Here is a 109889-nt window from a genome sequence, read left to right as displayed (position 1 = left end):
TATCGACGGCGGTGTTTGGCACCTCGATGTCGGCTCATCACATCCTGGGGCTGAAGCCGGTCCCAAGGGTATGGCTGTTCGCCATTTAAAGTGGTACGCGAGCTGGGTTTAGAACGTCGTGAGACAGTTCGGTCCCTATCTGCCGTGGACGTTTGAGATTTGAGAGGGGCTGCTCCTAGTACGAGAGGACCGGAGTGGACGAACCTCTGGTGTTCCGGTTGTCACGCCAGTGGCATTGCCGGGTAGCTATGTTCGGGAAAGATAACCGCTGAAAGCATCTAAGCGGGAAACTTGCCTCAAGATGAGATCTCACTGGAACCTTGAGTTCCCTGAAGGGCCGTCGAAGACTACGACGTTGATAGGTTGGGTGTGTAAGCGCTGTGAGGCGTTGAGCTAACCAATACTAATTGCCCGTGAGGCTTGACCATATAACACCCAAGCAATCTGTAGACTCGAGAGAGACCAGATTGCGGTGTGTGAAGACGAAACGAACCGAAAGTTCGACCGCCCCTAAAAAGGCAGCACAAAACACCGAAAACTATCCCATACCCAATTTGCTGAAGCGAGGCCATCTGGTCACGACTCAGTACCCGAATTTCTTGACGACCATAGAGCGTTGGAACCACCTGATCCCATCCCGAACTCAGCAGTGAAACGATGCATCGCCGATGGTAGTGTGGGGTTTCCCCATGTGAGAGTAGGTCATCGTCAAGATTAAATTCCGAAACCCCAATTGCGAAAGCAATTGGGGTTTTGTTTTGCCCGCAGGAAATGTGCTTACTTGATTTCTATGCAGCCGCGCAGGGCATGGCTATTATTCGGGCCTCATTATGAGGCGAAACCTGCATGTTGACGCTGTTGAATCTACTGAAGGACGGGCGATTCCATTCTGGCCAGGACCTGGGCGCTGCCTTGGGAATTAGTCGAAGTGCCGTATGGAAGCAGCTTCAGCATCTTGAGGCTGAGCTTGGGCTATCTATCCACAAAGTTCGCGGGCGCGGCTATCAGTTGTCTGCGCCGTTGATGCTGCTCGATTCTTTAAAAATAGGTGGGATGAAGACGGGCTGGCCGATCACGACCTTCAATTCTATAGACTCCACGAACGCTGAGGCGCTACGCGCTATCGGTCAGGGGAGAACGGCGCCATTTTTGGTACTGGCCGAGCGACAGTTATCTGGGCGCGGACGAAGAGGGCGCAAGTGGGTTAGTCCGTTTGCCGAAAACCTTTATTACAGTCTTGTGCTGCGCATTGACGGTGGGATGCGCCAGCTAGAGGGCTTGAGTCTGGTTGTTGGGCTGGCCGTTATGCAAACTCTGCGAAAGTTGGGAGTACCTGATGCGGGTTTGAAGTGGCCGAACGATGTTCTTGTTGGCAATAAGAAAATTGCCGGAATTCTGTTGGAGCTTGTTGGGGATCCGGCAGATGTGTGTCATGTGGTATTGGGCATAGGCATTAACGTGAACATGCAGATTGCCGATGAGGTCGACCAGCAATGGACATCCATCCGGTTGGAGTCTGGGGAAACCTGTGATCGTAACGTTCTGGCAACTGAGTTGAGTGAGCAACTGCAAGCTTATATACGGCGTCAGCAGGCAGATGGTTTTTCGGTACTCCAAGCAGAGTGGGAAGAAAATCATTTGTGGCAGGATCGATCGGTGTCGTTGATTGCTGGCGTCAGCCAGGTAGATGGAGTCGTACTCGGAATTGATAATCAGGGTGCACTGCGATTGATGGTGAATGGCGTAGAAAAGGTTTTTAGTGGTGGGGAACTCAGCTTGAGGTTGCGTGATGATAGGTGAGTACGATTGCGACAACAGCTTTATAGAGCTGCGAGTATTGAATATCGCCCCCTGCTACTTTGGTTTCAGAGCAGGGCTCCGAGGAGGCCTTGCGTGTGGGCCTGCGGGGCAGAATAGAGTGTTATCGAGCAAGTGTCGGTTGGATAGTATTTGTACCGCCGTGATAGTGATGAGCCGATTTAAATGCTTGGGCGGGAGCTTTGTGCATCGCTTGGTTGTGAAATGTCTTCGTATGAAATAACTGATGTCAGAGCGGTTATGAAGATTACGGGCTTTTTGGCTCTGTCGTGCGATGTCAATGCTGGGTGGTAGCTGATGTCGTGCCAGAAGTTAGGATTGTGCCTAACCTGGTGTTCGAGCTTTCGCCGTGGCGTGTCCTTATCTAGAGGTATGTATGCGTTGGTTGTTCCTGTTGCTGGTTGTTCTCAATGTTTTTTACTACGTCTGGCATCAGCAGGAAGCACCTTTGCGAGCAAAGGACGTAACTCCTCTCAGTTTGTATAAGGGTTCGCAGCAAGATATACGTCTGCTTAGCGAGACGGCAGCTGCTTCTCGTGGGAGGTCGGAGTTGCAACGGTCTGAGGAGCAGTGTCTTTATGTGGGGGGATTTGTTCGTCAGGAGCTGGTTGTGGCGCTGAGTCGGCGCTTGTCTGAGATGGATATCAAAGCTCAACCTCTCCCTAGCGGCATTCCTGCATCCGGATTTTGGCTGCGTGTTGCTCCTGAAAGCCAGCGATTGCTGGGTGATCCTCAATTGCAAAACCTTTCCAACGAATTCAATGAGTTAAAACATAAAATAATGCTGTGCGAGGGGGTTGCACCTACTGAATAGTTTGCATAGAATGGCGCCCGCTCCACAGTGAAGACCCCAACAGGTTGTCAAAGTGAAGTGATGTCAATGCAGCTAACCTCAGGTTTTTAAATGAGAAAATGCTTGACAAGGGTCTGGCGTAGTATAAAATGCCGGCCTGATTAGGAGGGGTTCCCGAGCGGCCAAAGGGATCAGACTGTAAATCTGACGTCTACGACTTCGAAGGTTCGAATCCTTCTCCCTCCACCAGATTTGAGCGTGAGCTGCAGGCTCCGCGGGTATAGTTTAGTGGTAGAACCTCAGCCTTCCAAGCTGATGATGCGGGTTCGATTCCCGCTACCCGCTCCAAGTTTGCAGGTTGTGCAAAGTGTTTTGCTCTTGTAGCTCAGTTGGTAGAGCACACCCTTGGTAAGGGTGAGGTCAGCGGTTCAAATCCGCTCAAGAGCTCCATATAACAAGGCAGATATGAAAATATCTGCCTTTGTTTTAATGGTTGATATTGTTTGTCTAATTCTTCTGTTTGAGGGTGATATCGATGGCTAAGGAAAAATTTGATCGTTCCCTGCCCCACGTCAACGTTGGGACCATTGGTCACGTTGACCACGGTAAAACCACTCTGACCGCTGCTCTGACTCGCGTCTGCTCCGAAGTGTTCGGTTCGGCCGTAGTTGAATTCGACAAGATCGACAGCGCTCCAGAAGAAAAAGCTCGCGGTATCACCATCAACACCGCTCACGTTGAGTACAACTCGACTATTCGTCACTACGCTCACGTTGACTGCCCAGGTCACGCTGACTACGTGAAGAACATGATCACTGGTGCTGCCCAGATGGACGGCGCGATCCTGGTTTGCTCGGCCGCTGATGGTCCGATGCCTCAAACCCGTGAGCACATCCTGCTGTCCCGTCAGGTAGGCGTTCCGTACATCGTGGTTTTCCTGAACAAGGCTGACCTGGTAGACGACGCTGAGCTGCTGGAACTGGTTGAGATGGAAGTTCGCGACCTGCTGTCCACCTATGACTTCCCGGGTGACGACACTCCGATCATCATCGGTTCGGCTCGTATGGCTCTGGAAGGCAAAGACGACAACGAAATGGGCACCACTGCCGTTCGTAAACTGGTTGAAACTCTGGATACCTACATCCCAGAACCAGTTCGTATGATCGACAAGCCATTCCTGATGCCAATCGAAGACGTATTCTCGATCTCGGGTCGCGGTACTGTTGTGACTGGTCGTATCGAGCGCGGTATCGTTCGCGTTCAGGATCCGCTGGAAATCGTTGGTCTGCGTGACACTACTGTTACCACTTGCACCGGCGTTGAAATGTTCCGCAAACTGCTCGACGAAGGTCGTGCTGGCGAGAACTGCGGCGTTCTGCTGCGTGGTACCAAGCGTGACGACGTTGAGCGTGGTCAGGTTCTGGTTAAGCCGGGTTCGGTTAAGCCGCACACCAAGTTCACTGCAGAAGTTTATGTTCTGAGCAAGGAAGAAGGCGGTCGTCACACTCCGTTCTTCAAAGGCTACCGTCCACAGTTCTACTTCCGTACTACTGACGTGACTGGTAACTGCGAGCTGCCAGAAGGCGTTGAAATGGTAATGCCAGGTGACAACATTCAGATGACTGTTACCTTGATCAAAACCATCGCGATGGAAGACGGTCTGCGTTTCGCTATCCGTGAAGGCGGTCGTACCGTCGGCGCTGGCGTCGTAGCCAAAATCATCGAATAAGCGGTTGTAATGTATTTTTCGGGCCGGCATAATGGTCGGCCTGATTTTGTTTTAGGTCAGTAGCTCAATTGGCAGAGCGACGGTCTCCAAAACCGTAGGTTGGGGGTTCGATTCCCTCCTGACCTGCCAGATTCACTCAGTGTGTCTGGCTTTCTTTTCACAGGATCTTCATAGATGACTCCTAAGGCTGAAGCACAAGGCTCTCGCTTCGATCTGCTCAAGTGGCTTGTAGTAGTCGCTTTGGTGGTTGTAGGCGTTGTTGGCAATCAGTATTACTCTGCTTCGCCGATCCTGTACCGTGTACTCGCTTTGCTTGTCATTGCTGCTGTAGCTGCCTTTGTAGGCCTGCAGACTGCGAAGGGCAAGTCTTTCTTTGTACTGGTTAAGGAAGCTCGCACCGAGATTCGTAAAGTCGTGTGGCCAACTCGCCAAGAAACCACGCAGACCACCCTGATTGTGGTGGCTGTTGTTCTGGTTATGGCGTTGCTGTTGTGGGGGCTTGATTCCCTCCTCGGTTGGCTTGTTTCCTTGATTGTCGGCTAAGGGTGTCCCGTGGCTAAGCGTTGGTATGTTGTGCATGCTTACTCGGGTTACGAGAAGCATGTGATGCGCTCGCTGGTCGAGCGCGTAAAGCTGGCTGGCATGGAAGATGGCTTCGGCGAGATTCTGGTTCCCACTGAAGAAGTGGTTGAAATGCGTAATGGCCAGAAGCGCAAGAGCGAACGCAAGTTCTTCCCAGGCTATGTGCTGGTGCAGATGGATATGAACGAGGGTACTTGGCACTTGGTCAAGGACACTCCTCGGGTGATGGGTTTTATCGGCGGTACTGCTGATAAGCCTGCGCCGATCACCGATAAAGAGGCGGAAGCAATTCTGCGTCGTGTTGCTGATGGTAGCGACAAGCCGAAGCCGAAGACTCTCTTCGAGCCAGGTGAAACGGTGCGAGTCAACGACGGTCCATTCGCTGATTTCAATGGCGTTGTTGAAGAAGTTAACTACGAAAAGAGCCGGATCCAAGTGGCAGTGCTTATTTTCGGTCGCTCTACTCCGGTAGAGCTGGAGTTCAGTCAGGTCGAAAAGGTCTAACTGGACAAGCATCCCAACCCCGCAGCCCTAGGCTGTGGGGTTTTGTCGTCACTGGGATAAACGCGCAAGTAACCGGGGAGCCTTTCGAGGCGTTCGAACCCGTAATTGGAGTGCCTCATGGCCAAGAAGATTACCGCTTACATCAAGCTGCAAGTGAAGGCTGCTCAGGCTAACCCAAGTCCACCTGTTGGTCCTGCTCTGGGTCAGCACGGCGTGAACATCATGGAATTCTGCAAGGCTTTCAACGCCCGTACTCAGGGTCTTGAAGCAGGTCTGCCGACTCCAGTGATCATCACTGTCTACAGCGACCGTAGCTTCACTTTCGAAACCAAATCCACCCCTGCTTCGGTTCTGCTGAAGAAGGCGGCCGGTCTGACCAGCGGTTCCGCTCGTCCGAACACCGTTAAGGTTGGCACTGTTACCCGTGCTCAGCTGGAAGAAATCGCGAAAACCAAAAACGCGGATCTGACTGCAGCTGATATGGATGCGGCCGTGCGTACTATCGCCGGTTCTGCTCGTAGCATGGGCCTTAACGTGGAGGGTGTGTAATGGCTAAGCTGACCAAGCGTCAAAAGGCTATCGCCGGCAAAATCGAAGCAGGCAAGGCCTACAACATTGTAGACGCCGCTGCTCTGCTGGCTGAGCTGTCGACTGTCAAGTTCAGCGAGTCGTTTGACGTAGCTGTAAACCTGGGTGTTGACCCGCGTAAATCTGACCAGGTTGTTCGTAGCGCTACTGTGCTGCCACACGGCACTGGCAAGACCGTTCGCGTTGCTGTGTTCACCCAGGGTCCAGCTGCTGAGGCCGCTCTGGCTGCCGGCGCTGACCGTGTAGGCATGGACGACCTGGCTGCCGAAATGAAAGGCGGCGACCTGAACTATGACGTAGTGATTGCATCCCCGGATGCCATGCGCGTTGTAGGTCAGTTGGGTCAGATCCTCGGTCCACGCGGCCTGATGCCTAACCCGAAGGTCGGCACCGTAACTCCAGACGTAGCTACCGCGGTTAAAAACGCCAAGGCTGGTCAGGTTCGTTATCGCACCGACAAAAACGGCATCATTCACACCTCCGTTGGCAAGATTGGTTTCGATGCCGTCAAGCTGAAGGAAAACGTTGAAGCGCTGATCGCTGATCTGAAGCGTATCAAGCCTGCTTCTTCGAAAGGTATCTACGTCAAGCGCGTTACCCTGAGCACCACTATGGGCCCAGGTCTGGTTATCGATCAGAGCTCGCTGGACGCGTAAGACAAAGGTTGGCGCGATTGTTCGCGCCAATCGAAAAATTGGGGTCCCTGCCTGGCGGGGGCTATCCAAGACCGTAGGCGGCGCAAGCCTTAAACCATAAGCCTACGCAGATGGTGCTCCCGGTTCCTTACCGAATCAGACACCAAAACGACATTCGGTTCCGATCGAATGAAACGGTAACAAGCAGGAGTTAAACCCGTGGCAATTAATCTCGAAGACAAGAAGGCCATCGTCGCTGAAGTCAACGAGGCTGCCAAAGTCGCTCTGTCCGCTGTCGTGGTTGATGCACGTGGCGTAACAGTAGGCGCAATGACCGGACTCCGTAAAGAGGCTCGTGAAGCTGGCGTTTACGTACGTGTTGTACGTAACACCCTGCTCAAACGCGCTGTTGCTGACACTCAATACAGTGTCCTCAACGACGTGTTCACCGGCCCGACCCTGATTGCATTCTCGAACGAACATCCGGGCGCTGCTGCCCGTATCTTCAAAGAGTTTGCCAAGGGTCAGGACAAGTTCGAGATCAAGGCAGCTGCGTTCGAGGGCAAGTTCCTCGCAGCTAATCAGATCGACGTACTGGCAACTCTGCCGACCCGTGACGAAGCAATTTCTCAGCTGATGAGCGTGATTCAAGGCGCTACCAGCAAATTGGCTCGTACTCTGGCGGCAATTCGCGACCAGAAAGAAGCTGCCGCAGCCTAAGGCTCGTCAACTTCTCGCGTTTTTTGTTTATTTCGATGGTCGCGTAGGCCGTCCCCCAATTCAGGAATTGAGTCATGTCTCTGACTAACGAACAAATCATCGAAGCAATCGGCCAGAAATCCGTAGTGGAAATCGTTGAGCTGATCAAAGCGATGGAAGAAACCTTCGGTGTTACCGCTGCTGCTGCTTCGGCTGGTCCAGCTGCTGCTGCCGCTGTTGTTGAAGAGCAAACCGAGTTCAACGTTGTTCTGCTGGAAGCTGGCGAGAAGAAGGTTAACGTGATCAAGGCAGTTCGTGAACTGACTGGTCTGGGCCTGAAAGAAGCCAAAGAGAAAGTAGACGGCGCTCCTCAGGTTGTAGCTGAAGGCGTTTCGAAAGAAGCGGCTGAAGACGCCAAGAAGAAGCTGGAAGAAGCAGGCGCTAAAGTCGAGCTGAAATAAGTATCGACTTTGCTCCTCCAGCCCGAGCGTCAAGCGACAGGCTGATGGCTGGTGGCTCTTGCCACCGGCCTTTTTCCGTTATTGGCAGCCGACTGGGTCGGCGCTGATAAGGGCGCTGTAACCACCCGATGCGGTGGCGCAAACCATGGGGTTTGCACGATTTTCTGGCTGCTCCCGTCGGGAGGGGCCAAACAAGCAGGTGACCAAGCTGGGGAACGCTGATGGCTTACTCATATACTGAGAAAAAACGTATCCGCAAGGACTTTAGCAAGTTGCCGGACGTCATGGATGTGCCGTACCTCCTGGCCATCCAGCTGGATTCGTATCGTGAATTCTTGCAAGCGGGAGCGACTAAAGATCAGTTCCGCGACGTGGGCCTGCATGCGGCCTTCAAATCCGTTTTCCCGATCATCAGCTACTCCGGCAATGCTGCGCTGGAGTACGTCGGTTATCGCCTGGGCGAACCGGCATTTGATGTCAAAGAATGCGTATTGCGCGGTGTAACTTTCGCCGTACCTTTGCGGGTAAAAGTGCGCCTGATCATTTTCGACAAAGAATCGTCGAACAAAGCGATCAAGGACATCAAAGAGCAAGAAGTCTACATGGGTGAAATCCCCCTGATGACTGAGAACGGTACCTTCGTAATCAACGGTACCGAGCGTGTAATCGTTTCCCAGCTGCACCGTTCCCCGGGCGTGTTCTTCGACCACGACCGCGGCAAGACGCATAGCTCCGGCAAACTGCTGTACTCCGCGCGCATCATTCCTTACCGCGGTTCGTGGCTGGACTTCGAGTTCGACCCGAAAGACTGCGTGTTCGTGCGTATCGACCGTCGTCGCAAGCTGCCGGCATCGGTACTGCTGCGCGCGCTCGGTTACACCACTGAAGAAGTGCTGGACGCGTTCTACACCACCAACGTATTCCACCTGAGCGGCGAAACCCTCAGCCTGGAACTGGTGCCATCGCGCCTGCGTGGTGAAATTGCGGTTCTGGACATTCAGGACGAGAAGGGCAAGGTCATTGTTGAAGCAGGCCGCCGTATTACCGCGCGCCACATCAACCAGATCGAAAAAGCCGGCATCAAGACTCTGGAAGTTCCTCTGGACTATGTCCTGGGCCGTACTACCGCCAAGGTCATTGTGCACCCGGCTACCGGCGAAATCCTGGCAGAGTGCAACACCGAGCTGAACACTGAAGTCCTGGCAAAAATTGCCAAGGCCGGCGTTGTTCGCATCGAGACTCTATACACCAACGATATCGACTGCGGTCCGTTCGTCTCCGACACACTGAAGATCGACTCCACCAGCAACCAATTGGAAGCGCTGGTCGAGATCTATCGCATGATGCGTCCGGGCGAGCCGCCAACCAAAGACGCTGCCGAAACCCTGTTCAACAACCTGTTCTTCAGCCCTGAGCGCTATGACCTGTCTGCGGTCGGCCGGATGAAGTTCAACCGTCGTATCGGTCGCACCGAGATCGAAGGTTCGGGCGTGCTGTGCAAGGAAGACATCGTCGCGGTACTGAAGACTCTGGTCGACATCCGTAACGGTAAAGGCATCGTCGATGACATCGACCACCTGGGTAACCGTCGTGTTCGCTGCGTAGGCGAAATGGCCGAGAACCAGTTCCGCGTTGGCCTGGTACGTGTTGAGCGTGCGGTCAAAGAGCGTCTGTCGATGGCTGAAAGCGAGGGCCTGATGCCGCAAGATCTGATCAACGCCAAGCCAGTGGCTGCGGCAGTGAAAGAGTTCTTCGGTTCCAGCCAGCTCTCGCAGTTCATGGACCAGAACAACCCGCTGTCCGAGATCACCCACAAGCGTCGTGTTTCTGCACTCGGCCCTGGCGGTCTGACTCGTGAGCGCGCAGGCTTTGAAGTTCGTGACGTACACCCGACTCACTACGGTCGTGTATGCCCGATTGAAACGCCGGAAGGTCCGAACATCGGTCTGATCAACTCCCTGGCTGCTTACGCTCGCACCAACCAGTACGGCTTCCTGGAAAGCCCGTACCGCGTGGTGAAAGAGGGTGTAGTCACCGACGAGATCGTGTTCCTGTCCGCTATTGAAGAAGCCGATCACGTGATCGCGCAGGCTTCGGCGACCATGAACGACCAGAAAGTCCTGATCGACGAACTGGTAGCCGTACGTCACCTGAACGAATTCACCGTCAAGGCACCTGAAGAAGTCACCTTGATGGACGTTTCGCCGAAGCAGGTTGTTTCGGTTGCTGCGTCGCTGATTCCGTTCCTCGAGCACGACGACGCCAACCGTGCGTTGATGGGTTCGAACATGCAGCGTCAAGCTGTACCAACCCTTCGTGCTGACAAGCCGCTGGTCGGTACCGGTATGGAGCGTAACGTAGCCCGTGACTCCGGCGTTTGCGTCGTGGCTCGTCGTGGCGGCGTGATCGATTCCGTCGACGCCAGCCGTATCGTGGTTCGTGTTGCTGATGATGAAGTTGAAACCGGCGAAGCTGGTGTCGACATCTACAACCTGACCAAATACACCCGCTCGAACCAGAACACCTGCATCAACCAGCGTCCGCTGGTGAGCAAGGGTGATCGCGTTCAGCGTAGCGACATCATGGCCGACGGCCCGTCCACCGACATGGGTGAGCTGGCACTGGGTCAGAACATGCGCATCGCGTTCATGGCATGGAACGGCTTCAACTTCGAAGACTCCATCTGCCTGTCCGAGCGTGTTGTTCAAGAAGACCGTTTCACCACGATCCACATCCAGGAACTGACCTGTGTGGCCCGTGACACCAAGCTTGGCCCAGAGGAAATCACTGCGGACATCCCTAACGTGGGTGAAGCTGCACTGAACAAGCTGGACGAAGCCGGTATCGTTTACGTAGGTGCTGAAGTTGGCGCAGGCGACATCCTGGTCGGTAAGGTCACTCCGAAAGGCGAGACCCAGCTGACTCCGGAAGAAAAACTGCTGCGTGCAATCTTCGGTGAAAAAGCCAGCGACGTTAAAGACACCTCCCTGCGCGTACCTACCGGTACCAAAGGCACTGTCATCGACGTACAGGTCTTCACCCGCGACGGCGTTGAGCGTGATGCTCGTGCTCTGTCGATCGAGAAGTCCCAGCTGGACGAGATCCGCAAGGATCTGAACGAAGAGTTCCGTATCGTTGAAGGCGCGACTTTCGAGCGTCTGCGTTCCGCTCTGGTAGGCCACAAGGCTGAAGGCGGCGCTGGTCTGAAGAAAGGTCAGGACATCACCGACGAAGTTCTCGACGGTCTTGAGCATGGTCAGTGGTTCAAACTGCGCATGGCTGAAGATGCTCTGAACGAGCAGCTCGAGAAGGCTCAGGCCTACATCGTTGATCGTCGCCGTCTGCTGGACGACAAGTTCGAAGACAAGAAGCGCAAACTGCAGCAGGGCGATGACCTGGCTCCGGGCGTGCTGAAAATCGTCAAGGTTTACCTGGCAATCCGTCGCCGCATCCAGCCGGGCGACAAGATGGCCGGTCGTCACGGTAACAAAGGTGTGGTCTCCGTGATCATGCCGGTTGAAGACATGCCGCACGATGCCAATGGCACCCCGGTCGACGTCGTCCTCAACCCACTGGGCGTACCTTCGCGTATGAACGTTGGTCAGATCCTTGAAACCCACCTGGGCCTCGCGGCCAAAGGTCTGGGCGAGAAGATCAACCGGATGGTCGAAGAGCAGCGTAAAGTCGCTGAACTGCGCACCTTCCTGGACGAGATCTACAACCAGATCGGCGGTCGTAACGAAGATCTGGACAGCTTCTCCGATCAGGAAATCCTGGATCTGGCGAAGAACCTGCGTGGCGGTGTTCCAATGGCCACTCCAGTGTTCGACGGCGCCAAGGAAAGCGAAATCAAGGCCATGCTGAAACTGGCAGACCTGCCGGAAAGCGGCCAGATGCAGCTGACTGACGGCCGTACCGGCAACAAGTTCGAGCGTCCAGTTACCGTTGGCTACATGTACATGCTGAAGCTGAACCACTTGGTAGACGACAAGATGCATGCGCGTTCTACTGGTTCGTACAGCCTCGTTACCCAGCAGCCGCTGGGTGGTAAGGCGCAGTTCGGTGGTCAGCGTTTCGGGGAGATGGAGGTCTGGGCACTGGAAGCATACGGTGCTGCATACACTCTGCAAGAAATGCTCACAGTGAAGTCGGACGATGTGAACGGCCGTACCAAGATGTACAAAAACATCGTGGATGGCGATCACCGTATGGAGCCGGGCATGCCCGAGTCCTTCAACGTGTTGATCAAGGAAATTCGTTCCCTCGGCATCGATATCGATCTGGAAACCGAATAACACGTGACGCGAATCGAGAGCGGGGCAGGATTGCCCGCTCTCTGCTCCGCCAGGAGGAAAGGCCTTGAAAGACCTACTGAATTTGCTGAAAAACCAGGGTCAAGTCGAAGAGTTCGACGCCATCCGTATCGGATTGGCCTCGCCTGAGATGATCCGCTCATGGTCGTTCGGTGAAGTTAAAAAGCCGGAAACCATCAACTACCGTACGTTCAAACCTGAGCGTGACGGTCTGTTCTGCGCCAAGATCTTTGGCCCGGTAAAGGATTACGAGTGCCTGTGCGGTAAGTACAAGCGCTTGAAGCATCGTGGTGTGATCTGCGAGAAGTGCGGCGTTGAAGTCGCACTGGCCAAGGTTCGTCGTGAGCGCATGGCGCACATCGAACTGGCTTCGCCGGTTGCCCACATCTGGTTCCTGAAATCGCTGCCGTCCCGTATCGGCTTGCTGATGGACATGACACTGCGTGATATCGAACGCGTTCTCTACTTCGAGAGCTATGTCGTTATCGATCCAGGCATGACCACCCTTGAAAAAGGTCAGCTGCTGAACGACGAGCAGTACTTCGAAGCGCTGGAAGAGTTCGGTGATGACTTCGACGCCCGTATGGGTGCTGAAGCTGTTCGCGAACTGCTGCACGCTATCGACCTGGAGCACGAGATTGGCCGTCTGCGTGAAGAAATTCCGCAAACCAACTCCGAAACCAAGATCAAGAAACTGTCCAAGCGTCTGAAGTTGATGGAAGCCTTCCAGGGTTCCGGCAACCTGCCAGAGTGGATGGTGCTGACCGTTCTGCCGGTTCTGCCGCCAGATCTGCGTCCACTGGTCCCGCTGGATGGCGGTCGTTTCGCGACTTCCGACCTCAACGATCTGTATCGTCGAGTGATCAACCGTAACAACCGTTTGAAGCGCCTGCTGGATCTGTCCGCTCCGGACATCATCGTGCGCAACGAAAAGCGTATGTTGCAGGAAGCTGTCGATGCACTGCTCGACAACGGTCGTCGTGGCCGCGCTATCACCGGTTCGAACAAGCGTCCTCTGAAATCCCTGGCTGATATGATCAAGGGTAAGCAAGGTCGTTTCCGTCAGAACTTGCTCGGTAAGCGTGTTGACTACTCCGGTCGTTCGGTAATTACCGTAGGTCCGACCCTGCGTCTGCATCAGTGCGGTCTGCCGAAGAAGATGGCTCTCGAGCTGTTCAAACCGTTCATTTTCGGCAAGCTGGAAATGCGTGGCCTCGCGACCACCATCAAAGCGGCCAAGAAAATGGTCGAGCGTGAACTGCCAGAGGTTTGGGACGTTCTCGCTGAAGTGATTCGCGAACACCCGGTTCTTCTCAACCGTGCACCGACCCTTCACCGTCTGGGTATCCAGGCGTTTGAACCGGTACTGATCGAAGGTAAGGCTATCCAGCTGCACCCGCTGGTCTGCGCCGCGTACAACGCCGACTTCGACGGCGACCAAATGGCCGTGCACGTACCGCTGACGCTGGAAGCCCAGCTTGAAGCGCGTGCGTTGATGATGTCGACCAACAACATTCTGTCGCCAGCTAACGGTGAGCCAATCATCGTTCCGTCGCAGGACGTTGTATTGGGTCTGTACTACATGACTCGTGAAGCGATCAACGCCAAAGGCGAAGGTCGTGTATTCGCGGATCTGCAGGAAGTTGACCGTGTGTTCCGTGCTGGCGAAGCCGCACTGCACGCCAAGGTTAAAGTACGTATCAACGAAACCGTCAACGACCGTGACGGCAACAGCGTGAGCGGTACCCGTATCGTCGACACCACTGTCGGCCGTGCGTTGCTGTTCCAGGTTGTGCCAAAAGGTCTGTCGTACGACGTCGTCAACCTGCCGATGAAGAAAAAGGCGATCTCCAAGCTGATCAACCAGTGCTACCGCGTGGTTGGTCTGAAAGAGACCGTTATCTTCGCTGACCAGTTGATGTACACCGGTTTCGCTTACTCGACCATCTCCGGCGTTTCCATCGGTGTTAACGACTTCGTTATCCCGGATGAAAAAGCCCGCATCATCGGTGCTGCCACCGACGAAGTGAAAGAGATCGAGAGCCAGTACGCCTCCGGCCTGGTAACCCAGGGCGAGAAGTACAACAAAGTGATCGACCTTTGGTCGAAAGCGAACGACGAAGTCTCCAAGGCGATGATGGCCAACCTCTCGAAAGAGAAGGTTATCGACCGTCATGGTGTTGAAGTCGACCAAGAGTCGTTCAACTCGATGTACATGATGGCTGACTCGGGTGCGCGGGGTTCCGCAGCACAGATTCGTCAGCTGGCCGGTATGCGTGGTCTGATGGCCAAGCCGGACGGTTCCATCATTGAAACGCCGATTACTGCGAACTTCCGTGAAGGTTTGAGCGTACTTCAGTACTTCATCTCCACTCACGGTGCTCGTAAAGGTCTGGCGGATACCGCGTTGAAAACTGCGAACTCCGGTTACCTGACTCGTCGTCTGGTAGACGTGGCGCAGGATCTGGTTGTGACCGAGATCGATTGCGGCACCGAACACGGTCTGCTGATGACTCCGCACATTGAAGGCGGTGACGTTGTAGAGCCGTTGGGTGAGCGCGTATTGGGTCGTGTCATTGCCCGTGACGTATTCAAGCCAGGTACCGAGGACGTTATCGTTCCTGCCGGCACTCTGGTTGACGAGAAGTGGGTTGAGTTCATCGAGCTGAACAGCATCGATGAAGTGATCGTGCGTTCACCGATCAGCTGCGAAACCCGCTACGGCATCTGCGCCAAGTGCTACGGCCGTGATCTGGCTCGTGGTCACCAGGTGAACATCGGTGAAGCGGTCGGCGTTATCGCTGCCCAGTCCATCGGTGAGCCGGGTACCCAGCTGACGATGCGTACGTTCCACATCGGTGGTGCGGCAAGCCGTACTTCCGCAGCCGACAGCGTTCAGGTGAAGAATGGCGGTACTGTCCGTCTGCACAACCTGAAGCACGTTGAGCGAGTGGATGGTCACCTGGTTGCTGTGTCCCGTTCCGGTGAGCTGGCAATCGCTGATGACTTCGGTCGTGAGCGCGAGCGTTACAAGCTGCCGTACGGTGCTGTGATTTCGGTTAAAGAGGGTGACAAGGTCGACGCTGGCGCAATCGTGGCCAAGTGGGATCCGCACACTCACCCAATCGTTACCGAAATGAAAGGTACCGTGACCTACGTGGGCATGGAAGAAGGCATCACGATCAAGCGTCAGACTGACGAATTGACCGGTATGACCAACATTGAAGTACTCGACGCGAAAGATCGTCCAGCTGCGGGCAAAGAAATTCGTCCAGCAGTGAAGATGGTCGACGACAACGGCAAGGATCTGTTGCTGCCAGGCACTGACGTTATCGCTCAGTACTTCCTGCCAGCCAACGCCCTGGTCGGTGTGGCGGACGGTGCGAAGATCGCGATCGGTGATGTTATCGCGCGTATCCCGCAAGAAACTTCGAAGACCCGTGACATCACCGGTGGTCTGCCGCGTGTTGCCGACTTGTTCGAAGCTCGTCGTCCGAAAGAAGCGTCGATTCTGGCTGAAGTCAGCGGCACCATCGCGTTCGGTAAAGAGACCAAAGGCAAGCGCCGTCTGGTCATTACCCCGAACGACGGTAGCGATCCGTACGAAGAGCTGATTCCGAAGTGGCGTCACCTGAACGTGTTTGAAGGCGAACAGGTAAACCGCGGCGAAGTTATCTCCGACGGTCCAAGCGATCCGCACGACATCCTGCGTCTGCTGGGTGTGAGCGCGCTGGCCAAGTACATCGTGAACGAGATTCAGGACGTTTACCGTCTGCAAGGCGTGAAGATCAACGATAAGCACATCGAGACCATCCTGCGTCAGATGCTGCGTAAAGTTGAAATCTCCGAGTCCGGCGATTCCAGCTTCATCAAGGGCGACCAGATGGAACTGACTCACGTATTGGTAGAGAACGAGCGTCTGGGCGCGGAAGACAAGTTTGTCTCCAAGTTCACTCGCGTTCTGCTGGGTATCACCAAGGCGTCGTTGTCCACCGAATCGTTCATCTCGGCGGCTTCCTTCCAGGAAACCACCCGCGTACTGACCGAAGCGGCAGTCACCGGCAAGCGCGACTACTTGCGCGGCCTGAAAGAAAACGTGGTCGTGGGTCGTCTGATCCCGGCTGGTACCGGTCTGGCATATCACAGCGAGCGCAAGCGTCGTCGTGATGCTGACAAGCCGTTGCGCGTAAGCGCCAGTGAAGTGGAAGCTGCACTGACCGAAGCGCTGAACTCGAGCGGTAACTGAGTTCTGCGATATATGAGCTGAGGCCCTGATCGCTCCGTTCGTCGAATCGAGACAAAATGTCAAGGTTCGACGAGCGGGGAGGTCGGGGCCTTGCCTTGACTGGGGACAAGATCCTCTTTAGACTCTTGATCCCCTAAATTTGGCGGGAATTCGTTCCTGCCATTTTGCTTTTCTTGCAAGACAATAGCGTCGCAAGACAACAGTGGAGCTAGTAGATGGCAACTATCAACCAGCTGGTACGTCAGCCGCGTAAGCGTATCGTCGAGAAATCCGACGTACCTGCGCTGCAGAACTGCCCGCAACGTCGTGGCGTGTGCACCCGTGTGTACACCACTACGCCGAAAAAACCTAACTCGGCACTGCGTAAAGTATGCCGTGTGCGCCTGACCAACGGTTTCGAGGTTTCCTCGTACATCGGTGGTGAAGGTCACAACCTGCAAGAGCACAGCGTGGTACTGATCCGCGGCGGTCGTGTAAAAGACTTGCCAGGTGTTCGTTACCACACCGTTCGCGGCTCCTTGGATACTTCCGGCGTTAAAGGTCGTAATCAGGGTCGTTCGAAGTACGGTACCAAGCGTCCGAAGTAATCGGCCGTTTTGCAGATTTTCATTTTATTGAGTCGATAAGAGTAAGGTCGGGCACGCATCCATCGGATCTGTCCCGAGCTAACCTGAAGACCGCTTGAGGGCTTATCATGCCAAGACGTCGCGTAGCAGCAAAGCGTGAGATTCTGGACGATCCGAAATACGGAAGCCAGATCCTCGCCAAATTCATGAACCACGTTATGGAAAGCGGCAAGAAAGCCGTTGCCGAGCGTATCGTTTATGGTGCCCTGGAAACCGTTGCGACCCGTAAGGCTGGCACCGATCCCCTGGAACTCTTCGAAAAAGCACTCGACGCCATCGCTCCGCTGGTCGAAGTGAAGTCGCGCCGCGTTGGTGGTGCTACTTACCAGGTTCCGGTCGAGGTTCGTCCTTCCCGTCGTAACGCTCTGGCAATGCGCTGGTTGGTAGACTTCGCCCGTAAGCGTGGCGAGAAGTCTATGGCTCTGCGTTTGGCTGGCGAACTGCTGGATGCTGCTGAAGGTAAAGGTGCTGCTGTTAAGAAGCGTGAAGACGTGCACCGTATGGCTGAAGCCAACAAAGCTTTCTCGCACTACCGCTTCTAATTTTAGCTTCACTAATTTTGCGAGGGCTTTATGGCTCGTACTACTCCGATTAGCCGCTACCGTAACATCGGTATCGTCGCTCACGTGGATGCTGGTAAAACCACCACCACCGAGCGCGTCCTTTTTTACACCGGCAAAAGTCACAAAATGGGCGAGGTGCATGATGGCGCCGCGACCACAGACTGGATGGTGCAGGAGCAGGAGCGTGGTATTACCATTACTTCTGCTGCTATCACCGCCTTCTGGAAAGGTTCCGAGAAGCAGTACTCGCACGAGCACCGTTTCAACGTAATCGATACCCCGGGCCACGTAGACTTCACCATTGAAGTTGAGCGTTCCCTGCGTGTACTCGACGGCGCTGTCGTTGTGTTCTGCGGTACTTCGGGTGTTGAGCCTCAGTCGGAAACCGTATGGCGTCAAGCCAACAAGTACGGCGTTCCACGTCTTGTTTATGTAAACAAGATGGACCGTGCTGGCGCCAACTTCCTGCGCGTGATCGGTCAGATCAAGCAGCGTCTGGGTCACACTCCGGTGCCGATTCAGTTGGCCATCGGTTCCGAAGACAACTTCCAGGGTCAGATCGATCTGATCAACATGCAAGCTGTCTACTGGAACGACTCTGACAAAGGTATGGTCCCTGTTCGCAAGGACATTCCTGCTGAGCTCCAAGAGCTGGCTGAAGAGTGGCGCAACAACATGGTTGAAGCTGCTGCTGAAGCCAACGAAGAGCTGATGAACAAGTACCTGGAAGGCGAAGAGCTGTCGATCGAAGAGATCAAAGCTGCTCTGCGTCAGCGTACTATCGCCGGTGAAATCGTTCTGGCCGTTTGCGGTTCTTCCTTCAAGAACAAGGGTGTTCCCCTGGTTCTCGACGCCGTTATCGACTACCTGCCTGCACCAACTGACATTCCAGCTATCAAGGGTACTAACCCTGATAACGAGGAAGAAGAGATGGAGCGTCATGCAGACGACAACGAGCCTTTCGCGGCTCTGGCGTTCAAGATCGCTACCGACCCATTCGTGGGTACTTTGACCTTCGTCCGCGTTTACTCGGGCGTGTTGAACTCCGGCGACGGCGTGATCAACTCGGTTAAAGGCAAGAAAGAGCGCGTGGGTCGTATGGTGCAAATGCACGCAAACGCCCGTGAAGAGATCAAGGAAGTACGCGCTGGTGACATCGCGGCCCTGATCGGCATGAAGGACGTCACCACTGGTGAAACCCTCTGCAACGCTGACAAACCAATCATCCTCGTTCGTATGGACTTCCCGGAGCCGGTTATTTCGGTTGCCGTAGAGCCTAAGACCAAGGATGACCAGGAAAAAATGGGTATCGCTCTGGGCAAGCTTGCTCAGGAAGACCCGTCTTTCCGCGTTAAAACTGATGAAGAGACTGGTCAGACGATCATCTCCGGCATGGGCGAGCTGCACCTGGACATCCTGGTTGACCGGATGCGCCGTGAGTTCAACGTCGAAGCCAACATCGGCAAGCCTCAGGTTTCGTATCGTGAGCGCATCACGAAGAACTGTGAAATCGAAGGCAAGTTCGTTCGTCAATCCGGTGGTCGCGGCCAGTTTGGTCACTGCTGGATCCGTTTTGCTCCTGCTGACGAAGGTCAGGAAGGTCTGCAATTCGTGAACGAAGTTGTAGGTGGTGTGGTTCCTAAGGAATACATCCCGGCTATCCAGAAGGGTATCGAAGAGCAGATGAAGAACGGCGTTGTTGCCGGCTATCCGCTGATCGGCCTGAAGGCTACCGTGTTCGATGGTTCTTACCACGACGTCGACTCCAACGAGATGGCGTTTAAGGTGGCTGCTTCCATGGCGACCAAGCAACTGGCCCAGAAGGGTGGTGGTGAGTTGCTCGAGCCGATCATGGCAGTAGAGGTTGTTACGCCTGAAGACTATATGGGTGATGTAATGGGCGACCTTAACCGTCGTCGCGGCATGATCCAGGGTATGGAAGACACAGTGTCCGGCAAGGTTATCCGTGCCGAAGTTCCACTGGGTGAAATGTTCGGTTATGCGACCGACGTTCGTTCCATGTCTCAGGGTCGCGCAAGCTACTCTATGGAATTCAAAAAATACGATACGGCTCCGTCGCACATCGTCGAATCCGTAACCAAAAAACAAGGCTGATTCAGCCCCTTTAGGCTAGGAGTTAATTGTCGTGGCTAAAGAAAAATTTGATCGTTCCCTACCGCACGTCAACGTTGGCACTATCGGTCACGTTGACCACGGTAAAACCACTCTGACCGCTGCTCTGACTCGCGTCTGCTCCGAAGTTTTCGGTTCGGCCGTAGTTGAATTCGACAAGATCGACAGCGCTCCAGAAGAAAAAGCTCGCGGTATCACCATCAACACCGCTCACGTTGAGTACAACTCGACTATTCGTCACTACGCTCACGTTGACTGCCCAGGTCACGCTGACTACGTGAAGAACATGATCACCGGTGCTGCCCAGATGGACGGCGCGATCCTGGTTTGCTCGGCCGCTGATGGTCCGATGCCGCAAACCCGTGAGCACATCCTGCTGTCCCGTCAGGTAGGCGTTCCGTACATCGTGGTTTTCCTGAACAAGGCTGACCTGGTAGACGACGCTGAGCTGCTGGAACTGGTTGAGATGGAAGTTCGCGACCTGCTGTCCACCTATGACTTCCCAGGCGACGACACTCCGATCATCATCGGTTCGGCTCGTATGGCTCTGGAAGGTAAAGACGACAACGAAATGGGCACCACTGCCGTTCGTAAGCTGGTTGAAACTCTGGATACCTACATCCCAGAACCAGTTCGTATGATCGACAAGCCATTCCTGATGCCAATCGAAGACGTATTCTCGATCTCGGGTCGCGGTACTGTTGTGACTGGTCGTATCGAGCGCGGTATCGTTCGCGTTCAGGATCCGCTGGAAATCGTTGGTCTGCGTGACACTACTGTTACCACTTGCACCGGCGTTGAAATGTTCCGCAAACTGCTCGACGAAGGTCGTGCTGGCGAGAACTGCGGCGTTCTGCTGCGTGGTACCAAGCGTGACGACGTTGAGCGTGGTCAGGTTCTGGTTAAGCCGGGTTCGGTTAAGCCGCACACCAAGTTCACTGCAGAAGTTTATGTTCTGAGCAAGGAAGAAGGCGGTCGTCACACTCCGTTCTTCAAAGGCTACCGTCCACAGTTCTACTTCCGTACTACTGACGTGACTGGTAACTGCGAGCTGCCAGAAGGCGTTGAAATGGTAATGCCAGGTGACAACATTCAGATGACTGTTACCCTGATCAAAACCATCGCGATGGAAGACGGTCTGCGTTTCGCTATCCGTGAAGGCGGTCGTACCGTCGGCGCTGGCGTCGTAGCCAAAATCATCGAGTAATCTCTTTTATAGAGTTAGCTTGATGGATTGAAAAAGCCCCCGCTCAGCGGGGGCTTTTTTATTGGGTTGACACCTATCTGGGGCGTCTATAGAATTGCGCCTCCTTTTAACGGGCGTATTGCGCCCGGTGGGAATAGCAGCCGGAGTCTGAAATCCAATGCAAAATCAGCAAATCCGTATCAGGTTGAAGGCTTTTGACCATCGCCTGATCGACCAATCAACCCAGGAAATCGTGGAAACCGCGAAACGTACTGGTGCTCAAGTGCGTGGTCCAATTCCACTGCCTACCCGTAAAGAGCGGTTCACCGTTCTGGTTTCCCCGCACGTCAACAAAGACGCGCGTGACCAGTACGAAATCCGCACTCATAAGCGCGTTCTGGACATCGTCCAGCCAACGGATAAAACCGTTGATGCTCTTATGAAGCTTGATCTTGCGGCCGGTGTGGAAGTGCAGATCAGCCTCGGCTAAGACTCGGTCTTAGTCGTGTAACGCTCTGAAATGGGCGGCCATAGCGGGTGAAAGCCCCGTACACTCATGAGGTTTACAACATGACTATTGGTGTAGTCGGTCGTAAATGCGGTATGACCCGTATTTTCACCGAAGAAGGTGTCTCCATTCCGGTCACGGTCATTGAGATCGAGCCGAATCGCGTCACCCAGTTCAAAACTGAAGAGACCGATGGCTATCGTGCAGTGCAAGTCACTGTCGGCGAGCGTCGTGCTTCGCGTGTAACAGCAGCTCAAGCTGGCCACTTCGCTAAAGCGAACGTTGCCGCTGGTCGCACCACCATGGAATTCCGTCTTGAAGAAGGCGAGTACCAGGCTGGCGATCTGATCAACGCTGAAATCTTCGCCGCTGGTCAACTGGTTGATGTAACCGGTCAGTCCAAGGGTAAAGGCTTCCAGGGTACGATCAAGCGTTGGAATTTCCGCGGGCAAGATAACACCCACGGTAACTCCGTATCCCACCGCGTCCCAGGCTCTATCGGCCAGTGCCAGACTCCTGGTCGTGTATTCAAGGGCAAAAAAATGTCCGGTCATATGGGCGCTGAGCGCGTGACCGTGCAGTCCCTGGAAGTAGTGCGCGTGGACGCTGAACGCAATCTGTTGTTGGTCAAGGGTGCTGTTCCTGGCGCTACTGGCGGCAACCTGGTTGTACGTCCAGCAGCCAAGGCTCGCGGTTAAGGGGAAGCTGACATGCAATTAAATGTAAATGACGCTCAAGCGATCGAAGTTTCCGAACTGACATTTGGCGGCGAGTTCAACGAGACGCTGGTTCACCAAGCAGTCGTGGCCTACATGGCCGGCGGCCGTCAAGGTACCAAGCAGCAAAAGACCCGTTCCGACGTTCGTGGTGGCGGTAAGCGCCCATGGCGTCAGAAAGGTACTGGCCGTGCTCGTGCCGGTACTATCCGTAGCCCAATCTGGCGTGGCGGCGGTACCACTTTTGCAGCTCGTCCACAGGATCACTCTCAGAAGCTGAACAAGAAGATGTATCGCGCAGCAATGCGTTCCATCCTTGCTGAGCTGGTGCGTACTGATCGTCTGGTTGTGGTTCAGGATTTCGCTGTTGAAACTCCGAAAACCAAAGATCTGCTGGGCAAGCTGACCAACATGAGCCTGACCGACGTTCTGATCGTGTCGGACGCTGTTGATCAGAACCTGTACCTGGCTGCTCGTAACCTGCCGCACGTAGATGTACGTGACGTTCAAGGTTCCGATCCAGTTAGTCTGATCGCATACGACAAGGTGTTGATCACCGTGTCGGCCGTGAAGAAATTCGAGGAGCTGCTGGGATGAACCAGGAACGCGTATTTAAAGTTCTGCTTGGCCCGCACGTTTCCGAGAAGGCTACGGTTCTGGCAGACAAGAAAGGCCAGTTCGTTTTCAAGGTTGCAACTGACGCAACCAAGCTGGAAATCAAGAAGGCCGTCGAAAGCCTGTTCAGCGTGAAAGTAGAGCGCGTCACTACCCTGAATGTTCTGGGTAAGAGCAAGCGCACTGCTCGCGGTCTGGGCAAGCGTAATGACTGGAAGAAGGCAGTTATCTCCCTTCAGCCAGGCCAAGATCTCGATTTCAGCAGCAGTGCTGAGTAAGGAAGGGGTGCATCATGGCAATCGTTAAATGCAAACCGACTTCCCCTGGCCGCCGTTTTGTGGTCAAGGTGGTCAACCAGGAGCTGCATAAAGGCGCTCCTCACGCACCGCTGCTCGAGAAAAAATCGAAGACTGGTGGTCGTAACAACAATGGCCGTATTACCACTCGTCACATCGGTGGTGGTCATAAGCAGCATTATCGTATGGTCGATTTCCGTCGCAACGACAAAGATGGCATCGTCGCCACTGTCGAGCGTATTGAATACGATCCAAACCGTACTGCTCACATCGCACTGCTCTGCTACGCAGATGGCGAGCGTCGCTACATCATTGCCCCTAAAGGCGTGAGTGCTGGCGACCAGCTGATCGCAGGCGCTCTGGCTCCAATCAAGCCAGGCAACGCTTTGCAACTGCGCAACATTCCAGTCGGTTCTACCGTACACGGCATCGAACTGAAGCCAGGTAAAGGCGCTCAGATCGCTCGTTCCGCTGGTGCTTCGGCTCAGCTGATCGCTCGTGAAGGCGTTTACGTTACCCTGCGTCTGCGTTCCGGTGAAATGCGTAAAGTCCTGGCTGAATGCCGTGCGACCCTGGGCGAAGTCTCGAACTCCGAGCACAGCCTGCGTTCGCTGGGTAAAGCTGGTGCCAAACGCTGGCGTGGCGTTCGCCCAACCGTTCGTGGTGTTGCCATGAACCCGGTTGACCACCCACATGGTGGTGGTGAAGGTCGTACCTCTGGTGGTCGTCATCCGGTATCGCCATGGGGCTTCCCGACTAAGGGCGCGAAGACTCGTGGTAATAAGCGTACCGACAAAATGATCGTCCGTCGTCGCAAGTAAATAGAGGGATACGACAGTGCCACGTTCTCTGAAAAAAGGTCCTTTTATTGATCTTCACCTACTGAAGAAGATCGAAGTGGCGGCGGAAAAGAACGATCGCAAACCAATTAAGACTTGGTCGCGTCGTTCGATGATCCTGCCACAGATGGTCGGTCTGACCATCGCCGTACATAACGGTCGTCAGCACGTCCCAGTTCTCGTGAACGAAGACATGGTCGGCCATAAACTGGGCGAGTTCGCCGGTACCCGCACTTATCGTGGGCACGTGGCAGACAAGAAAGCCAAGCGTTAAGGGGTTAGGAAATGGAAGTAGCCGCTAAGTTGTCGGGCGCTCGAATCTCCGCCCAGAAAGCCCGCTTGGTCGCCGACCAGATCCGCGGGAAGAAGGTGGGCGAAGCGCTCAACTTGTTGGCTTTCAGCAGTAAGAAAGCCGCCGAGATCATGAAGAAAGTGCTGGAGTCGGCCGTAGCCAACGCCGAGCATAACGAAGGCGCAGACGTTGATGACCTGAAGGTCAGCACTGTTTTCGTCAACGAAGGGCGTTCGCTGAAGCGCATCATGCCACGTGCCAAAGGCCGTGCTGATCGCATCGTCAAGCGGTCTTGCCATATCACTGTCAAGGTTGCTGACAAGTAACGGAGTCGAAGAGATGGGTCAGAAAGTACATCCCATTGGCATTCGCCTGGGAATCGTCAAGGAGCACACCTCCGTCTGGTACGCAGACGGTCGGACTTATGCGGACTACTTGTTCGCAGATCTGAAAGTGCGTGAGTATCTCCAAGACAAACTAAAAAGCGCGTCCGTAAGCCGTATCGATATCCATCGTCCGGCCCAAACTGCACGTATCACCATCCACACCGCTCGTCCAGGTATCGTTATCGGGAAGAAAGGTGAGGATGTTGAGAAACTGCGTCAGGACCTGACCAAGCAAATGGGTGTGCCTGTGCACATCAATATCGAAGAGATCCGCAAGCCGGAGCTCGACGGTATGCTGGTTGCGCAGAGCGTAGCTCAGCAGCTGGAGCGTCGTGTAATGTTCCGTCGCGCTATGAAGCGCGCAGTTCAGAACGCCATGCGCATTGGTGCCAAAGGCATCAAAATCCAAGTGAGCGGTCGTCTCGGCGGTGCTGAAATCGCACGTACTGAATGGTATCGCGAAGGTCGTGTGCCATTGCACACCCTGCGTGCCGACATCGACTATGCCAACTACGAAGCTCACACCACTTACGGTGTGATCGGTGTAAAGGTTTGGATCTTCAAAGGCGAAGTAATTGGTGGTCGCCAAGAAGAGCTGAAACCACAAGCACCAGCGCCTCGTAAAAAAGCTGCTAAGTAAGGGGTACGCCAAATGTTGCAACCTAAGCGTACGAAGTTCCGCAAGCAGATGACAGGCCACAACCGTGGTCTGGCTCAGCGCGGTAGCAAAGTCAGCTTCGGCGAGTTCGCGTTGAAGTCTGTAGCTCGTGGTCGTCTCACCGCTCGTCAGATCGAGTCAGCGCGTCGTGCTCTGACCCGTCACGTTAAACGTGGCGGCAAGATCTGGATCCGTGTATTCCCGGACAAGCCGATTTCCAAAAAGCCCCTCGAAGTTCGGATGGGTAAAGGTAAGGGTAGTGTCGAATACTGGGTAGCCCAGATTCAGCCAGGCAAAGTCCTGTATGAAATCGAGGGTGTTTCTGAAGAGCTGGCGCGTGAGGCTTTTGCCCTGGCTGCTGCAAAGCTGCCGCTCGCCACCGCCTTTGTTAAACGGACGGTGATGTGATGAAAGCGAATGAACTTCGTGAAAAATCCGCACAGCAGCTGAACGAGCAACTGCTCGGCTTGCTGCGCGACCAGTTCAATCTGCGTATGCAGAAAGCAACTGGCCAGTTGGGGCAGTCTCATCTGCTCTCGCAAGTTAAGCGTGACATCGCTCGCGTGAAGACTGTGCTCAACCAGCAGGCAGGTAAGTAATCATGGCTGAAGCCGAAAAAACTGTCCGTACGCTGACTGGCCGTGTTGTCAGCGACAAGATGGACAAAACCATCACCGTTCTGATCGAGCGTCGCGTAAAGCACCCGATCTACGGTAAATACGTTAAGCGTTCGACTAAGCTGCACGCGCACGACGAAACCAATCAGTGCCACATCGGCGACAAAGTCACTATTCGTGAAACTCGTCCGATGGCCAAGACCAAGTCTTGGGCGCTGGTTGATGTTCTCGAACGCGCTGTGGAAGTCTAAGGGCTAGGGGTCGGAGAAATTATATGATTCAGACTCAATCCATGCTCGATGTGGCCGATAACAGCGGCGCTCGCCGCGTTATGTGCATCAAGGTGCTGGGTGGCTCCCATCGTCGTTACGCTGGTATCGGTGACATCATCAAAGTTACCGTGAAGGAAGCAATTCCTCGCGGTAAAGTGAAAAAAGGCCAAGTGATGACTGCTGTCGTAGTCCGCACTCGTCACGGCGTACGTCGTGCTGATGGCTCCATTATCCGCTTTGATGGCAACGCTGCTGTTCTTCTGAACAACAAGCAAGAGCCGATCGGCACCCGTATCTTTGGGCCAGTGACCCGTGAGCTTCGTACTGAGAAGTTCATGAAGATCGTCTCGCTCGCCCCAGAAGTGCTGTAAGGAGATCCGACATGCAAAAGATTCGTCGTGACGACGAGATCATCGTGATCGCCGGCAAAGACAAAGGTAAGCGCGGTAAGGTGCTTAAGGTTCTTGCTAATAACCGTCTGGTTATTAGCGGTCTGAACCTGGTTAAGCGTCATACCAAGCCTAACCCGATGTCGGGCGTACAAGGCGGTATCGTCGAAAAAGAAGCTCCACTGGACGCTTCTAACGTCGCCATTTTCAACGGCGAAACCAACAAGGCTGACCGCGTTGGTTTTAAAGTAGAAGACGGCAAGAAAATTCGTGTCTTCAAGTCGACCCAAAAAGCGGTTGATGCTTGAACACTGCTAGGTAGAAGACCATGGCACGACTAAAAGAGATTTACTGGAAGGAAATCGCACCGAAGCTTAAGGAAGAACTTAAGCTTTCGAACGTGATGGAAGTTCCACGCGTTACAAAAATCACCTTGAACATGGGTTTGGGCGAAGCTGTTGGTGACAAAAAAGTCATCGAGCACGCTGTTGCTGACCTGGAAAAGATCACCGGCCAGAAAGTCGTTGTGACCTACGCTCGTAAATCCATCGCTGGCTTTAAAGTCCGCGAAGGATGGCCGATCGGCGTCAAAGTGACCCTGCGCCGTGAGCGTATGTACGAGTTCCTGGATCGTCTGCTGTCGATCTCCCTGCCTCGGGTTCGCGACTTCCGCGGCCTGAATGCCAAGTCCTTCGATGGTCGTGGTAACTACAGCATGGGCGTGAAAGAGCAGATCATTTTCCCGGAAATCGACTACGACAAGATCGATGCTCTCCGCGGTCTGGACATTACCCTGACCACCACTGCCAAGAACGATGATGAAGGCCGCGCTCTGCTGCGTGCTTTCAAATTCCCGTTCCGCAACTGATTGGAGTAGGAAAATGGCCAAGAAGAGCATGAAAAACCGTGAGCTGAAGCGTCAGCTCACTGTTGCCAAGTACGCCACCAAGCGTGCAGCGCTGAAAGCTATCATCGTCGATCTGAACGCAAGTCCAGAAGCACGCTGGGAAGCTACCGTAGCTCTGCAGAAGCAACCACGTGACGCAAGCGCTTCGCGCATGCGTAACCGTTGCCGCCTGACTGGTCGTCCGCACGGCGTTTACCGCAAGTTCGGCCTTGGCCGTAACAAGCTGCGTGAAGCTGCAATGCGTGGTGACGTTCCAGGTCTGGTTAAAGCCAGCTGGTAATCGTTGTCAAAGCCTTGATGGCCGGGTTCGCAAGAACCTGACCATCGGTGGCCTTGAATCTGAATCAAGCCCCTTTTGGGGCTTGATTCATTTCTGGGGTGTGTCTAGAATGACCGGCTCGCCTGAGCCCGTGTTTTTCATGCCCGGAAGTTCTCGGCGACAAGTAGTAGCCGCAAGGCTAATTTTTCTGTATTAGGAGCGTCTAGCCCATGAGTATGCAGGACCCGTTAGCGGACATGCTAACTCGAATCCGTAATGCCCAGATGGCTGAAAAGTCTGTCGTAAGCATGCCGTCTTCCACGCTGAAGGTGGCTGTAGCAAAAGTCCTGAAGGACGAAGGTTACATCGCGGATTTTCAGATCACCACCGACGCTAAGCCGTCGCTGTCCATCTCGCTGAAGTACTTCGAAGGCCGTCCGGTTATCGAAGAAGTGAAGCGCGTTAGTCGTCCAGGCCTGCGTCAGTACAAGTCCGTTGAAGATCTGCCGAAAGTTCGTGGCGGTCTTGGCGTGTCTATCGTCTCCACCAACAAAGGTGTGATGACGGATCGTGCTGCGCGCGCTGCCGGTGTCGGCGGCGAAGTTCTTTGCACTGTGTTCTAAGGGGGGATAAGCATGTCTCGCGTCGCTAAGAACCCCGTTAAGCTGCCAGCCGGTGTCGAAGTAAAATTCGCAGGCCAACAGCTTTCGGTGAAGGGTGCCAAGGGTACTCTTGAACTGAACATCCATTCGTCCGTTGAGATCGTTGAAGAAGCTGGTGAGCTGCGTTTCGCTGCTCGCAATGGCGATCAACAAACTCGCGCAATGGCCGGTACCACGCGTGCGTTGGTAAACAACATGGTCCAAGGCGTAAGCCAAGGCTTCGAGCGCAAGCTCCAGCTGGTCGGTGTTGGTTACAAAGCGCAAGCAAAAGGCACGGTTTTGAACCTGGCCCTTGGCTTCTCGCACCCAGTGGATTACGAACTGCCGGAAGGCATCACCGCTGAGACTCCTAGCCAGACCGATATCCTGATCAAGGGCATCGACAAGCAACTGGTAGGTCAAGTGGCTGCTGAGATCCGCGACTTCCGTCCACCAGAGCCGTACAAAGGCAAAGGTGTGCGCTACGCGGACGAAGTTGTCCGTCGTAAAGAAGCCAAGAAGAAGTAGGGCATAGCAAATGACCGACAAAAAAGTTACTCGACTGCGTCGCGCTCGCAAAGCACGCCTGAAAATGCACGAACTCGAAGTCGTGCGTCTCTGCGTGTTCCGCTCGTCGCAGCACATCTACGCCCAGGTCATCTCGGCCGACGGCAACAAAGTCCTGGCAAGCGCCTCGACTTTGGATAAAGAACTGCGTGATGGCGCCACTGGCAACATCGACGCGGCCACAAAGGTTGGCCAGCTGGTCGCTACGCGTGCTAAGGCCGCTGGCGTCTCGCAAGTGGCTTTCGACCGCTCTGGCTTCAAGTATCACGGCCGCGTTAAAGCGCTGGCTGATGCTGCTCGTGAAGCTGGGCTGGAGTTCTAAGTTATGTCAAATAACGACCAAAAGCGCGACGAAGGCTACATCGAGAAGCTGGTTCAAGTTAACCGCGTAGCCAAAACCGTTAAAGGCGGCCGTATCTTCACTTTCACCGCGTTGACCGTGGTTGGTGATGGTAAAGGGCGTGTTGGCTTCGGCCGTGGCAAGTCGCGTGAAGTGCCTGCTGCGATCCAGAAGGCAATGGAAGCTGCTCGCCGCAACATGATTCAAGTTGACCTGAACGGCACCACTCTGCAGTACGCAATGAAGTCCGCTCACGGCGCTTCGAAGGTGTACATGCAGCCTGCTTCTGAAGGTACCGGTATCATCGCTGGTGGCGCTATGCGTGCTGTCCTCGAAGTTGCTGGCGTTCAGAACGTTCTGGCCAAGTGCTACGGCTCGACTAACCCGGTAAACGTGGTTCACGCCACTTTCAAAGGTTTGAAGGCTATGCAGTCTCCTGAATCCATTGCCGCCAAGCGTGGCAAAAGCGTCAAGGAGATCTTCTGATCATGGCTACCGTTAAAGTAACGCTGATCAAAAGCATGACCGGCCGCATCCCTAACCACAAACTGTGCGTTAAGGGTCTGGGTCTGCGTCGCATCGGTCACACTGTAGAAGTCCAGGATACTCCCGAGAATCGCGGGATGATCAACAAGGCTTACTACATGCTGCGTGTCGAGGGTTAATCGATGAAACTCAATGATCTGAGTCCAGCGCCGGGTTCCCGTCGCGAAAAGCATCGTCCGGGCCGTGGTATCGGTAGCGGTTTGGGTAAGACTGGTGGCCGTGGTCACAAAGGTCAGACCTCCCGCTCCGGTGGCACCATTGCTCCAGGCTTTGAAGGCGGTCAACAGCCGCTGCATCGTCGCCTGCCTAAGTTCGGTTTCGTTTCCCTGAAAGCCATGGATCGCGCAGAAGTGCGTCTGTCCGAGCTGGCTAAAGTGGAAGGCGACATCGTCACTGTGCAGTCCCTGAAAGATGCCAACGTGATTAACGTCAACGTACAGCGTGTGAAAATCATGCTGTCCGGTGAAGTGACTCGCGCTGTCACTATCGGCAAGGGAATCGGCGCCACCAAAGGTGCGCGTGCGGCTATCGAAGCAGCTGGCGGCAAGTTCGAGGAATAAATGGCTAAGCAAGGTGCTCTCTCTGCGCTCGGCAAAGGCGGTATGTCTGAACTCTGGGCTCGTCTGCGTTTTCTGTTCCTGGCGATTATCGTCTACCGAATAGGCGCACACATCCCGGTTCCAGGTATCAACCCGGACCGACTCGCAGACCTGTTTCGACAGAATGAGGGGACCATTCTTAGCTTGTTCAACATGTTTTCCGGCGGCGCGCTGGAACGGATGAGCATCTTTGCACTGGGGATCATGCCGTACATTTCGGCATCGATCATCATGCAACTGATGACCGCCGTCAGCCCGCAGCTGGAGCAGTTGAAGAAGGAAGGTGAAGCTGGCCGTCGCAAGATTAGCCAGTACACCCGCTACGGCACCGTCGTCCTCGCTCTCGTTCAGGCTATTGGTATGTCCATTGGTCTGGCGGGGCAGGGCGTTGCGTTCACTGGTGACTTTGGCTTCCATTTCGTCGCGGTATCCACATTTGTGGCTGGTGCGATGTTCATGATGTGGCTGGGTGAGCAGATTACTGAGCGTGGTGTAGGCAACGGTATCTCGATGTTGATTTTTTCGGGTATCGTCGCCGGTCTTCCGAGAGCAATCGGGCAGTCTTTCGAGTCTGCGCGTCAGGGTGATATCAACATCTTCGCCTTGGTTGCCATCGGTTTGCTGGCAGTAGCGATTATCGGTTTCGTGGTGTTCATTGAGCGTGGTCAGCGTCGTATTGCTGTTCACTACGCCAAGCGTCAGCAGGGCCGCAAGGTTTTTGCTGCGCAGACAAGCCACTTGCCGCTGAAGGTGAACATGGCCGGTGTTATTCCGGCTATTTTCGCGAGCAGCATTTTGCTGTTCCCGGCTTCGTTGGGTGCCTGGTTTGGTCAGTCTGAAGGTATGGGCTGGTTGCAGGACATCTCGCAGTCGATCGCTCCTGGTCAGCCGTTGAATATTCTGCTGTTTAGTGCAGGGATTATTTTCTTCTGCTTCTTCTATACGGCGTTGATGTTCAATCCGAAAGACGTAGCGGAAAACCTGAAGAAGTCCGGTGCCTTTATTCCGGGCATCCGTCCAGGTGAGCAGTCTGCGCGCTACATTGATGGCGTTCTGACTCGCTTGACCATGTTCGGTGCTCTTTACATGACGGCCGTGTGCCTGTTGCCCCAGTTCCTGGTGGTTGCAGCAAACGTTCCGTTCTACCTTGGCGGGACCTCGTTGCTGATCGTGGTCGTGGTTGTGATGGACTTCATGTCCCAAGTACAATCGCACCTCGTTTCGCACCAGTACGAATCCCTGATGAAGAAAGCCAACCTGAAGGGTTACGGCAGCGGCATGTTGCGCTGAGTACCCATAAGGTTCGAGGAGTTGGTGATGAAAGTTCGTGCATCGGTGAAAAAGCTGTGCCGTAACTGCAAGATTATTCGCCGCGAAGGTGTTGTTCGAGTAATTTGCAGCGCGGAACCGCGTCACAAACAGCGCCAAGGCTGAGTGTGATTGTGCTTCAAGCCCGGTAGCTAGTGCGCTACCGGGTTGATTATTTGTTATTACAGCGATATTATCTCGCGCCCTATTTCTTGGCTTCCGGGGCGTAGGTAGCTGTCAATTGGAGTCCCACTGAATGGCCCGTATTGCAGGCGTTAACATTCCAGATAACAAGCATACTGTTATCTCGCTGACCTACATCTATGGTGTTGGTCGCACTACTGCGCAGAAGATCTGTGCAGTGACTGGGGTAAACCCAGCAGCAAAGATCAAAGATCTGAGCGACGAGCAAATTGAACAGCTGCGTGGCGAAGTGGCGAAGTTCACCACTGAAGGTGACCTGCGTCGCGAAATCAACATGAAAATCAAGCGCTTGATGGACCTCGGTTGCTATCGCGGTCTGCGTCATCGTCGTGGTCTGCCAGTACGCGGTCAGCGTACCAAGACCAACGCGCGTACCCGTAAAGGTCCGCGTAAGCCGATCCGCAAGTAATCGCCCCAGCGAATCGACAGGAATTTAATCATGGCAAAACCTGCTGCTCGTCCTCGTAAAAAAGTTAAAAAGACAGTGGTTGATGGCATCGCCCACATCCATGCATCTTTTAACAACACCATCGTGACCATTACCGACCGTCAAGGTAACGCTCTTTCCTGGGCTACCTCCGGTGGTTCGGGTTTCCGCGGTTCCCGCAAGTCCACCCCGTTTGCTGCTCAAGTAGCTGCTGAACGTGCTGGTCAAGCTGCGCTGGAATACGGCCTGAAAAACCTCGACGTTAACGTCAAGGGTCCAGGTCCAGGTCGTGAATCCGCAGTCCGCGCTTTGAACGGCTGTGGCTACAAGATCGCCAGCATCACCGACGTGACGCCAATCCCGCACAACGGGTGCCGTCCGCCGAAGAAGCGCCGCGTGTAATCCAGGAGATTGTAAAGAATGGCTCGTTACATTGGTCCAAAATGCAAACTCGCTCGTCGCGAAGGCACCGATCTCTTCCTGAAGAGCGGCGTGCGCGCGATCGAATCGAAGTGCAACATTGAAGCAGCACCTGGTATCCACGGCCAACGCCGCGGTCGCCAGTCCGATTACGGCACCCAACTGCGTGAAAAGCAGAAGGTCCGTCGTATCTACGGCGTTCTCGAGCGTCAGTTCAGTGGCTACTACAAAGAAGCTGCTGGCAAGAAAGGTGCAACCGGTGAAAACCTGCTGCAACTGCTCGAATGCCGTCTGGACAACGTTGTATACCGTATGGGCTTTGGTTCGACTCGTGCCGAATCCCGTCAGCTGGTATCGCACAAGTCGATCAGCGTTAACGGTCAGACCGTAAACGTTCCGTCGTATCAGGTTCGTGCTGGTGACGTGGTTGCAGTTCGCGAGAAAGCAAAAAACCAACTTCGCATTGTCCAAGCTCTCGATCTGTGTGCCCAACGTGGCCGCGTAGAATGGGTAGAAGTAGACACTGAGAAGAAGTCGGGCGTTTTCAAGAACGTTCCTGCTCGCAGTGATCTGTCCGCCGACATCAACGAAAGCCTGATTGTCGAGCTCTACTCCAAGTAAGGGCTAGAAAATAGGTGCATCCATGCAGATTTCGGTAAATGAGTTCCTGACACCCCGCCATATTGATGTGCAGGTTGTCAGTCCAACCCGCGCCAAGATCACTCTCGAGCCTCTCGAGCGTGGTTTTGGCCACACCCTGGGCAACGCGCTGCGACGCATCCTGTTGTCCTCAATGCCCGGCTGCGCAGTAGTCGAGGCCGAGATTGACGGTGTGCTCCACGAGTACAGCGCCATCGAAGGTGTACAGGAAGACGTAATTGAAATCCTGTTGAACCTTAAAGGTCTGGCCATCAAGCTGCACGGTCGTGACGAAGTTACGCTGACCTTGTCGAAGAAGGGTTCGGGGGTGGTTACCGCTGCCGATATTCAGCTGGATCATGATGTCGAGATCGTTAATCCCGATCACGTAATCGCTAACCTGGCGTCTAACGGCGCCCTGAACATGAAGCTCACCGTAGCTCGTGGTCGTGGTTATGAACCAGCCGACTCGCGTCAGAGCGATGAAGATGAAAGCCGCAGCATCGGTCGCTTGCAGCTCGACTCTTCGTTCAGCCCGGTTCGCCGTATCGCATACGTGGTGGAAAACGCCCGTGTCGAGCAGCGTACCAACCTGGACAAGCTGGTTATTGATCTGGAAACCAACGGTACTCTGGATCCTGAAGAGGCTATTCGCCGCGCTGCAACCATCCTGCAACAGCAGTTGGCTGCGTTCGTCGACCTCAAAGGTGACAGTGAGCCAGTGGTTGTCGAGCAGGAAGACGAGATCGATCCGATCCTGCTTCGCCCGGTTGACGATCTGGAACTGACTGTACGTTCGGCTAACTGCCTTAAGGCGGAAAACATCTACTACATCGGCGACCTGATTCAGCGTACCGAAGTAGAGCTGTTGAAGACTCCGAACCTGGGCAAGAAATCCTTGACTGAAATCAAGGACGTTCTGGCCTCCCGCGGTCTGTCCCTCGGCATGCGCCTCGACAACTGGCCGCCTGCAAGTCTTAAGAAGGACGACAAGGCGACTGCCTGATCGTCGTAATCACCGAACGTAGTGTTTGGTAAGGAATGAACCATGCGTCATCGTAAAAGTGGTCGTCACCTGAGCCGCACCAGCTCGCACCGCAAGGCCATGTTCCAAAACATGGCGGTGTCGCTGTTCGAGCACGAGCTGATCAAAACTACTCTGCCAAAAGCCAAAGAACTGCGCCGCGTTGCCGAGCCGCTGATCACTCTGGCCAAGACAGACAGCCTGGCTAACCGCCGTCTGGCTTTCGACCGTACTCGTTCGAAAGCTATCGTTGGTAAGCTCTTCAACGACCTGGGCAAGCGTTACGCTACCCGTGAGGGTGGCTACCTGCGCATCCTCAAGTGCGGTTTCCGCGCTGGCGACAACGCGCCTATGGCGTACGTCGAGTTGGTTGATCGTGCTACTGCTGGCGAAGCTGTATCCGCCGAGTAAGACGTCAGTCTGAAACGAAAAACCGGGCCTAGTGCCCGGTTTTTTGTGTCCGCTAGAAAATGCGCTGTTCGTACAAGCTTCTGACACTGTTCTGTTGTCACTATGTGCTGAGAAACATAATTAGTAATTATCTATCGATGTCTACAAGTTAATGAATTTGTAGGTGTCACATGGATGATCAATACTTCTCAGCAAGCCGATTAGCCGGCAGTTTCAAGACTGACAGAGGAAGAAGACCGTATGAGCCAGATCAAAACGCTTACGACCGCCAGTGGCGCACCTGTCGCTGATAACCAGAATTCTCGCTCCGCCGGTCCACGTGGCCCGCTGCTGCTCGACGATTTTCACCTGATCGAGAAGCTTGCCCATTTCAACCGTGAAAACATCCCTGAGCGCCGAGTACACGCTAAAGGCTCGGGTGCTTACGGCACTTTCACTGTCACTCGCGACATCACCGAGTACACAAGTGCCAAGCTGTTCGAAGCTGTCGGCAAACAAACTCCGACGTTCCTGCGTTTTTCAACCGTAGGTGGCGAGCGCGGTTCGGCCGACACTGAACGTGATCCGCGCGGCTTTGCACTGAAGTTCTATACCGAAGAAGGCAACTGGGACATCGTTGGTAACAACACGCCGGTGTTCTTCATTCGTGACCCGCTGAAATTCCCGGATTTCATCCATACACAGAAACGCCTCCCGCAGAGCAATCTGAAAAGTGCGCAAATGATGTGGGATTTCTGGTCGCATTCGCCCGAGGCGCTGCATCAGGTCACCATTCTGTTTTCCGATCGCGGCATCCCGGACGGCTACCGTCACATGCACGGCTTCGGCAGTCACACTTACAGCCTGATCAGCGCCAAAGGTGAGCGTCATTGGGTCAAGTGGCACTACAAAACCAAACAAGGGATCAAGAACCTCGCGCCTGCAGATGCTGCTCGTCTGGCGGGCACCGATCCTGACTACGCACAACGTGATCTTTTCGAAGCCATTGAGCGCGGGGACTTCCCAAAATGGCGCGTGTGCATCCAGATCATGACCGAAGCTCAAGCAGCGGCGCATTACGAGAATCCGTTCGACGTAACCAAGACCTGGTCGCAGAAAGAGTTTCCGCTGATCGAAGTAGGTGAGCTTGAACTGAATCGTAATCCGCTCAACTATTTCGCCGAGGTCGAGCAAGCGGCATTTGGCCCAAGCAACATGGTGCCTGGCGTCGGTCTGTCGCCGGATCGCATGCTTCAGGGCCGCGTGTTCGCATACGCCGATGCCCATCGCTACCGCGTCGGTACCAATCACCAGCAACTGCCGGTCAACGCACCCCGTAGCCCGGTGAATACCTACCAGCGCGATGGTTCGATGGCTTTCGGCAGCAACGGTGGGGCAGCGCCTAACTACGAGCCGAACAGCTACATCGAGTCGCCGAAGCAAGCGCCGCATTACGCTGAGCCGGCATTGGCCCTGAGCGGTGCAGCGGATCGTTACGATCACCGTGAAGATACCGATTACTACAGCCATGCCGGCGCGCTGTTCCGTCTGATGAGCGACGATCAGAAAGCGCTGTTGGTGAGCAACATTGCCGGTGCGATGGCCAGTGTTTCCAGTGATGTCGTTGATCGCCAGTTGCAGCATTTCTACAAAGCCGATCCGGCGTATGGAGAAGCAATCGCAAAGCTGCTCAACGTACAGCTTAACGAAGTCTAAACGAGAAGCAGAACCGCCCTCATTTGGGCGGTTTTTGCGTTATTTAGGCTGCTTTTCTAAGAATATCTTCGCTTTTATTGCGCGAAGTGGGTGACCTTCCAGTCAGCTTGGTTCAAACTACAGACTTTCAAGCAGGGAGATGTAGGGCGATGCAAGGCCACCCAGACGTTATCGATTACCTCAACACGTTGCTGACCGGCGAACTGGCCGCGCGTGACCAATATTTCGTTCATTCGCGGATGTATGAGGACTGGGGGTTCACCAAGCTCTACGAGCGAATCAACCATGAAATGGAAGAAGAGGCTGGTCACGCTGATGCGTTGATGCGCCGCATTCTGATGCTTGAAGGCACCCCGCGCATGCGTCCAGATGATCTGGATGTCGGCACCACCGTGCCGGAGATGCTCGAAGCGGATCTGCGTCTCGAATACAAAGTCCGCGCTGCGCTGTGCAAAGGCATTGAGCTTTGCGAACTGCACAAAGACTACGTCAGCCGTGAGATTCTGCGGGTTCAGCTCAACGACACTGAAGAAGATCACACCTACTGGCTGGAAAAGCAGTTGGGTCTGATCAAGCTGATCGGTCTCGAGAACTACCTGCAATCCCACACCTGATTGCCACAGATACAAAAAAGCCCCTGTCACTGATGAAGTGACAGGGGCTTTTTCATGTCCGTTGTTTATGCACGATCGCGGATCAGCAACGGCTTGAGGTAATGGCCGGTGTGAGACTGCTTCATCTCGGCCACTTGCTCCGGCGTACCGGTGGCAATGATCTGTCCACCTTTGGAGCCACCTTCTGGCCCGAGGTCGACCAGCCAGTCGGCGGTTTTGATCACATCCAGATTGTGCTCGATCACCACCACAGTGTTGCCGTGATCGCGCAGACGGTGCAGTACGTCGAGCAATTGCTGAATATCGGCGAAGTGCAGACCGGTGGTCGGCTCATCGAGGATGTACAGCGTCTTGCCGGTGTCGCGTTTCGACAGCTCGCGAGACAGCTTGACCCGCTGCGCCTCACCGCCGGACAGGGTCGTCGCCGATTGCCCGAGCTTGATGTAGGACAGGCCGACATCCATCAACGTTTGCAGCTTGCGCGCCAGCGCCGGCACCGCGTCAAAGAACACCCGGGCTTCCTCGATGGTCATCTCGAGGGTTTCGTGGATGCTCTTGCCCTTGTACTTGATCTCAAGGGTTTCGCGGTTGTAGCGCTTGCTCTTGCACACGTCGCACGGCACGTAGATGTCCGGCAGGAAGTGCATTTCCACTTTGATCAAGCCATCGCCCTGGCACGCCTCGCACCGACCACCCTTGACGTTGAACGAGAAACGCCCCGGGCCGTAACCGCGGGAGCGCGATTCCGGTACGCCGGCGAACAGTTCGCGAATCGGTGTGAACAGGCCGGTGTAAGTCGCCGGGTTGGAACGCGGGGTACGGCCAATCGGGCTCTGGTCGATATCGACGACTTTGTCGAGATGTTCCAGACCTTTGATGCTGTCGTGCGCCGCGGCTTCCAGCGTAGTCGCGCCATTGAGAGCAGTGGCGCTCAGCGGGAACAGCGTGTTGTTGATCAGCGTCGATTTGCCCGAACCGGACACGCCAGTCACGCAAGTGAGCAAGCCAATCGGAATCTCGAGGTCCACGTTGCGCAAGTTGTTGCCGCGCGCGCCCTTTAGTGCCAGAACCTGCTTCTTGTTGCGCGGTGTGCGCTTGGCCGGCACTTCGATCTTCACCCGCCCCGACAGGTATTTGCCGGTAAGGGAGTCCGGGTGCGCCATGACTTCGGCCGGCGTACCTTCGGCGACAATCTGCCCGCCATGTACACCGGCGCCCGGACCGATATCCACAACGTAGTCGGCCAGACGAATCGCGTCTTCGTCGTGCTCGACCACGATCACCGTGTTACCGATGTCGCGAAGATGCTTGAGCGTGCCGAGCAGTCGGTCGTTATCGCGCTGATGCAGACCAATGGACGGTTCGTCGAGGATGTACAGCACACCTACGAGGCCGGCGCCGATCTGGCTGGCCAGCCGAATCCGTTGTGCCTCACCCCCGGACAACGTGTCGGCACTGCGATCCAGCGACAGATAATCGAGGCCGACGTTGACCAGGAACTGCAGGCGCTCGCGGATTTCCTTGAGGATCTTGTCGGCGATCTCGCCGCGACGGCCGGTCATCTTCAGCTCGCCGAAGTACTCGCAAGCATCGCCGATTGGCAGGTTGGTGACCGCTGGCAGCGTTTTCTCGCCTACCCACACGTGACGTGCCTCACGACGCAGACGGGTACCGCGGCAGTCCGGGCAAGACTGGGTGCTGAGGAACTTCGCCAGCTCTTCACGCACGCTCGCCGATTCGGTTTCGCGGTAGCGGCGCTCAAGGTTGGGCACGATGCCTTCGAACGGATGCGAGCGCTTGACGATGTCGCCACGGTCATTCAGGTATTTGAAGTCGACGTTCTGCGAGCCGCTGCCGTGCAGGATGAACTTTTGCTGATCGGCCGGCAGTTCGTTGAACGGTACTTCCAGACTGAAGCCGTAATGCGAGGCCAGTGAGCCTAGCATCTGGAAGTAATAGACGTTGCGCCTGTCCCAGCCGCGAATCGCGCCTTCGGCCAGCGTCAGGTCACCATTGACCAGTCGTTTGATGTCGAAGAACTGCTTCACCCCCAGACCATCGCAAGTCGGGCAGGCGCCGGCCGGGTTGTTGAAGGAGAACAGCTTCGGCTCCAGTTCGCTGATCGCATGACCACAGATCGGGCAGGCGAAACGCGCGGAGAAGATCATTTCTTCGCCCGGCTCGTCGTCCATCGGTGCCACCAGGGCGATACCGTCGGCCAGTTTCAGTGCGGTCTCGAAGGACTCGGCCAGACGTTGCTGCAGGTCGGCGCGAACCTTGAAGCGGTCGACGATCACATCAATCGAATGCTTCTTCTGTTTATCCAGTTTCGGCAGCTCGTCAAGCTCGCAGATCCGGCCGTTGACCCGGGCGCGGACGAAGCCCTGCGCACGCAGCTCTTCAAACACCGACAGGTGCTCGCCTTTGCGCTCACGGATCACCGGCGCCAGCAGCATCAGTTTGCTGCCTTCCGGCTGAGCCAGCACCAGATCGACCATCTGGCTGACGGTCTGCGCTTCCAGTGGAATGTCGTGATCCGGGCAGCGCGGCGTCCCGACGCGTGCATAAAGCAGGCGCAGGTAATCGTAGATTTCGGTGATGGTGCCGACCGTGGAGCGCGGGTTGTGCGAGGTCGACTTCTGTTCGATGGAGATGGCCGGCGACAGCCCTTCGATGGTGTCGACGTCGGGCTTTTCCATCATCGACAGGAACTGCCGGGCATAGGCCGACAGCGATTCGACATAGCGGCGCTGGCCTTCGGCGTACAGCGTGTCGAACGCCAGGGACGACTTGCCGGATCCGGACAGGCCGGTGATGACGATCAGTTTGTCCCGTGGCAGGGTCAGGTCGATGTTCTTCAGGTTGTGGGTACGGGCCCCACGTATCAGGATCTTGTCCAAAGTGGCCTCGCTCGGCGGGCGTCGAAAACGTAGGAGTATACGGGCAAATACTGGATGGATGCACACTATCAAGCACAGCGTTTTTTGCCCTGCATGAAGAGAGTTTCATCTATGCGTGGCAAAGCGTCGCGATATACCCCGTCTTTCGATGGGACTGGTAGAATCGCCGCCGGTTCACATGAGGTTTTTCCATGCACGATCCCCACAGCGAACGCATGAGTGGCAGCGAGACCCGCGCGGCGAGCGGTCTGGCCCTGGTGTTCGCCTTCCGTATGCTGGGCATGTTCATGGTGTTGCCGGTACTGGCGACCTATGGCATGGATCTGGCGGGCGCGACGCCGGCCCTGATCGGGTTGGCCATTGGTGCTTACGGCCTGACCCAGGCGATTTTTCAGATTCCGTTCGGGATCATTTCCGACCGCATAGGCCGTCGCCCGGTGATTTACCTGGGGCTGATCGTCTTCGCCCTTGGCAGTGTGCTGGCCTCACAGGCCGACTCGATCTGGGGCGTGATTGCCGGCCGGATCCTGCAGGGCGCCGGGGCGATTTCCGCAGCGGTCATGGCGCTGCTCTCCGACCTGACCCGTGAACAGCACCGCACCAAAGCGATGGCGATGATCGGCATGACCATTGGCCTGTCGTTCGCGGTCGCCATGGTCGTCGGGCCGTTGTTGACCCGTGCATTCGGTTTGTCCGGCCTGTTCCTGGCCACCGGCGGCATGGCGCTGGTCGGTATCCTGATCATCATGTTCATGGTGCCCAAATCCACCGGGCCGCTGCAGCATCGTGAGTCCGGCGTGGCGCGTCAGGCGTTGATGCCGACGCTCAAGCATCCAGACCTGCTGCGCCTCGATCTGGGCATATTTGTATTACATGCCATGTTGATGTCGAGCTTCGTCGCGCTGCCTCTGGCGCTGGTGGAAAAAGCCGGTTTGCCCAAGGAGCAGCACTGGTGGGTCTATCTCACCGCATTGCTGATTTCGTTCTTCGCCATGATCCCGTTCATCATCTATGGCGAGAAGAAACGCAAAATGAAACGAGTTTTGCTCGGCGCCGTCATGACGCTGATGCTCACTGAGCTATTCTTCTGGCAGTTCGGTGACAGCTTGCGGGCTCTGGTGATCGGCACGGTGGTATTTTTCACCGCGTTCAATCTGCTGGAAGCTTCATTGCCGTCGCTGATCAGCAAGGTTTCACCGGCGGGCGGGAAGGGCACGGCCATGGGCGTGTATTCCACCAGCCAGTTCCTCGGTTCGGCACTCGGCGGGATACTCGGCGGCTGGTTGTTTCAGCATGGCGGTCTGTCGGTTGTGTTCCTCGGATGCGCCGCGCTGGCTGCACTTTGGCTGGCCTTTGCTGTTACCATGCGCGAACCTCCCTACGTGACGAGTCTGCGCTTGCCGTTGTCGCCCGAGGCGATCCGCGAAGCGGGTCTGGTCGAGCGCCTCAAGGCCCTCGTAGGGGTAACCGATGCAGTAATAGTCGCTGACGAAGCGGCTGTTTACATCAAACTGGACAAAGAATTAGTGGATCGCGACACCCTCGAACGCCTGGTGAACAACCCGGCCGGGGCTGCTTGCGAAGCCTAGGAGAACGTTATGGCCCGTGGGGTTAACAAAGTCATATTGGTCGGCACTTGCGGCCAGGATCCCGAAGTTCGCTACTTGCCTAACGGTAACGCCGTGACCAACCTGAGTCTGGCCACCAGCGAACAATGGACCGACAAGCAAACCGGTCAGAAGGTCGAGAAGACCGAATGGCACCGTGTGTCGATGTTCGGCAAAGTCGCCGAAATCGCCGGCGAATACCTGCGTAAAGGTTCGCAGGTGTACATCGAAGGCAAACTGCAGACCCGCGAGTGGGAAAAAGACGGTATCAAGCGTTACACCACCGAAATCGTGGTCGACATGCAAGGCACCATGCAACTGCTCGGCGGCCGTCCACAACAGGGCGACCAACAAGGCGGTGGCAACAACTACCAGCAGTCCGCTCCGGCTCCACGCCAGCAGGCTCCGCGTCCGCAGCAATCGGCTCCGCAACAGCGTTCGGCCCCGGCTCCACAGCAGGCCGCACCACAACCGGCTCCGGATTTCGACAGCTTTGATGACGATATCCCGTTCTGATACCCGCTTGAGCCACTGTCTGGCTTGAGTGCAAAACCCTCGCATTGCGGGGGTTTTGTCGTTTTGGAGGACTGAAAAAGCTGCTGACACCGATGCCACCTCCCGAAGAATGCGCGTACGCCGTGCAAACCGTTGGCATTAAAGTTTCGGGGAGGCTCTTGAAGGCGAGCACCAGCCGTTCCATGATCCGTCCCGGAAACGGGCATACCCGTGCAATTCTCCCGGAAAAGAAACTCAGATCAGCCGCCTGGTCTTTAACAACAAGAGAATCCGATGAGCAGTATCAAGAATAAGGAAATCGAGTATCTGCGTGGCGCGGCCATCGTCATGACGATCTTCACCCATCTGCCCCAACTGCTGCCGTTTTACGATATGTACATCCTGAAGGTGTTCAGCATCTATTCGCCATGGACCGGGGTGGATCTGTTCTTCTGCATCTCGGGTTATGTCGTCAGCAAGGCTTACCTCGATTACTTCGACAAAAATCGTGAGCAGAACCGGTTCGGCCTTGCCGCCACCTCGTTCTGGATCAGACGCGCCTATCGTCTTCTGCCGACAGCCTGGCTGTGGGTGCTGATACCGCTGGTTTTCTCGATATTTTTCAACCAGTCGAACGCCTTTCAGTCCTGGTTCGACAATCTGCGCAGTTTTACCGCGGTCGCCACATTCACCGGCAACCTGGCGAACCTGCACGGCACGCTTCTGGGACCTAACTCGGTGTACTGGAGCCTGGCGCTGGAAGAGCAGTTCTACTTCATATTTCCGTTGTTTCTGCTGTTGGTGACGTCGACGCGCTGGCGGCTGATCATCTTGCTGGCGCTGATTGCCCTGCAGTTCGGCTTTGATCGAAACGGTTTCGGTGCGCCGCCAGCGCCTCTGCTGTTCTCGTTCCGTATGGACGCCATGATGTGGGGGATCGTGCTCTGTCTGTTTTCGCGCACCTCGCTGTACAAGGAGATTGAACCGGTCGCGCTCGGCGGTAGCCTGCTCAAGCGTCTGGGGATCACGTTGTTCCTGCTGTACATGCTGGGCGCTATCTCCGGTCAAATGATCAATGTGCCGATCGCATTTGGGCTGGTGGCGATGACAACCGCGATCACGGTGTGGCTGGCCAGTTATCAGAAGGGCTATATCTATTGCCCGGCGCTGTTGCGTGGACTGTTCGAATGGCTGGGCTCACGTTCCTACGCGTTGTACGTCGTGCATATCTTCGCGTATCACCTGAGTACCGAAATCTGGACTCGCGTTGCTGCTGCCAGTGGCACGACGCTAGGCCCGGGATACACGCTTGAGCTCGCGCTCACGTCGTTGTTGATCATGGTGGTGTGCAGCGAACTGAACTATCGCTTTGTCGAAACCCCGTTGCGTCGTCGGGGGGCGGAGATCTCCCGTCGCCGAATGGCCGGGGTCGCCTCGCCGGAATCCGCCAGGCAAGAAGTCCCGGCACAGGTGCCATCGCGCACCACTGAACTGTCGTAGTCCGGGCATACACAAAAAAGCCGTAGCGCCTCAACGCTACGGCTTTTTCATGGGCGCCAGTTGCTGCGCCTGAACGATCAATCGAGGATCAGATGCGGCAGAAACCGGCTCGAATCCTTGGTGATCAGGCTGTTGTCTTCGCGTACGCCAATCCCCGCCGCCTGATCGCCGATCACCCAGGAGCCGATCAGCGTGTAGCTGTCATCGAACTTCGGCAGCGGTGCAAATTCCTGCAGGATGAACGGCGCATCGGTGTACGGGCCGTCCTCTTTGACGATCAGTCCGTCAGCGGTTTGCAACTCGATGTTGGCGCCTTCCCGGGAAAAGTACGGTTTGCGCACCCAACCCTTGGGCACAGCGCTGGTCGGGTTCGGGTCGAGGTGCGCCGCGAGCAGATTCGGATGGCCCTTGTGCAGCTCCCACAGCAACGGCAGCGCGCCTTTGTTGGAGAGGATCGCCTTCCACGGCGGCTCGAAAAACTGCGTATCGCACTCGGCAATCGCCGCGCCGAACGGTTCGTGGAAGATGAACTCCCAGGCGTGCAACTTGAACAGGTGCGGGATCCAGCGATCCTCAAGGTCGACAAAGCGCCCGGCAGCCGTCAGGCCAATGTCTTCGATGTCGATGTGCCGCGATTCGACGCCGACCTTTTCCGCGATCAGGCGCAGGTAGTCCGTGGTGCCTTTGTCTTCAACCGAGTCTTTCATCGAGGCGAAATAGAATGGTCGCTTGAGCTGCAACTCGGCGAAGGCCTGATGCAGCTTGGTGTCGATGCTGTTGAACTGGTCGGCATGGCGCGGCAGGGTACCGCGCTCGATGCACTGCTCCAGCCAGCCCCACTGGAACGCCGCTGCTTCGTAAAGGCTGGTCGGGGTGTCGTAGTTGAGCTCCAGCAGTTTTGCCGGACCGTTGCCGCTGTAGGAAAAGTCCATGCGTCCGTACAGATGCGGGTGACCTTCCAGCCAGGAAGTGCGGATCATGTCGTAGTGCGACGCCGGGATGCTCAGGCGATCCAGCAGCTCCTCGCTGTGCACGACGCGGTCGACCAAGTCCATGCACATCTCATGCAGTTCGGTGGTCGGGTCCTCCAGATCGTTTTCGATCTGCGCGAGCGTGAACTGGTAGTACGCGCGCTCGTCCCAGTAGGGTTCGTCGTCGATGGTGTGGAACATGAAGCCGAGGCTTTCCGCTGTCTGTTTCCAGTCGTGGCGCTCGGCGCAGGGGATCTTCTTCATCGTCAGCTGCTCGATCGACCGGAACTGCTGCCCCAGCCACCCCAACCGCTGCGGGCGCTGGACTGGCTGCCGAAGCCGCCGCGGGATGTCGAGGAGGCAACGTTTACCGGTTTGCTTTTACTGCTGTCGTAGTCCGGTTGACTGCGTGGCGCCGATTCGATTTTGCGGTACTGGGTCGAGGTGTCGTAGGTCTGCCGCGTATCGCGGTCGCGGTAAACCGTGCGGTTCGCGTTGTTGCTCGTCGCATTGCCGAACAACCAGCCGCTCAGCCAGCCATTACCACCGCCACCGCCGGAGTAGTGTGTGGTGGTTTGGGTCGCGTGGGTCGTTGTCGTGTCATCGGCCGGCATTGGCGCATCGGCAATGGCGTCGAGGTTCTGCACCGCATCGCCTTTCTGCGGCACTTTGAAACCGCCGAGTTTCGGCACGAAGCGGCCATCGGAATTTTTCTGACACCAGTTGGCGGCGAAATCATCGTCGCATTTGGTCTTGTCGTCGTACGCCGGGGCGATGCGCCGGTGTTCGGTGAGTGCCGCCACATAGGCGTTCGAGCAGACCTCGGCGGCCACTTCGGCATCGACGCATTGTTCGACGCTCTGGAAGTTACGCGGCTGATCCACCGCCGCCGCTTCGCCGGTAATGGCCATGGCCACCGACGCCGCGAGGGACAACTGAACGTATTTGCTTCGTTTCATCTAAGGCTTCCTGCCGATCAGTTGGACGGTGTCATGCACGCCGCGTTGAGCATGCCGACGCTGATCGCCACAGCGGCCACGTAGATGCCGGAGGCAATTTCACCGTTGGCGATGCGCTGGGATGTGCCCTTGAGTACCAGAGTCGTGGCGAGAAACGCCAACAGTTGCACAACCGCTGCAATCACCGCCCAGAGCACGAAGTCGAGGACGTTGACCGAAAAGGCGATCACGTTGCTGGCGGGAATGGCGAAACCAATGATTGCGCCGGCCAGTGCGATCGCGGCGGCGGTGTTGCCGGCGCGGATCAGCTCGAACTCTTTGTGCGGGGTGATGCGCGTGTAGACAAACTGAAACAGCATGAACAGCAGCACGGCGCCGATCAGGTAGACGACGAAACCGGTCAACGCGGTCTTGTTCAGGGAAACGGCCAGCACTTCCAGCATGAAAAACTTCCTTTGTTAAATGGCGCTCAGGTCAGTCGTGTACAGCGAAATGCCCAGCGAAGTGCTCAGGCTGACGGTGCCTTCTTCGTCCTGTTCAACGGAGAACAGCAACAGCTCGCGGCGATCGGTCAGGCCGGTCTCGCGGGCGTAGAGCATCGAATGGTGCCGGATGGTGTAGCTCTCGTCCGGATTGACCACCTGCTCGGTCAATGGCACCAGCTCGGTCTGGCCTTGTTCGGTGCCCCACTCACGGGTGTATTCGATCCCCTCGTGGGTGTAGGTCGGCAGGCCGATCAAACTGTTGGGGCCGGCGAGGCGCTGCAGTTCGGCGTCGGTGTTGACGGTCACGTAACTGAGGTAATTGAACAGGATGACCGATTCGATCTGATCGTCGCCGGTGACGTGGATTTGCAACCAGAAATCTTCGTCATTCATGTAGTAGCGACGCAGCTTGTTGGATTGGCCGAGGTCGACCCAGCCGGCGCTCCAGATCGCCTGATCGACAGGTACGCGTACGGAGCTTGAGCCATCGAGCAACAACGTCAGGGTCGAATCGAACCTGACCCCTTTGCCTTGCGCCATGCCGAGTGGTCCATCGGCGACGGGTGGCGCTGGCGCAGCGGTGGTGCCCAGCAAGTCTTTAAACCATCCCATGGGTACATTCCTTGAGGCGGGTGGAGTAGTCGTCGTAAAAAAGCGCCGCTAGTGTACCGGGCTGATCGACGAACGAGCAGAAGCAATTGCACGCCGCAAACCATGTAGGAGTGAGCCTGCTCGCGATGGCGGCGGTTCAGCCAACACGTTGGTTGAATGTTCCGGCCTCATCGCGAGCAGGCTCACTCCTACAGGGGTTTTGCGTAAACGCTTACTGAGCGGACTTCTGCTTCAGGCGCTCAAGGATCGCATTCGCGCTGCCTTCGTTCGGCGTGATCCCGGCGTCGCGCAGTTTGCGCTCCAGGTCGTTACCGGTCGACGCATCCGCCAACTCATCCGCCGCGCTCAGCTCGGCAGCTCGTTGCTGTTGTTTGGCTTGCAGACGGTTGAGGGTGCTGACTGCCGTTTCCAGTTTGCCGTTAGCACCGCCGCTGGCGATGGAGGCGCTGACCTGAGCTTTCTGCACGCTGTCGCGGGCCTTGGCCATGTCCACTTGCTGGCGCAGGCTCTTGATCCGCGCTTCGGCCTTGTTGATGTCCTTGCGCATGTTTTCGGCGTAAGTGCCAAATTCGTCGCTCAGCTTTTTCTCGGCATCGAGATCGTTGGTCAGGGTCGAAATCGCTTCGGCGACTTCCAGCGCCAGGTCTTCACGGCCGGCGTTCAGGGCGGCAACAGCCTTGGCTTCCAGATCCTTGATCTTGGCGTCGTACTCGCTCACGCGATCGGCGGCCAGTTTGTGCTTGGCCATGATGGTGACCAGTTCGCGACGGGCGTTCGACAGCGCGGTGTCGGCGTCACGGATTTCCTGGTCGAGGATGCGCAGGGCCTGTTGATCAACGATGGCTTCGCCGACTTCGCTGGCGCCGCCGCGCAGCGCGGTGAACAACTTGCTCCAGATGGACTGAGTCATTGGATATTCCCTGTGGATTACTTGAAGAAGTGTTCGAAGGCTTCGCTGGCGCGCTGCACGTTGTCGACCAGGGTTTTCACCTCGGTGACGACGTTGGTCAGGCTTGAGTCGGCGCTGAGGGCGCCAAACATGTTGTAGACGGTCTGCCCGTTGGGCATCGACTCGATGCCAATGGATGACAGCGGGAACATTTCCCGGCTGCGCAGCACTGCATCGTTGAAGGCGTGCACGTCGGTGATCGATTCGATGTCCACCAGCACGGTGTCGACGATGATCTGTGCGCCGGCCAGGGCGATGTGAATCGGCAGACCGCCGAATTCGTTCATTTCCAGCTTGAGGCTGGGTTCGGAGCTCTGGATCAGCGACAGCGTGATCTCCTGCGAAGCCACCTCGTCCAGTGCCTTGAGGGCGTTGAAGAGGCTATCGATGTTCCAGTTGTTGCCTGCGCTCATGTAATTCTCCGACATGAATGAGCCAGCCAGAATCGGTTGGCGTAGCTGTTGCTCCATTTGCTTGAGCACGCTTCGGTTTTCCGGAAGCACCCAAGTTTCGTGTTTCACATAACCGGCGGCGGCCAGGCCCGCGCGCATCTGCTTCATATAAAAGCTCGATGGTTTTTTCGCGGACGGTTTCGAGCGCTCTCCCTTCGGGCTCCCAGACTTAGTCGCGGGGGAGGGGCTTTTCATGGCAGTGACTCCGTTATGAACATCTCACGCGTGAGGCACACTACAACCAATTCAAAATGCCATCAATGGCTCACGCGTGAGATTTTTTCGGCCCACGCAAAACGCCCGCGAGGTCGCGGGCGCAGGATTTTGCAAAGTATTTGCGGGGCGCTTAGCGCTGGAGAAACTCGTCGGTGGAGACAACGTTGGCATAGGCGAATCCCAGTGCCGACATGAACGCCGCGTGGACATGGTCTGCCGGTATGGTCAAACCGTTGAACTCCAAGTCACGGCTGGCGCAGGCATCGTGAATCACCGTGACGGCATAACCCAGATCCGCCGCCGCACGGGTGATGCCGTCGACGCACATGTGGCTCATGCTGCCGACCACCACCAGTTCCTTAATGGCTTTTTCGTCAAGGATCGACTGCAATTCGGTTTCGCGGAACGCGTTGACGAAATGCTTGAGCACCACGGGCTCGTCGGCGCGGTTCAGCACTTTGCGATGCAGCTTGGCGCCGTCAGAGCCCGGGGTGAAGAACGGTGCGTCCGCTGAAGTGAATTCGTGGCGGATGTGGATCACCGAATCACCCGCATCACGGAAGGCCGCGATCAGTCGCGCGGCGTTATCGGCGGCGGCGTCCGCACCGACCAGCGGCCACTTGCCTTGGGGGAAGTAGTCGTTCTGGATATCGACTACGATGAGCGCTTGCTGGGCCATGGGTGTGTCCTCGTGAGTTGGCTGGAAGTGGCTTCAGTATTGGCGCTGCCGGTTAATACGAGGATTGGCCGCACCGACAATAGACAGGGGAAAACTGACAATGGGCGCAGAAAAGGCCGCCGGCGCACCTGCCATTAGCGAACTGGGCGTGTTGATCTATCCCGGTGCGCAGATGGCGGCGGTGCATGGCCTGACCGACCTGTTCGCGGTGGCCAACCGGATCGCCGCCGAACATCAGTCGGCGCAGTTGCCGTTGCTACGCGTCAGTCACTGGCAGGTTGAAGGCGATCAGGCGCCGCAGCGGGTTTTCGACAGCGGCCCGGGTGGTGAAGGTGCTTTGCTGGCGGTACTGATTCCGCCGTCGATCGGCGGGTTTTCTGCAGCACAGATGCCCACCGGTTTATTGCAGTGGCTGCGTGATCAACACGCTCGCGGTGCCACCCTCGGTGGCGTCTGCGTGGGTTCGCTGCTGCTGGCCGAAAGCGGTTTGCTCGACGGCCGCAGCGCCACCACGCACTGGACGTCGGCCAAAGCCTTCGCCGAGCGCTATCCGAAGATCAGACTCAAGGCCGATACGCCGATTGTCGATGACGGGGATCTGATCACCACAGCCGGGTTGATGGCCTGGTCGGAACTGGGGCTGCGTCTGGTCGATCGTCTGCTCGGGCCGAGCATCGCCACCGGCACCGCGCGGTTTCTCGTGGTCGAACACAGCGACAGCGCCAGTGCCTGCGGCAGTAACTTTGCGCCGATTCTCAGCCATGGTGATGCGCCGATTCTCAAGGTTCAGCATTGGTTGCAGGGTACCGGCGCCACGGAGGTCTCGCTGACAACGATGGCCGAGCGGGCTGGGTTGGAGGAACGTACATTCCTGCGCCGGTTTCGCGCGGCAACCGGGTTGAAACCGACCGAATACTGCCAACATCTGCGCGTGGGCAAGGCTCGGGAAATGCTCGAATTTACCAACGGCACGATTGATCACATTGCGTGGACGGTGGGGTATCAGGACCCGGGGGCGTTTCGTGCAATCTTCAAGAAAGTCACGGGCCTGGCGCCGAGTGAGTATCGCGCACGGTTTGGTTCAACACGGTAACCCGACTCACCTCAATACCTGTGGGAGCTGGCTTGCCAGCGATTCGGGCCTTTCAGATAGATAGGTCGGTGGCTGACCCACCGCTATCGCTGGCAAGCCAGCTCCCACAGGGTTTTGTGTGATGCTGTGGATCGTGCAATTTGCCGGGGTTTTACAGGCAGTCGTGCAGATTGAAACAGGCGTGATGCCAGCACTTTTTCGACAAGCTTCTGATTCCCTGATGATTTTCCCGGCGCGGCCGTTGGCCTGATCTCTGCACTTCTCAAAGCTACATTCACCGCGCCGCTGGAAGGGGGAACGCATGACCCCGACACCCTACAAGAAAACTGTCGTTGCCCATTCCGTGCGTAGCGGCGCGCCGCAGCACGAAGTGCAGACCAACAAGGCCCTGGCCCGTTGGCTGGCGCAGATTCTCGGGCTCAAATTTGGCGGCAGTTACGACGCTGAAAAACATCGTGGCCGTGACCTCTATCTGTTGCCGACGCAGACCATTGTCGGCGCCGCCAAGGCTCACGAACTAGGCATCAAAGGCCCGGATGATCTGTGGGGCGGTTACGTCGAACACGATTTCATCTGCACCAAAGCCATCAGCCATGGTTTGCGCAGTCATCTGGCTCACGCACCGAAAGGCTGGTCGCCACTGTTTTCCGAACGCGTGCGTAACGTGGTTCTCGACGGTCTCAGTGTGTTTTCCCTCGACGATGCGCGACCTGCCGCCGAGCATTTGTTGTACAACGGACCGATTCGATTGAAGCCGATTCACGCCTGCGCCGGTCGCGGTCAGGAAGTGATCAAAAGCCTCGATGCCTTCGATGAAATCCTCGCCCGCCCCGAAGCTCAAGCGCTGTTCAGCGAAGGCGTGGTGCTGGAGCAGGACTTGAGCGAGGTCATCACCCACAGCGTCGGCCAGTCATTCATCGGCGATAAAGTGCTGAGCTACTGCGGTGATCAATACTTGACCCAGGACGCTCACGGTGAAGACGTCTACGGCGGCTCGAATCTGCTGGTGGTGCAGGGCGGCTACGAGGATTTGCTGACACTGGAGCTGCCTGATCCTGTGCGCCTGGCCATCGAACAGGCGCAGGTTTTCGACAGCGCCGCCGATGAAGCCTACCCGCGCTTCTACGCCTCGCGGCGCAACTACGACATCGCTCAGGGGCTGGACAGCAATGGCCAAACCCGCAGCGGCGTGCTCGAACAATCCTGGCGCATGGGCGGCGCCAGCAGCGCCGAAGTGGCTGCGCTGCAAAGTTTCGTCAACGACCCGACTATGCGCGCGATACGCGTGTCTTCGGTGGAAACCTATATTGATCAGCCGCTGCCGGCGGACGCCATCGAGGTGTATCGCGGCCCGGCCGAGAACAGCGAATTTCTCCTTAAGTACGTAACGGTCAAATCCTATGACGGCTAGAAGCGAAAGCATTCAAATCGACATTGATGACGAGCAGATGAGCGGGACATTTCTCAGTCCCAAATCCAAGGTGCCGGGAGTGTTGTTTGTCCACGGTTGGGGCGGTAGCCAGGAGCGTGATCTTGAGCGGGCCAAAGGTATTGCCGGCCTGGGTTGTGTGTGCCTGACCTTCGATTTGCGCGGGCACACGGGCGGCACCGGGATTCCACTGACGCGGGTAACGCGTGAGGACAATTTGCGCGATCTTCTGGCAGCGTACGATCGCTTGCTTTCGCACCCGGCGCTGGATACCTCCGCGATTGCCGTGGTCGGTACCAGTTACGGCGGCTATCTGGCTTCGATCCTCACCTCTTTACGCCCGGTACGCTGGCTGGCGCTGCGAGTCCCGGCGTTGTACCGCGACGAGCAATGGCACACCCCCAAGCGTGATCTGGACAAGGCTGATTTGCGTGATTATCGCGGCACCCTGGTACGTGCCGACAGCAATCGGGCGCTGCACGCGTGTTCGCAATTCACCGGAGACGTGTTGTTGGTGGAGTCGGAAACCGACGTCTACGTGCCCCACGCGACGATCATGAGTTACCGCGCGGCATGTCAGCAGACTCACTCGCTGACGCACCGGATCATTGATGGCGCGGATCATGCGTTGAGCGACCCGGTTTCGCAGCAGGCGTATACGTCGATTCTGGTGGACTGGATCACCGAGATGGTCGTGGGTGAGCGGTTGAGCATCATCCAGTCTTCATAGGTTGTGTTGTTCTTCCTGACGCTATCGCTGGCAAGCCAGCTCCCACAGGGAAATGCATTCCAATATGGGAACTGGCTTGCCAGCGATGGTGCCATCAGCCTCAACAATCCACAGGGAAATGCATTCCAAATGTGGGAGCTGGCTTGCCAGCGGTGGTGCCATCAGCCTCAACAATCCACAGGGAAATTCATTCCAATGTGGGAGCTGGCTTGCCAGCGATGGTGCCTTCAGCCTCAACAATCCACAGGAAAATGCATTCCATTGTGGGAGCTGGCTTGCCAGCGATGGTGCCTTCAGCCTCAACAATCCACAGGAAAATGCATTCCATCGTGGGAGCTGGCTTGCCAGCGATGGTGCCATCAGCCTCAACAATCCACAGGGAAATGCATTCCATTGTGGGAGCTGGCTTGCCAGCGATGAGGCCATCGGCCTCTACAAGAATGTCAGGAAGGTTTCTTTTCGATCCGCAGCGACTTGGCCTTCGCCTCCACCAGCAAATACATCACCAGCGTAATCAGTAACGGCAACAGAAAATAAATCGCCCGATACGCCAGTAACCCCGCCACCAGACTGCCCCGCGACGCCTCATGTTGCAGCAGCGCCACAAACACCGCTTCCAGTACCCCGAGCCCCGCCGGAATATGGGTGATGACCCCGGCAATCGCACTGATCAACAACACCCCAAGCACCAACGGATAGTCGAGTTTGCTCGGCAGCAACGTGAAAATCACCGCGGCCATCAGCGACCAGTTCAACGCGCCCAGCAGCAACTGCAACACCGCCATGCGCAGCGATGGCAGGTTGATTTCCACGCCACGAATCGACCATTCACGGCGCTTGGAAAATTGGCACGCCGCGAGATACCCGGCGCTGATCAGCAGCAACAGCACACCGATGCCTTGCAACGCTGTGGTGCTGATTTTCCAGCCCGGCGGCATGCTCACCAATCCGCTGCTGAACACCACGCCGGCGATGGTCATGTAGCCAAACCAGTTGGTCGCCAGGCTCAGGCCGAGAATCTTGGCGATGTTGCTTTTGCTTACGCCGAGGCGCGAATACAGCCGGTAACGCATGGCGATACCGCCGACCCAGGCGCTGAGATTGAGGTTGAACGCGTAGCTGATGATCCCCACCGGCAGGATCTGTTTCCAGGTCAGGTCCTGGCGGATGTAAGTACGGCCGATCAGGTCGAAACTGGCGTAAGTCAGAAAACTCAGCAGCGTCACGCTGGCGGCGATGATCAGCGTGCGCACTTTGAAATCAGCGAGGGTCTGCAACACTTCGGCCCATTCGATGCGGCGGGCGAACATTGTCAGCAGCACGATCAACGCGAGAAAAAACAGCACCGTCAGCGGACGCTTCCATTTACTCCAGTGTGAGTGAGTGGCTGGCGCTGATTGCTGATGCGGATGGGCTTCGGAACGGCTCATGAGCGATTACCTCGAAACGGCTTGAGCCTCGGTTTGTGCGCAGGCAGCCAACCGGCCATCGCCGGAAAATGCCGCAAAAAGTGGAATACCAGAAAACCCACGGTCATGTGCCAGACCCGCCCGCGCGGCGACTTGCTGGCGTCCATGGCTTTGCAGTGGTTCTGGCTGAGTTCTTCGAGGCGTCGGAACAGTTCCTGATTGAACGCGCGGTCGCGGATCAGCACGTTGGCTTCGAGGTTCAACGACAGGCTCAGCGGGTCGAGATTGCTCGAGCCGACGGTGCTCCATTCCTCGTCCACCAACGCGACTTTGCCGTGTAACGGCCGCTGGCAGTATTCGTGAATCTGCACGCCGGCCTTGAGCAGATAGTCGTAGGTCATGCGCGCCGCGAGTTTCGCCACCAGCATGTCCGGCTGGCCTTGCAGGATCAGCCGCACCTCGACGCCGCGCCGTGCGGCGTTGCGGATTTCACGCAGCAGGCGATAGCCGGGGAAAAAGTAGGCATTGGCAATGACCACCCGGCGTTTGGCCCGGCGCAGGACCTGCAAATACACCTCTTCGATATCGCTGTGGTGCTGATCGTTATCGCGAAACACCAGTCGTACCTGGCCGTCGTGTTCAGTGAAGGCCATATCTGCGCGGCGCTGGCGCCGGCGCTGCCACCAGAACCGCGCTCGTCCGGGGCGACCGCTTTGCAGCAGGGCGAAATGATGGATGTCGGCCACCGCCGGTCCCTGGATTTCGACCGCGTAATCCTGCTTGGCTTCCGGGCCAAAATCCAACAAGTGATCGCCGGAAAAATTGATCCCGCCAATGAACGCGATCAAGCCGTCGACCACCACGATCTTGCGGTGCAAACGGCGGAACCAGTTGGTGCGAAAGCCCAGGTGTTTGGGGGCCGGATCGAAGATTTGCAGGTGTACGCCGGCATCGCTCAGCGCCGAGAGATAACCGCTGGTGAGTTCGCCACAACCGAAGCCATCGAGGCTGACGGTGGTGCGCACACCACGTTGCGCGGCATCGATCAGAATCTCCTGTAGTTCGGCGCCGACCTTGTCTTCGAAAACGATGAAGGTCTCGAGCAGGATTTCACTCTTCGCCGCCCGCATCGCTTCGAACACTCGCGGGAAATATTCCTCGCCGTTTTCCAACAGTTCGACGCGGTTGTTGCCCTGCCAGTGGTACTCGACATCGACCTGACCGGGCTCGCGGATCGGCGGATTGATGCTGATCGGTTCCACGGCGGACTTCTCCAGCGGTGCGCTGCTCATAGTTCGATCTCCACCGATAGCGGTACGTGGTCGGAAAGGTGTGACCAGGGCCGGTTCGCCAGGACTTTCGGCTGGCGGGCCTTGAGGTTGCGCACGTAGATGCGGTCCAGCCGCAGCGCGGGCAGCCGCGCCGGAAAACTGCGCGCCGGTTTGCCGTGATGCTCGGCGAATACTTCGCGCAGACCACAAGGTTTGAGCAATTCGCTGGCCCGCTGGCGCCAATCATTGAAATCGCCGGCGACAATCACCGGCGCGTCGTCCGGCAGTTCGGCGAGGCGTTGCATGAGCAAGCCGAGTTGCGCGTTGCGGTGGCTTTCACGCAGGCCCAGATGCACGCAGATCGCATGGACCTCGACGCCGTCACCGGGCAGGCGCAGCACGCAATGCAGCAAGCCGCGATTCTCGTGGCCGCTGATCGACACATCGAGGTTGTCGTGACGGATGATCTGGAATTTCGACAGCAGCGCATTGCCGTGATCACCCTCCGGGTACACCGCGTTGCGCCCGTAGGCGAACTGCGGCCAGAGGCTGTCGGCGAGGAATTCGTATTGCGGCATCTTTGGCCAGTTGTCGTAACGCTGGGGATGGTGCTCGTGGGTGCCATGGACTTCCTGCAGAAACACCACGTCGGCGGCTACGCTGCGCACTGCTTCGCGCAACTCCGGCAGGATGAAACGCCGGTTCAGTGCGGTGAAACCCTTGTGGGTGTTGACCGTCAGCACGGTGAAACAGCGCACGGATGACGCGACCTCGGCGCCTTCGTCAGTGAAACCGACCGGCTCTGGAATACTCATGCCAGCACCCCTTCGCCGGCGGGTTCGCCGGGGGTGGTGGCGAGGCCTCCATCGAGGTCGAAACGATGCAGCAGATCACGTGCGTCGTACGGCGCGCGGACTTTGATGTCGTTGTCGAAATAGCAAAATACTTCGCGGGATTTTCGCGCCCGGGGTTTTACCCGTGGTGCGATCAAGTGCGCGTCTTTCGGTTGCTGGCCGTGGTGCCAGGCGTCGATCCGCTCTTCCCAGCGTTTGAGCGCGGGGGCGGTGTAGCCGCTGGCGTACAGTTCTTCGGCACCGTGCAGGCGCAGGTAGACGAAATCGCTGGTCACGTCCTCGCGGTACGGCCACTTGCCGCCGGTGTCGGCGATCACCAGTGCGGTGTTGTGGCGTTTCAACATGCGCACGAAGTCAGGGTCGATGAAGCTGTCGTTACGGATTTCCACGGCGTGGCGCAACGGTTTCTTGCCGTAAGCCTTCAGGCTGGCGTGGCCATGCAGGTGGGCATCGTGCTGGCGGGCGAGGGCGGCAGCCGCTTGAGTGTCGTGGGGCAGCAGGGCGAGGAAATGCTCGAAGCGTTCGGCGTCGAATTTGAAGTTGGGCGGGAATTGCCAAAGGATCGGGCCAAGCTTTTCCTTCAACTCCAGCACCCCGGAGGCGAAGAAATTCGCCAGCGGTTTTTCGATCTCGCGCAAGCGGCGAATGTGGGTAATGAAACGCGGCGCCTTGACGCTGAAAACGAAGTCATCGGGCGTTTCGACGTACCACTGCGCATAGCGTTCGGGCCGTTGCAGGGCGTAGAACGATCCATTGATTTCGATGCTGTTGACGGCCCGCGAGGCGAACTGCAATTCGCGCTTTTGCGCCAGTCCTTTCGGGTAGAAATCCCCGCGCCACGGAGCGTAGCGCCAGCCGGAAATACCGATGTGAATCGTTGCCATGCCGCCCTCCCGTTGAAAGTCCTCGTACAGCCTCTGTCTGCTGATGACTGCGCACGGTTCGGGAAAGTTTCGACGGCGTTACGGACGGTGCATTCTTGAAAACACCGCAAAAGCCCCTGCACATGGGATTTTTTTTGAATCAGTGACCAACGCTGAGGGGCAGCGCGAGCAAGGCAATGGGCATGACGGCACTCCGGTAGAGGTTTCGATGGAGCGCAGTGTCGGGGTTTGGGTTGTGCGGAAAAATACGGGGATGGGCATTTGATATTTGTCTTGAGCGCAAATATCCCAATGCCAGATGACTGTCATTGTTGAAATCATCATCTTGGAGAGAGCCTTTGTGGCGAGGGGATTTATCCCCGATCGGCTGCGCAGCAGTCGCACACCAGCCAACTCGCTCTAGCTGGAAAAAGGGAGTTCAGGCTTGGGGCCGCTTCGCAGCCTATCGGGGATAAATCCCCTCGCCACAGGGGAAGGTTTCAAAAAAATGGCATTCAGAGGGCTGACTGTGGGTTCAGTGGGTTATTGAGGCAAAAACCGAACTTGTCCGCCATTCACCGATCAGTTCCTTACACGTTCAGCCAACGGGAGATCGGAGTTTTGATCAAGTTCAGGATCGCCATTCTGCTGGGAGCATTGTTGTTTCTAGGTGCCAACGAACTCGAAGCCGCCGCGCTGCCGGGCGTTCCGGCCGCTGCTGAAGAGCCGGCCAAACCCGAGCCCATCGTGCAGGGCGGCCTGCTCGGCGCCATCAGTTCGAGCATCGACGACGTCCAGGACAAACTCGATCTCAACGAGCATCTGGTCGACGCCTGGCGCCTGCGCGCCGATCGTGCGGCGGACGAAGTCGACAAACTGGTCAATCAACCCTCGAACCGCTCGGGCTGGAGCGTTGCCGGTGATTTCCTGACGTTGTCCGGCGTATGGCTGGGCGCTTTTGCATTGCTGACCGTGCTCGGCAGTCTTTCGGCCAAACGCCTGCGCGAGAGCCGCTGGTTTCGCACCCGTCAGCGCAGTCAGGATCTGCTCGGTTATTTGCTGCCGTACACCGTGCCGGCGCTGATTTGCTTGCCGCTGACCTTATACGTCAGCCATTTTCTGCAAGCTTCGGTGGGGCGTGCGCTGGCGCTATGCCTGGCCTACGCCACCAGCAGCGGCATCTTTTCCACCTCGATGTTGTTGTGCGTGGTGGTGATGTTCAACGTCGGCCACAAACGCCCGGCGGCGCAGATCATTCGTGACTACTGCCCGCGCCCATTGTTCCTGATCGGCTTCCTCGCCGCCCTCAGCGACGCACTGACCAGCCCGCAGATCGCCCGGCAACTGGGCGGCAATATCACCAGCAGCATCGCGGTGTTCACCGGGTTGATCGCTTCGATCATCTTCGGTTTGCTGGTGATTCGCCTGCGCCGTCCGGTGGCGCATCTGATCCGCAACCGGCCTTTGAGCCAGCGGCTGAAACAACCGTCATTGCAGGAGTCGCTGCGGATTTTTTCCGGGCTTTGGTACTGGCCGATTGTATTGATGGTGCTGGTCTCGGCGGTCAATCTGATCGGCATTGGCGAGGACAATCAAAAGGCCCTGCGCTGCGCGTTGTTCACCACGGTGCTGTTGATCGGCACGGTGTTTCTCAGCACCATCCTGCAGCACCTGTTCAAGTCGCGAAAAGCTGAGGCGTTACAACGCAGCAGGGCCTACAAGGAGCGCTTTCTCAGCCTGTTGCACGCGTTGCTGCGGATCGTTATCGCGATTGCCTTCATCGATATCCTCGGGCGGATCTGGGGCGTATCGCTGCTCGATTTCGCCCAGAGCAGCACGGTCGGGCGGGCAATCAGTAACGCCTTGAGCAGCATCGGCCTGATCTTTCTGGTGACGTGGTTGTTGTGGGTGGTGCTCGACACGGCGATTCAGGAAGCCCTGAAACCGCCACTCAGTAAACGCGCCGCGCGCCAGCCCAGCACTCGGGTGAAAACCATCCTGCCGCTGCTGCGCAATGCGATCAAAATCATTCTCGTGGTGATCTGCGCGATCACCACCATGGCCAATCTGGGGATCAACGTCGCGCCGCTGCTGGCCGGTGCCGGGGTGGTCGGTCTGGCCATCGGCTTCGGTTCGCAGCAACTGGTGCAGGACGTGATCACCGGGCTGTTCATCATCATTGAAGACACTCTGTCGATCGGCGACTGGGTGGTGCTCGATTCCGGACATGCCGGCACAGTGGAAGGGCTGACCATCCGCACCCTGCGCCTGCGTGACGGCAAGGGTTTTGTGCACTCGGTGCCGTTCGGCCAGATCAAGGCTGTCACCAACCAATCGCGGCAATTCGCCTATGCGTTTTTCTCGGTGCAGTTCACCTATGACACGGATGTCGACAAGGCTATCGAATTGATCCGCGAGACCGGTGATTCGATCCGCGAAGACCCGTTCCTCAAGTACAACCTGCAAGGGCCGCTGGATGTGTTTGGCGTGGACAAGATGGATTTGAACGGCGTGGTGCTGACGGCGCAGTTCCGTACGGTGTCGGGCGGGCAGTATGCGGTGAGTCGTGCGTTCAACCAGCGGTTGAAGAAGCTTGTGGATAACAACCCGACGGTGCACTTTGCGCAGACTTATCCACAGCAGGTTTTGTTGCCGAAGCGGCAGGCGCAGGAGGTAATCGCGACCGAGTTGCCGCAGGAGTCGCGGACTTGATTTGGGGATTTGTGGTGTGAGTGCTGGCCCTATCGCTGGCAAGCCAGCTCCCACAGGGTACCGGGTGATGCTTGAATAGAAGGCACACCACAAATCACTGTGGGAGATGCGGTGCGACGATTCGACTTGCCAGCGATGAGGCCAGAACAACCAACCTCAATTCCGGATCAGTTTGCTGCGCATTTGTTCCATCGAGATCTGATCCAGCTCCAGCCAGATCTGCTGCTTGCCGGCAATCACCGCCGCCGCTGGCAACCCATCCCGATACACCAACCGATTGCTCGCCACCGCCGGCACTTTCACCCCCGGCAACAACGTCCCGGCCAGGTTCAGCGGATCAACCCCGCACACCGCAATCAAACTCCCGTCGTGCGGCCGCCGCCGTACTTCACGCAGCAATGGAATCGCTTCGGGCAAGGCAAACTGTTCACCGGCCAAGCCACTGACAAACCGCCCGCCACGAATCTCGCCGCGTGCTTCCAGTCGATGAAAGGTACGCAGCAACTCACGCCAGCTCGGCAACCAGTCGGCCTCACGTTCCAGCAGGCGCCAGAACACCACGCCGTAGCGGCGCAGCAAAGTCATCGCGACATGTTCCAGAATTTGGTTGTTGTCCAAAGCCTGCCCGCGCCGCAGCAAAGCCCAACGCCCGGCATCGTCCATGCCGCCGACAAACGCGCCGCGTCCGCGACGACTGCTACGCTGCTGGCGCTTGCTCGCCGGGGTGATCAGCGCGCGCAGGCCGGCGAAGCTGTCGGCATTCACCAACCCTGCGCCGACCAGTTCCTGCAAGGCGATTTCCAGTTCGCTGCGCAGCAGATGCGCCTCATGAATCAACTCATCGAAAAACAGTGCGCCGTGCTGACTCAATGCTTCGAACACCTTCTGGGTTTTCGGCGACAGTTCGCTGGCCGGCGTCTGTTCGGCCAGCGCACTCCATAACCCGACCTGGCTGCGCGGCAGCAGCACAATCGGCGTGCTGCGCAACGCCGTGCCGCTGACTTTCTGGCGGGCACTGAGGCGCGTCCATACCAGTTTGCCGCTGCGGCACAAATCATCCAGCCAGCTCGGCGAGTAGTCCTTCAGCCGCGCCGGGAGGATGTCGCTATCCCACGCCGATGCGGCCGCCGCATAGCCTTCGAACTGACCGACAATCGCTGGTAAAACCGCGCTGCCCTGGCCTTGCGTGGAGGGCGACAGATGCTGCCAGTCGAACAGAAACCGCATGAAGTCCTGCAACGCCACCGGCTCGATTTCCCGGCGCAGGCGCTTGACCGTGTAGCGATGAATCCGCGCCAGCAAGTGGCGCTCGCACCATTCTTCCACTGCCGATCCCGGCGTGAATTGGCCGCGTAATACGTAACCCTCGCGTTCCAGTTGCGCGAGGGCCTGATTGACCTGCGGTGTCGGCACCGCGAGTGGTTCGGCAATCGCGGCTAACGGCAACGGACCGAAGGCGCCGAGTCGGGCGCGGATCACTTCAACCAATGCGTCATCGAACGTCCAGACCTCATCGAAACCGGGCAGTGCTTGTTGCGGCGGTTGCAGCGTGGCCTGGGGATAAAGCGCTTGCAGGCACGTCAGGCGTTCTCGGGCCAGCCACAACGAGCGAGGCTGTGGATGTGTAGTGACTGTGAGGCCGTCTTCGCGAGCAGGCTCGCTCCCACAATTGACTGTGTTCCAACTGGCGGAACGCGGTTGAATGTGGGAGCGAGCCTGCTCGCGAAGCTGTTCTTTTGCCGTTACTGGCGGAACGACCAAGTGGCAGGCACGACCGCTCGCAGTCAACGTGTCGAGCCATTCGCGCCAGTGTTCGCCCGCCTGAACTTCACGGTCGCTGATGCAGGCAAGGCTCATCAGTGCTTCATGCATTTCATCGATGTTCGCGGGCGTCGGCCAGGCTTCTTCACGCACCGCGTTGATCGCGTCGGTATCCAGCGCACCCAGATCATCGGTGGATTGCGGATCGCTCCAGCGTCGGTTGATCACCGCTTGGGTGCGCCGTTCTTCCAGCGGCGCATCATCGAGAAAAGTGTAGGGGCGGGCGCTGAGAATCTCTGCCGCCAGCGGAGACGGTGCCGGCAGATCACGGCTGATCAGGCGCACCTCGCCACGCTCCATGCGCCGCAGCAGATGGAGCCAGCCTTCACTGTCCATCGCCTCGTGCAGGCAATCGTCGAGGGTCTGTTCCACCAGTGGATGCTCGGGAATCTCGCGCTCGCCGGCGAGGTTTTCCAGGCAGGCGATCTGATCTGGAAACACACTGGCGATCAGGTCTTCACTCTTCATGCGCTGCAGCTGCGGCGCGACTTTACGTCCGCCGGTAAACCTCGGCAGTGCCAAGGCGACCCCGGCATTCCAGCGCCAGCGCACGCCGAACAGCGGCGCATCAAGCACCGCTTGAATCAGGGTGTGCTCGGCGTTGTTGCTGTGCAGATAACGCCAGACATCATCAAGCTCGAAACTGTGACTGGTGGACAGCGACAGCACGATCGCATCTTCACTGGCCGCCGCCTGCAACTCGAAGTTGAAGGTGCGGCAGAAACGCTTGCGCAGGGCCAGACCCCAGGCACGGTTGATGCGGCTGCCGAACGGCGAATGGATGATCAGTTGGGTACCGCCGGACTCGTCGAAAAACCGCTCCATCAGCAACGTGTCTTGCGAGGGCAGGGCGCCAAGGGTCTGGCGTGCGCGAGCGAGGTATTCGACCAGTTGTTCGGCGCTGGCGCGGTTGAGACCGAGGGTGTGGGTCAGCCAGTCGAGCGCCGGTTGCAGATTGCCGGGGCTGGCGCCGAGCAATTCGTCGAGCGTCGCTTGCAGGCGCGCCACCGCGGAGGACAGTTCATCGCTGCGCCCCGGCGCTTCGCCGAGCCAGAACGGAATGGTCGGTGGCTGTCCTTGCGCATCCTCGACCCGCACCTTACCGGTTTCCACCCGCAGGATTCGGTAGGAGGTGTTGCCGAGCTGAAATACATCGCCGGCGATGCTTTCCACCGCGAAGTCTTCGTTGACGCTGCCGATGTTCAGGCCTTGGGGCTCGAGCATCACGCTGTAGTCGGCGTTGTCCGGGATGGTGCCGCCGCTGGTCACCGCCGTCAGTTGCGAGCCGCGCCGGCCACGCAAGGTGCGGCTGACCGCGTCGCGATGCAGGTAAGCGCTGCGAATACCTTGTCGGCCGTTGTAGCCCTCGGCGAGCATCGCCAGCAGGGCCTGATAGTGTTTTTCGTCGAGATCGCGATAAGGCGAGGCTTTGCGAAACATCGCCAGCAGCGCGTCTTCCGGCCATTCCTGGCAACTGACTTCGGCGATGATCTGCTGCGCCAGTACATCCAGCGGTGCTTCGGGGATGTGCAGGGTGTCGAGTTCGCCACGGCGCACGCAGTCGAGCAGGGCGGCGCACTCGATCAGGTCGTCACGGGTAGTGGCGAACAAGCGCCCCTTGGGCGTACCGCCGACCTGGTGGCCGGAGCGCCCGACCCGTTGCAGAAATCCGGCGATGGAACGCGGCGAGGCAATCTGGCAGACCAGGTCGACTTCGCCGATATCGATACCCAGTTCCAGTGACGCGGTGGCGATCAGCACTTGCAGTTCGCCACGCTTGAGCCGCTGTTCGGCGTCGAGACGAAATTCCTTGGCCAGACTGCCGTGGTGCGCCGCCACCGCGTGTTTGCCGAGACGCTCGCTGAGGTGGCGGCTCAGGCGTTCGGCGAGGCGGCGGGTGTTGACGAAAATCAGCGTGGTGCGGTGTTCGCGGGCAAGTTCGGCGAGGCGCTCGTAAACCAGCTCCCAGACATCGTTGGCCATGACCGCCGACAACGGCACGGGCGGTACTTCGATCCCCAGATTCCGGGGGCGCGCATGGCCGATGTCGATGATTTCGCAGGGGCGACCGCTGCCAACGAGGAATTGCGCCACGGCTGCTACCGGTTTCTGCGTGGCGGACAGGCCGATGCGGGTCAGCGGCTCGGCGCACAAGGCCTGCAGCCGCTCCAGGCTCAGGGCCAGATGACTGCCGCGCTTGCCGGCGGCCATGGCGTGAATTTCATCGATGATCACCGTGCGCGTGGTGCCGAGCATTTTCCGGCCTGATTCTGAACCAAGCAGCACGTAGAGCGATTCCGGGGTGGTCACCAGAATGTGCGGCGCGGTCTTGCGCATGGCGGCGCGTTCTTTTTGCGGGGTGTCGCCGGTGCGCACGGCGGTAGTGATGTGCAGTTCCGGCAGGTTCATCTGGCGCAGTTGCTCGGTGATCCCGGCCAGCGGATTTTGCAAGTTGATGCGAATGTCGTTGGACAGCGCCTTGAGCGGCGAGACATAGACCACCAGGGTCTCATCGGGCAGTCCGTCAGAGTTTGCCAGGCCCCGGTGGACGAGATCGTCGAGCACGGCGAGGAATGCGGTGAGGGTTTTGCCCGAACCGGTCGGTGCGGCAATCAGCGTCGAGCGGCGCTGGCGGATCAGCGGCCATGCGCGGGCCTGGGCGGCGGTGACCGTCGGGAAAGTGCTGCTGAACCAGGCGCTGACGGCGGGGTGAAAGCCTGCCAGCGCCGCGTCCGTGGGAAGGGGCAGATTCATGGGACAAGTTATGCGGGTGAGGGCGGGAAGATGCAAGTACCGCTGGGATCTCTACGGGCCATCACGGCCTCATCGCTGGCAAGCCAGCTCCCACAGGGTTGGCGCTGTACACAAATCCTGTGGGAGCTGGCTTGCCAGCGATGGGGCCAATAGCCACAGCATAAATCAGGGGATCTACACTTTACGGATGACGGTTGCGCACTAAACCCGCAAAATGCAACGATTCCGGCAATTATCGACGACGGTTCCACAAGTCCCGTCGTCAAAGCCATCGTTCCTATCAGACTGGGCCTGCTGACTTTATGCGAATGCGCCTTATGTTACTGGGCGGCGGAAATGCCCTTGGGCAGGCGCTGATTCGCCTCGGTGCGGAGGAAGACATCGGTTTCCTCGCCCCCCGCCCGCCCGAAGACGGCTGGGATGCCGCGAGCCTGACGCAACTTCTCGACGATACTCGTCCCGATGCGTTGATCAATCTCGCCTACTATTTCGACTGGTTTCAGGCCGAGACGGTCAGCGAAAGCCGCATGGCCGGGCAGGAACGCGCCATCGAGCGGCTCGCCGAACTGTGCCAGCACCACAATATCGTCCTCGTGCAACCGTCCAGTTATCGGGTGTTCGACGGTTCGCGTGCCACTGCATACAGCGAAAAAGACGAACCGGTGCCACTGGGCCTGCGCGGTCAGGCGTTGTGGCGGATCGAACAAAGTGTGCGCGCGACCTGCCCGCAGCACGTTCTGTTGCGTTTCGGCTGGCTGCTCGATGACAGCCCTGATGGCACCCTCGGACGTTTCCTCGCCCGTGCCGAGCAACCGGAAGAATTGCTTCTGGCCGACGACCGCCGGGGCAATCCGACCCCGGTCGACGACGCCGCCCGGGTGATTATCTCGGTGCTCAAGCAACTCGATTGCGCGGCGCCGCTGTGGGGTACGTATCATTACGCCGGCCACGAGGCGACCACCCCGCTAGCGCTGGGCCAGGCGATTCTGACCGAAGCCCGCAGCCTGCATGCGCTGGCCATCGAAGCACCCACCGCGCAGGCTCACGCCGCGCGCCCGGACGCAGCCGAGGAACCGCAACACGCGGTGCTCGCCTGCAAAAAAATTCTACACACTTTCGGGATCAAGCCGCGCGCCTGGCGTGCCGCTCTCCCGGGCTTACTGGATAGGTTTTATCGTCATGGCTGAAGGTACTGTTTTAATCACCGGCGGCGCCGGTTTCATCGGTTCGCACCTGACGGATGCCTTGCTCGCCAAGGGGCACTCGGTGCGAATCCTCGACGATCTGTCGACCGGCAAACGCAGCAATCTGCCGCTGGATAATCCTCGGGTCGAGCTGATTGTCGGCGATGTCGCCGATGCGGCACTGGTTGCCCAGGCGGTGCAAGGTTGCAGCGCGGTCGTTCACCTGGCAGCAGTCGCCTCGGTGCAGGCGTCGGTGGACGATCCGGTGAAGACTCATCAGAGCAATTTCATCGGCACGCTGAATGTCTGCGAAGCCATGCGTCTGGCCGGCGTCAAACGCGTGGTGTACGCCTCCAGTGCGGCGGTTTACGGCAACAATGGCGAGGGCGAATCGATTGATGAAGACACGCCCAAAGCGCCGCTGACGCCCTACGCGTCAGACAAACTGGCGGGCGAGTATTACTTCGACTTCTATCGCCGCCAGCACGGTCTGGAGCCGGCGATTTTCCGCTTCTTCAATATCTTCGGCCCGCGCCAGGATCCGTCCTCGCCGTACTCCGGCGTCATCAGCATTTTCAGCGAGCGTGCGCAGAAAGGCTTGCCGATCACCGTGTTCGGCGATGGCGAGCAGACGCGCGACTTTCTCTACGTCGAGGATCTGGTTGCTCTTCTGGTGCAGGCGCTCGAGAAGCCTGAAGTGGAAGTCGGTCCGGTGAATGCCGGCTGGAATCAGGCGATGAGCCTGAAGCAGATGCTCGCCGAATTGCAGAAAGTGGTCGGCGAACTGCCTGCGATCAGCTACGCCCCGGCTCGCTCCGGCGACATCCGTCATTCGCGTGCGAACAACGGGCGCCTGCTGGAGCGATTCAAGATGCCAGAGCAGACGCCGATGAGCGTGGGTCTGGCGCGGTTGCTGGGAAGATAAAACGCAGAAACAAAAAAGGCGCCTTTGCAGGCGCCTTTTTTGTGGGCGGGGTATCGCTTTGACTCAGATGCGATCCCTGTAGCGAGGGAGCTTGCTTCCGCTCGACTGCGTAGCAGTCGCCAATCCAATCTGCGGTTTTTCTGAAGCACCGCTAGTGCCTGTTTTGGGGCCGCTTCGCAGCCCAGCGGGAGCAAGCTCCCTCGCCACATTAGCCCGCATTCACCACCACGCGAATGTTCCTTAGAACTTGTAGCCCAGACCGACCATGTACACAAATGGATCAACGTCTACGTTCACCCGAGCACGAGTGCCCGGCGCAACGGCGTTGTTCTCCACAGTCGCGCGGGTATCGATGTCGATGTAGCGCACCTGGGCGTTGAGCATGATGTTGTCGGTCAGCATGTAGTCAGCACCGACCTGCCAGGCCAGACCCCAAGAGTTTTTCGCCTTGAAGTTGCTGAAACCGTTGGCGCTGGCTTCGCTGCCGACGTGCTCGTCGTAGATCCAGGTGTAGTTGATGCCGCCGCCGACATACGGTTGGAACGGCGACTTCGAATCCAGTGGGTAGTAGACGACGCTGAGAGTCGGTGGCAGGTGCTTCAGCGTACCCAGCTTGCCGTTGGCGGCTGGCAGGGCAGTGCCTTTGATCTTCACGTCATGTTCGAACGGCGTGGCCGCGAGCAACTCGATACCGACGTGGTCGGTGAGCATGTAAGCGAAGTTCAGGCCCAGTTGAGTGTCGCTGCTCATGGTCGCCTTGCCGCCCAGGTTGGTGCCGCTCAGCGGACCCTGATCGACCTTGACGCTGGAGCTGTCGGCCTTCGGATTGACGGTGATTGCACCGGCACGGATCAGGATGTCACCGGCATCGTGAGCGTGGGCGAGCGGGGCTGCGAGCGCGAGAGCAAACAGCGAAGCGCTGAGCAAGGACTTGTTCATGGGGGCTCCGAAAGGACGTTAAAAATGTTTGATGTCCTATGGTACGAAGCCAACTGATACGGTCTTTTGACTCAGCTCAATGAAACAGTGAAGGGATGATTTCTTGTGGAACCTTTGAGGGCCTCATCGCTGGCAAGCCAGTACCCACAGTGATCGAGTCGTTCACAAAACTTGTATCACTCACAAAACCTGTGGGAGCTGGCTTGCCAGCGATGAGGTCCCTACAAACCGCACAGAACTGTCGGACTCACTCCGGCAGCTCATACACATAAATCTTGTCGGCATCCATCTGATACCCGGCATCCGCCAGTTCACTGCTCGACGCCTTGACCTGCAACGGCCCCTCGACCCAATACGGCTGGTACAGCTCATCGAGCTTCACGCCGAGTTCGCTTTTCACATGCACGATCTGGTTCGACGGCGGTGGCGGCACATGGATACAGGCGCCGAAGTACGGCACCAGCAAAAAGTCCGTGGTGCGTCCTTCTTCATTGACTTCCAGCGGCACGATGTAGCCCGGCAAACGAATGTTCTGACCGTCGAGTGATTGCACCACCGGCGCGTTCGGCATGTCCTGTCTGGCCGCTGGCGCAGATTCAGCGGACAGCGCATCGCTCATCTTCGACAGGTCGTGCAGCGGGGTCATGTTCGGCACTTCCGGCGCGGCGTCCGGGGGATCATTTCCGACCAGGTCAGGTCTTTCGGCGCCGCCGCCCAAACGGGCAGGGCGACCAGCAATAACAGCGCAAGCACGGCGCGGGGCATGGTGAACATCCTCATAAACGGATCGACAGGCCATCGGCCAGAGATTGGCGATACGCGCGCCAGGCCGGCACGCTGCCCATCAGCAGCGCGGCCGCCAGAATGCCACCGAGCAGCGTCCATTCATACTCACTCGGCCACGCCAGCGGCAGATACAAGCCGTAATTGGCCTGCACATAACTTTGCGCAGCGGCGATGCCGATGTACAGCAACGCCAGCCCGGCGATCACCCCGGTCAACGCCAAGGCAAAGGCTTCCAGTACCAGCAGGCTCGCGATGTGCCACGGCCGTGCGCCGACCGAGCGCAGGATCGCCATCTCCCGGCGCCGTTCGTTGAGGCTGGTGAGAATCGCCGTGAGCATGCCGATCAACCCGGTCAGCACCACGAACAGCGAGACCACGAACAAGGCTTTTTCTGCGGTGCTCATCAGGCTCCACAACTCTTGCAGGGCCACGCCTGGCAGGATCGCCAGCATCGGTTCGCCACGGAACTCGTTGATCTCGCGTTGCAGGGCAAAGGTGGAAATCTTGCTGTTGAGGCCGAGCATGAACGCGGTGATCGCTTGCGGCGTCAGGTCCATGTTGCGTGCCTGATCCGCCGTGATCCGGCCGTTGCCCCGCGCCGGCACGCCGTTGTGCCAGTCAATGTGAATTGCTTCCATGCCACCGAGGCTGATGTGCAGCGTGCGATCCACCGGGGTGCCGGTGCGCTTGAGAATGCCGACCACAGTGAACGGCTTATCGTCGTGCTTGACCAGACTGATCGCCGCCACGCCGTGGGCCAGCACCAGTTGGTCGCCGAGTTTGTAATGCAGGGCCTCGGCCACTTCGGCACCCAGCACCACTTCAAACGGATCGGTGGCGAAGGCGCGACCATCGGCCAGTTGCAGATGCTGCTGGCGGCCGTACTGGTAGTGCTCGAAATAGGCTTCGGTGGTGCCCATCACACGATAGCCGCGATGGGAATCACCCAAGGACATCGGGATCGCCCACTTCACTTTCGGGTTGTTGGCGAAATGTTCGAAGCTGTCCCAGCGGATGTTATTGGTGGCGTTGCCGATGCGGAACACCGAGTACAGCAACAGGTTCACCGAGCCGGAACGGGCGCCGACGATCAGGTCGGTGCCGCTGATGGTGCTGGCGAAACTGGCTTTGGCTTCGGTGCGCACCCGTTCTACGGCGAGCAGCAGGCACACCGACAGGGCAATGGCGAAGGCAGTGAGCAACGCAGTAAAACGGCGGTTGGCCAGGCTGGCCATGGCCAGACGAAACAAATACATCTCAGACCTCGGCAGACGTGGCGGCGCGATTGAGCTCGGCCAGGGACAGGTGACGGTCGAACAGCGGCGCCAGGCTCTGGTCGTGGCTGACGAACAGCAGACTGGAACCAGCCTCGCGGCATTCGGCGAACAGCAGGCGGATAAAGTTTTCCCGGGCGTCGTAGTCCAGTGCCGAAGTCGGCTCGTCAGCGATCACCAGTTCCGGTTGGCCGATCAATGCACGGGCGGCGGCGACTCGTTGTTGCTGACCAATCGACAGCGAATCGGCACGACGACTGAGGATGCTTTCATCCTTCAGACCCAAGTGGGCGAGCAACGTGGCCGCGGCTTGATCGACGCTGCCGTGACGCTGTTTCGCCCGCTCGGCGCGTAGTTTGGAAAAGTGGCAGGGCAACTCGACGTTCTCGCGCACCGAGAGGAAGGGCAGCAGGTTGAATTGCTGAAAGATGTAGCCGGTGTGATCGACGCGGAAGGTATCGCGGGCGCCGGCGGAGAGTTCGGTCAGCTCCTGGCCGAGCAGGCGGATGCTGCCGCGATCGGGCTTCTGCACGCCGCCGAGCAGGCCGAGCAGGGTAGTCTTGCCGCTGCCGCTGGGGCCTTTGAGGAACAGGGTTTCACCCGGCTCCAGACGAAACGCCGGGATGTCCAGCAGCGGCGGGTGACCGGGCCAACTGAAGCCCAGGTCGGACAGTTCGATGAGTGCTTGAGTCATTTGAAACCGGTCGGATAGTTGAGTGGCCCTTGTGTAGGAGTGAGCCTGCTCGCGATGGCGGTGGGTCAGTCAGCATGGTTGCCGAATGTGCCAGCGTCATCGCGAGCAGGCTCACTCCTATAGGGGATCTCTACAGGATTCAGAATTTCAGCGCAGCAGCCTTGGCCGTCACTTCGGTGCCTTGCTGGCCGCTCGCGCTGATCAGTTGTACCTGAATCTTCTGGGTGGCCGGGAAGGTATTGAAGATGTTCGCCAGATCCAGCGTCTTCAGTGCACCCGGGGCCGCGCAGTTGAACTGATAGTGCGCATGGATTTCGCTGTGGTCGTGGTGATGTTCGTGACCGTCCTTGTCCGCTTCATCGTCGTCATGGTCGTCGGCATCCGGCTTGTCACCGAACAACGGGCTTTCCAGCTCCTGGCTGACCACTTTGCAACCGGCAGCGGCGGGCAGGTTGAACAGGGCCAATGGCTTCTCAAGCTGAGCGCGGGCGGCGGCGACTTTGGATTTGTCGGCGTCAGTGCTGGCGACGTGTTCAAATCCGACCAGATTCATCGCCGGGCTTTCCAGCTCCAGTTCCAGGGTCTGGCCATCGAGTGCGGCATTGAGGCGACCGACACCGTGTTCATGCGCGCCGAGGCTGCCGTGTTCATGGTCGTGATCATGCTCATCGGCAGCATGGGCGATGGCCAGCGGCAACAGGGCAAACGGCAAAGCGAGCAGCAGACGACGCATGGCGGTCTCCGGGAAGTAAAGTGAAGAGTTTGTTATGTAATCTTATAACGAAAGTGCGCAGAGTTTGCCCGTGCGCTCCGTTTTGCGCAAGGCAAGACTGAGCTCCGCCCGGGACAGATTCCAGAGCGGTGCGTAGATTGCAGGTCATGCTTGTAGAGTCAGAAGCCTGCGCCGGGATAGTCGAACCAGTAATGGCCCGAGAGCACATGCCTGGTCAGATTTGCATCGAGTACGTGCGGGGCATCGCGAGTGAAGCGCTGGCGCCAAGCCGGAAGCCACCAGTAGTTGATTGCTGTTCCGCGCGGCAGTACCACAAGCTTCATCACTTCCCGATCGATGCTGTGCTCTTTGTAGAGTTGATGGCTGCGATCCATGAAACCCATGTACTGACTGATCGGCAAATGGAACATCAACGCCGTAGTGAATATTTTTTCACTCTGACTGAACGCCGGGCTTTGCAGTATCTGCAGCGCTTCGCAGGTGTACAGCTGTGATTGGCCAGCAATCTTTTGGCCTTCGGCAGTGGAAAGTATGTCGAAACGGTCATCCATGTCCCGCCAGTCGATACGAGCGTTGTGCTCACGAATGAATGCGGTAAGTGGCCCTGATGCAGTCGCGTCGCGTTGGCACGATGAAAGGTCGACAGGCGACCAAAAACGCCAACCCGCGATCAGCAGAAGCACAATTGTCAGGAGTACCCAAAACAGGCGGTTCATTTGAGCGGGTGACACTTGATGCCTTTGTGGCTGCATCAGATTGGGCCTCCCTTCGAGGCCAGTTTTCGTCCTGAAGACATGGGCATCCTTTCCAAGGGAAAGAGAGCAATGTAGATGATTGCGTGATAAGTGTCAGACGCATGTGATGCAGGTGCGCTTGGCGTTACACAAGTCCCGTGGGAGCATGCAGGTCAGAAATGTGCGGGAGCGAACTCAATGTTGCGGATACGCGGAACCGTCGGTGACGTGCCGGTGGATTTGACAGTGGAACTGGATGACAGCGATTGGGCGAAGCTGGGCTCGGCCCTTGGCGCACAGCCGCAGATCGCTCAAGCGGCAACCGCTTCGGCGCCAGTGGCGAAACCGCTGAATCAGGACGATGCCTTGTGGCAGGTCGCCAGGGATTTGCTGCGCAAGGCTGGCCAGCTCAGCGGGCCGGATCTGCTCGAACAACTGGAAGGGCTGACGGGCAGCGCGGTTTCAGGCAAGCGCCTGTTGGTGCGTTTGCGCCATAGTTCGGATGTGAAAGTGGTGAGCGGCGCAGATACGCCGCTCTACAGCTGGATCGAGTAGACCGTAAAAGATCGCAGCCTGCGGCAGCTCCTACAGGAGGGACGTAAGCTGCCGAAGGCTGCGATCTCTTGATCTTAATAAAGCGCGGCAAACACCTTGCGACGGTACACATTCACCAACGGATGATCGTTACCGAGCAACTCGAACACTTGCAGCAAGGTCTTGTGCGGCAAACCTTCGCCATAGCTGCGGTTGCGGATGAACAACTTCAGCAGTGCCTCCAGCGCGGCTTCGTACTGCTGACGAGCCAGTTGCTGAATCGCCAGTTGATAGACAGCTTCATCGTCCTGCGGATCTTTCGCCAAACGCGCTTTCAGGTCGGCAGCGTCCGGCAGGTCGCGGGCAAGGCCGAGAAACTTGATCTGCGCCTTGGCCCCGGCCAGAGCGGCCTTGTGCTCATCGCTCTTGACCGCGTCGAGCACGGTTTGCGCTTCGTCCAGTTCACCGCGTTCGGTCAGGCAGCGGGCGTAGAGGATCAGCGCCTTGGCGTTGGTGTTGTCTTCATTGAGCATGACCACCAGCGCCGCTTCGGCATCGGCGAAACGGCCGTCATCAAACAAGGCCTGAGCCTGTTCGAATGGATCGGCAGCGGCCGGCGCCGGCATCTGCACATGCGGCTCAAGCAAGGCGCGTACGGCGGATTCCGGTTGTGCCCCGGCAAAACCGTCGACCGGTTGCCCGTCCTTGAACAGCACCACGGTCGGCAGGCTGCGAATGCCGAAGCGGGCGACGATGTCTTGCTCGATGTCGCAGTTGACCTTGGCCAGCAGCAGTTCGCCCTGATAGCTCTCGGCAATGCCTTGCAGCATCGGCATCAGCGCTTTGCACGGCGCACACCATTCGGCCCAGAAATCCACCAGCACAGGTTTGTTGAAAGAGGCTTCGATTACCGACTGGTCGAAATCGGCAGTCGTGGCGTCGAAGATGTACGGCGTTGGCTCACTCATGGGGGATCTCGTCAAAGCGTGGATGGGGCAACTATACGGCTTGGTGGGGTGTGGCCGAAAGTTAGAGATGAGTTGTCAGGGAGGACGCCATCGCGGGCAAGCCCGCTCCCACAGGGTTCTGTGTCGTATACAAAATCTCGGTTCGACTCGGTCACTGTGGGAGCGGGCTTGCCCGCGATGCTTTTTAGTCAGCGCCGGGCGTGGTACAGGCTGACATGGCGAAACTCTTCAGGCTCCGCCAGATCCGGCAAGGTCATCGCCTCAAGCATCTCAATCCGCTCATACAAAGGATGCTGAAAGTCCCGAACCCGCGAATCCGCCACCAACGCTTCACGGCCACGGCTGAGAAACGCATCAAGCAACGGCAGATTCTCCCGGTCATACAACACATCCGCCACCAGGATCAGATCAAAGCGATCCGCTTCGGCAAAAAAGTCCGTCGAATAACTCATCTGCACATCGTTGAGTTCGGCATTCGCCCGGCACGCGGCGATCGCCAGCGGATCGAGATCGCAGGCCACCACTTCCAGCGCCCCGGCCTTCACTGCGGCAATCCCGGCGATGCCGGACCCTGCGCCGAAATCCAGCACGCGTTTGCCACGAACCCATTCTGGAAACTCGGCCAGATAACGCGCCACTGCCAGTCCACTGGCCCAGCAAAAACTCCAGTACGGCGGTTCGTGCAGGATTCGCTGGGTTTCTTCCTGACTGAATTCGCGGTCCATGTTGTCGCCGTCGATCAGCCACAGCTTTAAATCGGTGTCCGGCAACGCACAGGCCTTGAGTCTGGCGTCGCCGAGCAATTCACCTAAGGCCTGTTGCAGGTCGAGCGGTGCATTCATGGTGCTTTGACAAATTGCAGTTGGCCCAGCGCCTGCGTGGTCGGCTGAGTGATGGTCTGCGACGGCAGGTGCAGGATCAACTGGCCGGATTGGCTGGCGCGGCCGCGTAGCTCAACCCGTGCCCCGGCCGGAAACGCGTCCGGGTTGAAGCGCAGGCGAAACGGCAGGATCTGGTTGTTGCCGATCAGGCTGGAACTGGCGAGCAATTGTTGCGGACGATCCTTTTCATCGATCACCAGCAGCGCCAGTTCGACTTCGGCACCGGCTGGTACGCCTTGCAGGGTGCCGCTCAATTCGCGCTGATAGGCGGGCAGCGGGCCGAGGTCGGCGGCCTCCTTGGCTTTTTTCTGTGCCTGTTGAGGCGCAGGTCCCGGCGTCGGCGGTTGCGGCTTGGGCGCATCGCTGCCACAGGCCACCAGCAGGCTGAAAAGACTGAGCAAAACGAGCGGACGTAAAGGCATTGGCGGCTCCGGCAAAATGAAATCCATGGATCAAACGATCATGCCCGTCTGTATACCGCAAACCCTATGGCTTGTCTTGCCACCGGGATGCGCTACCATGGCCCTCCCTTTTTTTGTTGCCAGCCACCATGCACTGTCCCTTCTGCGGTGCCAACGACACCAAGGTCATCGACTCGCGTCTGGTCGCCGAGGGCGAACAGGTGCGCCGCCGGCGTGAATGCCTGGCCTGCGGCGAACGTTTCACGACGTTCGAGACGGCCGAACTGGTGTTGCCGCGCCTGATCAAAACCGACGGCAGCCGCCAACCGTTCGACGAAGAAAAACTCCGCGCCGGTATGCAACGCGCCCTGGAGAAACGTCCGGTGAGCGTCGAGCGCCTCGAATCCTCCCTGGTCCACATCAAGCACAAGCTGCGCGCCACTGGCGAGCGCGAGGTCAAATCCCTCGTGGTCGGCGAACTGGTGATGGCCGAGTTGCAAAAGCTCGATGAAGTGGCCTACATCCGTTTCGCCTCGGTGTACCGACGCTTCCAGGACCTCAACGAGTTCCGCGAAGAGATCGACCGCCTCGCCCGCGAACCGGTGAAAGAATGACCCGCGCCGCCGAGCAGGCCATCCTCGACGCCCATTTCATGGCCCGCGCGCTGGAACTGGCGCGCAAAGGTCACTACACCACGCACCCCAACCCTCGTGTGGGCTGCGTGATTGTGAAGGACGGGCAGATTGTCGGCGAAGGCTGGCATGAACGTGCCGGCGAACCGCACGCCGAAGTCCACGCCTTGCGCGCCGCCGGTGAACTGGCCCGGGGCGCCACCGCTTACGTGACGCTGGAACCTTGCAGCCACCATGGCCGCACGCCGCCGTGTGCCGATGCGTTGGTCAATGCCGGCGTTGGGCGTGTGGTCGCAGCAATGCGCGATCCCAACCCGCAAGTGGCCGGCCGTGGCTTGCAGCGTTTGGCCGATGCCGGTATCGCCACCGAAAGCGGCGTGCTGGAAGGTGAGGCGCGCAAGCTCAATCAAGGTTTCCTGAAACGCATGGAACACGGCTTGCCGTTCGTGCGGGTCAAGTTGGCCATGAGCCTCGACGGTCGCACGGCGATGGAGAGCGGCGAGAGCCAATGGATCACCGGCCCGGCCGCACGTTCGGCGGTGCAGCGTTTGCGCGCCCAGGCCAGCGTGGTCCTGACCGGTGCTGACACGGTGCTGGCCGATGGCGCCCGCCTGACCGTGCGCGCTGACGAGTTGGGCCTCGATGCCGAACAAACTGCGCTGGCCATGAGCCGCCCGCCATTGCGCGTGCTGATTGATGGTCGTCTGCGGGTGCCGCTCGACGCGCCATTCTTCAAGGCTGGGCCGGCGCTGGTCGCCACGTGCATGGCAGTCGAAGAGCAATACGCCAACGGTCCGGAGTGTCTGATCGTGCCGGGCGATGACGGTCAGGTCGATCTGCATCAACTGCTGATCGAACTGGCCGGCCGTGGCGTCAATGAAGTGTTGGTCGAGGCTGGCCCGCGTCTGGCCGGTGCGTTTGCTCAGCTCGGTCTGGTCGACGAGTTCGTGATCTTCATCGCCGGCAAGTTTCTCGGTTCCTCGGCACGTCCGCTGCTGGACTGGCCGCTGTCCTTCATGAAGGACGCCCCCGAGCTGAAAATCACTGAAATTCGCGCGGTTGGCGATGACTGGCGAGTCACTGCCATCCCTGTTCCATCGGCGAGCGTATAATTCCCGGCCATCGCGTTAGCGCTGGCTTCGTTCTCAAGGAGAACCCCATGTTTACCGGCATCATCGAATCCATCGGCAGTATCCGTGCACTGACCCCAAAGGGCGGCGATGTACGGGTGCATGTTGCAACCGGCAAGCTCGACCTGAGCGACGTCAAACTCGGCGACAGCATCGCGGTCAACGGCGTCTGCCTGACGGCGGTTGAATTGCCGGGCGACGGTTTCGCTGCCGACGTCAGCCGCGAAACCCTCGACTGCACTGCCATGAATGACCTGAAAAGCGGCAGCCCGGTCAATCTGGAAAAAGCCCTGACGCCGACCACCCGTCTCGGCGGGCATCTGGTCAGCGGTCACGTCGACGGTGTCGGCGAGATCGTTTCCCGCGCCGACAATGCCCGCGCGGTGGAATTTCGTATCCGTGCGCCGAAGGAACTGGCCAAGTACATCGCCCACAAAGGCTCGATCACCGTCGACGGCACCAGCCTGACCGTGAACGCGGTCGATGGCGCCGAATTCATGCTGACGATCATTCCGCACACCCTGAGCGAAACCATCATGGCGTCCTACAAGCCAGGTCGCCGGGTGAATCTGGAAGTCGACTTGCTGGCGCGTTATCTGGAGCGTCTGCTCTTGGGCGACAAGGCCGCAGAGCCGAGCGCTGGCGGTACGATCACTGAAAGCTTTCTGGCCGCCAACGGCTACCTCAAATCCTGACTGAAGGGGGTGCCTTGTGGCGCTCAATAGCATCGAAGAACTGGTTGAAGACATCCGCCAAGGCAAGATGGTCATCCTCATGGATGACGAAGACCGCGAGAACGAAGGCGACCTGATCATGGCCGCCGAATGCTGCACGGCTGCGCACATCAACTTCATGGCCAAGCACGCCCGTGGCCTGATCTGCATGCCGATGAGCCGCGAGCGCTGCGAACTGTTGAAGCTGCCACTGATGGCCCCGCGTAACGGTTCCGGTTTCGGTACCAAGTTCACCGTGTCGATCGAAGCGGCCGAAGGCGTGACCACCGGCATCTCCGCCGCCGACCGTGCACGCACCGTGCAAGCCGCTGCCGCCAAAGACGCCAAGGCTGAAGACATCGTCAGCCCGGGCCACATCTTCCCGCTGATGGCACAGGCCGGTGGCACCCTGGCTCGCGCCGGCCACACCGAGGCCGCTTGCGACCTGGCGCGCATGGCCGGTTTCGAGCCGAGCGGCGTGATCTGCGAAGTGATGAACGACGACGGCACCATGTCCCGCCGCACCGAACTGGAAGCTTTCGCTGCCGAACACAACATCAAGATCGGCACCATCGCCGACCTGATTCACTACCGGATGATCCACGAACGTACCGTTCAGCGGATTGCCGAGCAGCCGCTGGACAGCGAACTGGGCCAATTCAACCTGGTGACCTATCGTGATTCGGTGGAAGGCGACGTGCACATGGCCCTGACGTTGGGCACTGTTTGCGCCGAAGAACCGACCCTGGTTCGCGTACACAACATGGACCCTCTGCGCGACCTGCTGATGGTCAAGCAACCGGGCCGCTGGAGCCTGCGCGCCGCGATGGCTGCGGTTGCCGAAGCGGGCAGCGGTGTGGTGCTGTTGCTCGGTCACCCGCTCGATGGTGACGTGTTGCTGGCGCACATCCGTGAAACCGGTGATCAGGCCGCGCCGAAAAAACCGACCACCTACAGCATCGTCGGTGCCGGTTCGCAGATCCTGCGTGACCTCGGAGTGCGCAAAATGCGTTTGATGAGCGCGCCAATGAAATTTAATGCGATATCCGGTTTCGATCTGGAAGTTGTAGAATACGTGCCCTCCGAATAATGACCGGTTGTTTCCGGCATTGTTGACATGGATTCTTGTGGCGAGGGGAATCATCCCCGACGGCTGCGCAGCGGCCCCTGTTTTGGGACTGCTACGCAGTCCATCGGGGATAAATCCCCTCGCCACAGCTAATATCACTGAGGGATGCGTACGAGACGCGTCCCGGCTCTTTAAGAGAACTGACGAATGACCCTGAAGACCATCGAAGGTACCTTCATCGCCCCTAAAGGCCGCTACGCTTTGGTAGTGGGCCGCTTCAACAGCTTCGTTGTTGAAAGCCTGGTCAGCGGTGCAGTTGATGCCCTGGTTCGCCACGGCGTGAGCGAAAGCGACATCACCATCATCCGCGCACCTGGCGCCTTCGAAATCCCGCTGGTCGCGCAGAAAGTCGCCCAGAAAGGTGAGTTCGCAGCCATCATCGCCCTCGGCGCAGTCATTCGTGGCGGCACTCCGCACTTCGAATACGTAGCAGGCGAGTGCACCAAGGGTCTGGCCCAGGTGTCCATGGAGTTCGGCGTACCGGTCGCGTTCGGCGTCCTGACCGTTGATTCCATCGAGCAAGCCATCGAACGTTCCGGCACCAAGGCCGGTAACAAAGGTGCCGAAGCTGCCCTGTCCGCTCTGGAAATGGTCAGCCTGCTGGCGCAGTTGGAGGCCAAGTGATTAGCGACGAAAGCGATCGTTTCAACCCGCGCGATCCAAAACCTGCGGATGCCGGCAAGCCCTCGAAAAGCGTCAAGCGTCGCGAAGCCCGTCAGCTCGCGACTCAAGCGCTGTACCAGTGGCACATGGCTCGGCAATCGCTGAACGAGATCGAAGCGCAGTTCCGCGTTGATAACGATTTCACTGATGTCGACGGTGCTTACTTCCGCGAAATCCTCCACGGGGTTCCGCAGTTCAAGACCGAAATCGACAACGCCCTGACGCCTTGCCTGGATCTGGCGATCGAAGAGCTGGACCCGGTTGAACTGGCCGTTCTGCGCCTGTCCACCTGGGAGCTGCTCAAGCGCGTCGACGTGCCGTACCGCGTTGTGATCAACGAAGGTATCGAGCTGGCCAAAGTGTTCGGTTCGACCGACGGCCACAAGTTCGTCAACGGCGTACTCGACAAGCTGGCTCCGCGCCTGCGTGAAGCTGAAGTGAAGGCGTTCAAGCGCTGATCGGCGCTTGAACTCTTTGTCTCAGCCATGGGCGAGTTTGAGCTGATCCGCAATTTCTTCGCCGCCGCGCCTTGTGCGCAGGGCGGCGAGGGTGTTGCACTGGGGATCGGCGATGACTGCGCCTTGCTGGCGGTTCCTCCCGGGGAACAGCTGGCGATTTCCACCGATACGCTGGTGGCCGGCGTGCATTTCGCCGACCCCTGCGATCCGTTTCTGCTCGGTCAGCGCTCGCTGGCCGTCGCGGTCAGCGATCTGGCCGCCATGGGCGCCACGCCCGTTGCCTTCACCCTTGCCCTGACTGTGCCGACGGTGACCGCCGAGTGGCTGCAGGCCTATGCCCGTGGTTTGAACCGCATGGCACAAAACTGCGGCGTCGCGCTGGTCGGAGGCGATACCACGCGTGGGCCGTTGAGCCTGACCGTCACCGTGTTCGGTCGAGTGCCCGCCGGACAAGCCTTGACCCGCAGCGGCGCGCAACCGGGGGACTTGTTGTGCGTCGGGGGTGAGCTGGGCAATGCCGCCGGCGCATTGCCGCTGGTGCTGGGCCAGCGCGACGCCGCGCCGGAGATTGGCCAGCCATTGCTCGACCACTATTGGTCGCCGCAACCGCAACTGGCCCTCGGTCAGGCCTTGCGCGGCAAAGCCACGTCAGCGCTGGATATCTCGGACGGCTTGCTCGCCGATTGCGGTCATATCGCGCTGGCGTCGAAGGTTCGACTCGAGATTGAACGCGAGCGCGTGCCGTTGTCGGATGCATTAGTGGCGTTTCTCGGGCAGCGCGGTGCCGAGCGTGCAGCGTTGAGCGGCGGCGATGATTACGTGCTGGCCTTCACCCTACCGTCCGTCGAGTTGCCGGCATTGCTGGCCGGCGGTTGGCCGATTCACGTGATCGGCCGTGTGACCGAGGGGCAGGGCGTGGCGCTGCTGGATCGCGAGGGGCGTGACATCACTCCGCAAATCCGGGGCTATCAACATTTTCAGGAGACACCGTGACAGATCACCCGAAACAGGTTCCGGCCGAATTCGTGCCGCCGTCGGTCTGGCGCAATCCCTGGCATTTTCTCGCGTTCGGCTTTGGTTCCGGCACGCTGCCGAAAGCGCCGGGCACGTGGGGCTCGCTAGTTGCGCTACCCTTTATCCCGTTGTGGCAGATGCTGCCCGATTGGGGATACTGGCTGATGCTCGGCATCACCATGCTGTTCGGCTTCTGGCTGTGCGGCAAGGTCGCTGACGATCTGCGGGTGCACGACCACGAAGGCATCGTCTGGGACGAAATGGTCGGGATGTGGATCACCCTGTGGCTGGTGCCGGAAGGCTGGTACTGGTTGCTCGCGGGTTTCCTCGTGTTCCGTTTCTTCGACATTCTCAAGCCCTGGCCGATCCGCTGGGTCGACCGGCATGTCCATGGCGGCTTTGGCATCATGCTCGACGACGTGCTGGCCGGTGTCTTTGCCTGGCTGGCGATGCAGGGGCTGGTGTGGCTGTTCACCTGATCCCAAGGGGCGTCAGGGTTACGTGAGGGGACTGGGGATGGCTCGACGTTGGTGGGCGCTTGTGTTTTTTATCCTGCTGGGCACTGTCGCCAGTGCGCAGGACACCGCACCGACGCCTTCGGTCATTCATCTGGCCAGCGAAGACTGGGAAGATTACACCGCCGCCGATGGTCATGGCCTCGGCTGGGACGTGTTGCGCAAGGTGTTCGAGCCGGCCGGGGTGAAACTCGACATTCGTACCGAGCCTTACACGCGTTCCGTGGGGCTGGCTCAACGTGGCGAAGTCGATGCCTGTGTCGGCTCTTATCATGAAGAGACCAGTGATCTGCTCTATCCGCGCTGGAACTTCGACACCGATCACATCTACGCGCTGGGCCTCGCCAGCAATCCGGCACCGAGTCCGGAAACCCTGGGCAACTATCGACTGGCCTGGGTACGCGGCTACGACTACCAGAATTATTTGCCCAACGTGAAAAGCTACAACGAGGTCATTCGGCGCACCGGGATTCTGTCGATGCTGACCCACAACCGTGCCGACTATTACATTGATGCGCAGACTGAAGTCGATTACGTGGTCGGCCGGGCCAGGGATCCGTCGCAGTTCCGTAAAACCCATATCGCCGAACTGCCGCTGTACCTGTGCTTTGCCAATACGCCACAGGCCCGCACATTGATGGCGTTGTATGACCAGCGCATGGACCAGTTGGTGAAGAGCGGCGAGCTGAAGCCGATCTTCGAGAAGTGGAAGCAGCCGTATCCGTTCAAACCGAACTGAACCGGATCTATCGGTTTAACACTGGACCCTGTGGGAGCTGGCTTGCCAGCGATGACGGTACATCAGTCGCTATTATGTTCGCTGACCCACCGCAATCGCTGGCAAGCCAGCTCCCACAAGGGTCGGTGTTGTCCGCAAGTGATCAAACTTTTTGATCGTTATGCCCGATAATTCAGCCTAAGCGCCTGCCCAAAGCTGCTGTTACAATGCCGCCCAGCGAATCTTCAGACTTTTTTAGATCAGGAGCACACCGGTGCCTGTCGTTTTTGTCGCCGCTTCCAAGCTGCCAACGCCTTTTGCGCAATTCACCATGCACGGTTTTCTCGATGAAGCCACCGGCCGCGAGCACGTCGTGCTGAGCCTGGGTGATTTCGCCGACGGTGCCCCGGTACTCGGCCGGTTGCATTCCGAATGCCTGACGGGCGATGCCTTGTTCAGCCAGCGTTGCGACTGCGGCTCGCAACTCGAAGGCGCGCTCAAAGCCATCGCCCGTGAAGGTCGTGGCGTGCTGCTGTACTTGCGTCAGGAAGGTCGTGGCATCGGGCTGTTGAACAAGATCCGCGCCTACGAATTGCAGGACGGCGGCGCCGACACCGTTGAAGCCAACGAGCGTCTGGGTTTCGCCGCCGACCAGCGCGACTACGCCATGTGTCTGCCGATGCTCGAGCATCTGGGCGTCAAGTCATTGCGACTGATGACCAACAACCCGCGCAAGGTCAAAGCCTTGACCGACATGGGCATCACCGTCGCCGAGCGCGTGCCGCTGCACACCGGGCACAACCCGCACAACAAACTCTACCTGGCGACCAAGGCCAGCAAGCTCGACCACATGATGGGCAACGAGCATCAGGGCGAGGTCGACCGCGCGTGACCCGCGGTCAGGTGCGCCGTCGCCTCAGCGTCGACTGGTGGAAATACCTGGCGCTGGCGCTGGTGCCGTTGTTTGTCTTCAACGCACTGTTCGGTGAGGGCGAAGGGATCATGCCGGTGCTGGCGATGCCGTTCTTTATCGCCGGCGTGGCGTCGATGTTTGTCAGCCTGAAGCTTTTCGGCCGTTATAAACACGCACTGATCGCCACCCAGAAAGCCCTCGATACCCCTGAAGAACCTGCGGCGTGGATCGCTCTCGCGGCGCGTCGTCGCAGCGCCTTCCTTGTGGCTGCGCTGCCGGCGTGGATCGGCGCGCTGGCGGTGTTCGTCGGCCTCGAAGCAGTGCCCTTGATGCTGCTGGCGTTGTCCACGGCGGTGCTGTTCTACCTCTACCGTATTCCGCGTCAACTCGGTTGATGCGCCAACTCTGGCTGGCGCTTCTGCTGCTGGCCATCAGCGGCTCGGCGCTGGCGAGTCTGCGCGTGGTCAGCCTTGCGCCGTCTCTGTCGGAAATCGTCGTTGAACTGGATTCAGCCGACCTGCTGGTCGGCGTGCTGGACGCTGGCGAGCGCCCGGCGGCCCTTGCCGGGGTGCCTTCCGTTGGCCGCTATGGCCAGCTCGACATGGAGCAACTGCTCAGCCTGAAACCCGATCTTTTGTTGCTCTGGCCCGGCAGTGTCGGCCCGGCACAGCGTGATCAGCTCAAGCGTTTGAACGTCCCCACATTCGTTGCCGAACCGCACAGCCTTGAACAGCTTTCCGGGCAGATCGAAGCGATTGCCGCTCAACTTGGTCGGCCTGAGCGGGGGCTGAAGTTGGCGGCGGATCTGCGCAAGACACTTGATGGCCTGCGCCAGCGCTATCGTCGCGACACGCCGCTCAAGGTGTTCTATCAAGTCTGGGACAAGCCGCTGTATACGGTGGGCGGAGGGCAGATCATCAGCGATGCGCTGCAGGTGTGCGGGGCGCGCAACGTGTTCGCCGACCTGAGTCTACCGGCGCCGCAGGTGAGTATAGAAGCCGTGTTGCAGCGCAATCCCGAGGTGATTCTGGCGAGTGATCAGGCGCAGCTCGATGCGTGGAAATCCTGGCCGCAGGTGGCGGCGGTGACGCAGGGGAAACTGCTGCTTGTCACTGACAAGGGCCTGGAAAGGCCCAGCGGGCAGATGATCGATGCGACAGCCAAGCTTTGCCACCTCATCGCGCCTGACCGATAACCTGTAGTGAGGGGATTTATCCCCGACCGGCTGCGTAGCAGCCGTAAACCGGTGAGCTCAATCTGGCTGATTCACTGAGGTGTCTGTATTGGGGCTGCTTCGCAACCCATCGGGGATAAATCCCCTCGCCACAGTTGATCGAGTTTGATCTTAGAGTTGCGGCGTCCAAGTGACGCCAAACATCCACGCCCGACCTTCCTCGCGATAACCATATTGGCTGCCGTCATAGCTGTAGTTCGCCCGGCTGTAGCCCTTGTCCAGCAAGTTATCCACCTTCAGATCCAGCTTGATCTCGCGGTTCAGCGCCCAGCTGCTGCGCAAGCCGAACAATGCATAGCCGCCCAACGACTGCCGGTTATCCCGGTCGTCATAGCTGCTGCTTACCGCCTGCCAACTGGCGCCGAGGCTCAGACGGTCGAACTGCCGATCCAGATCCCAACTCAGCGTGCGCCGCGCACGCCGCGCCAGGGTATGGCCAGTATCGCGGTCGCGTGGGTCAATGATCGATACGCCAAGGTTGCTCTGCCAGCCGAACAGTTGCTGTTTCAGCGCCGCTTCAAAACCGTTGATCCGCGCCGAGGCGACGTTCTCAGGTCGTGAATTGCTGCCGAAAATGATCGCGTCTTCCAGGTCCGTACGGTAAATCGAGGCTTCGAGACGGCTGCTGTCGTTCAACTGGCTGCGCCATTGCAGCTCGTAGCTTTTCGAGGTTTCCGGTTTCAGATTCGGGTTGCTGAAATCCGGGTAGTACAGATCGTTGAAGGTCGGCGCGCGGAAGCCTTCGCTGTAGCTCAGCAACAGGTCGTTGTCTGGGTTCAGCGGCAGAGTGAACGTACCGCTCCAGGTGTTCTGGCTGCCGAATTGCTGGTTGTCGTCGTGACGCAGGCCCAGTTCGGTGGAGAAGCTGTCGGCCTGATAGCGATGCTGGATGAACGCGGCGCGGTTCCAGCGGCTGTCCTCATCGAACGCGGTGCTGCTGTTGACCCGGTCTTCATACCAGTCGCCACCAAGGATCAGGCTGTTACGTGCGTCGAGGGTCAGGTCGTTCTGCCAGTTCACCGAATCGCGGTAGGTGTTGAACACCGTGCGTTCATCGCTGAGCTTGTCGAGGGTCTTTTCGCGGTTCTCGGTGTGGCCGAATTCGACGCGGGTTTTCCAGATCTCGTTGACCCGGGCATCGACGTAACTGCTGACGCTGCTGACGTTGAAATCGCTGTAAGGCTGCTGCTGCACCGATTCGAAAGTGTTCATGTCAAAGCGACCGAACGGGTTGTCGAATTCGCTCTTGCCACGGTTATCCAGCAGGTTGGCACCGACTTCGATGTCATCAGTCAGTGCATGACTGAGACTCAGGCTGAGGGACTTGTTGCGGTAAGCATCGTGATCGCTATCGCTGGGATATGACTCGTGGGTGCGATCAATGCCGGCCGTTTCATCGAGACTGGCGCCGAGGTTGAAGCGGGTTTTGTCATCGCCACCGGACAAGCCGAGGCTGCGCTCCCAGGTCTGGTTGCTGCCGACGCCAGCATGCAGGCGCGGCTGCAAACCCTGCTCAGTGCCGCGCCGGGTGAAGATCTGAATCACCCCGCCAATCGCATCGCTGCCGTAAATCACCGAACGCGAACCGCGCAGCACTTCAACGCGCTCGATCTGCTCGATGTTCAGGTGTTGCAGGTTGCTGTCGCCGGAAGTGGAACTGCCGATGCGCTGGCCGTCGACCAGCACCAGACTCTGCGCCGACTGCGTACCGCGAATATAAATCCCGGGCAGACTGCCACGCCCGCCGGCCTGCGCCACCTGCACGCCCGGCACCCGACGCAGCAGGTCTGGCACATCGCTCGGTTGCAGGCGGTCGATGTCTTCGCGGGTAAATACAGTGTTGGCCGCGCTGCTGTCGTTGCGTGCTTCGACCTGGCGGTTGGCGCTGATCAGCGTGTCAGGCAGCTTCAGCGCTTGATCGCGTTCGAAGGTGTCGGCGAGGGCGCTGGCGGCTGGCAGCAGAAGGAAGGGCAGGGCGAGGCGCGAGAGTTTCATCGGGCAGTCCAATGGTGTTTCAGGTGTTCACAAATTTTTGGAGTTCTACAAAACACTGTGGGAGCGGGCTTGCCCGCGATGAGGCCGGCACATTCAACATCAATGTTGACTGTGCCGACGCCTTCGCGGGAAAGCCCGCTCCCACATGGGATATTGCATGTATCCAGCGATTTAGCGGTTGAGCAGTTCCAGACGCTCGCGGATCGACGCTTCGATTCCGGCCTCATCCAGCCCGCACTCCGCCAGCATCTGCGCCGGTTTCGCGTGCTCGACGTAGCTGTCCGGCAAGCCCAGATGCAGCATCGACTTGAGAATATTCTCGCGTGCGAGAAATTCGCTGACCGCGCCACCGGCGCCGCCCATGATCGCGTTCTCTTCGATCGTCACCAGCAACTCGTGGCTGCCGGCAATCTCGCGCACCAGTGCCTCATCCAGCGGTTTGACGAAACGCATGTCGACCACCGTCGCATCCAGCTTCTCGGCGACTTTCAGCGCCTCGGTCAGTTGCACGCCGAACACCAGCAGAGCGACGTTGCTGCCCTGGCGACGGACGATGCCCTTACCGATTTCGATAGGCTCGAGATCTTTCTCGATGTTCGCATTCGGGCCGCTGCCGCGCGGGTAACGCACCGCCGCCGGGCCGTTGTACAGGTGGCCGGTGGTGAGCATTTTGCGCAATTCGTTCTCATCGCTCGGGGTCATGATGAGCATGCCCGGGATGCAACGCAGGTACGACAGATCGAAACTGCCGGCGTGGGTCGGGCCGTCTTCGCCGACCAGACCGGCGCGGTCGATGGCGAACAGCACGTCGAGGTTCTGCACCGCCACATCGTGGACGAGTTGATCGTAGCCACGCTGGAGGAATGTCGAGTAGATCGCCACCACCGGTTTCGCGCCTTCGCAGGCCATGCCGGCAGCGAACGTCACCGCGTGCTGTTCGGCAATCGCCACGTCGAAGTAGCGCAGCGGGAAGCGTTCGCTGAACGCCACCAGATCCGAGCCTTCCTTCATTGCCGGGGTAATCCCGACCAGACGTGGATCAGCCGCCGCCATGTCACACAGCCACTCGCCGAACACTGCCGAATACTTCGGCCCGCCGGCTTTCTTCGGCGCAGCGGCCGGGGCGTCCAGCGGTTCGAGTTTGGTGATTGCGTGGTAACCGATCGGGTCGACTTCCGCCGGGGCGAAGCCTTTACCTTTCTTGGTGACGATGTGCAGGAACTGCGGGCCTTTGAGGTCACGCATGTTGCGCAGCGTGGCGATCAGCGTTGGCAGGTCGTGGCCGTCGATCGGGCCGATGTAGTTCCAGCCCAGCTCTTCGAACAGCGTGCCGGGGACCAGCATGCCTTTTGCGTATTCTTCGGTGCGACGGGCGATTTCCCAGGCGCCTGGCAGGCGCGACAGCACTTTTTTGCTGCCTTCACGCATGCTCGCGTAAGTGCGGCTGGAAAGGATTTTCGCCAGATAATTCGACAGGCCGCCGACGTTGCGCGAGATCGACATGTCGTTGTCGTTGAGGATCACCAGCATGTTGGCGTCGACTTCCGGCGCATGGTTCAGCGCCTCGAAAGCCATGCCCGCCGTCAGTGCGCCGTCGCCGATCACGGCAATCGCCTTGCGATCACTGTTTTGCAGGCGGGCGGCAATCGCCATGCCCAGCGCCGCGCTGATCGAGGTGCTGGAGTGGCCGACGCCAAAGGTGTCGTACTCGCTCTCGGAGCGGCGCGGGAAAGCGGCGATACCGTCCTTCTGGCGCAGGGATTCCATGCGCTCGCGGCGACCGGTGAGGATCTTGTGCGGATAAGCCTGATGACCGACGTCCCACACCAGCCGGTCGTCCGGGGTGTCGAAGACGTAATGCAACGCGATGGTCAGCTCGATGACGCCCAGGCCGGCACCGAAATGCCCACCGGTCTGGCCGACCGTGTAGAGCAATTCCAGGCGCAACTCATCGGCCAGGGTTTCCAGCTCGGCTTCGCCTAACCGGCGCAGGCCGTCCGGCGTATTCGCGCGGTCGAGCAGGGGCGTGGTCGGGCGCTTGCGGGGAATCTCATGAAACGTCGTGGGCATCAGGCGAATCGTTATAGGTATAAAAGATGCGGCAGTTTACCTGATGCATCGCCCCCTGCCCACGCGTTGGTCTTTTTTGGCTGATTCGCCGTCAGTTGCGGCGCTCGACGATATACCGGGCCAGCTCGCGCAACGGCTCGGCTGCCGCGTCAAACGGTCGCAGGGCGTGCAGGGCCTGATCGCGCAGTTCCAGGGCATAGGCCTTGGCGGCGTCCAGACCGAGCAGGGCCGGGTAGGTTGGCTTATCGCGGGCAATGTCGGCGCCCTGGCGTTTGCCGAGGGTTTCGGTATCGCTTTCGACGTCGAGGATGTCGTCCTGCACCTGGAAGGCGAGGCCGATGGCCTGTGCATAAGTCTGCAGGGCCTTGAGTTCATCCTGCTCGGCCCGGCCGCTGGCCAGGGCGCCGAGTTTGACGCTGGCCTCGATCAACGCGCCGGTCTTGTGCCGGTGCATCTGTTCGAGGGCTTTCTGATCGAGCTTCAGGCCAACCGAGCCGAGGTCGATGGCCTGACCGCCGACCATACCCGCCGGGCCTGCCGCATGCGCCAGCGTTGTGACCTGTTGCAGGCGAATGTCTGTGCTCAGATCGCTCAGGCGCGGGTCGAGCAGGGCGCTGAACGCCAGGCTCTGCAAGCCGTCACCGGCGAGAATCGCGCAGGCTTCGTCGAATTTCTTGTGGGTGGTTGGCTGGCCGCGACGCAGATCGTCGTCGTCCATCGCCGGCAAATCGTCGTGCACCAGCGAATAGGCGTGGATCAGTTCAACGGCGCAGGCCGCGCCGTTGGCCTGCTCGGGCTTGCCACCGAGGGCTTCGCATGCGGCGTAGGCCAGTAGTGGACGCACGCGTTTGCCGCCGTTCATCACGCTGTAGCGCATCGCTTCGTAGAGGCGCGCCAGTTCCGGCAGCGGGGCGTTGAACAGGGTTTCCAGGGCCGCGTTGACCCGCGCCTGACTGGTCGCCGAATACGCTGCAATCATTCTGGCTGTTCCGCGTCGAAGGGTTCCTCGGCGAGTTCGCCATCGCGCTCCAGCAGCACTTGCACCTTCTGCTCGGCTTGCGCCAGCGCTGCCTGGCAGTCACGGGTCAGACCGATGCCCTGCTCGAAAGCGGTCAGCGAGTCTTCCAGCGACAATTCACCATTCTCCAGACGCTCGACCAGTGTTTGCAGGTCGGCGAGGGACTGTTCGAAATCCAGTGCAGCTTTTTTGCGGGCCATGGCGGCGATTTCCGGTTGACGTTAAACCGGCGCGACACTAGCAGATAGGGGGGTTATGGGCAAATGAGGTACCTAGTCCAAGGCCGTGCACATAACCCTGTGGCGAGGGGATTTATCCCCGATGGGTTGCGCAGCAACCCCAAAAAGCAGCCGACCGGTTTTTTCAGGGAAAACCGTGGATAACGGTTTACGACTGCTTCGCAGCCGATCGGGGATAAATCCCCTCGCCACAGGTTTTTTTAGGGATTCATGAAGGTTAAGGCTTATTCGGCTCATTTTGTGAGCCGAATAAGAGCGCTATTCGGCTCACGCTCAACAACACTGCGTGATTCTCACCGCAAATCCAGATGTATCCGATTGTTAAAAAACTGCCAAATGGCTAATCTTCGCGCCTTCTACGACCCGACAGTCACGGGTCTTTCAGACGAAACGCAGTTTTCACCGCTGTGAAGTACCGAGGATCGGGTGCAAGGTTTCGTTCAGGCATGGCAGGAGGCATCACATGCGTTCATTTCTTATGCTGCTGATCGGGTTGGCCTGCGCGCCCGCGCTGCTGGCCGCGCCGACTGCCGAGTTGGCGGAACCGGTGGGCGGCTGGCGTTATCACGGTTTGCTCGACCGAACGGAAAACCCGCAAGTCGCCTACCCGACGCCGCCGATCGATCGCGGCGTCCAGCGTAATCGCACAATGATCGAAGGCCAGCTCAAAGCCATCGGCCATATGCGCCCGCCGCACAGCCTCGCCGTCAACGGCAATCCACTGAATCTGTACACCGACGACCAAGGGCGATTTGCCCGCCCGTATGCGTTTGGCGCGGGGTCGAACAGCGTCGAGGTGATCAGCGCCGAAGGCCAGTCGCTCAAGCGTGTGCAATTTTATGAAGCAAATAACCTGCGCACGCCGGCGAAAATTCGTCTTGTCTTGGGATGGGACGATCCGAAAGCCGAACTTGATCTGCACATTGTCACGCCCGACGGTCAGCATGCCTTTTGGGCGCGGCCGGCGCTGAGCAACGGCGGCGGTCTCGACCCGGATGGCGTCGATGGTCCCGGTCCGGAGATGTTCACCATGACCGCGCCGCTGCATGGCACCTATCTGGTTTACGTCAACTATTGGGGCAACTACGGTAACGGCGGCTATAACTTCGATGAGACCAGCAACCAGAACGAGGTGATTACCTCGCAAATCACGCTGGTGCTCAACGAAAACACCGTCGACGAAAAACGCGAGACCTTCATCGTGCCCCTGCGGGCGATCGGTGATCTGCTGCTGGTCAAGACTTTCAACTATTAAGCATCCCGCCACGGATGAAATCGGGCTTTGAGAAGATGAGCGATAACATTGTTACTTCGGCTGCCGACACGCCAGCGGCCAAACCTTCGCGGCGCTGGCCTTTGCTGCTGGCCGGGTTGTGCCTGGTGGCCGGCGTGGCGGGTGGTTTTGGCTGGCTGCTGCTCAAGCCCAAGGCACCGCCGGCGGAATTGGCCAGCGACAAGCTTGGCCTGAGCCGTCCGGATGCGTTGCTCGAAACCCGCTCCCTGAGCCAGTTGCCCAAGGACCTGCTGACGGTACCGTTCCTCAAGGCCACGCTCACCGAAGATTTCGTCTTCTATTACGAAACCCACGCCGACCGCCTGGGCCTGATCGGCAGTCTGCGCCGGATCATCTACGAGCATGATCTGAAGTTGCAGGACAGCCTGATCGAACAGCTTTTCGATCAACCCGCGGACGTTGCGCTGTGGCGCGGCGCTGATGGCCGCTTGAAGGATTTCCTGCTGGTGATGGATCGCGGCGGGCTGGCGAAACTGCTGGAACCGCTGGCGAAAGTCGCGCTGGATGACACGCAGCTTAGCCAGATGGGCGAACTCAAGGTCGGCGGCGATACCGTGCCCCTGTTTCAACTGACCTACAACGCCAGCAAAGCCCTGTTGTTCGCCTCCCACGGCGACAAACTGGTGGTGCTGTCCAACCCGGCCAAGTATTACGACCCGGAAAGTGGCGTCTCTGAAGAGTCGGGCCATGTTTCGCCGCAAGCGCTGGCGGCCCTGCTCAACGGTGAAAAACTGTTCCCGGAAGCCTTCGGCCTGCCAGCAAAAAACCCTGAGACCAAACAGCGTCTCTCGGTCAACTCCAGCGTCCTCGCCATGGGTTATCAGCGCTTTATCCCGAACTTCGCCGGGCTGCGTTTCGACATGGACGACAAGGGCTGGCACAGCTACCTGGCCATGGACGAACTGGACAACCAGCCGGACTTCGATTTCAAACCGGTGTGGCAAGCGATGCCGCTGGGTGCGAGTGCTTGCGTGACCTTGCCGGTCGCGGCTGAACCACAGAAACCTCTGCTGGTGAAACTCGGCGCCGAAGAAGCCGTCGCGCAGACCCTCACCGAGCATGTGGCCGGCGCTGCGGGCCTGTGCTGGTACGCCGATTCACGTTTGTACACGCCATTGCTGGTCGCCAGTCTGAAGGACGAGGACAGCAGCAAACTCGATGGCGACCTCGGCAAACTGTTCGGCTCGATGGTCGGCGCGTTCGAGTCCAACGTTGAAGAAAACGTCTTCCCGGTGGTCGAGAAACAACAAGGTCAGAGCCACGTCTGGCAGCGTCAGGTCAGCTCCAATTTCGGCCCCTATGCGGCGAAGACTGCCGAGAATCCGGACGCGATCAGCGGCAAGGCGTTCATGAAAGTCAGCCTCGCCCGCCACGGCTCGACACTGCTGTTTTCTCTCGACGACAAACTCGTCGACAAGGCTCTCGGCACGCTCGACAAACGCTTCCCGCCGATGGCCGACGTACTGCCCAAAGACGTGCTGATGCCGATCTACTTCGGCCCGGATTCGATGGCGCAACTGATGCAGCAGGAAACCCTCGACAGCCTGCCGCAGGACATGGAACCGGTGTTCTACAACGCCGCGCAAACCTACCTGATCCCGAAACTGCGCACCCTCGGTGGCTACGGCAAATATGCCCTGACCTTGCCGGAAGGCAGCGAGCCTGACGGCCACTGGCAGTGGTTGCCGCTGGAATGGAAAGCGCTGTGACGGCACTGATCCGCAGCCTCGGCCTGCTCGCGCTGTTGCTCAGCGCGGGTGCCCGAGCCGTCGAGGCGCCTGCACTGGATCCGGCGCAATCCCAAGTGTTCCGCGCTTGGTTCGTGCGCATCGCTCAGGAGCAACTGAGCCAGGGTCCAAGCCCGCGCTGGTATCAGCAGGACTGCGCCGGGCTGGTGCGTTTCGCCGCCAACGAAGCGCTGAAGGTTCACGACGACAAGTGGCTGCGCAGCAATGGCCTGTCCAATCGCTACCTGCCGCCAGAGCTGACGCTCAACGATGAGCAGCGCAAGCTCGCCCAGCAATGGCAGCAGGGCGGCGGCAAGGTCGGGCCGTACGTCAACGCAATCAAACTGATTCAGTTCAACAGTCATCTGGTCAGCCGCGACGTGTCCCAGGCACGCCCCGGCGACCTGATGTTTTTCGATCAGGGCGACGACCAGCACCTGATGATCTGGATGGGTCGCTACATCGCCTATCACACTGGCACCACCACCCCCACTGACAACGGCATGCGTTCGGCAAGCCTGCAGCAACTCATGACATGGAAGGACACCCGATGGATACCCGACGCAGCCAACCCCAACTTCATCGGCGTCTATCGACTGAACTTTCTCTCCCAATGACCGGTGCCCGCATGCTGCGACTCTGCGCTCGAATTTCCCTGCTGCTGGCGCTGTTGTTGCCATTGGCGACCGTCAACGCTGAAGACTCGGTGGAGCCAAGCGGCTACACGCCGGTCTCCGGTGAAAGCTTCTTCCTGCTCGCCGACAGCAGTTTCGCCGCCGACGAACAGGCGATGGTGCGCCTTGAAGCGCCGGGCCGCGACTACCGCCGGTTCCGCATGGAACCGTACGGCGGCGCGGACATTCGCGTGTATCGCATCGACAAGCCGCTGGACTTCCTCAAGCGCCAGAAGAACCTGCACCGCGTGGTCAGTGACGGTCAGTTCAAGGGTGAAGGCCTGTCCAATACCCTCGCGTATCTGTGGGACAACTGGTACCGCAAATCCCGTCGGGTGATGCAGCGCGCGTTCTCCTACGAATCGCGCAAACAGGTCACCGAGGAAGTGCCGGAACTGAAGATGGGCAATGCCATCGCCGCGCCGACGCCATACGACGCACAGCCGCAATTTGCGCTGATCCCGGGTCTGCCGGTGGTCAGCCAGTTCCGTTATCCGCTGTGGCAGGCCAAGCCGATTCAGCCGCCGGCCGGGGTCAATCTGGCCGGCTCTTCCAGCGACTTCGTCAGCGTCGCGCCGGGCAACGTCTACATCCCTCTGGGCAACCTGAAGCCGGGTCTGTATCTGGTCGAAGCACTGATCGGCAAGTACCGCGCGACCACCATGGTTTTCGTCTCCAACACCGTTGCCGTCAGCAAGATTGCCGGTGATGAGTTGCTGGTCTGGGCTGCGCGCAAACACGAAGGCAGCTCGGTGCCGAAGGTCAATGTGCTGTGGACCGATGGACTCGGCGTGATGAGCAGCGGCGCCACCGATGCCGATGGTTTGCTGCGCCTGAAACACGTCAGCCCCGAGCGTTCGTTCGTGATTGGCGAAGACGAAGAGGGCGGGGTGTTCGTCTCCGAGAACTTCTATTACGACAGCGAAATCTACGACACCAAACTCTATGCCTTCACCGACCGGCCGCTGTATCGCCCGGGCGATTGGGTGTCGCTGAAAATTGTCGGTCGCGAGTTCAAGAATGCACGGGATTCGGTGTTGCCGGGGGCGGCCGATGTCACTGTCAGCGTGCTGGATGCGACGGGCACCGAATTGCAGCGTCTCGATTTGAAACTCGATTCGAAGGCCGGCACTCAGGGCCGTTTCCAGTTGCCGGATAACGCCGTGGCCGGTGGTTACGAGATTCGTTTCCACTATAAGGATCAGGCCTACAGCAGCGCCTTCCGTGTTGCCGAGTACATCAAGCCGCACTTTGAAATTTCGCTGAACCTGGCCAAGCAGGAATACCGCACGGGCGAACCGGTCAAGGGCAGCCTGGTGCTGCTCTACCCAGACGGTAAACCGGTGGCCAACGCCAAGCTGACCCTGAGTCTGCGTGCCCAGCAATTGTCGATGGTCGACAACGAGCTGCAATACCTTGGGCAATTCCCGGTGGAACTGACCAGCACCGAACTGACCACCGACAGCAAGGGCAACGCGACCCTCGACCTGCCGGCGGCCGACAAGCCGAGCCGCTACATGCTCACCGTGTTTGCCAGCGATGGCGCGGCGTATCGGGTCAAGACCACCAAGGAAATCCTCATCGACCGGGGCGCGGCAAGCTTCCGCTTGAGCGCGCCGCAACGCTTCAGTGCCGTCAATGACAAGGTTGCGTTCAGCTACGCCAACGAGGGCGGCACCGAGCAGAGCAAAGCGGTCACGCCGAGCAGTTACGCCTGGGTGCGTCTGGAAGACCAGAGCACCGGCGAGGGCAAGCTTGCGGCCAAGGACAAAGGCTTCAGCATCGCCTTCGAGCGTCCGGGTACTTACAACCTGACATTGAAGGATCAACACGGTCGCGTACTCGGTGCCACTGGCCACTCGGTCACTGGCGATGGCGTCAAAGCGGTGCCGGGCACCGTGGAAATCGTCCTCGACAAACCGGAGTACAAGTCCGGCGATGAAGCGCTGGCGCTGATCACCTTCCCGGAGCCTGTGAGCGATGCACTGCTGTCGCTGGAACGCGACAAGGTCGAAGCCACCGCGCTGCTGGCCAAGGGCGGCGACTGGCTGAAACTGGAAAAACTCAGCGACACCCAATACCGCGCACGCATCCCGGTGAAGGACAACTTTGCGCCGAACCTGACCTTCTCCGTGCTGTACACCAAGGGTGGCCAGTACAGCTTCCAGAACGCCGGGATCAAAGTGGTAGCGCCGCAAATCGACGTGGCGATCAGCACTGACAAAGCGGTTTATCTGCCGGGCGATACCGTCACCGTCGACCTGACCACGCAGTTCGCCGGCAAAGCGATACCGGCGCACCTGACCGTCAGCGTGGTCGATGAAATGGTCTACGCGCTGCAACCAGAAGTTGCGCCGACCATCGACCAGTTCTTCTATCACCCACGCCGCAACAACGTGCGTACCAGCGCCAGCCTGTCGTTCATCAGTTACGACGTGGCGTTGCCGGGCAGCCCCGGCGCGCCGGGCAAGGCCAACCGCAGCGAGCGCGGAGTGAAAGTGCTGGAGCGTCCGCGTCGCGAAGACGTCGACACCGCCGCATGGCAACCAGAGTTGTTGACCGGTGCTGACGGCAAAACCCGTTTCACCTTCAAGATGCCGGACTCGCTGACCCGCTGGCGCATCACCGCGCGGGCGATTGCCGATGACGGTCAGGTCGGGCAGAAGAAGCAATTCGTCCGCTCGGAAAAACCGCTGTACCTGAAGTGGAGCGGCCCGAGCAAATTCCGCAAGGGCGATCAGCCGCAGCTCGGCGTGTTCGCGTTCAGCCAGGCCGAGAAACCGGTGAAGGCTGAACTGGTCACCCATTACGCTGGCACCGAACAGCGCCTGCCGGTGACCCTGAACAACGGCATCAACTACCTACCGCTGCCAGCATTCACGTTGGCCTCCGGCGAGTGGACGGCGGAGCTGGTGCAGGACGGCAAAACCGCCGATGCCCTGGCTGTACGCCTGAGTGCGACGGGTGACGGCTGGCAAGTAACGCAGACCCAGAGCCTCGACGTGGCCAGCGGCGACACACCGCTAAGCCTGCCGGCGGACGCCACCGACATTCGCCTGCGTCTGGATGACAGTCCGCAAGCGTTGTTCCGTTCGGCCCTCGATGATCTGCTGAGCTACCCGTACGGCGGCGTCGAGCAGACGGCCAGTCGTTTGTTGCCGTTGAGCATCGCTTATCCATCGCTGGCGTCGAACCCGCAAACCCGCGATCGCCTGCGTCTGATCATGCAGAACAGCCGTTTGCGTCTGGTGCAAATGGCCGGGCCGTCGGCGAGCTTCACCTGGTGGGGTTACGACGGTGAGCCTGACGCGTTCCTTACCGCGTACGCCTATTACGCCGACTGGAACGCCAGCCAGGTGCTGGAGCTGACCCTGCCGCCGGAGCATTGGCAGCGGGTGCTGGAGGTCTATGCCAAGCAGGCGCCGAACACGCCGCTGCTGCAACGGGCGCTGATTCTGTCGTTCGCCAAGCAGATGCATCTGCCGGTGAACACGCTGCTCAGCGGTTTGATGGACGATCTGGCCAAGGCTGGTGAAGGCAACGCCGAAACCCTGATGGACGATGGCGGAGACAGTCTGGTGATGAGCGATCCGCAATCGGCGCTCGGTCTGGCCGCGGCGCGAGTCTTGACCGCGTCGCTGGCCACGCAATCGAAAGTGGCATTGCCCGAAGCGTTCAATCGTCAGGTAGGTGCGGCGCAACAACGTCTGTCGGTCAGCTCGCAGCCTTTCGCCGAGGCGCTGAATCTGTCGCTGCAACCGTTTGATCAGTCGCGTGCGACGGCGTTGCTGCAACGCCTGCTGCCACAGCAATCGACCCTCGAACGCGCCTTGGCGCTGAGCTGGTTGCAACGCAGCATCGCGCAGGCGTCGCCGACCATCGCGCTGACCCCGGGAGAAGGCTGGAAGAAAAATTACGGCGCGACCGGCGAGATGTTCTGGACATGGCAGGGCGCGACGCCGGTGCCGAGCGTGTTGTCCGTCTCGGGCACTCAAGAGCGTCCGCTGCGCGCCGCGCTGAGCTTCCAGACCCAGCAACCGGCCGTCGATCCAATGGCCGTGACCATCACCCGTCGTCTGTCGCGGCTGGTGCCGGGTGACGAAGCGTTCACCTTCAAACTGGAGGCGGTGGGCACCAAGCCGCTGTCCAGCGACAGTCTGTACCTGGACGAAGTGATCCTCACCAGCAAAGCGCCGAAGCCGCTGCGCTACGGCATGCTCGAAGTGCCGCTGCCACCGGGTGCCGATGTCGAACGCACCACGTGGGGCATCAAGTTGCAGGGCAAGGACGGCACCGAGCCGACCGCGCTGGAGAAGGCGCGCTTCGAACCGGGGCAACTGGCCTACGCGGTGCCGGTGGATGCGCTGAGCGGCGAATTGCGTCTGCGTCATCTGGTGCGGTTCTCGCAGAAGGGGCAGTTCAGCCTGCCGCCGGTGCGTTTCACCCAGGTCTACGCGCCGCAGCATCAGGCTCAAGAAGCGAAAGCCGCCCTCGGTCAGGTCACGGTCAACTGACATGACCCGGCCGCTGTTGTGGCTGCTGTTATGGCTGATTCCTGCGCTGGCGACGGCGCAGGATGAGCCGTTGCGCGTGGCGTACAAGGGTGAGTTGTTGTCGTTGAGTCAAACGCAGCTGATTGCTCGCGAACCGTTGCCGTCTTCGCTGGATGCACCGCTGGGCAGTCTGTGGAAGCTGTTCATTTATGCGTGGCTGGTGGATACCGGTGCTCGCGAACCGGCTTATGAATGTCGCGGACAGTCGAAAGAGGAAGTCTACTGCTGCTCGGCGGGCGGCAAGATCGAGCGAGATCAGGCACTGGTGAAATCCTGCGGGTTGTACTTTGAACCGGCGCGATTGGGCATTGCCGCCGCTGACTGGCGCACGTATTGGCAGGCTCGGCAGGCGCCGTCGTGGTTGCTGGAATTGCCTTCGGTGCAGGCGGCCACGCGGGTTTCTGTGGCTGACTTGCTCAAGGTGTTGGCTTCGCTGCCAGCGCAGGAGCAGATGCGCCGGGTGTTGCTCGATGTGGTGCTGAACGCTGCCGACGGCAATGTCGTCGGTGAACTCGGCGGACGCCTGCGGGTGAAAACCTGGAGCTGGCTCGGCGATCAGGATCGGCATTCGCGGCAGGGTGGTTTTGCTGGTTGGACGGCTGATGGCTCGCCGCTTTGGGCTGGTGGACGCGGCACCAGTCAGATGGTTTTGCGTCATTACGGCCAGGCGTTGGCGACTGTGCTGCCAGCGGCATGGCCGGCGGAGGCGGGGCGCTGCGTCGAGGTCGGGCTGTTCTCGCGCTATCCCGTCACCCGCGTGCTGGCGGGTGACCGGGTCGTAACTTCCGGCCCGTTACAGGGTGACTACCGCGTCGAATTCGCCAACGGCAATGCGCTGGATATCCACAGCGCCGGCGAACTGTTTCTGCTCAACGACAAACTCGTCGCCAGACTGGATCGCGAAGAATACGTCGCCCGCGTGCTGGAGCGCGAAGCCAAACCCGAGCCGGCCGAAGCCGCCAAAGCTCTGGCCGTGGCGATCCGCACTTATCTGCTGCAAAACGCCACGCGCAACGGTGATTGCCTGAGCATCGACGACAGCAGCACCCGCCAGCGCGTCGCCCCACGTCCGGCTTCTACCGAGTCGCGCAATATCGCCGCTTGGACCGCCGATCTGGTGTTGGCCGGCAGCACCGTCACCTATCACTCCGATCAGCCCGGCCCGGACAAACTCGCCTGGCAACAAGCGGTCGAGCAAGCCAACGCCGGTCAGCGTTACGACGCGATTCTGCTGCACGCCTATCCGCGCGCCAGCCTCAGCCGCTGGGACAACCCGGTTGCCTCCTGCGAAGCGCTGCCCGCCGCGCAAGACTGGTTGCAAAAACAGCGACGCGGCTGGCGCCCGACGCTGGAAAGCGAAACCGGCTACAACGAAGTCAGCACATTCGCCGTGTGCAAACTCGCTTTCGGCCGCCCCTTCGTCGACCGCGAACGCCAGCGCATTTACGTGCGCGGCGTCCTGACGTTGCAGGATCGCCTCGACTTGACTCACGAATATCTGCACCTGGCCTTTGAAGCACATCCCAATGGTCAGGATGAAACCTACATTGAAGGGCTCGCCCGTCACCTCTTGCTGGAATAGGCCATGACACTCCGTTATCCACAGGTCTTGCTGCTGCTCTGCACGTTGACCGCGCTATCGCCGGCCATCGCCGCCGACAGCGTCAAACTCGACACCCCGATCGGCGGCTGGCGCAGCGGCGCCCCCGAAGGCGAGGGTGAAAGCTTCCGCCAGACCGTTAACTACCCGGCCTCGTCGGTAAATACCCCGGTCGGTCAGGCCAACACCGCCCGCATCAGCGGCGAAATCAAAGCCACGCCAAAGAGCCGCGAGCCCGGCCGCTTGATCGTCAACGGCGTCAGCATGCCGTTGAAAATCGACGACAGCGGGCGCTTCGACCGCCCGTTCTCCTTCCCCAACGGCAGCAACAGCGTCGAAGTGCGCAGCCCCGACGGGCAACAACGTCACCGCACGCAGTTCCTCAACACCAGCGGCGGCGCCACCCCGGCGAAACTGCGCGTATTGCTGGCGTGGGACAGCGACGGCACCGACCTCGACCTGCACCTGATCACCCCCGACGGCGCGCACATCTGGTACGGCGACCGCACCGCCGCCAACGGCGCAGCGCTCGACGTTGACGTGACCACGGGTCACGGCCCGGAAATCTTCGCGATGCCGGCGCCGATCAAGGGGCAGTATCTGGTGTACGTAAACTACTTCGGCGGTGGTTATCGCAGCGATGAAGACGGCAGCGATGAAGCGGTGCAACCGGTGACCACGGCGCAAGTCACGGTGATCACGGAGGAAGGAACTCCAAGCGAGAAAATGGAGACCTTCCTGGTGCCGATGCGGGCGGTGGGGGAGTTGACCTTGGTGAAGTCCTTCAGCTACCCGTGAATCACCTAATCATTTAGGAAAAACACCGCACAGGGCATTGCCTTCGTAACCGTGAACAATCGGCCCCAGCACCATAAGTGGGCCGCAGGCGTAGAGCGGGGATGACACTGTTTGTTGCGTGTCGAGCAGAACGACTTCCCTGCCGAATTCGTCGCTGCCAAAGGATTGCTCGTAGTACGAACTGCACACCGGCAGCTTCAACGGCACCGGGATCACCAGCGCCCAGACCGTGATCCCGCACCATTCGCGGGTGGGAGTTGATGTTGCTGTTCGGGTGATTTGCGGGGTGATCGAGCGGTAACTTTGCGCTCTGTAGGCATCGGTTTTCAGTGTGACTTTTTCCGGGAGGGAGATGCCTACTCCGACGCATGCGGAAAGACAGAGGTACAGCGTTATTGCGGCGGCGGATTTCAGTTGTGAACTCAAAGTGCGGGGGATCAATTTCTAACTTCCTTGTGGAGTGATTCTCGGACTTATAGCTTGGCCAACTACGTTGGACGGCTACTTAAAGGGTTTCCAGCAAACCAATGGCAATGTGGTTGTCGAGTTGCTGGCGATGGCGCTTTTCAGGATTTCGGTTTCTGCTACGGACGCGCTACGCCAGCCCCAGATACAACGAACGCAACGTCTGCACCCGATTGCGTCCCTGATGCTTGGCGCCATAAAGCGCCTGATCCGCCTCAGAAAGCAGCCGCGACAGGTCGTAACCCGATTCATGGGTGGTGACCACGCCGATACTGACGCTGAGCAGACCCGGTTCCAGAATGGAGAGCCGGGCGAAGGCGTGGCGGACTCGCTCGGCAATCTCCAGCGCAGTCGGCTCATTGCATGCACCGAGCAGGCAGGCAAACTCCTCGCCGCCGATGCGCCCGAAAACATCCTCCTCACGCAGGCTATCCATCAGGACACCGCTGAACGCGATCAACGCCTGATCGCCGACAGGATGGCCGTAGGTGTCGTTCAAACGCTTGAAGTGATCCAGATCGCAAAGCAGCAGCGCCGCCGGTTCGGCCCGCTGCTGACTGTCGTCCAGCAAGTGGGTGGCGTGCAGCATGAAGGCTCGACGATTGCCGATGCCGGTCAATGGATCGCTGAACGCCGCAGCCCTGAGTTTCAGCTCGGCGCGCTCTTTGACCATCGCCAGAGTGATGTAAGCGATGCCAATGACATACAACATCGACTCAAACAGCATGAACGAAAAGAACGGTACGCCTTCACCGTTGCCGAGCAAGGCTTTGGTCACCGGCAAGCCGTCATCGGTGGCACTGCGCACGGCGTAGAACACGGTATGCGAAACCGTCAGCAGCAACGCTGGCATGAATGCGACGTCCAGGCTGTGGCGGCTGCGCCAGAGTTCCAGCGTCGTCAATACGCCGTAACCGAATGCCAGCAGCGAATAGACCAACACACGGTTCGGCATCGAATGGTAGAAGGCCGGTATCAGACACATCAGCAGCCAGATCACGCAGCCAGCCAGAATCCCCGGCAAGCAAGGCTTGCGACCGACCAGTGTGCGCATGGCCGTCCAGTTGAACGCTGCACTGAGCAGCAGAACAACGTTGCCGAAAAGGATCGGAATGAAATCGGCGCCCCGATCACGCCAACTGACCAGCACCACACCCAGCGCCCCCAGCAACATCATGCTGCCGAGGTAGGCCAGTGAAGGTTCACGGGTTTCGCGATACCAGGCGTGCAGGGTCAGCAGTCCCATCAAAAAGAAGACGAAGACCGAAACGACCAGCAGGGTCGGGATATGCAGGACCATTCCATGGATTCCCGTGAGGCTCAATACCGGAATCCGGCCGGTGAAGGGGATGCGGGTAATTACAGAGGGGTGGTGATTGGGCCGGGATTTAGCACCGAGGCGGTGGAATTGGCAAGTGCTGGCTGCGCAGGGATTCACCGGAACCCCTCCAGGCTCAACCCTGTTTCCGCGTTTCACGGCGTGGTATCGGTACTGGAGATTTGGGGCATCAAGGAAACGCCGAAATGCTCGTCGCCTGGTCCTGACGCCGCATCGACACAACCTGCGGGCGTCACGCTGACGCTTACTGGCGTTGCGCCTCAAATACGGCTTAGAAATCTTCGGTCGTAACTGACGCATTGATATAAAAGAATGTTATTTCTGACCACGATTCACGCCTGTTTACGGGCGTTTCTTCGGAGCCCATTCCTAACACATACCAAAGCTGCGTATTGTTATCACGATAAGAAAAAAATGATGAATCCCAGCCGCAACAGATATACCGCAGCTTGGGCATTGCGAAGCTGCCGCTCATGTAGCGTTCAGCCGCAAGTGCATCCGAGCCTTTGACGCGATATCGAGCATTGAGCGGTTTGCCCAACTGTTCGTTGTCTTGAGTACACTCCAGAAATTCGACGAAGGCAGGCTTGTCGCTGAGTTTCGCCAGAAAATCCCCACATTGCGGTCCGGCCATCGCGCTGCCAGCCAACAGGGATAAGCCAGCGAAGACAAGTCCGCTAATCAGTCTGCTCATGTAGTTATCCACGATAAGTGCGCCAACGTATTTTCCTCGTGCTTCTCTCATACGATCAGGCGGCGAGGCCATGTATTGGGCGCCTATTGATACAGCGTCACACTGCTCAAGTTATCAGGAAGATTATTTCAGACATTAAAAAGCCGGCTTGTGGCCGGCTTCTCGGGGACTGGCTTGGTTTATTTTTGGTAAACCGCGCCAGCCTTCAAAACGTACACCCGGATCTGCGTCCGGCTGTGGGACTTGGTCAGACGTTGGTCTGCCGCGTCGGGCGTCATCGCAGCCGCCGGGAGCGGGTCGATGCGCAAATGTGGGGCGCAGGATACTGAGTTTTGCCCGGGATTCCCAGCCTGAAGTGCGGGTTAGAGCGACTGCAGCGGTACAAATCAGGATTTTGTACTGTTTTTCAGGGCCTCTTCGCGGGCAAGCCCGCTCCCACAGAGTTCTGTGTGAACCGGCGTCAGTCAAAACAACTCAGAGAAACGGCACCACTGGCCGGCGTTTGCTCAGGGTCGACCACCAGAATACCCAACCCAATATATGGATCCTTTGCTCTTCAATCTGCGCCGGGTGGAAGACTTCGTCCGGGTATTCGGCGTTGTTGTGGCTGCGCAGTCGCAGGCCGTTGCCGGGCATGCGGTGCAGGTATTTGATGCGCAGCATGCCGTCGTGTTCGATGGCGTAGATTTCGCCGTCAACGACTTGGGTCAGGCTGCGGTCGATGGCGACGATAGAGCCGTCTTCGATGCGTTCGGCCATGCTGTTGCCGATCATGTGCGCGCAGATGGCGTCGGCGGGACGAATTTCCAGTTGCTCCAGGTGCGCGCGTAGCAGGCGGATGGAGAAGTCCGGGTCTTGAATGACGTGGGTTTTGTCGGAGCCGTTGGCCAGGGGTGTTTCTTTGAAGAATGCCAGTTCGAGGTCGTTGGGGTGGATGAATCGATAGGCGCCCTGGGGATCTTGGGCGTCATAGCTGTCGCCGTTGCTGGCAGGCGGAGTCAGGCTCGGCACCTCTTTTGTGCCTTCGCCGGTTTTCAGCCATTCGCTGTTGACGGACAGCAGGCGTGAGACTTCTTCCATGCGATACGCCGGGACGCCCCGGGTGTACCAGTTGTGGACATTTTGGGCTTCCGTGCCCCAGAACTTTGCGAAACCCGTCGTCGAGATGTTCGCAGCTTCCAGGAGTGCCTTGAATCTTGGACCGCTAGTGTTCTTTCTCATAAACACGGAGTCTACGGCCGTGCCAGAGCAGTTTGAATAAACCGGGCGTTCAAAAACGGGCTGAATTTTGCGACGGGATGTAAGACGTCCTTGTGGGAAATTACACAGGCTAAAACTTTTTTGTAGTCCTCCATAAACACTCTGTTTAAGGCGGTTTTTCCCGGGCACAAAAAACCCCGGATCAACCGGGGTTTTCTTCAAGCATCACGCGTAGGGCAGGTGCTTAGCCTTTGTAGGCAGCAACCGACTTGGTGATCGCGTCGCGTGCGGCGTCTGCGCCGGCCCAACCTTCGATCTTGACCCATTTGCCTTTTTCGAGATCTTTGTAGTTCGCGAAGAAGTGTTCGATCTGCTGGATCAGCAGTGGTGGCAGGTCGGTGTATTCCTTCACGTCGACGTACAGCTGGGACAGCTTGTCGTGTGGAACTGCGATGACTTTGGCATCGCCGCCGCCGTCGTCGGTCATGTTCAGGATGCCGACTGGACGTGCGCGGATGACCGAGCCTGGCGCAACCGGGTAAGGGGTCACAACCAGCACGTCGAGGGGATCACCGTCGTCAGCCAAGGTGTTCGGGATGTAACCGTAGTTGGCCGGGTAGAACATTGGGGTGGCCATGAAACGGTCAACGAACAGGCAATCGCTGTCTTTGTCGATTTCGTATTTGATCGGCGCGTGGTTGGCCGGGATCTCGATCGCGACGTAGATGTCGTTCGGCAGGTCTTTGCCAGCCGGAATCTTGCTGTAGCTCATTGGGCGTTGCCCCCGTAGTTGACCAAAAACACTTGGCCGGATTGACCAAAAAGTGGCGGCGATTATAGGCATATTCTGCCGGGCGCGCCATGTACCGAAAGTCGTGCAGAGCTTAGTCGTGCGCCTGATAGACCGGGTCCGTGGCCTGAAGTTGCCGCAGTCTGCCCAACGGATCCTGACGATAGAAAAGCTGCAGTTGCGCGTAGACCTGTGGATAAGCTTCGTCGAGCAGATCCGGGGCGCTGAAAAAGTACTCGCTGGTGACGGCGAAGAACTCGGCCGGGTTCTCGGCGGCATACGGGTCAATGGCCGTTTCGGCGTCAGGGTTGCGGTCGAGTTGATGATTGAGGTCGTCGTAAGCCTTTTGCATCACCTCGGCCCAGTCACTGACGCGCATGTCGGCGTGCAGCGGCGGCAGGCCATTGGCGTCGCCGTTGAGCATGTCGAGTTTGTGCGCCAGTTCGTGGATTACCAGGTTGTAGCCTTCCCAGCCACCACTGGCCATCACGCCAGGCCAAGCGAGGATGATGGGCCCCTGCTGCCAGGCTTCGCCGCTGTGTTCGCCGTCCCATTCATGCTCGACGCCGCTGGCATCGCGATGGCGTTGCGGGCTGAGGAAGTCGTCGGGATAGAGGACGATTTCGTGGAAGCCCTGATACCAGTTCAAATCACCGAGGTTGAGCAGCGGCAACTGCGCCTGGGCGGCGAGCAGCAGGCGTTGTTCTTGATGCAGTTCGACGCCGGGCAGGGCGGTCAGGTGTTTTTCCTCGAGAAACAGCACGCAGGCTTCGCGCAACCATTGGTCTTCGGCGGCGGTGATGCCGTCAAGAAAGCTCAGGTGATGGCGCACCCGTTGCCACATGTCATCGGCAATCGGGTGCTTCGCCAGAATGCGCCGGCGTCGCCAGGCGCTCAGCGACCACATCGGCTTAGTGCGATTGCGCTTTGGTGCCGCCGAAACGGCTACGCACGACGCCAATGATCATCGGCACCAGCGACAGCAGGATGATGCCCACCACTAGCAGCGACAGGTTCTTCTTGATGAACGGCACGTTGCCGAAGAAGTAACCCAGCGTCACCAGACCGCCGACCCACAGCACGGTACCGAAGACGCTGAAACCGAAGAAGCGTGGGTAGGGCATCTTTGCCACGCCGGCGACGAATGGCGCGAAGGTACGAATGATCGGCAGGAAGCGCGCCAGGGTCACGGTCTTGCCACCGTGCTTGTCGTAGAAGTCGTGGGTCTGTTGCAGGTAATCGCGGCGGAAGATTTTCGAGTTCGGGTTGCTGAACAGCCTTTCTCCGGCCGTTCTTCCAATCACGTAATTGGTGCTGTCGCCCAGGATTGCCGCCAGCATCAGCAGGCCGCCGAGCAGCACGGGGTCCATGCCTCCGCCCGCCGCAACGGCGCCGGCGATGAACAGCAGCGAATCGCCCGGCAGGAACGGCATCACCACCAGACCTGTCTCGCAGAAAATCACCAGGAACAGGATGGCGTAGATCCATGGCCCGTAATTGTTCACCAGCAAATCGAGGTAGACGTCGAGATGCAGGATAAGGTCGAGCGGGTTGAAATCCATGGAGGCACCTGTGGTGATGGCCCGACTCGGCAGGCCTGTGCGGATGACTTGGTGTAAGCCTACAACGGGGTGTAGTTTTTCTTACAAGCCGGAAAGATCGGGATTATACGGTCTGAAAGATGAAAAGCGCGTTGGTTTTGTAGCGGGTGATGTCGGGGTGTGAGGATTTGTCAGGGAAGCATGGGTTGTCGTGCCGAGCGCTTTGTTGTGGTGATGGAGCTTGCTCCCGCTGGAGGGCGCAGCACTCCCGAACCCGCAGGCATGCGGTGAGCCTGCAGGATCGAGGTGTTGGGGCTTGGGGCTGCTTTGCAGCCCGGCGGGAGCAAGCTCCCTCGCCACAGGAACTGCCCACAAATATGCCGTCGATGCAGGTGTTCAGAGCTCTTCGCTGATCGGCAGCACGTAGTTCTTGAACTCGGTGTCTTCCTTGAATCCGATCGATTCATAGGTTTTCTGCGCCACCTCGTTATCGGCACTGGTGGACACGCGCATGCGCACGGCCTGGGTTTCCTTGGCCATTTTTTTTGCGGTGCGGATCAGGTTGTCGGCGACCAATTGGCGGCGCGCATCTTCGGCGACGTAAATGTCATTGAGGATCCACACGCGCTTGAGCGACAGCGAGGAAAAGCTTGGATACAGCTGACAGAAACCCATCAGTTTTTTGTCGTCATCATCGGCCAGGGCCAGATAGATCACCGATTCCTTGCGGCGCAGGCGTTTTTCGAGAAACGCGCGGGAGGAATCCGGATAAGGCAGGGAACCGTAGAACTCGCGATATTTGACGAACAACGGAGTCAACAAATCCAGATGTTCGAGGGTCGCTTGAATAATCCGCATGATAGGTCTCGTCTTCAAGTGGCTGTCTTCAACTGCTCTGACGGCGATGGGAAACCTTGGCGGCCGTGTATCGATCCTGCCTGAAACCCGCGCAGAAACGCAATGCGGAAACGGTTCAGGTTGGGGGCGGACCGAGTAGGAAGTTTCCTTTCATGTCTGCACCGGCGTCCGCTTCCAGCGTCTGAACCTGCGCCTCGTCCTTCAGATTGACCCCCGACAGCTGCCGCCGGCAGGCCTCGCGCATCAGGTACAGCAAGCGATGCGCCGCCATCCCGTAGCTCAAGCCCTCCAGCCGCACGTTGGAAATGCAATTGCGGTAGGCATCGGTCAGTCCGATTTTTGGATTGTAGGTGAAATATAAACCGAGGCTGTCCGGCGAACTGAGGCCCGGGCGCTCACCGATCAGCATCACGACCATTTTTGCGCCGAGCAGTTGACCAATTTCATCACCGACGGCGACCCGCCCCTGTTCCACCAGAACGACGGGGGCAATGGACCAGTTGTCAGCACTCATCTGCTCTTCCAAGCGTGTGAGGAACGGCAATGTATGCCGATGCACAGCCAGTGCCGACAGGCCGTCAGCCACGACAATCGCCAGGTCAATGTCGCCGGGATGCGCTTGCGCGTAATCGCGCAGGGTTTGCGCCGAGTCATCGCTGAGCTTGCGCCCCAGATCCGGGCGTTGCAGATAGCTGTTGCGATCGGTCGCCGCGCTGTGCAGCAACAGGCTCTCGCGCCCGCGCTCGCTGAGTTGCGCGCTGAGTCCGGCGTGATCAAACGGCAGATGCACCGCATCTCGCGCTTGCGCGTGAGCAAACTGGAAGTCCAGCTGGGCACTGGTCGGCAGGCTGGTGCCGGTGCGGCCGAGGGCGATGCGTGCCGGGGTCAGCCGGCGCAGTTCCAGCCATGGGTTTTGCGGGTCGACAGGCGGTTTTTCCATAAGAGTCATCCCAGTTGCGCCAAGGCCTGGCGAAAGGCCGGCGGCAGGTTATTGCCGAAATGCACCTTGCCATCCGCTTGGGTGAAGATGCCCATTCTGGCCAGCCATTGTTCAAACTCCGGCGCCGGTTTCAGACCCAGAGTCTGGCGCGCGTAGAGCGCGTCGTGGAACGAAGTGGTCTGGTAATTGAGCATGATGTCGTCGGAGCCGGGGATGCCCATGATGAAGTTGATCCCGGCCACGCCCAAGAGGGTCAACAGGGTGTCCATATCGTCCTGATCGGCTTCGGCGTGGTTGGTGTAGCAGATGTCGCAGCCCATCGGCACGCCGAGCAGCTTGCCGCAGAAGTGGTCTTCGAGGCCGGCGCGGATGATCTGTTTGCCGTTGTAGAGGTATTCCGGGCCGATAAATCCTACGACTGTGTTCACCAGAAACGGCTTGAAATGTCGCGCCACGGCGTAGGCCCGTGTCTCGCAGGTCTGTTGATCGACGCCGTGATGGGCGTTGGCCGACAGGGCGCTGCCCTGACCGGTTTCGAAATACATCAGGTTTTGCCCGAGGGTGCCGCGATTCAGGCTCAGCCCGGCGTCGTAGCCTTCCTGCAAGACATTCAGGTTAATGCCGAAACTGGCGTTGGCCGCTTCGGTGCCGGCGATGGACTGGAACACCAGGTCCAGCGGCACCCCACGGTTGATTGCCTCGATCGAGGTGGTGACGTGGGTCAGCACGCAGGCCTGAGTCGGGATGTCGTAGCGCTGGATGACCGCGTCGAGCATTTCCAGCATCGCGCAGATCGAGGCGATGCTGTCGGTGGCCGGGTTGATGCCGATCATCGCGTCGCCGTTGCCGTACAGCAGGCCGTCTAGAATGCTCGCGGCAATACCGGACGGCTCGTCGGTCGGGTGATTGGGTTGCAGACGGGTCGACAGACGCCCGCGCAGGCCGAGGGTGCCGCGAAATTTCGTCACCACGCGAATTTTCTGCGCGACCAGCACCAGATCCTGCACGCGCATGATCTTCGACACCGCCGCGACCATTTCCGGCGTCAGTCCGGGGGCGAGGGCGCGCAGGCTGGTTTCATCGGCCGCCTCGCTGAGCAGCCAGTCGCGGAAACCGCCGACGGTGAGGTGGCTGACCACGGCAAAGGCCTGTTTGTCGTGGGTGTCGATGATCAGCCGGGTGACTTCATCGGACTCGTAAGGAATCAGCGCTTCCTGCAAAAAATGCGTCAGCGGGATGTCGGCCAGCGCCATTTGTGCGGCCACGCGCTCGCCGTCATTGAGCGCGGCGACACCGGCGAGGAAATCCCCGGACCGCGCCGGGCTGGCCTTGGCCATCACATCCTTGAGGCTGTCGAAGCGATAGGTCTGGGCGCCGACGGAATGGGCAAATGCGGCCATGGGGCGGTGTCCTCTTGATTCTGTGGATAACTCAGTTCCTTGTGGGAACGGACTCCGTGGTGAGGGGATTTATCCCCGATGGGGCGCGCAGCGGCCGCAAACCCTGAGATCGCGGAGTATCAGCTACACAGCGATAAATGGGTTTACGACTGCTTCGCAGCCGATCGGGGATAAATCCCCTCGCCACAGGTTCATCTCCCGCACAAGGGAGGTGTATGCACTTCTATATAGCGGGCACCGGGTTCGAAGCCCGGTGCCGGTGCAACTAGATACCTTCGAGCATAGCGTCTGCCGGCGCTTCGGCGCGTTGTTTGGCGGTTAGCTGGAAGTACAGATAACCAGCGGCCATGAAGCCCAGGAACACGCAACCGATCAGCGTGTTGAACCACGCCATCGCCACCAGACACACCAGCGCCAGAAACAGCGCAATGGCTGGCACCACCGGGTAGCCCGGAGCGCGGAAGGTGCGCTCCAGGTTCGGCTCGGTTTTGCGCAGTTTGAACAGGCTGAGCATGCTGATGATGTACATCACGATCGCGCCGAACACCGACATGGTGATCATCGCAGCGGTCAGCGTCATGCCTTGCAGATTGACCAGACCGTCGCTGTAGATCGCCGCAATGCCGATCACGCCGCCGGCCAGAATAGCCCGGTGTGGCGTTTGAAAGCGTGAGAGCTTGGCCAGACTTTTCGGCAGATAACCGGCGCGAGCGAGGGCGAAGAACTGTCGCGAGTAGCCAAGAATGATGCCGTGGAAACTCGCCACCAGCCCGAACAGGCCGATCCACACCAGCATGTGCATCCATGTCGAGTTGTTACCGACCACGGCTTTCATTGCCTGTGGCAGCGGGTCGTTGATGTTCGACAGTTGGCGCCAGTCGCCGACACCGCCGGCCATCACCATCACGCCGATGGCGAGGAACACCAGGGTCAGAATCCCGCTGACATAGGCCTTGGGAATTGTGCGTTTCGGGTCTTTGGCTTCTTCGGCGGCCATGGCCGCGCCTTCGATGGCAAGGAAGAACCAGATCGCAAACGGTATCGCCGCAAAGATTCCGGGGATTGAGCCCATGGTGAATTCGTTCGAACCCGACCAGCCGTTAAGCACGAAGTTACTGAAGCTGAAGCCCGGCGCAACCACGCCCATGAACACCAGCAATTCGGCGACGGCCAGTACGGTGACCACCAGTTCAAAAGTCGCAGCAATGCTGACGCCTAGAATATTCAGGGTCATGAACACGAAATACGCGCCAACCGCCGCGATCTTCGGATCAAGCTCCGGGTACTGCACATTCAGATAGGCGCCGATGGCCATGGCAATCGCCGGTGGCGCAAAGACGAACTCGATCAGCGTGGCGATCCCGGCGATCAGTCCGCCCTTCTCGCCGAACGCCCGACGGCTGTAGGCAAACGGCCCGCCGGCATGTGGGATTGCAGTAGTCAGTTCGGTGAAGCTGAAAATGAAGCAGGTGTACATCGTCGCGACCATCAGCGCCGTGACCAGAAAACCCAGAGTGCCTGCGGTGCCCCAGCCATAACTCCAGCCGAAGTATTCGCCGGAGATCACCAGGCCGACGGCAATGCCCCAGAGGTGCAGGGTGCCGAGTGTGGGTTTGAGCTGTGTGGTGGAAGTCATAAGTCCTCGCTGTCTTTTTTATTGTTTGATCTATTGGACTTTCGGGTGTGGCGGTTGAGG

Annotated in this window: 111 protein-coding genes, 4 tRNA genes, 2 rRNA genes and 1 pseudogene (1 of these 118 only partly in view); 80 read left to right on the top strand and 38 right to left on the bottom strand. The window is 58.6% G+C overall.

All coding sequences use genetic code 11. The annotated features are described in order from the left end of the window. The 51 genes from KI231_RS26515 to bfr all read left to right on the top strand — a co-directional run. Positions 1 to 428: ribosomal RNA gene (locus KI231_RS26515) — 23S ribosomal RNA — on the top strand; it begins 2466 nt to the left of the window's first position. 170 nt (positions 429 to 598) lie between these two features. Continuing rightward, a 5S ribosomal RNA gene (gene rrf / locus KI231_RS26510) occupies positions 599 to 714 on the top strand. A 132-nt stretch (positions 715 to 846) separates the two neighbouring features. Beyond that, entirely contained in the window at positions 847 to 1800 is a 954-nt protein-coding gene (birA, locus tag KI231_RS26505; protein WP_213026726.1) for a bifunctional biotin--[acetyl-CoA-carboxylase] ligase/biotin operon repressor BirA, read from the top strand. Between the two features lie 394 nt (positions 1801 to 2194). Beyond that, the gene (locus KI231_RS26500) at positions 2195 to 2632 is read left to right on the top strand and encodes a hypothetical protein (protein ID WP_103303769.1); all 438 of its coding nucleotides are present in this window, start codon (positions 2195 to 2197) and stop codon (positions 2630 to 2632) included. A 143-nt stretch (positions 2633 to 2775) separates the two neighbouring features. Further along, positions 2776 to 2860 (top strand) — tRNA-Tyr (locus KI231_RS26495). 25 nt (positions 2861 to 2885) lie between these two features. Beyond that, positions 2886 to 2959 (top strand) — tRNA-Gly (locus KI231_RS26490). Positions 2960 to 2985: 26 nt separating this feature from the next. Beyond that, positions 2986 to 3061, top strand: a tRNA-Thr gene (locus tag KI231_RS26485). Positions 3062 to 3146: 85 nt separating this feature from the next. Next, entirely contained in the window at positions 3147 to 4340 is a 1194-nt protein-coding gene (gene tuf, locus KI231_RS26480) for an elongation factor Tu (protein WP_103303766.1), read from the top strand. Between the two features lie 53 nt (positions 4341 to 4393). After that, positions 4394 to 4469: transfer RNA gene (locus KI231_RS26475), tRNA-Trp, on the top strand. A gap of 45 nt (positions 4470 to 4514) precedes the next feature. Continuing rightward, the gene (gene secE / locus KI231_RS26470) at positions 4515 to 4883 is read left to right on the top strand and encodes a preprotein translocase subunit SecE (RefSeq protein WP_007916493.1); all 369 of its coding nucleotides are present in this window, start codon (positions 4515 to 4517) and stop codon (positions 4881 to 4883) included. 9 nt (positions 4884 to 4892) lie between these two features. Beyond that, a complete protein-coding gene (gene nusG / locus KI231_RS26465) occupies positions 4893 to 5426 on the top strand; it encodes a transcription termination/antitermination protein NusG (RefSeq protein ID WP_007916492.1) in 534 nt (177 codons plus the stop codon). Between the two features lie 117 nt (positions 5427 to 5543). Then, entirely contained in the window at positions 5544 to 5975 is a 432-nt protein-coding gene (gene rplK, locus KI231_RS26460) for a 50S ribosomal protein L11 (protein WP_003228756.1), read from the top strand. Beyond that, positions 5975 to 6670, top strand: a complete 696-nt coding sequence (rplA, locus tag KI231_RS26455) for a 50S ribosomal protein L1 (RefSeq protein ID WP_003228754.1) — start codon at positions 5975 to 5977, stop codon at positions 6668 to 6670. Before rplK ends, rplA begins: the two co-directional genes overlap by 1 nt. A gap of 198 nt (positions 6671 to 6868) precedes the next feature. Beyond that, on the top strand, positions 6869 to 7369 hold the full coding sequence (gene rplJ, locus KI231_RS26450) for a 50S ribosomal protein L10 (protein WP_008081912.1): 501 nt from the start codon (positions 6869 to 6871) through the stop codon (positions 7367 to 7369). A 74-nt stretch (positions 7370 to 7443) separates the two neighbouring features. Continuing rightward, positions 7444 to 7809: a 50S ribosomal protein L7/L12 gene (rplL, locus tag KI231_RS26445; RefSeq protein ID WP_003228750.1), complete on the top strand. Its 366-nt coding sequence runs from the start codon at positions 7444 to 7446 to the stop codon at positions 7807 to 7809. A 221-nt stretch (positions 7810 to 8030) separates the two neighbouring features. Continuing rightward, positions 8031 to 12104, top strand: coding sequence for a DNA-directed RNA polymerase subunit beta (rpoB, locus tag KI231_RS26440; protein WP_123448314.1), 4074 nt, complete (start codon positions 8031 to 8033; stop codon positions 12102 to 12104). A 64-nt stretch (positions 12105 to 12168) separates the two neighbouring features. Further along, positions 12169 to 16368 (top strand): DNA-directed RNA polymerase subunit beta', encoded by a 4200-nt coding sequence (rpoC, locus tag KI231_RS26435; RefSeq protein ID WP_025113548.1) that lies wholly within the window; start codon positions 12169 to 12171, stop codon positions 16366 to 16368. 215 nt (positions 16369 to 16583) lie between these two features. Beyond that, positions 16584 to 16955: a 30S ribosomal protein S12 gene (rpsL, locus tag KI231_RS26430; protein ID WP_003186084.1), complete on the top strand. Its 372-nt coding sequence runs from the start codon at positions 16584 to 16586 to the stop codon at positions 16953 to 16955. A gap of 107 nt (positions 16956 to 17062) precedes the next feature. Next, a complete protein-coding gene (gene rpsG, locus KI231_RS26425) occupies positions 17063 to 17536 on the top strand; it encodes a 30S ribosomal protein S7 (RefSeq protein WP_007916467.1) in 474 nt (157 codons plus the stop codon). A 30-nt stretch (positions 17537 to 17566) separates the two neighbouring features. Further along, positions 17567 to 19672, top strand: a complete 2106-nt coding sequence (fusA, locus tag KI231_RS26420) for an elongation factor G (protein ID WP_103303767.1) — start codon at positions 17567 to 17569, stop codon at positions 19670 to 19672. 31 nt (positions 19673 to 19703) lie between these two features. Further along, complete coding sequence (tuf, locus tag KI231_RS26415; RefSeq protein WP_103303766.1) at positions 19704 to 20897, top strand: elongation factor Tu; 1194 nt, start codon at positions 19704 to 19706, stop codon at positions 20895 to 20897. Positions 20898 to 21054: 157 nt separating this feature from the next. Then, positions 21055 to 21366, top strand: a complete 312-nt coding sequence (gene rpsJ / locus KI231_RS26410) for a 30S ribosomal protein S10 (protein WP_003186070.1) — start codon at positions 21055 to 21057, stop codon at positions 21364 to 21366. Between the two features lie 80 nt (positions 21367 to 21446). Then, positions 21447 to 22082 (top strand): 50S ribosomal protein L3, encoded by a 636-nt coding sequence (gene rplC, locus KI231_RS26405; protein ID WP_003228738.1) that lies wholly within the window; start codon positions 21447 to 21449, stop codon positions 22080 to 22082. 12 nt (positions 22083 to 22094) lie between these two features. Further along, the gene (gene rplD, locus KI231_RS26400) at positions 22095 to 22697 is read left to right on the top strand and encodes a 50S ribosomal protein L4 (RefSeq protein WP_103303765.1); all 603 of its coding nucleotides are present in this window, start codon (positions 22095 to 22097) and stop codon (positions 22695 to 22697) included. After that, the gene (gene rplW, locus KI231_RS26395; RefSeq protein ID WP_002555488.1) at positions 22694 to 22993 is read left to right on the top strand and encodes a 50S ribosomal protein L23; all 300 of its coding nucleotides are present in this window, start codon (positions 22694 to 22696) and stop codon (positions 22991 to 22993) included. The genes rplD and rplW overlap by 4 nt, the downstream gene beginning before the upstream one ends. A gap of 14 nt (positions 22994 to 23007) precedes the next feature. After that, complete coding sequence (gene rplB, locus KI231_RS26390) at positions 23008 to 23832, top strand: 50S ribosomal protein L2 (RefSeq protein ID WP_003228734.1); 825 nt, start codon at positions 23008 to 23010, stop codon at positions 23830 to 23832. Between the two features lie 16 nt (positions 23833 to 23848). Further along, the gene (rpsS, locus tag KI231_RS26385) at positions 23849 to 24124 is read left to right on the top strand and encodes a 30S ribosomal protein S19 (protein WP_003228731.1); all 276 of its coding nucleotides are present in this window, start codon (positions 23849 to 23851) and stop codon (positions 24122 to 24124) included. 11 nt (positions 24125 to 24135) lie between these two features. Further along, positions 24136 to 24468 (top strand): 50S ribosomal protein L22, encoded by a 333-nt coding sequence (gene rplV / locus KI231_RS26380; protein ID WP_003103908.1) that lies wholly within the window; start codon positions 24136 to 24138, stop codon positions 24466 to 24468. A 13-nt stretch (positions 24469 to 24481) separates the two neighbouring features. After that, complete coding sequence (gene rpsC, locus KI231_RS26375) at positions 24482 to 25168, top strand: 30S ribosomal protein S3 (RefSeq protein ID WP_003176422.1); 687 nt, start codon at positions 24482 to 24484, stop codon at positions 25166 to 25168. Between the two features lie 12 nt (positions 25169 to 25180). Then, on the top strand, positions 25181 to 25594 hold the full coding sequence (rplP, locus tag KI231_RS26370; protein WP_007896757.1) for a 50S ribosomal protein L16: 414 nt from the start codon (positions 25181 to 25183) through the stop codon (positions 25592 to 25594). Beyond that, positions 25594 to 25785, top strand: a complete 192-nt coding sequence (gene rpmC / locus KI231_RS26365) for a 50S ribosomal protein L29 (RefSeq protein WP_002555481.1) — start codon at positions 25594 to 25596, stop codon at positions 25783 to 25785. The genes rplP and rpmC overlap by 1 nt, the downstream gene beginning before the upstream one ends. A 2-nt stretch (positions 25786 to 25787) precedes the next feature. Beyond that, complete coding sequence (rpsQ, locus tag KI231_RS26360) at positions 25788 to 26054, top strand: 30S ribosomal protein S17 (protein ID WP_003194644.1); 267 nt, start codon at positions 25788 to 25790, stop codon at positions 26052 to 26054. Between the two features lie 23 nt (positions 26055 to 26077). Then, positions 26078 to 26446, top strand: a complete 369-nt coding sequence (rplN, locus tag KI231_RS26355; RefSeq protein WP_002555479.1) for a 50S ribosomal protein L14 — start codon at positions 26078 to 26080, stop codon at positions 26444 to 26446. Positions 26447 to 26457: 11 nt separating this feature from the next. Next, complete coding sequence (rplX, locus tag KI231_RS26350) at positions 26458 to 26772, top strand: 50S ribosomal protein L24 (RefSeq protein ID WP_008081905.1); 315 nt, start codon at positions 26458 to 26460, stop codon at positions 26770 to 26772. A 20-nt stretch (positions 26773 to 26792) separates the two neighbouring features. Then, positions 26793 to 27332 carry a 50S ribosomal protein L5 gene (gene rplE / locus KI231_RS26345; protein WP_003176415.1) on the top strand — a complete coding sequence of 180 codons (540 nt, stop codon included), beginning with the start codon at positions 26793 to 26795 and terminating at the stop codon, positions 27330 to 27332. A gap of 13 nt (positions 27333 to 27345) precedes the next feature. Continuing rightward, positions 27346 to 27651, top strand: coding sequence for a 30S ribosomal protein S14 (gene rpsN / locus KI231_RS26340; protein WP_003228726.1), 306 nt, complete (start codon positions 27346 to 27348; stop codon positions 27649 to 27651). A gap of 209 nt (positions 27652 to 27860) precedes the next feature. Next, positions 27861 to 28253, top strand: coding sequence for a 30S ribosomal protein S8 (gene rpsH, locus KI231_RS26335; protein WP_007966178.1), 393 nt, complete (start codon positions 27861 to 27863; stop codon positions 28251 to 28253). Positions 28254 to 28265: 12 nt separating this feature from the next. Beyond that, entirely contained in the window at positions 28266 to 28799 is a 534-nt protein-coding gene (gene rplF, locus KI231_RS26330; RefSeq protein ID WP_003176412.1) for a 50S ribosomal protein L6, read from the top strand. A 10-nt stretch (positions 28800 to 28809) separates the two neighbouring features. Next, positions 28810 to 29160, top strand: coding sequence for a 50S ribosomal protein L18 (rplR, locus tag KI231_RS26325; RefSeq protein WP_003186037.1), 351 nt, complete (start codon positions 28810 to 28812; stop codon positions 29158 to 29160). Between the two features lie 3 nt (positions 29161 to 29163). Beyond that, complete coding sequence (rpsE, locus tag KI231_RS26320; RefSeq protein WP_003186035.1) at positions 29164 to 29664, top strand: 30S ribosomal protein S5; 501 nt, start codon at positions 29164 to 29166, stop codon at positions 29662 to 29664. Between the two features lie 2 nt (positions 29665 to 29666). Further along, entirely contained in the window at positions 29667 to 29843 is a 177-nt protein-coding gene (gene rpmD, locus KI231_RS26315; RefSeq protein ID WP_003176408.1) for a 50S ribosomal protein L30, read from the top strand. Positions 29844 to 29846: 3 nt separating this feature from the next. Beyond that, positions 29847 to 30284 (top strand): 50S ribosomal protein L15, encoded by a 438-nt coding sequence (rplO, locus tag KI231_RS26310; RefSeq protein ID WP_003228720.1) that lies wholly within the window; start codon positions 29847 to 29849, stop codon positions 30282 to 30284. Further along, on the top strand, positions 30285 to 31613 hold the full coding sequence (gene secY, locus KI231_RS26305; protein ID WP_003228718.1) for a preprotein translocase subunit SecY: 1329 nt from the start codon (positions 30285 to 30287) through the stop codon (positions 31611 to 31613). It abuts the gene before it with no gap. 27 nt (positions 31614 to 31640) lie between these two features. Further along, complete coding sequence (gene rpmJ, locus KI231_RS26300) at positions 31641 to 31757, top strand: 50S ribosomal protein L36 (RefSeq protein WP_002555468.1); 117 nt, start codon at positions 31641 to 31643, stop codon at positions 31755 to 31757. A 130-nt stretch (positions 31758 to 31887) separates the two neighbouring features. After that, a complete protein-coding gene (rpsM, locus tag KI231_RS26295) occupies positions 31888 to 32244 on the top strand; it encodes a 30S ribosomal protein S13 (RefSeq protein WP_003186020.1) in 357 nt (118 codons plus the stop codon). A gap of 30 nt (positions 32245 to 32274) precedes the next feature. Beyond that, positions 32275 to 32664 (top strand): 30S ribosomal protein S11, encoded by a 390-nt coding sequence (gene rpsK, locus KI231_RS26290; RefSeq protein ID WP_002555466.1) that lies wholly within the window; start codon positions 32275 to 32277, stop codon positions 32662 to 32664. An 18-nt stretch (positions 32665 to 32682) separates the two neighbouring features. After that, positions 32683 to 33303: a 30S ribosomal protein S4 gene (rpsD, locus tag KI231_RS26285; protein WP_003176404.1), complete on the top strand. Its 621-nt coding sequence runs from the start codon at positions 32683 to 32685 to the stop codon at positions 33301 to 33303. Between the two features lie 22 nt (positions 33304 to 33325). Continuing rightward, on the top strand, positions 33326 to 34327 hold the full coding sequence (locus tag KI231_RS26280; RefSeq protein ID WP_003186012.1) for a DNA-directed RNA polymerase subunit alpha: 1002 nt from the start codon (positions 33326 to 33328) through the stop codon (positions 34325 to 34327). Between the two features lie 42 nt (positions 34328 to 34369). Then, complete coding sequence (gene rplQ, locus KI231_RS26275) at positions 34370 to 34756, top strand: 50S ribosomal protein L17 (RefSeq protein WP_003176402.1); 387 nt, start codon at positions 34370 to 34372, stop codon at positions 34754 to 34756. 240 nt (positions 34757 to 34996) lie between these two features. After that, positions 34997 to 36451, top strand: a complete 1455-nt coding sequence (locus tag KI231_RS26270; protein ID WP_103303764.1) for a catalase — start codon at positions 34997 to 34999, stop codon at positions 36449 to 36451. A gap of 149 nt (positions 36452 to 36600) precedes the next feature. Beyond that, entirely contained in the window at positions 36601 to 37065 is a 465-nt protein-coding gene (bfr, locus tag KI231_RS26265; protein WP_103303763.1) for a bacterioferritin, read from the top strand. Positions 37066 to 37130: 65 nt separating this feature from the next. Here the strand turns inward: bfr and uvrA are convergent, their stop codons facing one another. Further along, entirely contained in the window at positions 37131 to 39965 is a 2835-nt protein-coding gene (gene uvrA, locus KI231_RS26260; protein WP_213026725.1) for an excinuclease ABC subunit UvrA, read from the bottom strand. Between the two features lie 191 nt (positions 39966 to 40156). Here uvrA and KI231_RS26255 point away from each other — a divergent pair, with 191 nt between their 5' ends. From KI231_RS26255 to KI231_RS26245, 3 genes are all read left to right on the top strand, one after another. Beyond that, positions 40157 to 41554: an MFS transporter gene (locus KI231_RS26255; RefSeq protein ID WP_103303761.1), complete on the top strand. Its 1398-nt coding sequence runs from the start codon at positions 40157 to 40159 to the stop codon at positions 41552 to 41554. 9 nt (positions 41555 to 41563) lie between these two features. Further along, positions 41564 to 42088, top strand: coding sequence for a single-stranded DNA-binding protein (locus KI231_RS26250; RefSeq protein ID WP_008081898.1), 525 nt, complete (start codon positions 41564 to 41566; stop codon positions 42086 to 42088). 273 nt (positions 42089 to 42361) lie between these two features. Then, positions 42362 to 43567: an acyltransferase family protein gene (locus tag KI231_RS26245; RefSeq protein ID WP_213026724.1), complete on the top strand. Its 1206-nt coding sequence runs from the start codon at positions 42362 to 42364 to the stop codon at positions 43565 to 43567. Between the two features lie 77 nt (positions 43568 to 43644). Here KI231_RS26245 and KI231_RS26240 read toward each other — a convergent pair whose 3' ends face one another. The 7 genes from KI231_RS26240 to KI231_RS26210 all read right to left on the bottom strand — a co-directional run bounded on the left by KI231_RS26240 (position 43645) and on the right by KI231_RS26210 (position 48890). Beyond that, entirely contained in the window at positions 43645 to 44802 is a 1158-nt protein-coding gene (locus tag KI231_RS26240; RefSeq protein ID WP_213026723.1) for a glutathionylspermidine synthase family protein, read from the bottom strand. A 2-nt stretch (positions 44803 to 44804) separates the two neighbouring features. After that, positions 44805 to 45497: a DUF1190 domain-containing protein gene (locus KI231_RS26235; protein WP_213026722.1), complete on the bottom strand. Its 693-nt coding sequence runs from the start codon at positions 45495 to 45497 to the stop codon at positions 44805 to 44807. Positions 45498 to 45514: 17 nt separating this feature from the next. Then, a complete protein-coding gene (locus KI231_RS26230; RefSeq protein WP_103303757.1) occupies positions 45515 to 45940 on the bottom strand; it encodes a DUF350 domain-containing protein in 426 nt (141 codons plus the stop codon). 15 nt (positions 45941 to 45955) lie between these two features. Next, the gene (locus KI231_RS26225; RefSeq protein WP_103303756.1) at positions 45956 to 46594 is read right to left on the bottom strand and encodes a DUF2491 family protein; all 639 of its coding nucleotides are present in this window, start codon (positions 46592 to 46594) and stop codon (positions 45956 to 45958) included. A gap of 211 nt (positions 46595 to 46805) precedes the next feature. After that, the gene (locus KI231_RS26220; protein WP_213026721.1) at positions 46806 to 47504 is read right to left on the bottom strand and encodes a PspA/IM30 family protein; all 699 of its coding nucleotides are present in this window, start codon (positions 47502 to 47504) and stop codon (positions 46806 to 46808) included. Positions 47505 to 47521: 17 nt separating this feature from the next. Further along, positions 47522 to 48103: a YjfI family protein gene (locus KI231_RS26215; protein WP_401302939.1), complete on the bottom strand. Its 582-nt coding sequence runs from the start codon at positions 48101 to 48103 to the stop codon at positions 47522 to 47524. A gap of 238 nt (positions 48104 to 48341) precedes the next feature. Continuing rightward, a complete protein-coding gene (locus KI231_RS26210) occupies positions 48342 to 48890 on the bottom strand; it encodes a cysteine hydrolase family protein (RefSeq protein WP_213026719.1) in 549 nt (182 codons plus the stop codon). 100 nt (positions 48891 to 48990) lie between these two features. On the opposite strand from KI231_RS26210, the gene KI231_RS26205 reads away from it, so the two are divergent. The 4 genes from KI231_RS26205 (at position 48991) to KI231_RS26195 (ending at position 52142) form a co-directional block, all read left to right on the top strand. Then, positions 48991 to 49983 (top strand): GlxA family transcriptional regulator, encoded by a 993-nt coding sequence (locus KI231_RS26205; RefSeq protein ID WP_213026718.1) that lies wholly within the window; start codon positions 48991 to 48993, stop codon positions 49981 to 49983. A 121-nt stretch (positions 49984 to 50104) separates the two neighbouring features. Next, positions 50105 to 50233 (top strand): hypothetical protein, encoded by a 129-nt coding sequence (locus tag KI231_RS30175; RefSeq protein ID WP_283246345.1) that lies wholly within the window; start codon positions 50105 to 50107, stop codon positions 50231 to 50233. A 51-nt stretch (positions 50234 to 50284) separates the two neighbouring features. Beyond that, a complete protein-coding gene (locus tag KI231_RS26200) occupies positions 50285 to 51394 on the top strand; it encodes a DUF3182 family protein (protein ID WP_213026717.1) in 1110 nt (369 codons plus the stop codon). Then, entirely contained in the window at positions 51384 to 52142 is a 759-nt protein-coding gene (locus KI231_RS26195) for an alpha/beta hydrolase family protein (protein WP_213026716.1), read from the top strand. The genes KI231_RS26200 and KI231_RS26195 overlap by 11 nt, the downstream gene beginning before the upstream one ends. 187 nt (positions 52143 to 52329) lie before the next feature. Here KI231_RS26195 and KI231_RS26190 read toward each other — a convergent pair whose 3' ends face one another. From KI231_RS26190 to KI231_RS26170, 5 genes are read right to left on the bottom strand one after another with little or no spacing between them, the layout of a single operon-like run. After that, positions 52330 to 52536 carry a hypothetical protein gene (locus tag KI231_RS26190; RefSeq protein ID WP_213026715.1) on the bottom strand — a complete coding sequence of 69 codons (207 nt, stop codon included), beginning with the start codon at positions 52534 to 52536 and terminating at the stop codon, positions 52330 to 52332. Between the two features lie 49 nt (positions 52537 to 52585). Then, the gene (locus KI231_RS26185) at positions 52586 to 53572 is read right to left on the bottom strand and encodes a lysylphosphatidylglycerol synthase domain-containing protein (protein ID WP_213026714.1); all 987 of its coding nucleotides are present in this window, start codon (positions 53570 to 53572) and stop codon (positions 52586 to 52588) included. Next, a complete protein-coding gene (clsB, locus tag KI231_RS26180) occupies positions 53569 to 54843 on the bottom strand; it encodes a cardiolipin synthase ClsB (protein ID WP_213026713.1) in 1275 nt (424 codons plus the stop codon). The genes KI231_RS26185 and clsB overlap by 4 nt, the downstream gene beginning before the upstream one ends. Then, complete coding sequence (locus KI231_RS26175) at positions 54840 to 55637, bottom strand: endonuclease/exonuclease/phosphatase family protein (protein ID WP_103303747.1); 798 nt, start codon at positions 55635 to 55637, stop codon at positions 54840 to 54842. The genes clsB and KI231_RS26175 overlap by 4 nt, the downstream gene beginning before the upstream one ends. Continuing rightward, positions 55634 to 56560 (bottom strand): DUF72 domain-containing protein, encoded by a 927-nt coding sequence (locus KI231_RS26170; protein ID WP_213026712.1) that lies wholly within the window; start codon positions 56558 to 56560, stop codon positions 55634 to 55636. The genes KI231_RS26175 and KI231_RS26170 overlap by 4 nt, the downstream gene beginning before the upstream one ends. Before the next feature lie 600 nt (positions 56561 to 57160). On the opposite strand from KI231_RS26170, the gene KI231_RS26165 reads away from it, so the two are divergent. Further along, on the top strand, positions 57161 to 59251 hold the full coding sequence (locus tag KI231_RS26165) for a mechanosensitive ion channel family protein (RefSeq protein ID WP_213026711.1): 2091 nt from the start codon (positions 57161 to 57163) through the stop codon (positions 59249 to 59251). Positions 59252 to 59407: 156 nt separating this feature from the next. Here KI231_RS26165 and KI231_RS26160 read toward each other — a convergent pair whose 3' ends face one another. Continuing rightward, a complete protein-coding gene (locus KI231_RS26160) occupies positions 59408 to 63826 on the bottom strand; it encodes a DEAD/DEAH box helicase (RefSeq protein WP_213026710.1) in 4419 nt (1472 codons plus the stop codon). A 302-nt stretch (positions 63827 to 64128) separates the two neighbouring features. Between KI231_RS26160 and KI231_RS26155 the strand changes: the two genes are divergently transcribed. Together KI231_RS26155 and pgnE are read left to right on the top strand one after the other, a co-directional pair. Next, the gene (locus KI231_RS26155) at positions 64129 to 65013 is read left to right on the top strand and encodes a sugar nucleotide-binding protein (protein ID WP_103303743.1); all 885 of its coding nucleotides are present in this window, start codon (positions 64129 to 64131) and stop codon (positions 65011 to 65013) included. Further along, the gene (pgnE, locus tag KI231_RS26150) at positions 65006 to 65935 is read left to right on the top strand and encodes a UDP-N-acetylglucosamine epimerase PgnE (RefSeq protein WP_213026709.1); all 930 of its coding nucleotides are present in this window, start codon (positions 65006 to 65008) and stop codon (positions 65933 to 65935) included. The genes KI231_RS26155 and pgnE overlap by 8 nt, the downstream gene beginning before the upstream one ends. A 240-nt stretch (positions 65936 to 66175) precedes the next feature. Here pgnE and KI231_RS26145 read toward each other — a convergent pair whose 3' ends face one another. From KI231_RS26145 to KI231_RS26120, 6 genes and pseudogenes are all read right to left on the bottom strand, one after another. After that, entirely contained in the window at positions 66176 to 66874 is a 699-nt protein-coding gene (locus tag KI231_RS26145; protein WP_103303741.1) for an OmpW/AlkL family protein, read from the bottom strand. A 247-nt stretch (positions 66875 to 67121) separates the two neighbouring features. After that, a pseudogene (locus tag KI231_RS26140) lies at positions 67122 to 67639 on the bottom strand (DUF3299 domain-containing protein). Between the two features lie 11 nt (positions 67640 to 67650). Further along, the gene (locus KI231_RS26135) at positions 67651 to 68916 is read right to left on the bottom strand and encodes an ABC transporter permease (protein WP_103303740.1); all 1266 of its coding nucleotides are present in this window, start codon (positions 68914 to 68916) and stop codon (positions 67651 to 67653) included. A gap of 1 nt (position 68917) precedes the next feature. Next, complete coding sequence (locus tag KI231_RS26130) at positions 68918 to 69628, bottom strand: ABC transporter ATP-binding protein (protein ID WP_103303739.1); 711 nt, start codon at positions 69626 to 69628, stop codon at positions 68918 to 68920. 139 nt (positions 69629 to 69767) lie between these two features. Further along, positions 69768 to 70361: a DUF2796 domain-containing protein gene (locus KI231_RS26125; RefSeq protein ID WP_213026708.1), complete on the bottom strand. Its 594-nt coding sequence runs from the start codon at positions 70359 to 70361 to the stop codon at positions 69768 to 69770. Between the two features lie 158 nt (positions 70362 to 70519). Next, positions 70520 to 71077, bottom strand: a complete 558-nt coding sequence (locus KI231_RS26120; protein ID WP_213026707.1) for a hypothetical protein — start codon at positions 71075 to 71077, stop codon at positions 70520 to 70522. A 216-nt stretch (positions 71078 to 71293) separates the two neighbouring features. On the opposite strand from KI231_RS26120, the gene KI231_RS26115 reads away from it, so the two are divergent. Further along, on the top strand, positions 71294 to 71650 hold the full coding sequence (locus KI231_RS26115) for a hypothetical protein (RefSeq protein WP_213026706.1): 357 nt from the start codon (positions 71294 to 71296) through the stop codon (positions 71648 to 71650). A 74-nt stretch (positions 71651 to 71724) separates the two neighbouring features. Here the strand turns inward: KI231_RS26115 and trxA are convergent, their stop codons facing one another. The 3 genes from trxA to KI231_RS26100 form a co-directional block, all read right to left on the bottom strand. Next, positions 71725 to 72597 (bottom strand): thioredoxin, encoded by an 873-nt coding sequence (trxA, locus tag KI231_RS26110; protein ID WP_103303735.1) that lies wholly within the window; start codon positions 72595 to 72597, stop codon positions 71725 to 71727. A gap of 188 nt (positions 72598 to 72785) precedes the next feature. Further along, positions 72786 to 73439 (bottom strand): class I SAM-dependent methyltransferase, encoded by a 654-nt coding sequence (locus KI231_RS26105; RefSeq protein ID WP_213026705.1) that lies wholly within the window; start codon positions 73437 to 73439, stop codon positions 72786 to 72788. Beyond that, positions 73436 to 73900 (bottom strand): YbaY family lipoprotein, encoded by a 465-nt coding sequence (locus KI231_RS26100; protein ID WP_103303777.1) that lies wholly within the window; start codon positions 73898 to 73900, stop codon positions 73436 to 73438. Before KI231_RS26100 ends, KI231_RS26105 begins: the two co-directional genes overlap by 4 nt. Positions 73901 to 74028: 128 nt before the next feature. Between KI231_RS26100 and nrdR the strand changes: the two genes are divergently transcribed. The 12 genes from nrdR to KI231_RS26040 all read left to right on the top strand — a co-directional run bounded on the left by nrdR (position 74029) and on the right by KI231_RS26040 (position 82959). Then, positions 74029 to 74493, top strand: a complete 465-nt coding sequence (gene nrdR / locus KI231_RS26095; protein ID WP_003228656.1) for a transcriptional regulator NrdR — start codon at positions 74029 to 74031, stop codon at positions 74491 to 74493. Continuing rightward, positions 74490 to 75623, top strand: coding sequence for a bifunctional diaminohydroxyphosphoribosylaminopyrimidine deaminase/5-amino-6-(5-phosphoribosylamino)uracil reductase RibD (gene ribD / locus KI231_RS26090; protein ID WP_213026704.1), 1134 nt, complete (start codon positions 74490 to 74492; stop codon positions 75621 to 75623). The genes nrdR and ribD overlap by 4 nt, the downstream gene beginning before the upstream one ends. A 47-nt stretch (positions 75624 to 75670) precedes the next feature. Continuing rightward, positions 75671 to 76336 carry a riboflavin synthase gene (locus tag KI231_RS26085; RefSeq protein WP_103303732.1) on the top strand — a complete coding sequence of 222 codons (666 nt, stop codon included), beginning with the start codon at positions 75671 to 75673 and terminating at the stop codon, positions 76334 to 76336. Positions 76337 to 76352: 16 nt separating this feature from the next. Then, positions 76353 to 77444, top strand: a complete 1092-nt coding sequence (ribBA, locus tag KI231_RS26080; protein WP_103303731.1) for a bifunctional 3,4-dihydroxy-2-butanone-4-phosphate synthase/GTP cyclohydrolase II — start codon at positions 76353 to 76355, stop codon at positions 77442 to 77444. A gap of 186 nt (positions 77445 to 77630) precedes the next feature. Further along, complete coding sequence (ribH, locus tag KI231_RS26075) at positions 77631 to 78107, top strand: 6,7-dimethyl-8-ribityllumazine synthase (RefSeq protein ID WP_003228649.1); 477 nt, start codon at positions 77631 to 77633, stop codon at positions 78105 to 78107. Continuing rightward, entirely contained in the window at positions 78104 to 78604 is a 501-nt protein-coding gene (gene nusB / locus KI231_RS26070; RefSeq protein WP_103303730.1) for a transcription antitermination factor NusB, read from the top strand. The genes ribH and nusB overlap by 4 nt, the downstream gene beginning before the upstream one ends. A gap of 27 nt (positions 78605 to 78631) precedes the next feature. Next, positions 78632 to 79597: a thiamine-phosphate kinase gene (thiL, locus tag KI231_RS26065; protein ID WP_213026703.1), complete on the top strand. Its 966-nt coding sequence runs from the start codon at positions 78632 to 78634 to the stop codon at positions 79595 to 79597. Further along, the gene (locus KI231_RS26060) at positions 79594 to 80097 is read left to right on the top strand and encodes a phosphatidylglycerophosphatase A family protein (RefSeq protein ID WP_103303728.1); all 504 of its coding nucleotides are present in this window, start codon (positions 79594 to 79596) and stop codon (positions 80095 to 80097) included. The genes thiL and KI231_RS26060 overlap by 4 nt, the downstream gene beginning before the upstream one ends. Before the next feature lie 37 nt (positions 80098 to 80134). Next, positions 80135 to 80872 (top strand): substrate-binding periplasmic protein, encoded by a 738-nt coding sequence (locus KI231_RS26055; RefSeq protein ID WP_213026702.1) that lies wholly within the window; start codon positions 80135 to 80137, stop codon positions 80870 to 80872. A gap of 253 nt (positions 80873 to 81125) precedes the next feature. Then, positions 81126 to 81743 carry a GTP cyclohydrolase II gene (gene ribA / locus KI231_RS26050; protein ID WP_103303726.1) on the top strand — a complete coding sequence of 206 codons (618 nt, stop codon included), beginning with the start codon at positions 81126 to 81128 and terminating at the stop codon, positions 81741 to 81743. Next, on the top strand, positions 81740 to 82159 hold the full coding sequence (locus tag KI231_RS26045; RefSeq protein ID WP_213026701.1) for an MFS transporter: 420 nt from the start codon (positions 81740 to 81742) through the stop codon (positions 82157 to 82159). Before ribA ends, KI231_RS26045 begins: the two co-directional genes overlap by 4 nt. Beyond that, positions 82159 to 82959: a cobalamin-binding protein gene (locus KI231_RS26040; RefSeq protein ID WP_213026700.1), complete on the top strand. Its 801-nt coding sequence runs from the start codon at positions 82159 to 82161 to the stop codon at positions 82957 to 82959. The genes KI231_RS26045 and KI231_RS26040 overlap by 1 nt, the downstream gene beginning before the upstream one ends. 150 nt (positions 82960 to 83109) lie before the next feature. On the opposite strand, the gene KI231_RS26035 is transcribed toward KI231_RS26040, so the two are convergent. The 4 genes from KI231_RS26035 to KI231_RS26020 form a co-directional block, all read right to left on the bottom strand. Beyond that, positions 83110 to 84993, bottom strand: a complete 1884-nt coding sequence (locus KI231_RS26035) for a TonB-dependent receptor domain-containing protein (RefSeq protein ID WP_213026699.1) — start codon at positions 84991 to 84993, stop codon at positions 83110 to 83112. 171 nt (positions 84994 to 85164) lie between these two features. Beyond that, positions 85165 to 87063, bottom strand: a complete 1899-nt coding sequence (gene dxs, locus KI231_RS26030) for a 1-deoxy-D-xylulose-5-phosphate synthase (protein ID WP_213026698.1) — start codon at positions 87061 to 87063, stop codon at positions 85165 to 85167. A gap of 91 nt (positions 87064 to 87154) precedes the next feature. Continuing rightward, positions 87155 to 88042, bottom strand: a complete 888-nt coding sequence (gene ispA / locus KI231_RS26025; RefSeq protein ID WP_213026697.1) for a (2E,6E)-farnesyl diphosphate synthase — start codon at positions 88040 to 88042, stop codon at positions 87155 to 87157. Then, the gene (locus KI231_RS26020; protein ID WP_003228627.1) at positions 88039 to 88281 is read right to left on the bottom strand and encodes an exodeoxyribonuclease VII small subunit; all 243 of its coding nucleotides are present in this window, start codon (positions 88279 to 88281) and stop codon (positions 88039 to 88041) included. Before KI231_RS26020 ends, ispA begins: the two co-directional genes overlap by 4 nt. Before the next feature lie 502 nt (positions 88282 to 88783). On the opposite strand from KI231_RS26020, the gene KI231_RS26015 reads away from it, so the two are divergent. Genes KI231_RS26015 through KI231_RS25990 form a run of 6 tightly spaced genes read left to right on the top strand, consistent with a single transcriptional unit; the run spans position 88784 to position 98966 of the window. After that, positions 88784 to 89575, top strand: coding sequence for a YfaP family protein (locus tag KI231_RS26015; RefSeq protein WP_213026696.1), 792 nt, complete (start codon positions 88784 to 88786; stop codon positions 89573 to 89575). A gap of 35 nt (positions 89576 to 89610) precedes the next feature. Further along, a complete protein-coding gene (locus tag KI231_RS26010; RefSeq protein WP_213026695.1) occupies positions 89611 to 91323 on the top strand; it encodes a DUF2138 domain-containing protein in 1713 nt (570 codons plus the stop codon). Continuing rightward, complete coding sequence (locus KI231_RS26005; protein ID WP_213026694.1) at positions 91308 to 91958, top strand: DUF1175 domain-containing protein; 651 nt, start codon at positions 91308 to 91310, stop codon at positions 91956 to 91958. Before KI231_RS26010 ends, KI231_RS26005 begins: the two co-directional genes overlap by 16 nt. Next, positions 91955 to 96529, top strand: a complete 4575-nt coding sequence (locus tag KI231_RS26000; RefSeq protein WP_213026693.1) for an alpha-2-macroglobulin family protein — start codon at positions 91955 to 91957, stop codon at positions 96527 to 96529. Before KI231_RS26005 ends, KI231_RS26000 begins: the two co-directional genes overlap by 4 nt. A gap of 1 nt (position 96530) precedes the next feature. After that, a complete protein-coding gene (locus tag KI231_RS25995) occupies positions 96531 to 98150 on the top strand; it encodes a DUF2300 domain-containing protein (protein WP_213026692.1) in 1620 nt (539 codons plus the stop codon). 3 nt (positions 98151 to 98153) lie between these two features. Beyond that, positions 98154 to 98966, top strand: a complete 813-nt coding sequence (locus tag KI231_RS25990) for a YfaP family protein (protein ID WP_213026691.1) — start codon at positions 98154 to 98156, stop codon at positions 98964 to 98966. A 9-nt stretch (positions 98967 to 98975) separates the two neighbouring features. On the opposite strand, the gene KI231_RS25985 is transcribed toward KI231_RS25990, so the two are convergent. The 11 genes from KI231_RS25985 to eat all read right to left on the bottom strand — a co-directional run bounded on the left by KI231_RS25985 (position 98976) and on the right by eat (position 109829). Then, positions 98976 to 99407: a hypothetical protein gene (locus KI231_RS25985; protein ID WP_103303716.1), complete on the bottom strand. Its 432-nt coding sequence runs from the start codon at positions 99405 to 99407 to the stop codon at positions 98976 to 98978. Between the two features lie 154 nt (positions 99408 to 99561). After that, positions 99562 to 100731: a GGDEF domain-containing protein gene (locus tag KI231_RS25980; RefSeq protein WP_213026690.1), complete on the bottom strand. Its 1170-nt coding sequence runs from the start codon at positions 100729 to 100731 to the stop codon at positions 99562 to 99564. A 310-nt stretch (positions 100732 to 101041) separates the two neighbouring features. After that, positions 101042 to 101464 carry a DUF4952 domain-containing protein gene (locus KI231_RS25975; protein ID WP_103303714.1) on the bottom strand — a complete coding sequence of 141 codons (423 nt, stop codon included), beginning with the start codon at positions 101462 to 101464 and terminating at the stop codon, positions 101042 to 101044. A gap of 474 nt (positions 101465 to 101938) precedes the next feature. Next, on the bottom strand, positions 101939 to 102685 hold the full coding sequence (locus KI231_RS25970) for a S24 family peptidase (protein WP_213026689.1): 747 nt from the start codon (positions 102683 to 102685) through the stop codon (positions 101939 to 101941). A gap of 223 nt (positions 102686 to 102908) precedes the next feature. Continuing rightward, positions 102909 to 103436 carry an inorganic diphosphatase gene (ppa, locus tag KI231_RS25965; RefSeq protein ID WP_008052339.1) on the bottom strand — a complete coding sequence of 176 codons (528 nt, stop codon included), beginning with the start codon at positions 103434 to 103436 and terminating at the stop codon, positions 102909 to 102911. A 112-nt stretch (positions 103437 to 103548) separates the two neighbouring features. After that, positions 103549 to 104361 carry a M90 family metallopeptidase gene (locus KI231_RS25960; protein WP_213026688.1) on the bottom strand — a complete coding sequence of 271 codons (813 nt, stop codon included), beginning with the start codon at positions 104359 to 104361 and terminating at the stop codon, positions 103549 to 103551. A gap of 4 nt (positions 104362 to 104365) precedes the next feature. Then, on the bottom strand, positions 104366 to 105016 hold the full coding sequence (locus KI231_RS25955; protein WP_103303711.1) for a DedA family protein: 651 nt from the start codon (positions 105014 to 105016) through the stop codon (positions 104366 to 104368). 375 nt (positions 105017 to 105391) lie between these two features. Then, positions 105392 to 105853, bottom strand: coding sequence for a GNAT family N-acetyltransferase (locus KI231_RS25950; RefSeq protein WP_074691599.1), 462 nt, complete (start codon positions 105851 to 105853; stop codon positions 105392 to 105394). A gap of 115 nt (positions 105854 to 105968) precedes the next feature. Next, positions 105969 to 106793: an ethanolamine ammonia-lyase subunit EutC gene (eutC, locus tag KI231_RS25945; protein WP_213026687.1), complete on the bottom strand. Its 825-nt coding sequence runs from the start codon at positions 106791 to 106793 to the stop codon at positions 105969 to 105971. 5 nt (positions 106794 to 106798) lie between these two features. Continuing rightward, entirely contained in the window at positions 106799 to 108193 is a 1395-nt protein-coding gene (locus KI231_RS25940; RefSeq protein WP_213026686.1) for an ethanolamine ammonia-lyase subunit EutB, read from the bottom strand. Between the two features lie 265 nt (positions 108194 to 108458). Beyond that, the gene (gene eat / locus KI231_RS25935; protein ID WP_103303708.1) at positions 108459 to 109829 is read right to left on the bottom strand and encodes an ethanolamine permease; all 1371 of its coding nucleotides are present in this window, start codon (positions 109827 to 109829) and stop codon (positions 108459 to 108461) included. Between the last annotated feature and the right edge of the window lie 60 nt (positions 109830 to 109889).

This window comes from Pseudomonas sp. Seg1, assembly GCF_018326005.1.
GTDB lineage: Bacteria > Pseudomonadota > Gammaproteobacteria > Pseudomonadales > Pseudomonadaceae > Aquipseudomonas.
Note: the sequence above shows the minus strand (reverse complement) of the source record. Positions and strands in the feature narration are given on the sequence as shown.

Coding starts and splice junctions, on each gene's coding strand:
- birA (WP_213026726.1), top strand. CDS start 847: ATGTTGACGCTGTTGAATCTACTGAAGGACGGGCGATTCCATTCTGGC.
- KI231_RS26500 (WP_103303769.1), top strand. CDS start 2,195: ATGCGTTGGTTGTTCCTGTTGCTGGTTGTTCTCAATGTTTTTTACTAC.
- tuf (WP_103303766.1), top strand. CDS start 3,147: ATGGCTAAGGAAAAATTTGATCGTTCCCTGCCCCACGTCAACGTTGGG.
- secE (WP_007916493.1), top strand. CDS start 4,515: ATGACTCCTAAGGCTGAAGCACAAGGCTCTCGCTTCGATCTGCTCAAG.
- rplK (WP_003228756.1), top strand. CDS start 5,544: ATGGCCAAGAAGATTACCGCTTACATCAAGCTGCAAGTGAAGGCTGCT.
- rplA (WP_003228754.1), top strand. CDS start 5,975: ATGGCTAAGCTGACCAAGCGTCAAAAGGCTATCGCCGGCAAAATCGAA.
- rplL (WP_003228750.1), top strand. CDS start 7,444: ATGTCTCTGACTAACGAACAAATCATCGAAGCAATCGGCCAGAAATCC.
- rpoB (WP_123448314.1), top strand. CDS start 8,031: ATGGCTTACTCATATACTGAGAAAAAACGTATCCGCAAGGACTTTAGC.
- rpsL (WP_003186084.1), top strand. CDS start 16,584: ATGGCAACTATCAACCAGCTGGTACGTCAGCCGCGTAAGCGTATCGTC.
- rpsG (WP_007916467.1), top strand. CDS start 17,063: ATGCCAAGACGTCGCGTAGCAGCAAAGCGTGAGATTCTGGACGATCCG.
- fusA (WP_103303767.1), top strand. CDS start 17,567: ATGGCTCGTACTACTCCGATTAGCCGCTACCGTAACATCGGTATCGTC.
- rpsJ (WP_003186070.1), top strand. CDS start 21,055: ATGCAAAATCAGCAAATCCGTATCAGGTTGAAGGCTTTTGACCATCGC.
- rplC (WP_003228738.1), top strand. CDS start 21,447: ATGACTATTGGTGTAGTCGGTCGTAAATGCGGTATGACCCGTATTTTC.
- rplD (WP_103303765.1), top strand. CDS start 22,095: ATGCAATTAAATGTAAATGACGCTCAAGCGATCGAAGTTTCCGAACTG.
- rplW (WP_002555488.1), top strand. CDS start 22,694: ATGAACCAGGAACGCGTATTTAAAGTTCTGCTTGGCCCGCACGTTTCC.
- rplB (WP_003228734.1), top strand. CDS start 23,008: ATGGCAATCGTTAAATGCAAACCGACTTCCCCTGGCCGCCGTTTTGTG.
- rplV (WP_003103908.1), top strand. CDS start 24,136: ATGGAAGTAGCCGCTAAGTTGTCGGGCGCTCGAATCTCCGCCCAGAAA.
- rpsC (WP_003176422.1), top strand. CDS start 24,482: ATGGGTCAGAAAGTACATCCCATTGGCATTCGCCTGGGAATCGTCAAG.
- rplP (WP_007896757.1), top strand. CDS start 25,181: ATGTTGCAACCTAAGCGTACGAAGTTCCGCAAGCAGATGACAGGCCAC.
- rpmC (WP_002555481.1), top strand. CDS start 25,594: ATGAAAGCGAATGAACTTCGTGAAAAATCCGCACAGCAGCTGAACGAG.
- rpsQ (WP_003194644.1), top strand. CDS start 25,788: ATGGCTGAAGCCGAAAAAACTGTCCGTACGCTGACTGGCCGTGTTGTC.
- rplN (WP_002555479.1), top strand. CDS start 26,078: ATGATTCAGACTCAATCCATGCTCGATGTGGCCGATAACAGCGGCGCT.
- rplX (WP_008081905.1), top strand. CDS start 26,458: ATGCAAAAGATTCGTCGTGACGACGAGATCATCGTGATCGCCGGCAAA.
- rplE (WP_003176415.1), top strand. CDS start 26,793: ATGGCACGACTAAAAGAGATTTACTGGAAGGAAATCGCACCGAAGCTT.
- rpsN (WP_003228726.1), top strand. CDS start 27,346: ATGGCCAAGAAGAGCATGAAAAACCGTGAGCTGAAGCGTCAGCTCACT.
- rpsH (WP_007966178.1), top strand. CDS start 27,861: ATGAGTATGCAGGACCCGTTAGCGGACATGCTAACTCGAATCCGTAAT.
- rplF (WP_003176412.1), top strand. CDS start 28,266: ATGTCTCGCGTCGCTAAGAACCCCGTTAAGCTGCCAGCCGGTGTCGAA.
- rplR (WP_003186037.1), top strand. CDS start 28,810: ATGACCGACAAAAAAGTTACTCGACTGCGTCGCGCTCGCAAAGCACGC.
- rpsE (WP_003186035.1), top strand. CDS start 29,164: ATGTCAAATAACGACCAAAAGCGCGACGAAGGCTACATCGAGAAGCTG.
- rpmD (WP_003176408.1), top strand. CDS start 29,667: ATGGCTACCGTTAAAGTAACGCTGATCAAAAGCATGACCGGCCGCATC.
- rplO (WP_003228720.1), top strand. CDS start 29,847: ATGAAACTCAATGATCTGAGTCCAGCGCCGGGTTCCCGTCGCGAAAAG.
- secY (WP_003228718.1), top strand. CDS start 30,285: ATGGCTAAGCAAGGTGCTCTCTCTGCGCTCGGCAAAGGCGGTATGTCT.
- rpmJ (WP_002555468.1), top strand. CDS start 31,641: ATGAAAGTTCGTGCATCGGTGAAAAAGCTGTGCCGTAACTGCAAGATT.
- rpsM (WP_003186020.1), top strand. CDS start 31,888: ATGGCCCGTATTGCAGGCGTTAACATTCCAGATAACAAGCATACTGTT.
- rpsK (WP_002555466.1), top strand. CDS start 32,275: ATGGCAAAACCTGCTGCTCGTCCTCGTAAAAAAGTTAAAAAGACAGTG.
- rpsD (WP_003176404.1), top strand. CDS start 32,683: ATGGCTCGTTACATTGGTCCAAAATGCAAACTCGCTCGTCGCGAAGGC.
- KI231_RS26280 (WP_003186012.1), top strand. CDS start 33,326: ATGCAGATTTCGGTAAATGAGTTCCTGACACCCCGCCATATTGATGTG.
- rplQ (WP_003176402.1), top strand. CDS start 34,370: ATGCGTCATCGTAAAAGTGGTCGTCACCTGAGCCGCACCAGCTCGCAC.
- KI231_RS26270 (WP_103303764.1), top strand. CDS start 34,997: ATGAGCCAGATCAAAACGCTTACGACCGCCAGTGGCGCACCTGTCGCT.
- bfr (WP_103303763.1), top strand. CDS start 36,601: ATGCAAGGCCACCCAGACGTTATCGATTACCTCAACACGTTGCTGACC.
- KI231_RS26255 (WP_103303761.1), top strand. CDS start 40,157: ATGCACGATCCCCACAGCGAACGCATGAGTGGCAGCGAGACCCGCGCG.
- KI231_RS26250 (WP_008081898.1), top strand. CDS start 41,564: ATGGCCCGTGGGGTTAACAAAGTCATATTGGTCGGCACTTGCGGCCAG.
- KI231_RS26245 (WP_213026724.1), top strand. CDS start 42,362: ATGAGCAGTATCAAGAATAAGGAAATCGAGTATCTGCGTGGCGCGGCC.
- KI231_RS26240 (WP_213026723.1), bottom strand. CDS start 44,802: ATGAAGAAGATCCCCTGCGCCGAGCGCCACGACTGGAAACAGACAGCG.
- KI231_RS26235 (WP_213026722.1), bottom strand. CDS start 45,497: ATGAAACGAAGCAAATACGTTCAGTTGTCCCTCGCGGCGTCGGTGGCC.
- KI231_RS26230 (WP_103303757.1), bottom strand. CDS start 45,940: ATGCTGGAAGTGCTGGCCGTTTCCCTGAACAAGACCGCGTTGACCGGT.
- KI231_RS26225 (WP_103303756.1), bottom strand. CDS start 46,594: ATGGGATGGTTTAAAGACTTGCTGGGCACCACCGCTGCGCCAGCGCCA.
- KI231_RS26220 (WP_213026721.1), bottom strand. CDS start 47,504: ATGACTCAGTCCATCTGGAGCAAGTTGTTCACCGCGCTGCGCGGCGGC.
- KI231_RS26215 (WP_401302939.1), bottom strand. CDS start 48,103: ATGAAGCAGATGCGCGCGGGCCTGGCCGCCGCCGGTTATGTGAAACAC.
- KI231_RS26210 (WP_213026719.1), bottom strand. CDS start 48,890: ATGGCCCAGCAAGCGCTCATCGTAGTCGATATCCAGAACGACTACTTC.
- KI231_RS26205 (WP_213026718.1), top strand. CDS start 48,991: ATGGGCGCAGAAAAGGCCGCCGGCGCACCTGCCATTAGCGAACTGGGC.
- KI231_RS30175 (WP_283246345.1), top strand. CDS start 50,105: ATGCTGTGGATCGTGCAATTTGCCGGGGTTTTACAGGCAGTCGTGCAG.
- KI231_RS26200 (WP_213026717.1), top strand. CDS start 50,285: ATGACCCCGACACCCTACAAGAAAACTGTCGTTGCCCATTCCGTGCGT.
- KI231_RS26195 (WP_213026716.1), top strand. CDS start 51,384: ATGACGGCTAGAAGCGAAAGCATTCAAATCGACATTGATGACGAGCAG.
- KI231_RS26190 (WP_213026715.1), bottom strand. CDS start 52,536: ATGGAATGCATTTCCCTGTGGATTGTTGAGGCTGATGGCACCATCGCT.
- KI231_RS26185 (WP_213026714.1), bottom strand. CDS start 53,572: ATGAGCCGTTCCGAAGCCCATCCGCATCAGCAATCAGCGCCAGCCACT.
- clsB (WP_213026713.1), bottom strand. CDS start 54,843: ATGAGCAGCGCACCGCTGGAGAAGTCCGCCGTGGAACCGATCAGCATC.
- KI231_RS26175 (WP_103303747.1), bottom strand. CDS start 55,637: ATGAGTATTCCAGAGCCGGTCGGTTTCACTGACGAAGGCGCCGAGGTC.
- KI231_RS26170 (WP_213026712.1), bottom strand. CDS start 56,560: ATGGCAACGATTCACATCGGTATTTCCGGCTGGCGCTACGCTCCGTGG.
- KI231_RS26160 (WP_213026710.1), bottom strand. CDS start 63,826: ATGAATCTGCCCCTTCCCACGGACGCGGCGCTGGCAGGCTTTCACCCC.
- KI231_RS26155 (WP_103303743.1), top strand. CDS start 64,129: ATGCGAATGCGCCTTATGTTACTGGGCGGCGGAAATGCCCTTGGGCAG.
- pgnE (WP_213026709.1), top strand. CDS start 65,006: ATGGCTGAAGGTACTGTTTTAATCACCGGCGGCGCCGGTTTCATCGGT.
- KI231_RS26145 (WP_103303741.1), bottom strand. CDS start 66,874: ATGAACAAGTCCTTGCTCAGCGCTTCGCTGTTTGCTCTCGCGCTCGCA.
- KI231_RS26135 (WP_103303740.1), bottom strand. CDS start 68,916: ATGTATTTGTTTCGTCTGGCCATGGCCAGCCTGGCCAACCGCCGTTTT.
- KI231_RS26130 (WP_103303739.1), bottom strand. CDS start 69,628: ATGACTCAAGCACTCATCGAACTGTCCGACCTGGGCTTCAGTTGGCCC.
- KI231_RS26125 (WP_213026708.1), bottom strand. CDS start 70,361: ATGCGTCGTCTGCTGCTCGCTTTGCCGTTTGCCCTGTTGCCGCTGGCC.
- KI231_RS26120 (WP_213026707.1), bottom strand. CDS start 71,077: ATGAACCGCCTGTTTTGGGTACTCCTGACAATTGTGCTTCTGCTGATC.
- KI231_RS26115 (WP_213026706.1), top strand. CDS start 71,294: ATGTTGCGGATACGCGGAACCGTCGGTGACGTGCCGGTGGATTTGACA.
- trxA (WP_103303735.1), bottom strand. CDS start 72,597: ATGAGTGAGCCAACGCCGTACATCTTCGACGCCACGACTGCCGATTTC.
- KI231_RS26105 (WP_213026705.1), bottom strand. CDS start 73,439: ATGAATGCACCGCTCGACCTGCAACAGGCCTTAGGTGAATTGCTCGGC.
- KI231_RS26100 (WP_103303777.1), bottom strand. CDS start 73,900: ATGCCTTTACGTCCGCTCGTTTTGCTCAGTCTTTTCAGCCTGCTGGTG.
- nrdR (WP_003228656.1), top strand. CDS start 74,029: ATGCACTGTCCCTTCTGCGGTGCCAACGACACCAAGGTCATCGACTCG.
- ribD (WP_213026704.1), top strand. CDS start 74,490: ATGACCCGCGCCGCCGAGCAGGCCATCCTCGACGCCCATTTCATGGCC.
- KI231_RS26085 (WP_103303732.1), top strand. CDS start 75,671: ATGTTTACCGGCATCATCGAATCCATCGGCAGTATCCGTGCACTGACC.
- ribH (WP_003228649.1), top strand. CDS start 77,631: ATGACCCTGAAGACCATCGAAGGTACCTTCATCGCCCCTAAAGGCCGC.
- thiL (WP_213026703.1), top strand. CDS start 78,632: ATGGGCGAGTTTGAGCTGATCCGCAATTTCTTCGCCGCCGCGCCTTGT.
- KI231_RS26055 (WP_213026702.1), top strand. CDS start 80,135: ATGGCTCGACGTTGGTGGGCGCTTGTGTTTTTTATCCTGCTGGGCACT.
- KI231_RS26040 (WP_213026700.1), top strand. CDS start 82,159: ATGCGCCAACTCTGGCTGGCGCTTCTGCTGCTGGCCATCAGCGGCTCG.
- KI231_RS26035 (WP_213026699.1), bottom strand. CDS start 84,993: ATGAAACTCTCGCGCCTCGCCCTGCCCTTCCTTCTGCTGCCAGCCGCC.
- dxs (WP_213026698.1), bottom strand. CDS start 87,063: ATGCCCACGACGTTTCATGAGATTCCCCGCAAGCGCCCGACCACGCCC.
- ispA (WP_213026697.1), bottom strand. CDS start 88,042: ATGATTGCAGCGTATTCGGCGACCAGTCAGGCGCGGGTCAACGCGGCC.
- KI231_RS26020 (WP_003228627.1), bottom strand. CDS start 88,281: ATGGCCCGCAAAAAAGCTGCACTGGATTTCGAACAGTCCCTCGCCGAC.
- KI231_RS26015 (WP_213026696.1), top strand. CDS start 88,784: ATGCGTTCATTTCTTATGCTGCTGATCGGGTTGGCCTGCGCGCCCGCG.
- KI231_RS26010 (WP_213026695.1), top strand. CDS start 89,611: ATGAGCGATAACATTGTTACTTCGGCTGCCGACACGCCAGCGGCCAAA.
- KI231_RS26005 (WP_213026694.1), top strand. CDS start 91,308: ATGGAAAGCGCTGTGACGGCACTGATCCGCAGCCTCGGCCTGCTCGCG.
- KI231_RS26000 (WP_213026693.1), top strand. CDS start 91,955: ATGACCGGTGCCCGCATGCTGCGACTCTGCGCTCGAATTTCCCTGCTG.
- KI231_RS25995 (WP_213026692.1), top strand. CDS start 96,531: ATGACCCGGCCGCTGTTGTGGCTGCTGTTATGGCTGATTCCTGCGCTG.
- KI231_RS25990 (WP_213026691.1), top strand. CDS start 98,154: ATGACACTCCGTTATCCACAGGTCTTGCTGCTGCTCTGCACGTTGACC.
- KI231_RS25980 (WP_213026690.1), bottom strand. CDS start 100,731: ATGGTCCTGCATATCCCGACCCTGCTGGTCGTTTCGGTCTTCGTCTTC.
- KI231_RS25975 (WP_103303714.1), bottom strand. CDS start 101,464: ATGAGCAGACTGATTAGCGGACTTGTCTTCGCTGGCTTATCCCTGTTG.
- KI231_RS25970 (WP_213026689.1), bottom strand. CDS start 102,685: ATGAGAAAGAACACTAGCGGTCCAAGATTCAAGGCACTCCTGGAAGCT.
- ppa (WP_008052339.1), bottom strand. CDS start 103,436: ATGAGCTACAGCAAGATTCCGGCTGGCAAAGACCTGCCGAACGACATC.
- KI231_RS25960 (WP_213026688.1), bottom strand. CDS start 104,361: ATGTGGTCGCTGAGCGCCTGGCGACGCCGGCGCATTCTGGCGAAGCAC.
- KI231_RS25955 (WP_103303711.1), bottom strand. CDS start 105,016: ATGGATTTCAACCCGCTCGACCTTATCCTGCATCTCGACGTCTACCTC.
- KI231_RS25950 (WP_074691599.1), bottom strand. CDS start 105,853: ATGCGGATTATTCAAGCGACCCTCGAACATCTGGATTTGTTGACTCCG.
- eutC (WP_213026687.1), bottom strand. CDS start 106,793: ATGGAAAAACCGCCTGTCGACCCGCAAAACCCATGGCTGGAACTGCGC.
- KI231_RS25940 (WP_213026686.1), bottom strand. CDS start 108,193: ATGGCCGCATTTGCCCATTCCGTCGGCGCCCAGACCTATCGCTTCGAC.
- eat (WP_103303708.1), bottom strand. CDS start 109,829: ATGACTTCCACCACACAGCTCAAACCCACACTCGGCACCCTGCACCTC.